This is a genomic window from Listeria cornellensis FSL F6-0969, assembly GCF_000525855.1.
In the GTDB taxonomy this organism is placed as follows: Bacteria; Bacillota; Bacilli; order Lactobacillales; family Listeriaceae; genus Listeria_A; species Listeria_A cornellensis.
The window spans coordinates 1-85,629 of record NZ_AODE01000029.1; the positions used below are offsets into that span (position 1 = coordinate 1).

An 85,629-nucleotide genomic window follows, 5' to 3' on the forward strand; every position below is an offset into this window, starting at 1 on the left:
TATTGGACTTCGGCTTCTTTTGCAACCTTATCCTTGCATGGCGCCTTCTATGTGATTTCTGTTCGTCGGACCAGAGATTTGCCTTGAGCTTCCTTCAGATTCCACGTCGCCATGGACACCCTTGCTGTTGGCTAGGTGCTTACCACTACTCGGTCGCACTCGGGACTTTCACCCGTTAGAGTTTGCCCATGCTGGGCAAACAAAAAATGGCTCCTGTACAATACAGAAACCATCTTCTAGCAAGTGCTTAATTCTTTTTTTACAAGTGTCCTTGACATGGGTACCACTTTGATTATGAGTATCCTAACTTCACCTTTTATTTTTCTGGATTTTTTTCCATGCGAGTGCCGCTGTCATAAATCCTCCAACGCCTAGTATCAATTCAAGCAAAGCTCCGCCGCTCATTACGGGGCCTAGGTCTGGCAAAATCATCAACAAGAATACAAGTACAAAAACATACATAACGACAATACCACTGCCTATTAAAAAGTAGGCAGCCATTGATTTCGATTCTGTGACCGAATAATGCTTCCACAATATGTACCCGCCTATTAAAATACACACGATACAAATAAAAACCATCAAAACGGTCAACACAAATGTCCCTGCATAAATAACACTATCTTTAGTGACCAGGCCGATAATCCCCATAGCGACTAAAAAGAGACTCATGGCCAAAATTCCTATCAAAACAAACAACGGAATCTGACTCGTATAATCCGTCTTTGTATTTGGTGATTGCTCCGCCTTTTGTTTCGTCAATTGCCTACCGTAAGCTGTTGCATCCATCCCCAGAACCTGAGCGGGATTTGCTTTTTCTGATGCTACGAGTTGACCCATCGCCTGTAACACAAATGCATCTTTCTCTTGCTCTGACACATTTTTCTCCCCAGCAATTACCCATTCCACCGTCTTCATATACGCTTGTTTATCAGGCGTTAATTGTTCTCTTTTCTCATCAATCAATTGCTTTTTCGTCAGCATAATCCACACACCTCCTCCCATTTGTCCTCCCACTATCATATGCGAAAAAAAAATATTTCGGCAACTTATACTTGATTTCCGTCTTTTCATCCCCAAATATGTGTTACAATGGTTCTATTATTTTTTAATAGAAAAGGTGAGGGCATGCATTCAGAAAAAAGAAAAAAACGTTAGGTATATTAGCTGCTATTGGGGCTTATACTATCTGGGGAGTATTACCGCTATATTGGAAAATGGCTGGGGCAGTTCCAGCTAGCGAAATTCTGGCTTACCGAATTATTTGGTCCTTTGTATTCATGGTTGCCATTATCGCAATTCTTGGCAAAACAAAAGAAGTATGGACTGAAATCATCTCCATCTTGAAACGTCCCAAATTAATTGTAGCGATTTCGGTGGCTTCCGTTTTAATTACGGCGAATTGGTTTATATTTATCTTCACCGTCAATGATGGACATGTCATCAGCGCAAGTCTCGGCTATTATATTAATCCATTGGTCAACGTGCTACTTGCTACCGTCTTCTTAAAAGAGAAACTTAGCCGTGGCGAGATGTTAGCCGTACTATCTGCGGCTATCGGTGTTCTTATTTTAGCCATTCATCAAGGTATATTCCCTTGGGCTGCTATTTCAATGGCTGTCACATTCGGCCTTTATGGACTCATTAAAAAAATTAGTACCCATCAGCGCGTGGGGTGGGCTAACGATTGAAACACTAATTATGACACCATTTGCGCTCATCTTTTTAGTATTTTTCGCGCAAGATGCTTTCATGCGATTCGGTTTCGATACAAATCTCGTTCTTTTTGGAGCTGGCGTCGTTACGGCAATTCCTCTACTCCTTTTTGCAACAAGTGCAAGGCGGATATCTTACGTGATGCTTGGCTTCATTCAATACGTTGGGCCGACGCTCATGCTCATACTCGGCGTCTTTGTTTTCCACGAAGCCTTCGACAGCACACAACTCATCGCGTTCCTTTTCATCTGGGCCGCCTTGCTAATTTTCACAATTTCCCACCTAGTTATCGCATCAAAACTAAAAAAAAGCAACGGTATCATAATAGCTAAGAGGCAAGGTCTATCAACGACTTCTTGCCTCTTTTTATTAACAAAAACTTTATCCTTTACATTTTATAGGATTAGCGATATACTAAAATCAACAGTTGTAACAATTATAGTTACAACGTAATTATAAGGAGGTTATTTATTATGAAAATTGGAATTATCGGAGCAACAGGTCGTACAGGTTCACGTGTATTAACCGAGGCAAAAAATCGAGGTCATGAAGTAACAGCCATCGTCCGTAATGCTAGCAAACTAGCGGATAATGATATCGCAGTTATGGAAAAGGATATTTTCAGTCTCACCAAGGAAGATGTCGCTGGATTTGATGTTTTGGTGGATGCTTTTAGCGCGCCAATTGAAGCATCGGATAATCATTGGAAATCGGTGGATCATCTGATTACAGAATTAAATGGAACGATCGCGCCTCGTCTCATCGTTGTCGGTGGTGCAGCAAGCTCGTTGGTAGATGATAAAGGGACTCGCGTTCTAGATACACCATCTTTCAAAGAAGCTCCCTACTACGCGACAGGAGCTGCACAAGCGATTCAATTAGATCACTTGAAATCAGACGCAACGTTTGACTGGACATATGTTAGCCCCGCAGGATTGTTCGAGCCAGGAGAGCGCACAGGTACTTATACAATAGGAACAGACGAACTCATTGTTGATGCAAAAGGAAACAGCTACATCAGTATGGAAGACTATGCGATTGCACTTATGGACGAAGCAGAAAATGCAAACCATATACGCGCCCGTTTCACAGTTGGACAGCGATAAACAAAAAAGGAAGTACGACTAACCCTCAAAATAAAGAGTTGGTCGTGCTTCCTTTTCTTGTATCAGTGTTTTACGACTGAACAGTACCAGTGAAGAAGGCTAAATAAAGATTTTGTGCAAACTTGTCTGCATCTTTAATTTTCCACTGATCTTTGTTAGATTCTAGATTCATTTTCACTTTAACGGCTTTCTCAGAAACTTTTGCTTTTGCGATTGTTTCTTGATAAACGTCAAGCATTGCAGTAGCCGCTTTTTTCGCATCGGTTTGAATCGACGGATCGGCTTTTACTTTGGCTTGTAAAGCAGTTGTCATTTCTGCTTGTACGCCTGTCATATCAAGGCCGTTAACAGAAATCTCAACAGTTGGTTTGTCTTTATCATCATTTGTTACTTTTGTAGTATATTTTGTTACTTCTTTTACGCGTTTAGCAAACGTATCGTATAATTTATCAACCTCATCATCGATACTACCATCTGTAATGTTTAGGCTACTTGTAAACCCTTTTTTGAAGCCTGTTTTGATTTCTTTTTCTAGGTCCTTCGCATCTTCACCAAATACGTCCTCGAACTTATCTGTGTCTTTATTGAAGATGATTGTGTTGACAGCAATATCTGCCGCTTCTTTCGGTTCTACAGCACTACTTCCACATGCAGCTAGGGTAATCGCAGCTGTTAAAACAACGACAAGCATTAAAGCTAACTTTTTCTTCATGTGATACACTCCTTTTTCCCAACCTTATTTTCATACACTACCTATTTTAAAGGAATCCCAACAGATTACAAGTATTTAGACGGGAAAATATCAAATAACAGTTTAATTTTATACACTTTCTCAACATGATCACTTCAAAATTATTTTATTGCGCTGTTCCTGTTCCAGTAAAGAAGGCTCGGTACAAATTGTTTGCAAATGTTTCGTCATCTTTAATCTTCCAATGTTCTTTGTTCGCCTCTAGATTCAGCTTTACTTGGACTGCTTTTTTGGGAAGGCTTTACTTCTGCTTTTGGAATCGTTGCTTTATAACCTGCAATGACCGCTTTTGCATTTTTCTTTGCATCTTTTTCGATAGATGGGTCTGCTTTCACTTTTGCTTTAAAAGCGGCCGATCTTTCTGCTCGTAAACTAGCCATATCAAGACCGTTTACCGAAATTTCAACAGTTGGTTTTTTCTTATCATCATTTGTTACCTTTGATGTATATTTTGTTACTTCTTTTGCGCGTTTTACATAGGCATCATACAATTCGCCTATGTCATCATTCATACTGCCATCCGTTATTTTTATATTCGCTGCAAACCTTTTTGTGAAACTTTCTTTATAGCTTTTTTGTAAAGCTGTAGCACTTTTACCAAATGTATCTTTGTACTTCTCGACATCTTTATTGAAGATAATCGTATTCACAGCGATATCTGCTGCTTCTTTTGGTTCTACAGTATTGCTACTTCCACATGCACTTAGGGTAATCACAGCTGTCAAAACGACTACGGACATTAAAATAAGCTTTTTTTTTCATGTACTACACTCCTCATTGTCAACCTTTTTATCACACTCATCTTATTCTAAAGGAATCCAGTCCGATTACAAGTGCTTGGACAATACCGTCACAAAGTATACATAAAATGGCTATAATTGCATACCCCTTTACTTTTAGTTTGCCTTCTTTGGAATGCTTGGAATAAATTTGGACGTTCGTTTGGCATAGGCCTGAAAATCGGGGCGGTCCTTGTACTTCTTCTCGAGTAATGGCACGCCAGATACGAATAAAAGTAGCAACGTAATAATAACGGGACCAATAATGCCCCAAAGACTTGCTACCCCAGTGATACTTACTAGAAAAATGCCCCACCAACTAAGCGCCTCGCCAAAATAATTTGGATGACGCGTATATTTCCAAAGTCCCGTCATGATGAGTTTGCCTTTGTTTTCTGGATTTTTTTTTGAAACGGCGCAGTTGTTCGTCTCCAGCCACTTCGAAAAAGAAGCCAATAATCCAAACGGCAATTCCCGCATAATTCCACCATACGAGCGCGTCTGCCGAGGTTGTATTCACAAGCAAAATTGGCAAACTAATAATATAAAGCAACACGCCTTGTAAAATAAAAACATTCAAATACGCTTTCAATTTAGCGAAATGAGTCCCCCATCGTTTACGCATATTCACATAGCGATAGTCCTCTGGCTTCCCGATATTCCGATTCGCTAAGTGTAGAAACAAGCGCATGCCCCAAATAAAAACGAAGATGGTTACAATCAAGCCTTGCGTCGTCATCTCGCCACCGAAAAAAAAACGTATAGAGCGCGACGATAACAAATCCCGGTCCCCACGCTAAATCTACAATCGAGTTATTTTTTTAATTTTTGCGCCCATAAGAACAGAATTGTAAAGTAAATCCATAATAATAAGCCTGCTATCCAATATATCATCTTATATTTCCTCCCCTTCATCTAACTGCATCCGAATCGCAATCGCCACACAGCCTACCCCAGCACTCATCGCAATAATGGACGAAATCTCCATCACATAGGCAGGCGACTTCCCAACAATCTGCGTAAACAATGCTTCATATTCCGCCGCTCGTTCCGGCGTGTGTGCATGGACAATCGCATATTCCGCGATTTGACCTTGTGCAAGCATCTTCTTCACGCGTGCTGCAATTTTCTTCGTGCTTCCCAGCAAACTAAAAGCAATATCGCTCACCGTTCCAGCACCCGTATCAGACAATGAAACGACTGGCTTCAAGCCTAGCGTATTCCCAATCGCGCCACCCTTTTCACCGAGACGCCCCGACCGAATCATTGCATCCAAGTTAGGCACGCTGACAAATATCTTCGTTTGCGAAATGCTCTGCATCACGAACGACTGCACTTCCGCAAACGTTTTCCCGAGCGCAATTTCTTCCGCAGCCGCCTTCACGAGCAATCCTTGCGCACCCGAATTTTGCCGCGTGTCCAACACCACAATATCACTCGATACACTCGCAGCCGCTTTTTTCACCGTTTCATGCGTACCGCTAAGTTTCCCAGATACCGTCAAAACAAGCACGTGCTCATAATGATTCGCCAAAAATGACAACTGATTCGCGACCGCTTTCACACTTGGCTGAGATGAAGTCGGATACGCATCACTGTCCTCTAGACGCTCAAACAGCGTGCCCGTATCCATCGTGATTTTATCCAAATAATCATTCCCGGCAAGCGCGATGTGTAGCGGGATAACTTGAATCTGATATTCCTCCATCACGCTCTGCGGCAAATCCGCCACCGAATCCGTCACCAATGCAATCCGATATTTCCGATGATGAATCACGTCAAATTGATTCTGCATATCATCCACTTTCTGCTGCATCATCACGCCATAATCAGCCAAATAAGCACAAACCTCGCGCGGCTCATCCGTATGAATATGTACCCGAATTTTCGTATCCGTTCCCGCGACAATCAGAGAATCGCCAAATGACGCCAATCCCGACTGAATCTCGTCCGCGTCGAACCCTTCCCCCTGTAGCAAAACCTCCGTACAATAACGAAACACAGGCGCTTGATCCAAAACTTCCTCCTTTACCAATCGCGACAAGCTCACCGTCTCCGCCACATATGCCTCGTCATTAATTACCGATGTAAACCCTTCAACAAACGTGAAAAAACCCTTCGCACCAGCGTCCACAACCCCATTATCCCGCAAAACGCGCAACATATTCGGCGTGCTTTCCAAAGCCGCTTTAGCCTGTTTCAACGCATTTACCAACACCTCTTGAAAAGTAGCACCATGATCCTTCGCCTGCGCAATCGCCTCCGACCACGCCCGAATCACCGTAATCATCGTACCTTCCACCGGATTTCCCATCGCGTTATACGCATAATCAGCACCGCCCGCGACACTACGCGCAAAACAGCCCAACGAAACACGTTTATCATCCGATAAATGAAAATGCATACCATTCACATATTGCGCAAAAATAATCCCTGAGTTCCCGCGAGCACCAAATAAAGCCGCCTCTGAAATCGTATATAGCGTCTCTTTTGCCGATTCAGCGATTTTCGACTCTTCCACAATCGATAACATTGTCGACGCGAGATTACTTCCAGTATCACCGTCTGCCACAGGAAAAACATTGATTGCATTCAACCCATCCTTTGCATCAATAACCGCCCTGGCACCACCTAAAAAGGCATGATACAACTTTTTACTATCTAAAAAATCCGTCATTGTTCCCGTCCCCACCTTCATGAAATCTGCCATACTTTTGCTAGCCAGAATACAATACCCGACGTTGCTGCCGTAATAAACGCGCCCCAGCATAAATCAATCACCGTGACAAGCATCGGCCAATCTTTTAGCGTCGCCAAGTTCGTTAAATCGTATGTCGCATAACAAAGCAATCCTAAAAACGCTCCTGCAAAAATCGCAAACTGGAGGCTGTCTTTTGCAAGCGCTGGCTCAATAACAAAAAAGACCATCCCACCAACAAACAAAAGATAAAACAAAAGCGCCGCGCCAAATCGCATATTCGTTGCCATCAAATCGCCCAAATAATGCTTATATAAATTCTTGGCAATAAGCCCTAGCCACACAGCATCAATCACTAAAAAGACAACAAAGGCGATTCCAGCAAGCTTCGCGAAATATATCATCGTGAATCCCCCCTTCCTGTTTTCATTTACCCGTTCTACGTTCAAATTATAGCAATGAAGTAGTAAGTTTAGCTATTTTCCTGTTTGTGAACTTTTTTACATTAAAAACAGGCTTCCTGATAATCAAGAAACCTGTCTCTATGCTTATGATTCTGTTTGTACTTTTTCAGATTCAGCTGAAGCCGTTACTTTATCCACGATGTGCCCAACAGGGGCCGCTTCACGTGCCCGTTTTACCGTACTGCCTAGTTTTTCAATCGGCGCAGAATCCCGAACACGTTTCGCTGTATCAACAATTTTTTCTTTCGGATGGAAGCCTTCTTTTTTTACGACAACTTTCGACTCAGGCTCGGTTGCTGTTTCGAGTTGCTTCTTCGCGATGGAAAGCATCAATTTTATCCGATTTAGCTGGTTGACCGAACTTGAACCCGCATCGTAATCGATGGACATGATATTCGCCGCCGGGTACATTTTTTTTCAAACCTTTGATCATGCCACGGCCTGTGATATGGTTCGGCAAACACGCAAATGGTTGCAGACAAGCGATATTCGGCACGTCACTATCCAGCAACTCGATCATTTCACCCGTCAAGAACCAGCCTTCACCCATCTTGTTTCCGAGCGACAACAACCGACTGGCCTTTTCAGCGATGACTTCAATATTTTCAGGTGCCTTAAAACGCCTACTCAACCGCAAAGCATCCGACATCGGCTTCCGATATTTATTGATTATTGGAATCGCCAAACTATGCTTCGCGAACGATTTCACCTTCGACATCCCGAACGTATTCGCCGCAAAATGGCTGTCGTAGCAACAATACAGCAAGAAATCGACAAAATCAGGCACGACCGCTTCCCCGCCTTCTTCCTCAATCAGGCCAACGATATCATTATTCGCGCCAGGATGAAATTTCACTAAAATCTCACCGACAACACCAACTTTTGGCCTAACCTCCTCTTTCAACGGCAAACTATCAAAAGCCATCACCATCTCCTTGCAAAATTCCGCATACGCCGCCTGGCTATAATTCGCCAACATCTCCTTGCCCTTTTCGATAAAATGGCGATGCAGTTTATTCGCGCTACCCGGAATCATCTCATAAGGACGCGTCTTATACAGCATCCGATCCAGACCGTCACCAAGGCACAGCCCCACCAAGAAACGCACGCCGACCTTTGGTGTAATTTTGAATCCCGGCTGTTTTTCTAAGCCATTGGCGTTCAGCGAAATCACCGGAATATGATCCAAATCCGCCTGTCCTAACGCTTTTTTCAGCATTGAAATATAGTTTGTCGCGCGGCAACCACCACCCGTTTGCGTCATCAAAACCGCCAAATTGTCCAAATCATAATTCCCATGCTTAAGCGCATCCATCATTTGTCCAATCGTCAAAATCGCAGGGAAACACGCGTCATTATTCACATAACGCAATCCTTCATCCACTGCGCGCGGCGTCACGGCAGGCAACACTTCCAACTTATAGCCAACCTCATTCCCCGCAGCTTCCACTAATTCAAAATGCGTCGGAGCCAGTTGCGGCGCCAAAATCGTATACGTTTTTCGCATCTCCTTCGTAAACATCACCCGTGGTTTTGGCGCCGGCATCTCTTTCGGCAACACATGGTTTCGCGCCCGTTCATCCATCGCAGCTTTTAACGAACGAATCCGAATTCGCGCCGCGCCAAGATTGTTAATCTCATCAATTTTTAGCAACGTATACACCTTATTATGCCCCTCGATAATTTCCTGCACCATATCCGTCGTAATCGCATCTAATCCGCAACCAAAAGAAGTCAGCTGCACAACTTCCAAGTTCTCCTGCTCCGCGACAAAGCTCGCCGCCCGATAAAGCCGTGCATGATATTTCCACTGGTTCTCGACACGGAGCGGATGCTTCATTTCACCAAGATGTGACACCGAATCCTCCGTCAAAACCGCCATTCCATTCATCGTAATCAACTCTGGCAGCCCATGATTTACCTCGGGATCAATATGATACGGATGCCCACAAAGCACAATTCCACGAATCTTGTTTTTCTCAATATACGCGAGCGCCTCTTCCCCTTTTTGGCGAATATCATCCCGGAAATTCCGCGCCTCTAAAAGTCCAGCCTTCACCGCCCGCTCCATCTCTTTTAGCGGTATATCCGGAAATGCCTCGTGCATCCCTTTTATTAACGCCGCCTCATTATCCAACGTCAAAAATGGGGCAATCAGTGGTACATTCTGTTCTTCCAGCGCATCCATATTGACGCGAATCACCTCTGGATATCCCGCAACAACAGGACAATTAAAGTTATTCGTCGCCTCACCAAATTCCTTATTTTCATACACGACCGCTGGATAAAAAATCCGATCCACTTTCTTCTTAATCAAATCCATTACATGCCCGTGTGTCAATTTTGCCGGATAGCAAACCGCTTCGGACGCAATCGTTTCAATCCCTTTTTCATATAAATTCTTTGAGGATTTCATCGACAACTTCACCTGAAAACCAAGCTCTGTAAAAATCGTATGCCACATCGGATAGTTCTCAAAAACGTTCAATGCCCGCGGAATCCCAATCGTCCCACGCGTCGCTTCGTCTTTTTTCAACGACTTATAATCAAACACACGCTTGTATTTATACGCATACACATTCGGTAATAAATTCTTCGTAGACTCCACCCGTTCGCCACGCTCACAACGATTCCCGCTGACAAACTTGCGGTCATCACCAAATCTTGTAATCGTTAACTGGCATGAATTACTGCATAAATTACATCTTGATTGGGACGTTTCCGCCTGAAATTCGCGCAATTTTTCAAGGACGAGGAGTTGCGTCACTTCCCCGGTTTCGTAGTTCTCCTTCGCAATCAATGCCACGCCGTAAGCGCCCATCATTCCCGCTATATCTGGCCGAACAACTTCACGCTCCGTCAACAGCTCAAACGCCCGCAGAACTGCTTCATTGTAGAATGTTCCACCCTGCACGATGACCTTGTCCCCAATATCTTTTGGGTTCCGCAGTTTAATCACCTTTTGCAACGCATTTTTGACGACTGAATAAGCCAATCCCGCTGACAAATCCTCCATCTGAACGCCTTCTTTTTGCACCTGTTTTACTTTAGAATTCATAAATACCGTACAACGCGAGCCCAGATCCACTGGTTCCCGCGCCTGCAACGCCTTATCCGCAAAATCCTGAATCGATACACCGAGCGTCTGCGCAAATGTCTCCAAAAACGAGCCACAGCCCGCCGAACACGCCTCATTTAACATCAAACTATCCAACGCCTGATTCTTCATTTTCATGCATTTCATATCCTGCCCGCCGATATCTAAAATAAAATCAACATCCGGCAGAAACTCGCGCGCCGCCCGATAATGCGCCACCGTCTCAATTTCGCCAACATCAATTTTAAGCGCAGCCTTAATCAGCGACTCACCATATCCCGTAATCCCCGACTGGCGAATCTTCACCTTCTCTGGCAAAATTTCATACAAATCGCTCGTCGCATCAATCACTGACTGTAGCGGGTTCCCCTTATTGCTATCATAAAACGAATACAAAATCTCATGATCCGCGCCCATCAACACCAATTTCGTCGTAGTTGAACCCGCATCAATGCCCAAATAAACATCGCCTTCATAGCTCGCCAAATCCCCGCGCGGCGCCTTCATCTGATTATGTCGCTCCCGAAAAGCAACCAAATCCTCGGCACGCGTAAACAAAGCTGGCAAAATCGTCGTATCCGTCGCCATACTCGAAAAATCCAAATCTCGCAACCGCGCAATCATATCTGCAATCTCAACAGCCTCATCATTCCACCCATTGTAAGCTGTCCCAAGCGCAATAAAATACTCCGCATTCGCCGGCGCAATAATGTCCGTATCCCGCATTTTCAACGTCTCCGTAAAGCGATAACGCAACTGATCCAAAAACGTCAGCGGGCCGCCCAAAAACGCAACTTTTCCACGAATCGGCCGTCCACACGCCAGCCCACTAATCGTCTGCGTCACCACACTCTGAAAAATCGACGCCGCAATATCCTCTTTTCGCGCGCCCTCATTCAGCAAAGGTTGCACATCCGTTTTCGCAAAAACACCACAACGCGAAGCAATCGGATAAATCGTCTCCGCCCCTTTTGCCAGTTCATTCAAGCCATTCGGATCCGTCTGAAGTAGCGTCGCAATCTGGTCAATAAACGCCCCGGTTCCCCCAGCACATGCATTATTCATTCGTTGCTCAATCCCGCCAGAGAAATAAACAATTTTCGCATCCTCGCCGCCAAGCTCGATCACCACATCCGTCTCTGGAATCACCTGCTCCACAGCCTCCGTACACGCAATAACCTCCTGAATAAACGCCACCTTCAAAAATTTCGCAATCGCAAGGCCCGAAGACCCCGTAATCTTAAACGTCATCTCCGTCTCGCCACACGCCTTCTCTAAATCTTGCATGATTTGCAATGTTACCGCTTTAATATCCGAGAAATGGCGCCGATACGTCTGAAAAATAATGGCGCCTGTCGCATCCAGCGCCACCGCTTTTGCCGTCGTCGAGCCTACATCTAAGCCAACATGAATCATTTCCCTATCATTCCTTTCCCAAACTAACATTTTAATTGCTCACTTAATCACAAAATTACCGATAATGAGTGATTACTCACTTTTAAAACAAACGGAATATTGTTACACGATACACAAGGTTAATTTTACACTTTTAGAATAGAAAGTAAAGTAAAAACTAGGAACTCGCTCGAAAGCAAATCCCTAGTCCTTTATTTCCTATTAAAATAAACTAATACGACGAACGCTTTCCTCAATTGCAGCATTTAAAATCTCATCTTTACGCGTTGGATCATAATCGACACCTTCCACGAAGACGCTCGGTAATGTCTCCACACCGATAAAGTTCAAAATCGTGTTAATGTAAGGCTCACCATGTGTTTCAAGATCTGATTCACCAGTAGAATAAACCCCACCACTACCGTGAATTTGTAATGCTTTCTTGTCTTTCAACAAAGCTTCTGGGCCATTTGCTGTATAACGGAATGTTTTCCCAGCAACAACCACTGTGTCAAAATAAGCTTTCAACATTGGAGGAATACCAAGATTCCAAAGTGGCGATACAATCACATAGCGATCCGCATCCATAAATTGTTGTGTCAACGCATCAAATTTCTTCAACTGCTCTTGCATCGCAGCATCTAAATCAGTAAAAGCCTTGCCCTCGCGTAGCTCATTGCCGGCCGCCAAGAATGCACCATCAATCAACGGAATTTCTTGCTCGTAAACATCTACACGCTCAATCACATCCCCCGGATTTTCTTGTTTATACTTCTCTAAAAAGGCGCTTGCTACCACCATACTGCGGGACACATCATCCGGAAGTGGTGATGCTTTAATAAATAATAATTTTGTCAAAGGAATTCAACCCCATTTTCTGTTTAGTTATTTCTTCATCATTTTATACTAGTTCCTGATCCCTCGTCAATATACATTACTCGCAAAACCTGTAAGCGCTTGACAAATCAGCAAAGCATGCTAAACTAAATACAGAAATTCACTAGTGTATCATGGTTATTAATACACTATGTTTCCAATAGAGGAAGTGGAGGGGTACGTCATGAAGCGTATAGAACGTATTTATCAGTATATAAAGCAACACGACTATGACAATATAAAGAAACAATTGGAACAAAATGAAGGCATTACTGCAACAGAAGTATCAGATGCCCTCGATATTTTACGAAATAATGTCAGCATGGAGCTCAATGAACTGCACCGACAAGGAAAAATCATCAAGATTGCTGGCCGACCTGTTCGTTATTTTGACCGCCAGTCGATTGAAGAGAAAATCGAACGATTGCTACCAGATGACGAACTAGAGTTTGAAAATTCCCAAGCACTACTAAAAATACTGCATCATAATATTGTACAACGAAGCCCATTCGACGACTTAATCGGATCAGATGCTAGTTTGCGGACCCAAGTCGAACAAGCCAAAGCCGCCGTTTTATATCCACCAAGTGGCCTGCATACACTAATCGTCGGACAAACCGGTGTCGGAAAAACGCTTTTTGCCAATTTGATGTATCGCTATTCGCAACATGCCGAACGCTTATCGAGTCAGTCGCCGTTTATCATTTTTAACTGTGCGGATTACTATAACAACCCGCAATTGCTGATGTCTCACATTTTCGGACATACAAAAGGCGCTTTTACAGGTGCGGAAATCGAAAAAGAAGGTCTCGTTGAAAAAGCAGATGGTGGGATTCTGTTTCTAGATGAAATTCATCGTCTCCCGCCAGAGGGCCAAGAAATGATTTTCTATTTGATGGATACGGGGACGTTTAATAAGCTTGGCGAGACAGATCGGCGCCGCAAATCGAACGTACTCATCATCGGTGCAACGACGGAAGACCCTGAGTCCTCTTTGTTACGCACTTTTGTTCGACGGATTCCGATTGTGATTTCCTTACCAAGCTTGGAAGAGCGAACAGCCAAAGAACGCGTCGATCTCTTAAAAAACCTACTTTCAAACGAAGCACACCGTATCAGTAAGCCGCTACGTATTGAAGATGAAGCCGCCAAAGCCTTGATTGGCAACACCACTTTTGGTAATATCGGACAATTAAAATCGAATATTCAGCTTGTCTGTGCGCAAGGTTTTTTAAATAGTTTTGACAAAGATGAGGAAATCTTGATTAACTTTAAGACATTGCCAATGAATATCAAAGACGGCTTTTTCCATTTTAGCGGGCGTAGAAAAGAATTACAGGAAATCTCGAAATACCTTGATCCGTATACAGTGATTATGCCTGAACGCGGCAAACAGCTCATCAATTCCGATGAGTATGAACCTGATTTCAATCTGTATAAAATCATTGAAGATAAGGCGTCTATCCTGATGGATCAAGGCGTGGAGGACGAGGATATTAAGAAATTCATCACGATGGACATCGATGTGCACCTCAATAGCTTCTATAATAAATTTAAAAATACCATTCATGACCGCGAAAACATCTTAAAAATCGTGAACGAAGATATTCTGAATTTCACGGAAGACATCCAGGTGAAAATTGAACAACAACTTGGGAAGAAGTTAAACGAGCGTTTCTTACTAGCTTTCAGTCTGCACCTCACCTCTTTTCTAAAACGTGCCCGTAGCAACAAACCACTGAAATACACAAATATCGAAAATGTCGTCAACGATAAGCCGGAGAGCTATGCCATTGCTCGTGAGTTAAAAAAAAGAAATCGAGGCAGAGTTTCAGATTCGAGTCCCCAATATGGAAGTCCTCTATTTGACGCTCCTCATTAGTTCCCTGCTCAAAGAACAAGAAGAGAATCGCGTCGCCGTTCTTGTTGCAACACACGGAAATAGTACGGCAACAAGTATGGTTAACGTAGCCAAGAAGTTGCTCGGCGAAGGGCTCGTCGATAGCATCGATATGCCCCTTGACCTCAGCCCTAAGGTCGTACTCGACAAAATCACCCAACGTGCGCGCGAACTCGATATGGGACGTGGCGTCTTGCTACTTGTTGATATGGGATCACTCACAAGTTTTGGCTCGATGATTTCTGAACGAACAGGTATCTCAGTTCGCACAATCGACATGGTTTCCACCGCGACAGTCATTGAAGCCGTCCGCAAATCCAATATTCTCGACATGGATTTAGATAGTATTTATGATTCTCTGAAAGATTTTCGTGGCTATGGTGGTTACGATTCCGAAGCGACTGCCACGTTGACTGATAAACCACATGCGATTGTCACCATTTGCGCAACTGGCGAAGGCGCTGCGGAAAAGCTGCAATCCTTCATTGAAAACATCCTAGAAACCATCACGACCAACAATATCAAAGTAATTCCAGTCGCCATACACGAAGCCAGTCAAAAAATCGAGCAGTTGCAAGAAGAATATGACATCCTAATGATTGTCGGCATCCATGACCCGAAAGTGCAGATTCCATTCCTCCCAATCGAGCGCCTTTTCGCCAAAGATGGAGAGGAACAAATCATCCAACTCGTCAAACAACGCGATATCTTCATCAAGAAAAGCGAGACAAATTGGATTGCCCGCGAAGTCATTGAGGATAGTCTTAGCGAATTTCTAACCTACCTCAATCCTAAGAAAATCTTGCCTAGCCTTCTCAAATTTGCTAGCATATTAGAAACAAAACTTCACTACACCATGGAAAATACACTCAAAATCAACCTGCTCATCCATGTCGGTTGTGCCATAGAACGCATGGTAATAAAGGATAGCCTCATCTATCATGAATCAAGCGACGAGATCGTATCCACGACTACTTTCCAAGCAGTTCAGGAAGCCAGCCACGACAGTTTCCAACCAATGAAATTATCACTAACAGACGACGAACAATACTATATTTATGATATCCTTACCAAAACACACCAAACAAGCCAAAAATAGCCAACTGCGAAAAAAACTTTTTATTTATAAAGTTTTTTTCGCAGTTTTTTGTTTTTAAGTTATCCTATTAGGGTAATAAACACTGTATGTACGGATTGATATTCTAGTACGCTATAGTATATCATTCAGCATCCCTACCGTATCAATCTACTAGCATACATAATTTTAAAGGATGATTGAAACCGCATTTAGGCGCATGAAGCAACCACAAAATCAACAAATACAAAATATTGGCACGCTCCTTGCAAGTACATGAGGTTAATAACAGAATCCTAACAAAGAGAAAAAGGAGGAATTAATATGCCAGTAGGTATCATTATTGGGACACATGGTGAGTCCGCTCGTGAACTGCTTAAATCGACAGAAATGATTATCGGTAAGCAAGATAACGTGGAATTTATCACCTTTGTTCCAGGGGAAAACACAGATACATTAATTCAAAAGTTCACTGACAAATTGGATGCGATTGATGCTTCTGAGGGTGTTCTTTTCATGGTTGATTTATTTGGCGGTAGCCCCTATAATGCGGCGAGCCAAATTGCTTTACCGAAAGAAAAAATGGATGTCGTGACAGGAATCAACATTCCGATGTTGCTTGAAACCTTGTCCATGCGCACAGTAAGTGGTTTTGAAGATTTACTGAACACTGCCCTTACAGCGGGGCGCGAAGGTGTTAAATCACTCAAACAATCACTTAAAAATGTCGAGGAGGATGATTTATAATGGAAATCCGTTTAGCGAGAATTGATGACCGTCTTATTCACGGTCAAGTAGCCACCGTTTGGACAAAAGAAACACAGGTAGAACGCATCATCGTGTGTAATGATGAGGTTGCAAAAGATGAAATTCGTAGCACGCTCTTAAAACAAGTGGCACCACCCGGCGTTGTATCCAATGTAGTGGATGTTGAAAAAGGTATTCGTGCTTACAACAATCCTAAATATGAAACAACACCTGTTATGTTGCTTTTCACCAACCCAACAGACGTGTTGCGTTTTGTCGAAGCTGGCGTTCCGATTACAAGCGTGAACATCGGTGGTATGGCGTTTCGTGAAGGTAAAACACAAATCACCAATGCTGTTTCAGTAGACAAAGATGATGTTGCTGCTTTTAGAGCACTCAACGAAAAAGGCATTGAGCTTGAAATCCGTAAAGTTGCTGCGGATAGCAAAGTAATGATGATTCAACTACTGGATAAAGAAGGCATGTAATCTGCGACTCAAAGCATGATTTTTTTCATGGTAAATAGCACGCGTCTTTAGCACCATTTATTTTAAGAAAGCAAAATTGGGAGGGAATTTTATATGGATCCGATACAAATAGTTCTCGTCTTCCTCGTAGCTTGTATCTGTGGTATGGGAAGTATCTTGGATGAGTGGCAAACCCACCGTCCGCTGATTGCTTGTACACTTACAGGTCTTGTACTTGGCGACATGACAACTGGTATTATTATTGGTGGTTCACTGGAAATGATCGCGCTTGGTTGGATGAACATTGGGGCAGCCGTTGCACCAGATACAGCCTTGGCATCATTAATTTCTACTATCTTAGTTATTTCAGGGGGACAAGACATCAGCGTGGGTATCTCACTTGCGATTCCACTAGCTGCTGCTGGTCAAGTTTTAACGATTCTAGTTCGTACCATTACAGTCGGATTTCAACACTCCGCTGATAAAATGGCAGAATCAGGGAATCTGAGGGGAATCGATCTGCTGCACGTCACGGCCTTGCTTCTGCAGGCGATGCGGATTGCTATTCCGGTTTTAATCGTTGCCCTATCGATGGGTACCAGTGTCGTAACAGACATGCTAAATGCTATACCAGATTGGCTTGTTAACGGCCTAAACGTTTCTGGTGGCTTTATCGTTGTTGTCGGGTACGCAATGGTAATTAACATGATGCAAGCGAAATACTTAATGCCTTTCTTCTTCCTAGGATTCGTAGTCGCAGCCTTCACCACGTTCAACTTAGTAGCGCTTGGTGTTCTTGGACTTGTAGCAGCCATTGTCTACATCCAATTGAGCCCTAAATATTATCTAAAAGAAGCACTTGCCCAATACGGAGCTGCAGGTGGCGGTGGGTCTAAACCAGCGAACGATCTGGATGACGACCTAGACGACTAAAAAAGGGAGGTAACCAAATTATGAGTAATGAAACTGCAAAAGTAACTGTTGGCGAGAAAAAGCTAACGAAAGGCGATTTAATGGCCGTATTTATTCGTTCCAACCTATTCCAAGGTTCATGGAACTTTGAACGTATGCAAGCTTTGGGATTCTGTTTTACCGTTGTCCCAATCATCAATCGCTTATATGAAGGCGAAGAACGTGCAGAAGCAATGAAACGCCATCTTGAGTTTTTCAATACACATCCATACATGGGAGCTCCGATTTTAGGGGTAACCGCAGCGATGGAAGAACAAAAAGCAAATGGTTCGCCAATCGATCAAGCTGCCATCAATGGTATAAAAGTAGGTCTCATGGGGCCACTTGCCGGTGTTGGGGATCCAATCTTCTGGGGAACTGTTCGTCCAGTACTTGCCGCGCTAGGTGCATCTTTTGCATCAACTGGTAGTATCTTTGGGCCAATTTTATTCTTTGTACTCTTTAACGCGATTCGTCTTGGCTTCCGTTATTGGGGCGTGTTCTACGGTTATCGTAAAGGAACCGATGTTGTTTCTGATATGGCCGGTGGTGTTATCCAGAAACTAACAGAAGGTGCATCGATTCTTGGGTTGTTCGTTATGGGTGGACTGGTAAACAAATGGACGAATATCGATATCCCACTTGTTGTCTCTACTACAACGAACCAAGAAGGTAAGAAAACCGTTACTACAGTACAAGATATTTTAGATAGCTTGATGCCTGGTATTCTTGCATTAGGACTAACATTTGCTTGTATGTGGTTGCTGAAGAAAAAAAATCAACGCGCTTTGGATTATCTTCATGTTATTTGGACTCGGTATTGTAGGTTATGTACTTGGAATATTTGCTGTTCCTGGGTCTTGATAGATGCAAAATAAAAACAGGATTTTCCGTTTTTTGATAACGGAAAATCCTGTTTTTTTATTCAAAAACGACATATACGATAACGCTTTGTTCTCTGTTTTTTAGACCTTCCTTGGCAAAAGTTTTTTCATTGATTCCCATTTCGCCTTTCCCCATACCCCACGCTTGTAATATATAACGCTCTCCTTTTTTAATCTTCCCACTCTCAAAGGGCTGTGTTTGCGCCACAGCGTTCTCTAATTTCCCAAAAACATCTTTTGGGATAACAAACGTATCTTGTGAAATCGCTCCACCATTTGTTATTTTTGCTCGGATTTCGGTAGGTGTGAAAATATCAAAACCAGGAATCCCCCAAACAAGGGAACCGCTCAGTTGTGTATCTTCGTCACTCCCAAACTCTGTTACAAGCTCATGGATCACACGTTTATCTCGTTGGAATACATCAAAATAAACACTCACGTTGCTACCTTTCAGATTATAAGCTACCTCACCACTCGCAGCCAAAAGTAAAGATAACTCATCAGTCTTAGCAAGTTCCCTCATATTTTTAATCTCACCATCTGGAATACCAGCCTCTTTTTGCTCTTGAAATGGCCAATAATTCATGTGATTCAAATAGAGCAAAACACCTCCAAGTACAACAATGGCTGCCCCTACTATTAATACTATTTTTTTCATAGTGCTCTCCTTTTTTTGTTGAAAATTCTAAATCTGGCTATTTTGCTACCTCTGTATTTTTTTTGTACTTCCTTAATAGACTGCACCACTTGCTCTGCTTCTACCTGATATTTCTCCATTTTCGATTTCGGTCCATACTCTAACACTTGTAAATAAAAATCGCCCATTTCAATTAAATACAAACGGTTCAAATAGGTAAATCCGGATTCTTTTGTTTCAAATACGCTTAATTTGGCAGGGTAATCGCCTACCTTCACATCTTGGAATGCTGGGAATTTCTCCACACCGTAATCTTTTGGAAACTCTTCTTCCACGATTTTTTGATAGGAGGCTAAACTTACTCCCCCTTCATAATCCTTGAAATCTTCTTTCAGCTCTGTCAATCCATTTAAAGAAATCTCATCATCTTTCCGACTTACCGCGAGCTCTACATCTTCTGTGATAAGCTCTTTATCTGCTTTCTAGTTCGTCGGAATTTCAAGTGACCATGTTCCCTTTGTACTCTTCACAACCTTCATTTTCTCTACTTCTACGGTTTTCTTTTTCTCTGTAACGCTGTCCGTCGTCGCCTCACTGGAACATCCTGCGATAAATACTAAACCGAGCGCTAAAAATAAAATTGGTAGCCTTTTCATTATTATTTTTCCTCCCTTTTCTTTGCTGAATAAAATGACTCGAATCCTAATTATAGTATTTAACGCGCCATTTCACAAGGATATTTTGGCTATTATTTCTTTTCATGCCCTTGCCTTGAGAAATAAGCCGATTGATGATGTGATTCGGTTCCTTTTTCAGGTAAATAATGATACAATAAGAGCAGAATTCAATGAATGCAGGTGTAAAATAATGAGTATGGATGCAACAAATATCTTCTTAATGATCATGATTATCGGCGCGTTTTTATTTTCCATTTATGATGGCGTCATTCTTCACTTTTGGAAAGGTAAAACCGTTCTTAGTGTCCCGCTTCGTTCACGAGGGAAATGGGATGGATACATATTCGTTGGTTTGATCGCGATGCTGTTTATCTCGAACGCGTTCTTACGTCACGGACCAACGTCAACATCAGTCTTACTAGCCATTCTGGGCATTCTCTTCTTCTATATTTGTTTCATCAGAAAAGGTCGCGTTATCTTCAAGGAACATGGTTTTTTCTACGCCCTCCTCTTCTTTGAATACAAAAAAAATGGAGCGCATTAACCTATCCGAAGACGGCGTACTTGTTATCGAAACTGGCCGTCAACGTTTACTCCTATTCGTTCGTAACGAGGAAGATTTAGAACAGATGCTAAAAGTATTTACGGAAAAAAGTTAAAAAAGTAGCGTTTGGACAAAAATCCAAACGCTACTTTTTTAAATACCTACTTTACTTAAGTGAATCCGCTCTACTTCAAATTCAATAAATTTTCCGTGTAAGGCTTCGATTTGCTCATCGTATTGCGTATTGAAACAAATGATGCTGTCCTCTAGTCGCAAAACGGCAAAACCGTCCTCTTCATAGTCTTCTAGTTGTCCAACAACATGAACATGCGCATCTTCCGTTTTTTCCAAAATGCAATGCTTCTCGTCGCTCTCCGCCAATTGCGCCGCCGTCAAATGCTGTGGTATTTCGATTTCTACCGTATATTTGCGATTCGACTCCGGCTCGTCATCATTCCAAATTCCCTCACACGTGCCGAAATCACTTTCAAATCTAACTTGCCCAGTCGCAAGCTTTTTCTGAATCCTAATTTCCACTAAAAAATTCCTCCTGAAGTTTTTTCGCTTTTGTATATTATAGCATGAAATTGGCAAATCGCATCTATTTTTTTACTGCATCACACTATAAATTTCTTTCACGAGCGCGCCGTTATCTTTTTCCATCCGAATATTAGAAAAAATAATGACAGCATCCCGATAATCTTTCGAAAAACTGTTAATCGTTTCATAATTGTAAAGCACACCGCGAGAAATATAAAAATTCGGCCGCGTGTAAAAACCATAGCCATAATTCCCAGCTCCCGCACGAAGCATACTCGCCAAACTCGATTGATTCACCAGTTTTCCATCTGTCAACGCCTTGTTAAACAAATAAATATCCTTCGGCGGCATATACATGTTCCCCGCACCGAACAATTGCGATGTATCCTGTACAAAACTTGTTTTCGTCAACACACCATTCTTCGTTTTATAACTCACCGATTCGTTTGGATGTGTGAAAAAAGAATCACCAAAACCTGTGGATGTCATGCCAGCTGGCGCCAAAACATGTTGCTTTAAATAAGCCTCTAAAGACTGATGCGACAACTTCTCAACCAATCTTCCCATCACCGCATAATTATCATCTTTATAGTCCCATGTACCTGGCTGACGCTTGATTCCCGCCGCTTCCACCTGCTCTAAAATTTGCTGCGATGTCACTTTGTTGTTACCTTTTTCACGGCCTGCTAAACCCGAAGTGTGCCCCAGAAAATTCTTGACCTTGATATTTTGTCCATTTGGGAACTCTGGGAAATACTTCGCAATTGGATCTTCGACGTTCAGCAGTCCTTTTTCCTGTAATTGCATGATAGCCGTTGCGACCACCGCTTTTTCCATCGACCCTATAAAAAATAAACTTTGACTTGTATTGGCTTCCCCAGTCATTCTATTAGCCAAACCGTAGCCTTGATTCATAATAGCTGTGTTATCCTTGACGACATACGCCGTCCCATTAAATTGATGTTTCTTTAAAATTAAGTCGATTTTCGTTTTGAGCGGGGCATGTGGATCAATCACGATGTTCGCCTTCACATTCGCCGTCGACTCCTCGTTCATACTCATTTCGTTTGCCGTTACCTTAGAATGTGCCTGCATAAACAGATACGCACTTCCTAATCCCCCAAATAAAAAGCAAGCAATGACTGTAAAAATAACTCCTAGACGCCGCGTTTTGCGTTTTTTTTCGCGCCCGCTCTGTTCTGCTCACATGCATTTTATTTCCTCCTTATTCTAATAAGTACGACATAATTGTAACACTTCGTAATATAATTGTAAAATAATTTTTCCCCTTTTCTTTTATTCTTGCTTGTTTTTTCGCAATAATACACGTATGCTTGAGTTAATTCAGAGCAAAGGAGTTCAAAAATATGACATTATTAGCATTCGATATGGGCGGTACAGCCGTCAAATACGCTTTAGTAGAGCAAGACGGCACCATCCTTTCCAAGGGTAAATTCAAGACACCAGACACATTAGACGCACTCATAAAACAGCTACAAACCACCAAAAATACATACAAAACGGATACATTGGCGGGCATCGCCTTCAGCTGTCCTGGAGCAGTCGATAATGAAAGCGGTATTATCGGCGGTGCCAGCGCGATTCCCTACATTCACAACTTCCCGTTCCGACAATTATTAGAAGCAAAATTAGACCTGCCAATCACACTCGAAAATGACGCCAATTGCGCAGCTCTCGCCGAAACATGGCTTGGCGTAGCAAAACAAGCCAACGATATCCTCTTCCTCATCATTGGCACAGGTGTCGGTGGCGCTGTTATCAAAAATGGCAAAATCCACGCGGGCGCTCATCTTCACGGTGGCGAATTCGGCTATATGATTATGAACGATAAACTTGAAAATCTAAGTGACACTGGAACTGCCGTCAATGCCGCTTCACGCATCGCAAAACGAAAAGGTTTACCATCTCTAAGCGGTATTGAAGCCTTCCAACTAAAAGAAGCCGGTGATCCAATTGCCGTGGAAGAAATTGACACCATGTTCCGCAATCTCGCAAAAGGTATTTTTAACTTGCAATATGTATACGATCCAGAGCTTATCGTGATTGGCGGTGGTGTCAGCGAACGCCCCGACTTCCTCCCCGCCGTCCAAACACAACTGGACGACTTATTAGAAAAAATCACGATTGCCAAAGTTGCGCCAAAGCTCGTTTCCTGCGAGTTCGGGAATGACGCCAATCTCATCGGTGCCGTCGCGAATTTCAATCAAATTTATAAATAAATACAAATAAGACCAAGTGCTCACCCTCAAGCACTTGGTCTTAACCCTATTTAGTCTGAACCAATTTTTCTACCTCCCCACGCTCCATAAGTATTTGTTCCAAAGCCATCAGCCACTTCTTCTGTTTATTAATGACAAATTGGAATTTATGCCCCTCTTTTGTCTCCACCTCAAGTAGATTAGATAACATATCCCGTCCTAAAATCTTCGTCATCACACCCTCTATCCGCATCACATCTTCAAAAGGAATCATGATATCCTCCGCAAAATAATCATTCGGCTTATGAATCAAATAATCTTTCGTCACATACAGCTTCCCTGGTACTGGCTTAAAACCGTTTTTCAAGTTCGCCAAGCCCTTGTAGACAACATCTAGCGACTCACCCATACATCGCTTCCTCCTCATATCGTATTTCTTTTACTCATCGGTTTGCTATGACTTCTCAACCCTCGTCACATCTTGACAGACGTTCACAATTTGGAGACATTTAAAATCTTTTTTTTTTTAAAAACAGCTTGGCTTACACCTCTAGGCAGGTTAAAATATAGAGTATACAGCAACGCCATGCATAATTTTGGAGGGAGTTAATCAATTTGCGCGCAATAATTTATATCGGCAACGGGACACAACTAGCCGAGGGCAATGCAGAATTTCGTACATTTATTGCCGAAATCAGAAAAAAAAAGACCCGAAACCATCCAAGAACTAGGTTTTCTAAATATGAGCTATCCTACCATAGAAATCGCCTGTGAGAAGGCCATCGCAGCTGATGCTGATGAACTAATCGTCGTCCCAGTATTCCTATTTTCAGCAATTAACATTAAACATGAAATCCCTAAAATTCTCGACTCCCTTACCAAGAAATACCCAGAAATCACTATCAAAATGACCAAAACATTTGGCTTTGATCCAGAAATAATCGCATTAGCCAAAGAAAAAATACTACAAACGAACATCAATTTCACGAATTCAGAAGCGGTCCTGCTCGTTGGACTTGGTAGTGAGCGCGATAATGAGCCAGCCAGCCGTCTTTATAGCGTGTCGCAATTATTAGAATCGCAGTTACACCTACCTGTTTTCCACAGTGAAATCAAAGGCGAACCATGTTATCCAACAAAACTAGAGCAACTAGTCACTCGTTTCGAAAAAATCTATATCTTGCCTTATTTCCTATTTACAGGCGCCCATGTCGTTGCGATTGATCAAGAGCGGCTACACTTGCAGAAATTATATCCAAACTGCGAGACTGTTCTTTGCGAATCATTTCATTACCATCCATTGCTAGAACAAGCCATTCTTCACAAAATTAGCGAACTTGTTGACTGATTCTATCATCTGGAATGCCCCGAACCTAAGTATTCCAGATGATAGAAAAACCAGCTTGTATCAGCTAGGAACTAAAACATCAAGATGTTCTCGTAAAACTTCAATTTGAATGGGGAATGTATCTCCTGGATCACCATCGACATTGACCTTCACATCAGGATCTGTGCAGGAAATGTCCAGTTTTGTTGTGGAAAAATACATCACACCGTCTGCTTTTTTCAACGTACCCAGCGCAATTTGCGGTAGAATTTTGGCAGCATCAATTAAGCCTAGTTTCGTTAAAATAAACACATGAATTAAGCCGTCATCCACCTCAGCTTCTGGCGCCCATTGCTCCATGCCTCCAACCGAGTTCGTCAAGCTAGCAATAACTAGTCCCGCCTTGCCATCCCATTCTCCGTCATCATGTTTCACTTCAAATTCCAACAACTCGTGACGCGCAAATGCTTTTAAACCTTCCGCAAAATAGGCGACAGAACCAAATTTCGTTTTTTGCTCCACGCTCACCTTATCGACGGCCTCCGCGATCATCCCAGCAGCAAGGACATTCATAAAGTATGTATCGCCAATTTTCCCGATGTCCATAGGTCGCTTCCGTGCTGTTTCAAGCGCTTTTATCGCGCGATCTGGTCGTAATGGAACACCAAGCGATCGTGCCAAATCATTCACCGTGCCCAGCGGAATAAAACCAAATGCTGGTCGATGTGGCTTCTCTGCGATGCCGTTGATAACCTCATTTAGCGTACCATCTCCACCCATCGCGATAACCGCTTCATAGCCATTGTCAGCCGCCTCATGCGCGAATTCCGTCGCGTCGCCACCTTTTTGCGTCTCTTTGACCTCTACCTCATCAAAACGCTTCAATAATGCCTGATGCGCCCGATCCTTGTATACTTTCCCTTTCTCTTTGCCAGAGGAAGGATTCACAATCAACAATGCTTTTCCCATTATGTAACACACTCCTTCAATATACTCCTTCTCATTATACCCTGTTCCCATCCCATAAAAACAGCAAAACATACTTACTTGAGGAATTATTACTTGAAAAATTGCTCATTTGGCGTTACAGTTAAAACACAGTAGTTCACTTGGGTATTATACGAGGAGGATTAAAAATGGAACGAATCACATTCAAAAACGAAGCCGGATTGACACTTGTTGGTCGTTTTTATGCCGCTCCTTCAAAGTCTATCATCATCATGACACACGGTTTTTTATCTAATAAATCATCGAGCGGGCGCTTCGATCGCTTCGCCTTAAAATTACAACAAAACGGTTACAACGTACTAACATACGATTGCGGTGGCTACGGCGAAAGTGACGATACAGCCATTCATTTTGAGAAACAAGTCGCGGATTTACAGGCCGCAAAAAAATATGGCTATCAAATCGGAATGAAGAAATTCGCCTTTTGGGGACACAGCCTTGGCGGGCGCCTATCTTTAACTTGTTATGAGCCAGACATTGAAACCATGGTGCTGACCGGACCAGTTACTGGCGCTATTGCTTATCAACACGTGGATAATTTTTCAAACGAGCAGATTGCGCAATGTGAATGTAACGGGAGCATGATTTTTTACGTCGATGATCCTTGGCGTTCGGAAATTGTACTAGATAAGCGGATGCTAGCCGATTTTGATCATATGGATCAAGCAGCTACCTTGCAAAATGTTCACTGCCCTATCCTCGTGATTCATGGTACGGAAGGCGCTTTAGAACGAGAACTCGCACAGATTACGAAACAAGGTACGAGCCATTTCCCTGCTGGCACAAAAATGATTGAGTTAGACGGCGCGGATCATGGGTTTATGGAACAATTAGACGAGATTGAAACACTGGGTCTCCATTGGTTACATGAGCACTTTTCTGTGAAGTAAAACGTAAGAAATGAGGCTGGGACAAAAGGGTCTCAAAAGAAAAAAATAAGCAGGAATCGTGTATAAGCCACTTTCTTAAATGGCTCTATACAATGATTCCTGCTTTTCTATTTTCGAGTTTTTCACATTGAATTTCACTTATGTCCCAGACCCATTTTTTACTTCAACGCAGATTCCATCGACATTCCTGGGACCATTCGGATGCGTGGCAATGTGTACATGCCATCCTTTTTATTCGCTTTTCCAGACTCCGTCGTGAATCCCATCGCATATCCTGTCGCCTCAGCTGCGCGTATCGTATCTTCGTTATACCGACCAACTGGATAGCAGATGCTGTTCACCTTTTTGCCTGTTAGACGCTCCAGAAAAGCCTTTGAGTCTGTTAGTTCCTTCAACTGTTCCTCATAAGAAAGCTGATTTAATTCCTGATGATGAACCGTATGACTATCCATTTCAATGCCGTACGCGCTCATCTCTTTCAATGCCGCTTCATCAAAATGATTATTTTTCGCAATTTTATCTGTAATCACGAAAATATTCGCTTTCAAGCCATACTTTTTAAGAATCGGATAAGCTTGTGTATAATTATCTTGATACCCATCGTCAAACGTGATGGCGACTGGCTTATCTGGAACATTTTTACCCGTTTTGAGCAAGCCATCCAATTCGGCAAGTGTCACCGTATGATAGCCGTTATCGGCAAGCCATTTCATTTGTCTATCAAACTCGTTTGGAGGGATAATGAGATTATTTTTCACATGTGTGTTGATAGAATGATACATCAAAACTGGGATTTGCAGTGTTTCTGGATTCAAATCTGTTCCAAGTTGAACTGGTGGTTTTTCTTCTTTTACGACGGGGGTTGGTTTCTTTTGTGGTGCAGGTTCTGAAGGCTTTGCTCCGTTCTGACCACATGCCACGATGAATAAACAACAAAAAATCGCACAACTTATCCGTATAACTTGCTTCATGTAAAAACTCCTTTTGCCTTTTTTATCTGAAAATAAATAAAATCCGATCGTTAATGATTTGCTTCACAATAGCGCGAGCTGCCTCATAGTCACGCGTCTCAATATAACGACCGCACGCCACATAATTATCTAGCGTTTTGTCAAAAAGCTTGGTCGCAGATTGAAATACATCTGTCTCACCAAACTCCAATAAATCGTCATAAAACTGATTGATAACCTGCAAATAATATTCGTTTTTGGCATAACTCAAAATTTCATTTAAGAACCAGCGCTGATACTCCATGCACTGTCGCTCCGTAGCATCTTCCAGCCTCAAAAAACCAACCGCTTTCTCCGATACACGATGATTAGAGAAGGTCAGCGATTTCGCCTCTATTTTATCAATAGTGCCCAACAAAAGTAGCTCCATAACATCAAGCATGGCAATATATCGTTCTTTGGTGATTGCGCAATTTTTAACGATAACCCCTTTATAATCCTCAAATTCTAAGTAACCATCTACCGTTAACATGGCAAAAGCTTTTCGAACCGGTGTCCTGCTTAATTCGAGTTCCCGAGACACCTCTGCCTCAATTAAACGCTGCCCCACTTGATACTCCCCGCGCTGAATTTTCTCCTTAATCATACGGTGCGCCTTACTTTCCAGTGTTTCATTCCCAGGTTTATTCATCGATTGACTCCCCTTGATTGATTTAAAATATCGCTTTCCCATCAATGATTTCTTTTAAAATATCATTATTTGCAATCATCAATTCCATCTCACGATATGGCTGATACTCCGTGTTTTGCTCCATAATATAACTCGCGCTAAGCTCTTGAATATCCCGAGCTAAAGCCCGTGTACTACGTTTTTTAGCATCAGAAAAATGCGAAATCACATAGCCAATAATACGCAAAGCCGCTGCAAGAAAAATAACAAACAAAGCCAGCATGCCTGCAAGAAAAATACGATGCCCTTCTGGACTTGCCTCTAAAATAAAAACCGCACCAAGCGCGGCAAAAATAAGCACAACAAGTAACGCTGCCAGATTTTTTATTGTAAAATTTTTCGTTAAAAACGCGTCGTCCTCTTCCATCACTTTTTGCAATATTCCTAGTTCCTCAGGCGAGGCAAACCCATTGCGCGCTAGGTAATTCCGAAGCAAACAAAGCTTCAACATATGCAATTTCTTAAAATCACGCATATGATACCTTCTCCACAATTCCTTCCGAGCTCTCTTAACAATTAATATGTAATAAAAAAGCAAAAAAAAGCACCGCATACCCAATAAGTCCGACCCATAGTCCGCTAACACCAAAAGCCAAACCAAAAGCAGCCGGGAGGGCCAATAAAAGAACCATCAGCAAGCAAAAAATCCAGATTCGCTGCGTCATAAATCCATATATTAAGTTATAATTACTAAGTTTCGTCCGATAAAACCGAACCAGCTTTTCCCCTGCCATAAACCAACACTCATTCCTTCTCATTCTTTCATCCTAGTTTATCACGTAAAGCCAAATAATAAAAGCCACAGACCATAAAAAAGGCTGCAGCATAAACAAAAAAAACAGCACCAGGCGGGAATAAAGAGACTAGTTAATCCATCCCTAGAAAGCAAACACTTCCACCCGATTTTTAAAAAAAAGAATCACGCGCTATTATAAAAATAGTTCGTGACTCTTTCTTATTGTATATTGGCAAGCCATTTTCGATAGCCTATACACCACTTCCGTGCCGCCAAACCTCAGCGAGCCAGCAAATGCTTAGATCCTAGGCAAAAGCGAGTACCGAAGCGGAGCGTACGATTTGTACGTTAGCATCGGAACACAGCTTTTAACGACGGAGATGAGCGTTTGCTGGCTCGCTGAACCACTTAGTCGTCTTGTTCGGTAGATAGTACTTCCAATGTTTTAGAATCCAATTTCACTTCAACTTCTTGATTACCATTCATGATTTGTACACTGAAATACGTTTGGTTTAACTCGCGTTCAATTGTCCATTCTTTCACTGTTCCAGCTTGTTGTTTAAGTGCTGCTGTCATCGCTTCTTGTGGTGTTTTAATCCCTGTTAAATCAAGTTTTTCGTTTGCTCGTTCATTACCATTTGCATCTTCTGCATCTAGCTTCTCACTATTATCTTGTAAAATGGCTTTATTATCCGCATTGAATTTCATTTCAAACTCGTTGGAATCATCCACACCATCAATTGTATAAACATATTTCCCAAGTTCTTGCGACAATTCAATCGATGTCACGTCAGCCTCAGGATGTTTATTTTTGAAAATTTCAACGGCATCTGTGTAGCTCATCGAAAATTTCTTGTTGTTCAAGTCTGTTGTCGATGTGTTCGAATTAGAATTGCTGTTTGTTCCTGAATCCGATGTTTGTTGCGTATTGTTAGAATTATTATTTGTATCATCATCTCCACAAGCTGCGAGCGTTCCTACCATCACCGTTGTCATTGCGATTACACTAATTTTTTTTCCACATATTTTATTCCCTGCCTTCTTTAGTTTATAGATATAGTCTAACATATAGCTACTATGCAATGCATCATACTAGAGACTTAGATTCTAGATTTCACTGAAAAATAATCGTTCGAAGCTCCTCTTCGGTGATTTTACCAAAATAAAGTGGTATGTTCACTTCCTCTAAAAAATCATCCAGTGCTTCCCGCGTATAGGCAACTCCTAGCAAACTATTCTCGATCTCCTTCATATCCCCCACCGCAAAAAAGTCCCCAAAAATCTGCGCCATAGTAATACGCCCTTTTTCGACTTGGAATCGCATCTCCACAAGCCCACCAGGGAATTTCTGTTCGCTTTTAACATTGAATTTAGGTGATTTACCATAATTCCAATCCCAATTCTGATAGCGCTCTTTTTGAATTTTACGAATCTGCGTCCAATCTTCCTCAGAAAAGACATAGGTTGGTATCTCCGTTGTTTGGAAAATAGATTGCAGTAAGATTTGTCGGAAAGCGTTGATATCCATGTCTTCACGCAGATGTTCGCGAATATTGGTGACACGTGACCGAACGGATTTCACGCCTTTTGCTTGTAATTTCAGCGGATTTACATGCAGCGCTTTTTCCACATTAGCAAGGTTCACATCAAATAATAGCGTTCCGTGACTATACAGCCTGCCACCTGTTGCAAACTGCGCGTTTCCAGATATTTTTCGACCTGCAACCTCAATGTCATTGCGACCGCTCAATTTAGCGTCCACACCCAGCTCGATTAGCGCCTCGATTATCGGTTTTGTAAATCGTTCAAAATTATTAAAACTCGCCCCATCATCTTTCGTAATGATGCTAAAACTGATATTGCCCTCATCGTTATAAACCGCACCGCCTCCAGAAAGCCTCCGCAAAACTTGGACCTCTTGTTCTTCTATATAGCATGATTAATCTCAGCTAACGTATTCTGGTTCTTCCCAACAATCACCGCCGGATGCATCCTGTAAAACATCACATACGTCTCATTCGCATCCAAATAGCGTAACGCAAATTCCTCTATCGCAAAATTCTCTGTCTGATCTAAACAGTCTTTCGTATCAATATAAATCACTAACTTCTCTCCATCCATAAAAAAGCTTGAAACAGTAGTTATCCATCTGTGTTTCAAGCCCGTCTTGTCATTTATGTCGCAATATAATGATTGGTAAATCGGGTTCATTGAAAATGCGTGGTACAAGTGTTGCGTTCCCAACCCCGCGGCTAATAATCATCGCCTTACCGTTCGCCTCTTTCAACCCCGCGGTCCATTTCGGCATAAAACCTTGGTGCGGCGCATATAAACCTTCCGTGAAAGGCAATCGAACTTGTCCACCATGGGCATGCCCACAACAAACGAGATCAACCGGAGCTTGTTGGTATAGTGGCCATTTTTCAGGTCGATGGGATAATAAAAAGGTAAAAATAGAATCAGGAATCCCAGCTGTCGCTTCCTCCAGTTCCGCCTGCACAATTTCTTCCTCACGTGCGATTTCTTCAGCGAATGTAAACTGGTGCGGTTTCTGAATCAGCATACTTGGATCATCAATACCCGCTAAGGCAAACGATTTACCGTCACGCTCGATATGCACATGTTGATTCTGTAGATAGGTAATTCCAGCTTTCTCTAATTCTGGCAACAAGTCTTCCAAATTCGCGCTTCGTGCCTCGTGATTGCCCGTCACATAATAAATAGGGTAACGCCTTGCAAGCTTTCGCATCAACGTTATCGCTGTATTAATGCCCTCATCCCCATCCAACAAATCGCCTGTCACGACAATGATATCCGGATCAATCGCCCAAATCTTCTTGATCAACCGGTGATTGTAGCGCCCAAACGTATCGCCATGCACATCCGATAATTGCAAAATTCGAAATCCATCCAACTCCGGTGCAATTTTGGTGGAAGCAATGTTGTAATTCGTTGTTCTGAGCTGTTTCGTTGACCAATACGCGTATCCTGTAAAAGCAAGCGCAGCAAAACCTGTAACCTTTAAAAACTTATTTTTCATAGCCTCTATCCTTCACATCTTTTTCCCCATTATAACAAAGAATTCGCTTCTTAGCTTTCTTTTTGAGTATCCTCACTGATAAATTCGGCATATTTCATCCGATCTGATTCTTGCGCATTTACTCGCAGAACCGTTCCCTCATTTTCGTAGGCCGTTTCAAGTACATCTGCATGTTCATTCAAGTAAGAAACCACGTCGCCACGATCAAATGGAATCACAAAAGTTACCGTTTTATAATCATTAAACACCTGCTCTTTAATCATATCGATCAGCAACTCAAGCCCTGTGTCCTCTCTCGCAGACAAGTACAAGCTGTCGCCCTCGCGTCTTGGAAACATCACATTCGTCGCCAAATCTGCTTTATTATACGCAAAAATGAGAGGACGATCCGTAATATCCAGTTCCGCCAGCGTTTCCTCCGTTGTTTTTATCATCGCCTCAAAATGTTCGTGCGACACATCAACAACATGAATCAACACATCTGCTTCCGCGGCTTCTTCTAGCGTCGAGCGGAAAGCCTTCACCAAGTTATGCGGCAATTTACTAACAAAACCAACTGTATCTGTGAGCAAAAACTGTTTTTTGTCCGGTAACACAATTTCGCGAACACTCGTTTCAAGCGTGGCAAACAACATATCCTTCTCAAAAACCTGCTTGTTCGCTGTCTGGCTATGCGCTGTGACCATCGCATTCATAATCGTCGACTTACCAGCATTCGTATACCCCACAAGCGACACAACCGGAATCTCATTTTTTTGTCTCTGACGACGCTGTACTTGCCGTTCCGCCACGAGACCATCCAGTTCCTTATTCAACTGACTGATTTGGTTTTTAATCCGACGCCGATCCATCTCCAGTTTCGTTTCCCCAGCACCGCGATTTTTCAGTCCACCTTTTCCACTTTGCTGATCCATACCCTCACCTTGACCAACGACGCGCGGCAGCTCATATTTCAATCGGGCAACCTGAACTTGCAGCTGCGCCTCTCTCGTTTTCGCCCGTTCCGCAAAAATATCTAAAATAAGACGCGTCCTGTCCATCACTTCGATTTCAAGTAGTTCTTCTAAATTCCGAATTTGCGAAGGCGCTAACTCATCATTAAAAATAACGAGGTCGACATCTTCATAATCCGCCAAACTCTTGATTTCATCCACTTTTCCTTTTCCTACATACGTCGCTTTATTTTTGCGATCCAATTTTTGCGTAATTTCACCAACCGGTTCAATTGCATTAGCCTCCGCCAAATTGGCAAGCTCCGCCATCGAATACTCAAAGTCGGCTTGTTGCATTGTAATCCCTACTAATATAGCTGTTCTAGTCATCATTCATTCCTCCAGTGTTTTTTATTTTTTACACGTGCGAGGGAAATAGAGATAGTCATCGCCCCAAAATAAGAAGTTCTAGGCACAACAAAAAGAAGCAGACAATTCATCTGCTTCCCCGTCCATATCAACACGCATCCTAAGCAAAAATCTAGACACGCGAAAATATTTAGTTTTAGGGTTCCTTTTGTGAAAAGGCAGACCAATCCCGTCGTTGAGTTCAGCACACACCTCGTGGAAAGCTACGACAACCGCTCGATTCGCGTGTAGTCGAATTATCCTCCGTTTGTTCTGAACTCGTTCTCGCACTATTTAGTTACGTTTAGCGAATTTGGAATTCTAAGTCTAACATACCACATCTGGACAACCCTCCGATCATTTTAATTAGTCACATTGTAACATGGTAAAAAGCGGTTTGCAAGTCATTAAATCAATTTGGACATCCAATATGTATCGTAATAATCAGTGCCAATCATGAAGGAATCACGGTGCGTCCCTTCAATTTCATAACCAAGATTTTGATATAAATGCAGGGCGGCCAGATTCTCACACAACACACCTAACTCAATTCGGCGCACCACGCCACGCGCTTTTGCCCATGTTTCCATATGCGTAAATAATCGCGTCGCTACACCTTGCCCCCAGCGCGATTTCAGAACACCGACAGCGATATAAACACTATGCTGCATCCGATTCGGCGGGTTTCCATCCGCTATCAAAAAGCCGACCAACTCATCCGTCTCCATGTCCTCTGCCACTAAAATAAGCGAATACGGTAAATCTGCAAAAAACTCAATCCGTTTTCGCGCATCCTTCGTCGTAATCTCTCTTTCCCCAGCGCCATAGAGCATGTAATCCGTCTCGCCATCTATTTGTAATTGCATCTTCGCAAATCGTTTCGCGTCATACTCACAAGCTTCCCGTATCTGGATCATTCTCCACGCATCCTTTCGCTCATCCTTCATTATTATAACAGAAAAAAAAAAACGCAGCGCCTAGGTTGATGCGCTGCGTTTTCCAAATATAATTCTTATTTAGGCCGTTCCACTACAAAAGTCTCCCCCAATTTGGCGTAATTATTTCCCGCTAAACGCGCCACAGGCTTCAGTTCATCCGTCAAAACATACTGCTTTTCTACATCAAAAACAGACGTATCTGCATGATAAAATACCACCCGAGCTAAAATCAAATCTGTGACAGGTTCTCCCGCATCATTCGAAATCGGAATATGCTGAAACAGTTTTGCTTCCATTCGAATTTTGCCTTCTTTGACCCCTGGAACCGCCACTTTTTCACTCGGAATCACTGTCAAGCTCGTCGCGTCCAACTCATTTATCTCTGGCGTAAGCCTCGCCGCCGTCTTGTTCATCTCCGCCGTCAAATCCTCATCCACAATATGAATCACCAGCTCACCCGTCTCGAGAATATTCCGCGCCGTATCCTTCATCTGCCCACTATCCCGTTGAATCGCAATCGACACAATCGGCGGCTGACTCGACACCACATTGAAAAAACTAAACGGCGCCGCATTCAACACACCATTTTCTGATGCCGTCGTCACAAAAGCAATCGGTCTCGGAATAATCGCCCCACTCAAAAACTTATAATTATCCTGCGGTGATAACTCGTTCGCATCCATCCTAATCATGCTGGGCCACATACCAATCACGCGCGGCTTCGACTTCCACCATCGTCAAATTATGCCCATTTTGCGTCCAAAGCGACTCAACCGCCGCCCCTCGTTGACTCAGCGCATCAATCAAAGACTGAGATCCCGCCGCCGTCACTAACGGATCATTCACGCCCGCCGTCACAAAAACAGCCGCCTGATCCAACGTGAAATCAGGCATCGCCTCACCAGAAGGCATCGCATGGAACAATATCGCTTTTTGAAAACTAGCAGCATCCGTCAAAATCGCATTCGCCGCGATGTTCGCGCCATTTGAATAACCAACCGCCACCACATGCTCCGCGTCAAAATCATATTTTTGCGCTAATACCTTAATTTCCGTCACTAATTCTCCTGTTTTCTCCTTCAAACTCGCCAAATCAAACGATCCATCCGCATATCGTGCAAAAAAACGATTCGCTCCATGTTCCGAAATGTCACCACGAAATGATAGCACACTCGCGTCTGGCGCAATAATCCCCGCCAATTCCAACAACGACTGCTCATCACCTCCCGTCCCATGAAGCAAAACAAGCGGCATCAAATCCTTATTTTTCCCTTGTATAAAAATATGTTCCATCGCTATTCTCAGCTCCTTTTCGTATCCAGTGGGCGGACCTTCGCCTCAATTGATGCTCGTTTTGCCTCTAAAAATGGTGGTAGCGAAAGCTTCTCGCCCATCGTTTCATACGGCTCATCTTGCGCAAAACCAGGTCCATCCGTTGCGAACTCAAACAAAATTTGTTGCGAAACCGGCATGTACAGCGATTCAAAATAGAAACGATCCACATAACCCGAATTCGGCGCCTGAAACTCATTCGCACGCGCAATCCATTTTTCCAATTCCGCATGATCCTCGACACGGAACGCAACATGGTGCACATTTCCATATCCTTGCATCGCAGGCAACATATCGTTACGCTCCTCGACAATGACTTGTGCCCCATTTCCACCTTCGCCAACTTCATATAAATGCTCCGCGCCGCTCGTTGCCACTTCCCTAAATCCAAGAATGACCGTCAACACCAAGCCGATATTTTCCTTATTTTGCACCGTCAAATAGACAGGACCTAAACCATAAATCGCAAATTCTGCTGGGACTGGACCATTCTTCCACGGAATCCCAGGTGCCACGCCTTCATTTTTTTCATCCGAAATTAGTTGCAACGACTGCTCATCAAAATCGCGGAAAGCCAGTACTTTTTTGCCGAAACTTTCGCTGATGGCATCATGATCCACGCCCAGCGTATCGAACCGCTCCACCCAATAATCAAGCGCCGCATCACTCGGCACGCGGAACGATGTTTTCGAAATACTATCCGTCCCTTTACGCCCTTTTGGCAAATTCGGAAAATCGAAAAACGTCATATCCGTGCCCGCCGAGCCTGCATCATCCGCAAAAAATAAATGATACGTCTGAATATCATCCTGATTCACCGTTTTCTTCACAAGACGCATCCCAAGCGTTTCCGTATAAAACACATAATTCTTCTCCGCACTACTCGTCATCGCCGTTACATGGTGGATTCCTTTTAATTCTTTCATTTGTCATTCTCCTTTAAATTAGATTCAATGTCTACTCGTTTATCTTCTAAAAATGGCGGCAAAGCAAGCGTTTCACCCAGCATCTCCACCCTTTCATCTATCGCAAAACCAGGCGTGTCACTCGCAATTTCAATCATCAGCCCATTCGGTTCGCGGAAATACAAACTTGTAAAATAAGCCCGATCCACGAATTCCTCTATTTCCAAACCCGCGTCTATAGCCTTCTGATGCCATTTTGCCACATCCGCTTTCGTCTCAACCCGATAAGCCACATGATCGATGCTCCCACGACCCATCCTTGTTTTCGCATGCGATACACTCGGAATAAAATGCGTAAAAGGTTCTGGCTCCATCCTCAAAAACAGCTTCATAAAATCAGCCAAGCGCTCCGTATTCTGCACATGCCAATCTATTCCGAGAACCCGTATCACCTGTTTACCAGCAGGAATATCCGTATGCCGCGTCGCATCTTCCTTAGCAATCAGCTCATCCGTCTCAACCAGCATCATCCGAAAACCATCCGCATCCTCAAACACCAAGCCAGCCTTCGTACGCTCCATCTCCGGCACATGCGGCGTCAACCGCTCCTCCCAAAAATCAAGCGCACCATTCGGAACCGCCAAATACGTCGTCCCATAAAAATCATGTTCCCGCCTCGCACGACCAAGCCGCTTTATCTCAAAAAAAGTAAGCAATGTCCCAGGATTTCCGCGATAATCTCCATAAAACAAATGCCGCATCCGCGTATTATTTTGATTCACCGTATTTTTCACCAATCGCAAACCAAGCACTTCCGTATAAAAAGCCCGATTTTCAGCCGCCGATTTCGTAAAAGCCGACACATGATGTATCCCCGTAATCATATCCTCACACCCTTCCTTTTCATCTTTAAAAACAGTTTAACACTAAACTATATAAAAAGAAAGAACTTTGCTTATAAAAAGTAAGCGCCAAAAAACTCCGAGACACAATTCGCATCCCAGAGCCATTTTTTCAATATACATCGCGTTTCATAAATACCCAATATGACGTAATCAATCCCGCAATCGTCCAGACAAGCAGCGTCACAACAGAAAATCCAAGCGTCATGCCATCCACTGGCGGACTCGTCCCGTTCAAATAATTCGTCAACTGTAAATTCACCATAAACAAATATTTCGCGCTCGGCCAAGACGATACGAGGTTGCTCAAAATCGATCCCGTAATCAGCGCCGACAACATAATTCCCATCACGGCCGCTGTACTTCTCACCAATACCGAACACATCAACGTCAGTACGCCAATCACCATCGCGACTAGCCACGCCAAACCGAATTCCATCAATAAGTATTGCCACATCGGTAACGAATACACGCCCGCCGTTCCGACTGCATCCCCGCTCACATCGAATCCCGTCAGAATCGGCGCCGTCCAGCCACCATATCCAAACACGACGCCCGATATCGCATAGGCAATAATCGCCGAGGCTAGCAAAATAATCGACACCGACAGCATCATCGAAATGAATTTACTCGTCAAGATTCGCCATCGTTTCACCGGCCTCGTCAGCAAGAATTTAATCGTCCCGCTCCCCGACTCCGAAGAAATCAAATCCGCCGCAATCACCATGACAAACAACGGAAACAGCAACCCAATCCCATTTTCAACAAATGATTTCAGGAAAGTCGGTGCTCCTGGTGCATTTGGATTCACATCCTCGTCCAGATAATACTGCAACTGCCCCAGCGTCACGCGCATATATTTCTTATACTCATCCGGAATCCGATTGGAGCTCAGTCGATTCTCAATATCCACAATCTGTTGCTGCACCTGCACATGCCAATCCGTCGTCCCCGATTTCTGCTCATCTTCCTGATGTTGCCTAAACTGCGCATACGTAAAAATACCCACAATAATTGCGACCAAAAATAAAATAATCAAGAGTCGGCGTTTTCTGTAAAGCTTCAACTGCTCATTATACACTAAGTTAATCAATGCCTTGCCCTCCTGTCAGTTCAATAAATAAGTCCTCCAAAGACGGCGTAATCTTCTGCATTTCGAGCACTTGCACGCCAGCTCGCACAACGCGACTATTCCAAACCGGTAATTTATCCGCCTCAAAACTTGTGTAATACGCACCATCTTGCTCCGTCACGTCCGTCATTTCCGCCAAAATCGCCGCACCTTTTGCCATTGGTTCAAAGCGCCACCGTGTTTTTTCCCGATCAGAAAGCAGTTTATCCACATCATCCGTCGCAATGATTTCACCGTTCGTCATAATAGCCACGCGATCACACAACAACTGAATTTCACTAAGTAAATGCGAAGAAACTAGAACACTAATCCCTTCCTTCTTCGCCAAATAACGAATAAAGTCCCGCATCTCGCGAATCCCCGATGGATCAAGCCGTTCGTCGGCTCATCCAGAATCAACAATTTCGGATTCGACAACAACGCCTGCGCGATTCCCAAACGTTGGCGCATCCCAAGCGAATACGTCGAAACCCGATCATGCACGCGCGCCGTCATCCCAACCAGTTCCGCCACTTCCTGCAAGCGTTCCGGCCGAATCGATCGATCCATCCGCGCAAAATAAGCAAGGTTCTCCCACCCCGTCAAAAATGGATAGAATTCAGGATTCTCCACGATACAACCCAAACTCTTCATCGCCTCCGTGAAGTTTTTGCGAATATCCTTGCCGCCAATCAAAATCGACCCAGAAGTCGGTTTTATCAATCCAACGAGCATCCGAATCGTCGTGGTTTTACCTGCTCCATTAGGTCCTAGAAAGCCAAATACTTCGCCCTCATTGACCTCGAAACTCAAATCCTTGATAATTTGCCGCTTACCAATTTTTTTTATTTAAATCCTGTACTAATAGCGCCGCCGTCATTTCGCATCACTCTCCCCATCTGTTGTCATGACACTCGATATCCGATCCGCAAACAACTGATAACCCGCTCCGTTCGGATGAAAATGATCGCTCGATAGATAATTCTTCCCATTCAAAATAAAATAATCATACGTCGGAACATACACCACACGCGAAAATTGACTCGCCAAATTCTGCGTATCCATATTCCATTTCGCCGCAATACTCGCCAGTTCCGCCCGATTTTTCACATCCACAAATGGATTGTACAAACCCAGATGATATATGGCGGCATCTTTATTCAACGCCCGAATCCGCTTATAGGTCTGCTCCAAATTTTTCAAATACGCCGTTTCATTCTTCTGGATCTCCACCGCGTTCAAATCCTCCAAAGCTGCGCCACCGCGAAACAAATCGTTCCCGCCAATCGTCATGAAAATCACATCCGCATTCGTGACTTGCTGCGCGATTTCTTTCTGAGCTAGTTGGCTTAGCAACTGGTTACTACGCGCGCCACTAATCGCCAAATTCGACAGCGTCACACTCGTGCCGTCCTTCTCCAAATTCTCCACGACACGGCGAACATAGCCCTTCCCATCTGTATCACCAACGCCAGCCGTCAACGAATCACCGAGCCCCGTCACTTGGAAGCGATCCGATTTTTTCGTTTCCGTCTTCGTTTCTGTTTTTTCCGTCGTACTACTTCCCGATTTCGTATGGCCTTGCGCTACAGCGATTAAACCCGCCACGCAGAGCAATAACGCCAATACTGAAATCCACGTCATCACGATTACCCATTTATTTCTTTTCAAGTCTGTTCCTCCTGTTCGCCTCTTTTAGCCCCTCCTAAAAATAAAAGGAAACCGATGAATCCTGTCACACCAACAAATAACGGCAAAAGTGCCAACATCGTCAATTCCGTGCCATCTCCTTGCAACGTCCGCATTTGTAACCAACCAAAAAGCAATTCCCGCATCGCAATACCCATTCCGACATAAACGATTAACAGTTGCCATTTTTGAAATAGTAAAAAGGCCACGAAAATAAAGGCCAGAGAGACGAATAAATATTCACCCATAGAAATCATCGCAGGGTAAAAAATCATTTGTCGAAAATCTTGCCCATCCCATCCCTGCATCGCTGCATAAGCCTGATACCTCAAAACAGCCACCACAAGACCTAGTCCTGCACCTAATAAAACGAATATAAAGCCGCTAACTTTCAGCATTCGATTCTCAGATTTCGTAATAATAGCTCCGTCATCCGTCGTATAAAACACGATAAATGCCGAAAACATCGCTAGCCCTGCTAACATCGATAAAATATTTGCATTCTGAATATTCACGGTTAATTCCGTTCCAATAACTGCCCGAATCACAAAATATGTGAAGTAGGTGACAAACAATAGACTAACCACCACTTCCATTCCCTTCAGCCGGGGACCAGAATAGGATAAAATCGCCGTCACAATCATGATAACAGCAAGCACCAGCTCTATCATCCAATAAATACTCGAGCGTTCCTGATCTAACAACAGTAGATACATCAACCGCCGAACAGCACCCAGCCCCGTTATGACACCAAAAATCAACATCAGTGCCATCCCAATTTGATGGGTATAATATTTCTTCATCCCTTCACCACCCCTCTATAATAGCCTCTCGCCACTTTTGATTAAGTATAGCAGAATTGCCAGCAAAGCTAAACAAAAAAGCCGAAATAGAGAGAAAATCAACCGGTTCGTCAATTCTCTCCTATTTCAGCTTCCTCATTCGCTCTCAAATGCTAATTTCTCCTGCCAAAGTTCCAGCAAAACATCCAATTCTTCCTTAATATCCTGATTTGTCATCTCGTCCTTGATATCAACGAGCTCCAATTCCTCGAGCACAATCGTGTCCATCCCGTGTTTCTTCGCTTCATCAGCAATCGTCCACGGCAACGCACCCGGCATATTCATTTTTTTTCGCAAACGCATACTTATTCTGAATACCCTTCAAGTCCATGCTCGCTGCCAACGCATAAACACCCGTTTCCTGGCTAATAAAACGATACACGCCCGCGCGATGCTTCATTTGCTTATACGCATTAATTTTTTCCTTACGCGTCTCTTTCTCCGATGTCATCAAAAAAACCTCCTTAATAACCTGCTTCCTTCAAAATCCTACTAAGTGTCCGCAACCGCTCACTCAAAAGCTCATCGCTGTCCGCCAATGCTTGCTGAAACAACGCAATATCCTCACCAATCATCTGATTATCCTCACAAACCGACACCGTCATCGCATCACCCTGCAAGCCAATCCGATCAATTTGCGGGTTTTCTTTATCATATAATCCTTCATATTTATAAGCATCTTTAAAATAAAGCTTCGACCGCCCAATCAAAATAGCCAAATCCAGCACACGATGTAGCGGTAGTTCCTCTGATTGGCGAGACCATTTCCCGCCAGTATGCCGCCACACTTTTGCAGAAATATCTACTTTGCCGCGATCGTTCCACTGTGCCAAGCCAAGTGATAAGCCTTTCGCATCCGAATTGTAGGCGTATTTCCCGTCCACTTCTTCATAGTTTTCAGCGACAATCACTGGTTTGTGTTTTAAATTTGTTGGGATTCTCATGGTATCTCTCCTTTAGTAGTTTAGTAAATTAGTAAATTAGTAAACTTACTAACGTAGTATAACATCATTTTTATGGAAAATCAACCCACCTAAAAAAACACCATCCTATTGGATAGTGTCAAATTGTATTCGTATATGCTTCACTTGTTGCGGTATCTTGATTTCTCCATTCTCTAAAACTTGAATCTCAGTGCGTTCTCCACACACAAAAACCTGATATTTGCCCGCTTTTGGAAGAACAAAATCATCCAATCCCGTCAATAAATACGCACCATTTTTCGTCCGAACATCCCCTTCGATAAAATAAGGATGCCCCAGCAAACGCTCCGCTTCCTCAAAGTTCCCCTCATATAGAGCCGCACGAATATCCGTTGCACTCACCTTGTGATTAGCACCATCTCGCACAAACGAAATTTCCGTCACTGGAACCGAACGCTCGCCGCACAAATCCATCAACAAATCGACATCCGAATCCCGCCCCTTGCCAAAGTTGAAGCTCTCGCCCACAGCAATATGCGCCAAGTTCAAGCCATTCAAATGCTCTCTAATAAACGTTTCCGCCGAAGTCTCCGCATACTGTTCTGTAAATCCAATATTGTACACCTTATTCACACCAAAGTGCGCTAACCAGTGAAATTTTTCCACGTCAGGTGTAATCGCTCGTTGATAAACAGGATTTTTCTTTAGCGCCCACAACGGATGTGGCGTGAAACACACAATCGCCAATTTTTCGCCAGCCTTACAGAACGATTTCGCACGTTTCAACAAATGCTGATGCCCCTTATGCACCCCGTCAAATTTGCCAATCACTAAGACGACAGGTTCCTCACTATCCGGCAATCTGTCCTTCACTTGAAAAATCTCCATGTCCGTTTCACTCCTCTACCATACAAAGATACTCCATTTCCCTATCTTTTCTCAACTGCTTTGCTCACCTCACTAACAAATAGTAAGCAACTTAATTGAATTTTTCGCCCTCACACGCTATACTGATCAGAGATGCACAAATTATTTTTTAGGAGGAACAAACATGAAAGTAGAAATTTGGTCGGACTTCGCATGTCCGTTTTGTTATATTGGAAAACGCAATTTTGAGGCAGGCTTAAAGGAATTTGGCAAGGATGTAGAGGTGGAATATCGCAGTTTCGAACTCGACCCTAGCGCGCCTGTTCAATACAAGCAGACAATGGATGAGATTCTAGCTGAGAAATACGGCATGACCGTCGAAAAAGCCAAAAGCATGAACGATCAAGTTAGCGCACAAGCCAAAACAGTTGGCCTTGATTATCACTTCGATACGATGATTCCAACAAATACATTCGATGCCCACCGCCTCCTCCAATTTGCAAAAACAAAAGGAACCGCAGAAACGTTAAAAGAAACCTTACTCCACGCCTATTTCACCGAATCAAAAAACTTAGGCGATCACGAAACACTCGCAACTATTGCGGCATCCACAGGGCTCGACAAAACGGAAGTTCTTGAGATGCTAGCTGGCGATGCTTTTGCAGCGGATGTTCGCGATGATGAACAAACTGGTGCGTCCCTTGGAATTCAAGGCGTTCCCTTCTTTGTTATCAATGAAAAATACGGCGTTTCTGGCGCCCAACCAGCAGCAAGCTTTACAGAAGTCTTGACGAAAGTTTGGAACGAGGAAAATCCGCTAACGATGCTGAATAAATCAGATTCGGATGGGGAATGTTGTTCCGGTGGCTCATGTAATTGTTAATTATCGAAAAGAAGATGGGACATAACCCGAATAAATCGGCGAGAAGCGCTCGCATTCAGGGGATTTGGCAGACTTCCGGTTCGGCTACGCAATACTTGCTACGCTTAACTTCTTACATGGTCGGGGAAACAACTCCCTCCCTGTTTTCAGTCATCACATACACAAGTATGCGCAGCTATCCGGCTTCCGCCAAATCCCCCGAATACAAACGCTTTCGCTCGATTTGTGTCTAGCAGAATTCGCGTCTTACCCGAAAAAATGGGATTCGTGATTTTCTGCTTATTTTGCTTTATCTTGAGTTTTGTCTCACTCTCTTTTATTTTTATATAGAATTAGATGAAGAACTTGTCGAAGAGTCTGTATCTGGATTCAAAGACGCACCTGAATTCGCATCTGTATCACCGCTAGAGTCTGATGTTCCGCCTTGTTGACTGTTTGGTCCACCACTTGGCGGCGTTCCGTATGATTCATCCGTGCCACCCATCTGTGATTGATTGTTGCTAGACATATTTCCCGGCCCGTTCACCCCAGCCTGATTTTGATTAAAAAGTGCAAAACCCATAAATGATATCGTTACAACTGAAATTATACTTACAATAATAGTACTCCATTTCCATCTGTTCACTTGTTTCTTCGGTGCCGTTTCCATCTCATGATTCATTTCATTCCAGCTCCTTTCACTTACTCTTATCTTATCCGATAAATAAGAAAAAACTATGAACGAGTCATGAAATTTATGATAACATTCTAAAAAGGCATTTCACGGTTCAATAACCAGATTTTGCGATCAACATCATCCCCATTATAACCGCCTAATTTTCCACCAGCCTGAATCACGCGATGGCATGGAATAATAATTGGAATTGGATTCGCACGATTCGCCTGACCCACGGCACGGACCGCTTTTGGACTGCCCGCAGCTTCCGCAATCTCTTTATATGAAACAACCTCCCCATACGGAATCTCCTGCAAAGCCTGCCAAACCCGCATCTGGAAATCTGTTCCACTCACTTCTAATGGTACCGTAAAAGTTTGGATCGCTCCATCAAAAAAAGCTTGCAAGTCCACTTTCAGCTGCCGCATCATCTCATTTTCCTCTACCGAAAAATCTGCTCCTACATCTAAAAAAGAAGCCTCATCATACGCAATATATTTCACTGCCACCTCTGAAACGCCAAGATATAGCTTCCCGAGCGGCGACTCCATTTCATTCACATAAAGTTGCATGCCTATCTCCCCCATCTCTCTTTCCAACATAGCATTTTCTAAACCAGATAACAAATATCCCTTCACATTTAGTTATACTCACTATTTTTTCTATCAAAATTTTAAAATAACGGTTAGCCTTTTCAAATTGGGGTAAAATACTCTGTACGTATATTTTATTATACGAGACATTAAAGGACTTCTACTCAGTAGCACATGTTTGCTAACAAGAGAGTCCATCAGACAGGGGGATAAAAAAAATGTCAAGAACAGCAGAATTAGTTTTAGGTTTAATTGGCTCGATTGTTGGTTTGGTAGCTGGATTTTGGATTATTGCATACGGTAATGACGTAACGGACTACATTCAAACATTCACGTATCTAAATGGGGCTCTTGGGGATAGCATTGCGACACTCGGTTGGATCACCGTTATTGCATCTGCACTCGCTTTAATCGCAACGCTTCTTATCAAAAAAAGCCCACGTGGTTGGGGCGTCGTACTCACACTTATCGGTATCATTATGTTCTTTGTAGTGGGTCAAATTTGGATTGTATCTGGAATTTCAATCATTCTTGCAGGGTTAATGGCGCTTTTCCGAGTACCATCGCCTAAATATTAATAACCTTTTCCATTAAAAAAGCGAGTCTGAAATATAGCAATAATTAGTGAATCTGGCGCTCCCAAAACGCATGTTCACTAACTAAGCTATGTTTCAGGCTCGTTTTTTTTTGTGTTTTTATTGTACTCTAGATGAAAGGAGGTCTTGTTTATGCATGCCTATTTATTTCCCATCGAAGTCGCCGTTCTGGTTTTTCCAGTACTCGCATTTATTTTAACATTACCATTTGCCATCTATCAATACCGCAAATTCGGTGGCCTGAACTTCTTACGCAATGTTGTTTTGTACACGTTTATCTTTTACTTATTATGCGCTTTTCTACTTATTCTACTCCCATTACCAGACCCAGATGATGTCGCAAAAATGACGGGTTCAGCGGTGCAACTAACGCCATTCAAGTTTATTCACGATTTTCTAAGGCACACTGTACTCATTTGGAATGATCCTAGTACATATTTGGCGGCTCTAACGCAAGCCGTTGTTTTGCAGCCAATATTTAATGTGCTTTTAGTCATCCCATTCGGCATTTATTTACGCTATTATTTCCGCTATCCTTTTTGGAAAACGGCGCTATTCTCCTTCCTACTATCCCTTTTCTTTGAAATAACACAATTAACTGGCATTTACGGTATTTACCCCCACGCCTACAGACTTTTCGATGTCGATGATTTGATGCTTAACACACTCGGTGGCATCGTTGGTTTCGCGATTGCACCACTGTTTACGAGCCTTCTGCCATCACGCACAAAAATGGACGAAATGACGTACATCCAAGGAAAACAAGTCAGCTATTTACGCCGATTCATCGCTTTTCTCGTCGACTGGTTTCTACTCGAGGTCATCACAGCAATCCTCGGCGCGGTGCATCTGTTGCCATTTAAAAACTTAGAAACAAACGGTGGCGCGCGGTTCACACAGCTTTGGTGGCTCGTTCTGGTTGTTTTCCTATACTTCATGCTCCTGCCGAGATTCACAAAAGGGCGCACCCTCGGAAAAATGCTCGTACAGATTCGTATCAAATCAACCAACTCAGAACGCCTAAAACTAAGGCAACTGACGATTCGAAACGGTCTGCTTTATTATGTCACACTGGCAATCATTCTCTTTCCGCAAAATCCATTTTTTGTTGATCACTTGTCGCCAGTTCTATTCTTAACCGTACTTGGAATCGGATTTGTTGCGGGATTTATGTTTTTCATCCACTTTTGTATCAACTTCTTCTCCAAAGACCGCCAACTTTTTTATGAAAAATTGAGTCACACAGCACACATGAGTACCTTCAAACCGAAAAAAGATAAAAGCGTCGATCACTCTGTGATCGACGCTTTATCTTTTTTGATGAGCCATTTCGTTAGGAAATAAGCCAATAGTATACCGAACAATGCTCCCGCAAAATCTAGCATGACATCTTGGACAAGCGGTGTTCTGCCACCAGTGAGCATTTGGTGGAACTCGTCAAACGCCGCGTAAGCTAATGGAATTCCGGCACTGAAAGCCGTGACTATCCATCTTCTTTTGATAAAAGCGCTGAATCCCATAAACAAACTGAATCCCATTAATGCATAGGAGAAGAAATGCGCACCTTTTCGAATGAAAAATTCGATAAAAGAGCTATAACCTTTCGCTTGAATACTAATTTCTGAACCAGCATAGTGAAAAGATATTGCTGATAATTGTTTTTCAAATGGTTTATTGGCTAGCAATCTATCCAAACCGGACGTCATCGATTGCTGCTCGTAGGTTTGCGAGGAGGAGATGAATAGCATAAGAATAATCACCAAAGCAATACCTATAAATAACCAAGATAATCTTCGTTGCAAAAAAAAGCCACTTCCTTACGTGTTTTTCATAACTTTAACATATTAAGATTAAAATTAAATGAAAAACGCGGAATTTGTTTGGAATTCGAGCTTGTAATAAAAAGCTCTCGGAAACTACCGAGAGCTTTAGGCATTAATTTTTTTTTTACTGATTTCCTAATTATCACTGTAAGAATAACTATTGCAACCACAACTACAGCAACCATCGTAATTGGAATGTATTGTCCCATAAAACACGCTCCTTGTATTTTGAAGCTCTTTGTTACACTTGCTGATTTCGGAAGTTATGCAGGGATTTCATAACCTTTCTTGAGTTTTTATCTTGTTTTTTCAAAATGGAAGTCAAAAACCCATCTTCACCCCGTAATAATTTTCTCTTTTGGCAGTCTAATCGCGTTTTTCTTACCATCTTTACTGCGGAAGGATAACATCATGTACATGATCCCGACGCGTCCTATAAACATCAATAAGATGATAATAATTTTGCCGAAGTAGCTCAAATCATCCGTCAATCCCATCGATAAACCACATGTTCCGAACGCTGAGAAAACCTCGACGATAATCGCCATCAACTCGGCCTGTTCTGTATAGCCCAACACGGTGATTGCGCCAACGCACAGAAGTGTTCCAAAAATCGCAACGGCAAGCGCTTTACGTACATCTTCTTGGTACAATTCACGGCCAAAAATGTAAATATGGTTCCGACCCCGAATCACAGAATATAAGAACAAAATCGTAATCGCGAATGTCGTCGTTCGAATGCCGCCACCGACAGAACTCGGCGATGCTCCGATGAACATCAATGCCGAAACAACAAGTAGCGTCGGATCTGTCAATGCGGATGTATCAATCGTTGACAAGCCTGCACTTCTGGAAGTCGCCGATAAGAACATCGAGTTAAAAAAGCCCTCATCAATGGACGTTCCTTTGAAATAATGCTGGCTTTCCATCGCCCAAATCAGCAATCCACCAATCACAAGCAATGCCATATAAGTCACCGTCGTCACTTTTACGAAAAGGGAAAAGCGGAACGGGATCAGCGTATTTTTTTCAAATAGGAATCGACGTGTTTCAATCAATACTGGGAATCCAATCCCGCCGGCAATAATGAGTAAAATCGTGATAAATTGGACGAAATAATCAGTCACGAACGGCGTCAAAGAGTATCCAGTAATATCCACACCGGCATTCGTCACCGCGGAAACCGAGTTAAATAATCCCTGGAACATCGCCTCGCCGACATCGCCCTTATAAAATGGGATGAAATAAATCCCCAGAATAAGCCCACCGATAATTTGAATACCAAAAATCAACACCAGAATCTCGCGTAGCATCCGAACCATACCACTCATCGAAAATTGATTCGTATCCGTCATAATTAACTGACGCTGACGCAAGCCAACCCGGCGTTTCAACACGAGGTAGAAGAACGTGCTCAGCATCATCACTCCGAGCCCACCAACTTGGAAAATCCCCATCAGAACCCAGATTCCTGCACGACTGTAAGATTCACCAACGTTCACCGATGCGAGCCCTGTCACACTCACTGAACTTGCCGCTGTAAATAGCGTATCAATGAACGGAATTTTGACACCAGGTTTTTGTGTAAATGGCATGCTGAGGAGCGCCGTTGCAAATGTAATCGATAGAAAATAAAACGTGATGATGACCTGAATCGGCGTTAGCCTGGACATTCTTGCACGCGCTCTTCCTCGCCACGAGTTCCCGCCAATCATATAATTATCCCTTTTGTTTCTCTTTTTTTCTAGCAATGATATAACCACCTAAACCGAGAATAATCATGACCGCCCAAAAGGTAATCTCCCACCCTGCTGAACTCGGAAAACTCTCTGGTAAAATGCCTACTTGCGGGTTAGCCAATGTAAGCACGGCCATTTTCACCCCAACCCAACCAACAATTAAGAAGGCGGCTGTTTCTAAAGTAGGGTAACGCTCCAATAATTTCACAACTTGTGTCGCTGCAAAACGAATCACAATTAATCCTGCCAAGCCACCTAAGAACATCACGGTAAACTGGCCTGCATTCATACCGCCAATTTCATATGTTCCAAGCGCTGGCAATGTCACAACTAAGGCCGCAGCGGCAAGCATCGAATCAAGAGCAAACGCAATATCCGTCAGCTCCACACGCGCCACCGTCCCCCAGAAGGATGTTGGTTTCGCTGTTTTCTCTTCTTTTTCCCCTTTGTCCTTGCCTTTTCTCTTATCCCAAATATGCTTCATCGCTAAGTAAAGTAAGTACATCGCGCCAATCGCTTGTATTTCCCAAAAATTAACTAAGTACGAAATAATAAGCATCGCAATCAGTCGGAAAACAAATGCCCCAACTAGCCCATAAAACAAGGCTTTGCGCTGCTGTTCATGTGGCAACTTTTTAACAATAACAGCCATAACCACCGCATTATCCGCTGAGAGCACACCTTCTAGTACAATCAGAATTAAGAAGACCCACACATATTCTCCCCAAATTGAGATATCCATTTTCACCCCACCATTTCTTTACTCTCCACTTTAACATATTTACTACTGCATTTGCTATTTTTTTGTTGCTATATGTAACGGAAAAACTCCCGTAAATAGGACGGGAGCGAAATTCCATTTATATTAAGCCTTTGCATCTGGATTTTTCTTAGCTGCACGAACTGAAATGAGCCAACCCCAGATAATAATTCCAATCATCACAGCCCAGAATGTTAATTTCCAAAGCGTAGAATGTGGGAAGTGTTCTGGAATAACGCCTAATTCTGGATGTGCTAACGTGTAAACAACGAGCTTCACGCCGACCCAACCAACGATTAGGAAAGCTGCTGTTTCCAGCGATGGATATTTTTTCAGTAATTTCACGAATTGTGTTGCTGCAAAACGGATGCAGATTAGTCCAACCAAACCACCGATGAACATCACGCTAAATTGCCCCGTGTCAAGCCCACCAATCGTTCCCCAACCTGTTGCTGGTAGTGTAATCGCAAGTGCCACTGCCGCCAACATCGAATCAATCGCAAACGCAATATCCGCAATTTCGACTTTCAAAACGGTCATCCAAAAACTAGAACCTTTTCCTTCTTTGACTTTGTGCCCATCGTCTTTGCCTTTTGCGTGCTTCCACATATGGCTAATACAAATGTAAAGTAAATACGCGGCTCCTAGTGCCTGTACTTGCCAAACTTCTGCCAAAAAGGAAATCAAGAAAAGGGCTGCAAAACGGAAAACGAATGCGCCAATTAGGCCATAAAACAACGCTTTTTTCTGTTGCTCATCAGGTAAATGTTTGACCATAACTGCCATAACTACCGCATTATCAGCAGCTAGAATACCCTCCAAACCAATCAGGACAAGTAAAACCCATCCATACTCCAAAATCATCGCTGTATCCAAATAAAATTCCTCCTTCATCTTTCAACCGTCCAAAAGCGCCTCTTTTTAACCACGAAAAAACGAGACCCCTGCCAGAAGTTTGGCAAAGGTCTCGCTGACATTTTCATACATAAAATGTTGATAAAACCGATGGACTCGCATCCATGTAATGACGACTTTATCTTAGCCTGCTAATAAGGCTAACGCTACTCCCCCTTGACGAATGTCAAAAGTGATATTTGATTGATAGGGAAATAATATCACAGAACTAGGCTAACTGTCAACAACACTTGCTAATTACCTGGAATGTTTATTTTTTTTTTCATATTTTGTTTATGTGTACTTTATTTTCTTTTGAGATACTAGAAAGCATAGAGGGGGAATTCGACTTGAAGAAAATAATCTTGGTACTCGCATCACTCACATTAGTTGCTTGCTCCAATGAGAATAGCCAACCTGACGAACCGAGAGCTAAAAAAAGTGGCTGTAGAATCGCAGGGGCATGACTATAATTATGATGTGGTAACGTCTGCAACAACGACAACATTCGGCACACATCCTGAAGCAAAATATACAAAAGACGAGAAGGAAGCACGCATGTTTTGGTCTGTCCAACCACCGACTGGCTTGATTAAAGGGCATTATTATAAGAATGAAAACGAGTTTGATGGTGGAAATCGTGGCATTCTGGAACTAGTCACGGACGATGACGGCAAGTTAATCCATGTGGAATTTAACGAAATGGCTTCGGCAAACTATTATGAAGCGAAGTACGCCAATGCATCGAAGCGCCTTTCTGATTATGCTTTTTTCCAAGCTAGCAATACGCGAACGGATGATACGCTCGTGACTTGGGTGAATGGCATTACGTTTTTGGAAGGACAAATGCTGGCGAAAAATCGATTGGATGGGAATTTTGAGACCGTCAAGGGCTCTTCTACTAGCGCGCGAAACGGCATGATGCCACTGGCTGCTGAAATGAAAGAATGGGTGAAAAAGCCGTTTGGATTTTACTATTATGGTATCGCGGAGCCGCTCGGTAATGGTTTAACTGCCCGTCTTCAGGTGGTTACAGAACAGGATAAACTTATTTCTGTCAAATATGATGAAATATTTGCGGATCAAAAACAGGAAATAACCGATCCTAATCTCCAAGCTTTTTATCGCCAATCGAAGTATTACTCGCTTGATTACGGGAAAGAAACAGCTAATTCATTTGTAAAATTCGCAGATGGGATTGAAAAACAGGTTTTGAAAACGCAAGACTTGCTTAATGCTCCAAAGCAGAACACAGAAAGCTTCCATAACTATGAAAAACTCGCGCAGAAACTTCAAGCTGAAATGGGCAAATGAAAAACCTAGCAGTGAATCTGATTTTGATTCACTGCTAGGTTTTTGTTACTTTTTACGAATTAAGAGTACGCCCGACGTTAAGGCTAGTAATGCGCCTGTTAATTCGGCAACACCACTCGTTGCATCACCTGTTTGCGGCAATGTTTTCATGGTAGTTGTTGGACTCGGGCTTACATTATTTTGATTTTGCACGGCTACTTTTCTTGGTGTTACTTTTACGATTAGTTTTTGACCGACTTGGATTTCATCATTTGCGAGGTTGTTCCATATTTTTAATTGCTGCGTCGTTGTTTCAAATTTCTCAGCAATACTTGGTAGTGTATCCCCTTTTTTTGACGACGTAGATTTGTATTTCGTTATCGCCATCTATCATCGTGGTTACTTCTGGTATCGCTGGTGTCACAACGATTGGATCAGTACTTGGATTAGGTGTTACTATTGGTGGATCTGGCGTTGTTGGCGGGTCTACCGGTGGTGGGTTATTTCCCCCGTCGCCTTCCCCTTCTCCGCCTCCTGAATAATCATTAACGGTCGCGTTTCGCGTTTGCTCTTCGATGTTTGCACCACCAATTTTAGCGATATTTTTATAGCTAAACTGACCGCCCGCCATTTTTGTTTGGTAGGTAATGACAACGGAAGTATCTTGAAGATCGCCCAGTTCTAAGCGGAAACTTCGATTGGTGTCCAAGGTCACCGTTTCGCTTCTTGAATAGCGTTCCTTTTTATCAGCATCACGATATTTCAATTTCACTTGTCCAGAAAGCGTCTGTCCAGCCCCCATTATATCTGTATAATAGGCATCATCGATATCCACGAGCGCATTGTTGAGTGTGACCGTCCAATTGATTAGACTGCTGTCCTTGTCATCGATTCGTCCTTGTTTAAAGACAACAGTCGGCGTAACCGTTCCACCGCCACCGCTCGTGACTTTATGAATCATCACACCAAGCGTTGTGTAATCGCCACCCACAGGAAAAGCAATCGGATTCGTCTGATCTGTTACAATAGTATCTTTGTTAAAATCTGCGTAAAAAAACATCGAACCTTTAATATCCGTGTGTGTATCGACGAATGAGGTGAAAGTTAGGATTATTTGATTGTTAATTGGATCGACAACGGCAGCTGCTACTGTATTTCCATCATTATCTTTCAATAAAAATGGGGCAAAACTGACATATTCAAGCTGTTCAGGCAGGGGCATCGTCATCGTTTCTCCGCTATGTACCGCCTGTGTCAAATCCCAATTATACACAACTTTCACGCGATCATTTTCTTTAAAATCAGTCGAAGCGACACCATTTTTATTTTGCAATTCCACCTGTGTAAAAAATTGCGAACCATAGTCCGTCGCAGCTTTTGCCTCCTGTCCTCCTATGCCTGACAAAGAAACACCTAAAAGTAGCAATCCCATCAAAAAATAGATCGTCTTTTTCATTCCTAGCCCCCCTTAATAATCTGATGTTCATTTTCCCTTCTTTGTTTTATTTGAAACATAAAAAAGAGCCCTGAAGTAGGACTCTTGACTTAATTATAATAAGGATGTTAATTCAATATCTGGATTCTTATCATGGAACCAGTTCAAAGCAAACTGATTTTCAAATAAGAATAATGGCTTGTCAAAACGGTCTTTTACAAGCATGCTACGTGCTGAAGAAAGTTTTTCATCCACGTCTTCTTCTTTAATCCAACGTGCAATTTTAGAACCGATCGGCTCCATGCGAATTTCAGAATTATATTCGTTGTTCATCCGATGTTCAAATACCTCAAATTGTAGTTGACCAACCGCGCCAATGATATAATCTTCCATGCGCCACGTTTTGAAAAGCTGGATCGCGCCTTCTTGTACTAGTTGCTCGACACCTTTGTGAAAATGTTTTTGTTTCATCACATTTTTCGCGGAAACTTTCATGAATAATTCTGGCGTAAATTGTGGCAGTTTCTCATATTGAAGCGTTTTGCTAACATTTGTAATCGTGTCGCCAATTTGATAATTCCCTGTGTCGTACAAGCCAATAATATCTCCCGCCACAGCGCTGTTCACCGTTTCGCGATCGTCCGCCATAAATTGCGTCGAATTACCAAGCTTGATCGGTTTTCCAGTTCGCGTCAAGTTCACAGACATACCTCGTTCAAATTCACCCGAACAAATACGCACGAACGCGATTCTGTCACGATGGGCTGGGTTCATGTTGGCTTGAATTTTGAAGATAAATCCAGAGAACTTATCCATATAAGGATCGACTTCCCCTTCATTCGATTGGCGCGGTTGTGGTGCTGGTGCAAAATTTACATATGTTCTCAAGAATGTTTCCACACCAAAATTCGTCAAGGCACTACCGAAAAATACAGGCGTCAATTCACCAGACGCGATTCGCTCTTCGCTAAAATCATTACCGGCCTCGTCTAGCAACATAATTTCATCAAGCGCCTGCTCATAATAGCTGGAATTTTGAATAGCATGTGGTTCTGCTAAATCCCCATTTTCACCGAGTGGCAAGAAGCGTTCGTCGCCGTCCACACGATACTGTTCGACTTGGCGGTGATAGCGATCATACAAACCACCAAGCTCTTTACCCATCCCGATTGGCCAATTCATCGGATACGATTCGATCCCCAAAACTTCTTCCAATTCTGCCAGTAATTCAAGTGGCGCCTTTCCTTGACGGTCCATTTTATTAATAAAGGTAAAAATCGGAATACCGCGCATCCGACAAACTTTGAATAGTTTCAAGGTCTGCGCCTCGATTCCTTTCGCGCTATCGATAACCATCACAGCACTATCAACAGCCATCAACGTCCGGTACGTATCCTCACTGAAATCCGAGTGACCCGGTGTATCCAAAATATTAATCCGCGAACCGTCATAATCAAATTGCATCACAGAACTCGTTACCGAAATCCCACGCTGTTTCTCAATTTCCATCCAGTCACTCGTCGCAAACTTGCCCGACTTCTTCCCTTTTACGGTTCCTGCCGAGCGAATCGCGCCCCCAAAAAGCAGTAATTGCTCTGTAATCGTTGTTTTCCCCGCATCGGGGTGAGATATAATTGCAAAAGTTTTGCGCGAAGCAACCTCTTTTTTCAAATCCTGCACCATTTTAAAATTCCTCCTAGACATACTCACATTTCTTTAGTATATCATATCCAGACGTTTTTGAGATAGTTTTTGATGAAAAATATATGTAGAAAATGGAGCTAAACAAGGATGTTAAAATCGACTTTGTTTCGCCCCATTTCCAGTTTAGTTATGCCGTTTTCTGCGTGTAGAAGTCAAAAGGACCATACTACCAATAATCAAAGTGCTACCGAGTAAAAGAATCCACAGAGAAAAACTGCTGTCCCCAGTTGTTGGTAATGCTTGTTTCGATATTTCTTTTACTGGCTTGGCTTCGACTTTGTTTCCTTCCAGATTCGTGTCTTTTTTCGGTGGTATCGTTGTTGTACCACCATCCACTTTACCCGGTGGATTCGTTGGTTTGACCGGGTTTACAACCTCAATCTCACCTGGTGCTGGTGCAGCTGCAGTTAATGTGATTTGAACGGGTTTCGTCGTCCCCACCGCTCTGCTCTGCATCTCGCTTGCAAACTGAATCACGCCTTCATAAACGCCAACTTTCGGTGTCTCCCAATCGAGGTTCGCGACTGTCAATACGATGTCCAAATCATGTTGTTCCGTATCACCTTCTAATTGATAATAGCCGTGCGCCGCTAGTTTTTGCAAAAGATAGCGTTCCTTCGCGTTTTGCCCAGGTTGTGCCACAAGTTCAGCTAAAGGCAACGAGATTTTGTCTAAACTCTCCATTTTATTATGTTGCGGTATCACTTCAAAAATCGCTTCCACAATATGCCCCGCTGTTAACGCTTCGAATGTATAGGTATCTCCAGAAAGTGTCACTGCTTTGCCATCCACTGACACTTGCTGTACGCGGTAACCAGCATCTGCACTCACCTTATAGCTCGGTTTTTCACCAGCCGCATAAGCCTGTTTCCCGCTTGGCGTAATGGTTCCACCAGCTCCCGCCGATGCTTCAATTTCAAAAGTTGCTTCACCATTTTTCAAAACAAGTGTCGATAGTGCTCCAACTTTCACCGTACTCGTTTCTGCTGTTAAATCCGTCGTTGTTTCGCCAATTCGCGCCCAATATTTATTCGCTGGAATCACGACTTCTTTCTCCGCTTTATTCGCATTGAAAAGAACAACATATGACGTAGCGCCGTCTTTTAGCTCATAGGCCACGACATTCTCGTCTTGCTTGATAATCTTCATTTTTTGATTAATTTCTGTATAATTCGTCAATCGGAAAAGTGGTTCGGAATTGCGGAGTTGCATCACTGCTTCGATATCCTGCACCGAATCGATGTTTTCCGCATAGCGCTCCCAATCTAGTTTATTGATAGCATCACTGGATTGGTAACTATTCTCATCCCGATCCTTCGTCCTGAAAAATTCTTGTCCCGCGTGAATAAACGGCACACCTTGCGAAAGTAGCACCATGCTCGTCGCCATTTTCTGCATTTTCTTTTTATCCTGATCGGAGTCGGTTGGATTCGAATACGATAGCTTATCCCAAAGCGTCAAGTTATCATGCGCTTCGGCGTACTGAATCACTTGGCCAGGCTTCGCAAAATCGTAAATGCCTTGCCCTTGATCTCGGAGACTCCCGGCTAGTAAATTTTTTGCAATAAGCGCTTCTTTTCCTGTCGCCCCATTCACAAAACCAGGCTCTGACTCTTGTCCGCCCCAAGTACTGCCTTTAATAGCATCGCGAATCGAATCATTGAAATGTGCGATTTCTGGCATTTTGGAAGCATTTTTTTGGTTGGCTTTCACGTCACTTGCAAGCGGCGTCCCCAGATCCCAACCTTCGCCAAGCACGATAATCGATGGGTCAATTTTGTTCAGCTCAGCCTTCATTGCGTTCATCGTATCAACATCGTGAATGCCCATCAAGTCAAAGCGGAAGCCGTCCATATGGTATTCCTTCGCCCAATAAGCAACACTGTCGACCATATATTTACGCATCATTGCGCGTTCGGACGCCGTATCATTTCCAACACCCGTTCCATTGGAAAGCTTGCCATCATCGCCATAACGGAAATAATATCCTGGCACCGTCTTCTCAAAAGAATGAGCTCCCGCGTCAAATACATGATTATACACAACGTCCATAATCACACGTAACCCGTTACTATGAAGGCCTTGCACCATCTGTTTCGCCTCTTGAATCCGCGTCACAGGATTGTATGGATTCGTACTGTAGCTACCTTCTGGAACATTATAGTTTTTCGGATCATAACCCCAATTATACGGCAATGCGCCCAGTTGCTCCGAAGCGCTTTCATGATTTTCCTCATTCAAAGATGCATAATCAAACATTGGCAAAATTTGCACGTGCGTAATGCCGAGATTTTTCAAATAATCGATTCCCGTTGCATCCCCATTTGCCGTCTTTGTCCCCTGTTGAACCACACCTAAGTATTTCCCTTTATTGACCGTATCCTTATTTGCAATCGAGAAATCCCGAATATGCATTTCATAAATAATCGCATCAGTCGGATTCGTAAACGCCGGCATCCGATTCGCTTCCCAATTCGCTGGAACCATCACAGCCGGATCTAAAATAACGGAACGATTCCCATTCGCCGTCGCAGCTTTGGCATACGGATCTTGAGACACCGTTTTTTTCCCATCCGCAAAAACAAGATCATACGTGTACGCCGTTCCAGAAGGAATTTTTGCGGTGAATTCCCAGATACCTTGCGCTTTTGGCGTCATCTCATAGCTTTGCAACGCAGGACTATTCGGTAAATTATCCTGATACGTCGTCAACTTCACGCTCGCTGCCGTCGGTGCCCACAATCGCCACACACTCTGTTCCGCGTTATACGTTGCACCAAGAGGCTCCGTTCCCGTGTATGCATATTTCGCATCAAAGTCCGGATTTCGAACAATGCTCGTCGTGTCCACCAATTTCTCGCCAAATCCATCCGTCGTAACCGTCAACGCGGCTTGAATCGGTAAATCTTGCGTCGTTTCAATATAGAAGACAGCCGGATTCGCCACATCCCGTCTAATATTCGAAATAGAAACCGCATTCCCATCCTCAGTAAGCGTCACGTCCGCCATCAAATCAAGCGCCGTCGCGTCACGATTCAGCGTCACTTTTACCTCTTTAAAACTCGCCAAACTCGCCGTCTTTATTTGCTTTGTCGCATCCGCAAAATTTGGATTCCGATAATTCGTTTTATCACCGCTTACTATCCAAACCTCTGCCTTCCCATCATCCGTAAACAGGTACACCATGCGGCCATCCTCTGTCCCGTCCTTTTCCCACGTTCCATTCACGTCCCGCGCGATATTAAAGCCCATATTAGACAAATTTGTCCCACTAAAATTCGACGTCACAGTTTGCCAATCACCATCAGACTGCCCGTCTTTAAAATCGAGCTTTTGCGTGCTTGTCGCCCCGTCCGCCCAAGAATTCACAAACCAATCGCTGTAATCCTTGTCATCACGATGATAATAAAACGTCACTTCTAGATTTTCATGACTCTGCAGATCCGCCAAATTCGTAGGTTTTGCAGACATCTCTTCCTTCCCAAACTCCAACCAAACCTCGGTGATCCCGTCTTTCGTCTTAATATAACGATCTTCTGGAATATCACGATCGCCACCCCAACCAGAACCATTTTTAATCAGAAAGCCGAGTTCCTCCTGCACGCCTTCTGCATCGATCACCGCTACCTTAGAATAGTCGCCATAAGCACTCGTGTTCTCAAAAACAACCTCATGCCCAGCAACGCCATCATTATTCCAAACCCACATTTGCCAAGCTTTACTCGTTTGATCTTTCGGATTATAATGCACAATAACTTTCGTTTTATTCTCTTTATTTCCCGCTAAAACTCTGTCATTTAGACTCCCAATAACCTTGCTTTGATCGACAGCCTTCGTTTCCGGTGCCGCCGTCTCCTCCGCAAATCCTTGAATCCCAATCCCAAAACTTTGTACACCAAATAATAGTACGATCAAAACAACTAGATACTTACGCCATATTTTTTTCAAATTAGCTACCCCTTTTTTCGTTTTTCTGGAAAGCGCTTTCCTTTATTAAAGTATAGGCAAAACATCCTGCTAAAATCAACCAAAATAAAACTGTTAACGATAACAACTTGTAAAATCTGTGTCAAAGTCAGCGTTTTCTTTGTCTTATTTGCACTATGAGCCTGGGACAAAAATCGATATAAAGCAAAAATGCCTCACCCATCTACTTCGGGTAAGACGAAAAATTTTGCTTTATACAAACGCTTGTCGCCGATTTATCTAGATTATGTCCCAGTCTCTTAGTATATTTAGGTGCTCATGAAATAGACAAAAGCTCGTCCAACTGCATTTGCGATGGCTAAAATGAGTAGTGAAGTTAAAATGATTTTCGTGGGCCATTTTTTAGGTATCGATTTATGGTAAGCTATGAAACTATAGATCACTAGCCCAATTAAAGCGCAAACTGTAGCGATGTTCAAGATTAGCCCGATATAAACATACCACGGAGCCCCATCGATACCTTGATTTAAGTCAACTTTCATCGTTTTTAAAACTGTGTCATGATTGACGGATTCGCCAGCTTTCTGTTTTCCTTCTATGACTAACGCGGCAAAACCAGAAGCATAAGCAGTAGCGTAGGAAACCCCTGTATCGAGTGTTAATTTATTATCAAAATAAGTGCTTGTTAAATCCTCACCTGGCGCGTAAACATCGACTTTCTTTTCTTTAAACTCGTCAGCGTAAATTTGACCTTGTAAATTTAACATTCCAACAGATATGACATTTGGATAAGCACCAGGATACGCTTTAAATGTATCTCCTTCTGCCCGAATATTTCCAGACGAAGCAATAACGATAATATTATTTTCTATCGCTTTATTTATTGCCTGTTTCAATTCTGAATTCCCATCGCCAAACTCTAGGCTAATATTGATAATATCCACTTTCTGATCGATCGCCCAGTTTAATCCTTTAACAACTTCTTCAAATCCTACTTTTCCGCTATCATTGGCAACCTTAGCGATATAAAGATCTGAATTTGGCGCAATTCCAATGAGACCTTCCCCATTTTTACGTGCGCCAATAATGCCTGCGATCTTTGTTCCGTGACCATTTTTATCGGCAAAATCAGCGGAATCGTTGGTGGTGAAATTTATACCTTTTTTGAAAGTCAAATCGCGATTCGATTTATCAATACCTGTGTCTAAGATGGCGATTTTGATGTTATTTCCGGTAATATTTTGTTTAGAATAACTATCTATACTCCCTGCCTCATCCAATTGGTTGACTTCGCGGTCTGTTTGGACGATTTTTTCAGCTGATGCAGTTTGAGTAAAAAACGATGTCTGCGATAATGCTATTCCTGCAGTTACAAGCAAAAGTACGATACAAATTTTTTCTTGATTTCTCGGCTATTTTCATCATGGTATACGTTGCCACCAAGCATGAGAATGTTTATACTTACTATGTCCGATCAGCGGTGAACAGTTTTTTGTATATGCTTTACAATATCTCAAGTTAGGCCACTTCTTTCCAGCTGTAGAATCTAACATACATACTAGAACAAATACAAGTGCTTTGTAACAATCAGAAGTAATGAAGTTTCTATAGCCATACCCATTGTCATCAAGACAATAAGGCCATCCTCCACCAGATATAACACCATCTTTAGTATCTTGCTCATGATCTATATAAATCAATGAAAATGGTATTTTAAAATCTTGTTGCTCTTCTATTATTTGTTCCACTATCGGATGATCAGCTTCGCCTATATTCTCAAAAACTTCTTTTATTTCATCTAATTCTTTTTGCTCTTGTGATATAGATTCTTTGACTTGTTCCATATCGGATTCTGAAATTCCGATCTTCTTTGCACTTAAGTTTAATATTTCCTCTTGTGTATATAACTTTTCTCCCCTTTTTTCAGCACCAGCAATAATCTGCTCTATTTCGCTCATTGTCTCCTCTTGCTTCAATACCATGTCATTAACATATCGCTCATCTGTGCTGTCCCCATTAACGACTTCGTCTTGTCGGTCATAATTTGATATTAATTGTTCTACTTGTTCCTCACTTATACTCTCGTCTCCTCCGCTACTATGACCACCATGCTCACTAGCGAACACAGATGCCTGAAAAGAAAAAAACTTGCACAATCATTGCAGATACTAGCAAAATTTTCAAAAAAAATATTTGTTTTGTTTTTCATTTTATGCACTCCCTATATTTTTTTATACCAATAAAACATATCATATGTAATATTTTATTTCAAATATTATCTTATACATGTAACATATTACATATATAAGAATAGATAAAAAAGCGTAGAACTACTGTCAAATGCAACATATAGTTCTACGCTCGAATTATTTAACCTCTTCTACATCTTCACTCGGCGTTTCCACCTCAACAACTTCCACTGGTTGCTGCGATTTCACAGCATTCGTCAAATCTTCAATACTATTTTTCACATTGCCTTTGCCAGAAAAATTCTCCAGTAATTCGCGGATATCCAGACCAGTCGTTGCTTTCAAACTCTCTTGCGCAGTCGCCATCAAATTCGTCGCGTAACCACTCACTTTATTCGCGCCACCGTTGCCATCACTGCTTCCAGTATCCACAACTGTTATCGAATCGATGTTACCCATCGGAGCCGCCACTTGTTTCGCGTACTCAGGAAGCATCGTCACGATCATATCCAGCATCGCAGCTTGTCCATACAACTCATAGGCCTCAGCAATTTTGCGTTTTGCTTCGGCTTCGGCAAGACCTTGCAACTTGATAACTTCCGCTTCCGCTGTACCTTGCGCGCGTTCGGACTCTGCTTTTGCGATACCTTGTACGCGTACTTGCTCAGCTTCGGCTTTGGCAAGGGTTTCGATTCTGTATTGATTCGCTTCGGCTTCCGCGTACTCTTGACTCTTGCGTGCGGCTGCGGCTTGTTCAATCGAATAACGATCCGCATCTGCTTTTTTCTTCACTTCGGCGTCGTATTGACGTTCGCGACGCTTAATTTCGCGGTCTTCCAGCTCGATTTGTTTCTCACGTTCGATGATTTTCACTTGCATTTGTTGCTCAATAACTTCTTGTTTAGAGCGTGCAGATTCCAAGTCATACGCCTGATCAGCAATGGCTTTCGCGGTTTCTTGCTCACTACGATATTCCGCAACTTTCAATTGGTTTTGCTTCTCTGCTTCAGCGATTTCTGTTTTACGCTCTAACTCGGCGCGTGTGGCTTCTTTTTCCGCTTCCGCACGTTTCATCCGCGTTTCTTTTGTTGCTTCAGCTTCAGCAACATCCGCGTCACGCTTCACTTGCGCGATCCGTGGTTTACCTAACGCGTCCAAATAACCATTGTTATCGCGTACTTCTTTTAACGTAAACGATACAATAATAAGTCCCATTTTCGACAAATCCTGCGTCGCAACGCCTTGTACTTCTTGGGAAAACTTATCCCGATTTTTATATATTTCTTCTACAGTCATCGAACCTAGAATCGCACGCAGGTGTCCTTCCACGACTTCAATCGCTTCATTTTCACGTTCCTGCGTTGTCTTTCCTAGAAACTGTTCGGCTGCTGTAGCAATTTCTGAAACCGAACCACCGATTTTGATAATCGCCGTCCCGTCCGCCGTTACTGGAACACCTTGCTCCGTATAAATTTCTGGCGTCCGCACTTCCAATTTACTCGAAAGTAGGCTAAGCGGGGCTGATTGCTGGAAAACCGGCATAACAAACGTACCGCCACCACGCACAATTTTCACCCGTTTACCGCCCTCATCTGTGAACACGTTTTTCTTACCTAAATAACTCCCCGAAACAATCAACGCCTCATCTGGCCCAACTGTCTTGTATTTCGTAATGAATACGATCAAAAACAATACCAGAATCGCGACCGCAATAATCACGATCATTGTCACACCATTTGTAAGTAAATCCATTTTTAGTAATTCCTCCTTGTCGTCTCTGTTTTTAAAACGAGGCTCTCTTTATTTCAAAAATGGCTCATACGGCACAACCGTCACGAAAGAATCCGTAGCATCAATAATCAACACCGTTTCATCCCGTCCGATTGGCTCATTTTCATCACTCTTGGCAGCCTTGGAAATATTGCCGGCATTCATTTCGACAATCACTTCGCCAAAACCGTCTTTTGGAACAGGTGTAATCACTTTTGCAACTTTACCTTCTAGATCCTTCGTCTCATACGCAATCGAGTCGCTCTTTTTCGAAAGCGGCAGGAGAATTCCGAAATAAAGAATCGATGAAAAAGCAACCCCAACCACAATCGCTGCAATGAGTACCGTCACACTGGAAAATGACGTATATACCTCTCCACAATACCCGGTCGCGGCTGCAAACCCTAGAAAATAAAGTAGAATAGAGCCAGGGATTGGTAGTAAATCCAACACAAAACTGATAATTCCAACAGAAAAAATAAGCGCTGTCAAAACATCAATTAAAATAATAATCCCGACAACCATAAGTACTGTGAAATACACCGTCTCGATTGGATATCCAAATAGTGTCATTATCATACCTCCATTCCAATACGAGCATATTAGCCTCATTACTATTCTACCAAACACTCACCACCATCACAAGCTAAGTTTAGAGCATATTCCAGATAAATGCTCCATTTGCGTAAAGCAGAGTTTACATCTTATCCAGCAATTTTTCTATGTTTGCTTAAATGAAAGAGCCGAACCACGAATGATTCGGCTCTAAACTTACTATAATAGTGCTTCGATTTTTTCTTTCATTTCAAGTGGGCTGTCTTTCGGTGCGTAGCGTTCCACTACATTGCCATCGCGGTCTAGAAGGAACTTCGTGAAATTCCATTTGATTCCGCCGCCTAACAAACCTTTTTTCTGCTTCGTCAGGATTTCAAATACAGGATTAATGTCGGATCCACGAACTTTTGATTTCGCGAAAAGTGGGAAGGTCACGCCGTAATTAATTTTGCAAAATTCCTCGATTTCACCAGATGTATCGAGTTCCTGATTCATAAAGCTGTCCGATGGGAAACCTAAAACTGTGAATCCCTTCTCTTTGTATTCTTGATAAAGCTTTTCCAATTCCTCATATTGCGGCGTAAAACCACATTTGCTCGCCGTATTAACGACAACTACAACCTCGCCTTTATACTGATCTAACGAAACTTTTTCACCGTGAAGTGTCTCTTGCTCTAACTCAAAAATGGACATATTCTTCTCCTCCTATTTCACCATCTCAGAAAATAAATAAGCATATACTAACTTTTCAGTGTGATATAAAGAATCTCGGTGTGTCCGCTCGTACGCATGACTTGCATCAATTCCCGGCCCAATCAAACCGTGCACGATATCAAAACCTGCTTTGATTGCAGCGCTTGCGTCGGAACTGTAAAATGGATAAATATCGACTTTATAATCGATGTCATTATCTTCGCAAAGCTGTACTAAGTTTTTGCGTAAACCATAGTGATACGGGCCACTACCGTCTTTAGCGCATATCGAAACGGTGTATTCATCGGATGTTTGACCATCTCCGAGCGCGCCCATGTCAATGGCTAGATACTCGATGGTTTCTGTTGGAATATTCGAATTCCCACCATAGCCAATTTCTTCATTATTTGAAATCAAGAAGTTCGTTGTATACGGTAACTCCGCGCTGTCTTGTTGTAATTTTTTCAAAAGAGTTAGCAAAATGGCAACGCTCGCCTTGTCGTCCAGATGGCGTGATTTAATGAACTCCTCATTGATAATTTCCACGCGTGGATCAAGAGAAACAAAATCGCCGACACCGATTCCAAGTTTAGCGACATCTTCACGGTTAAACACTTTAGCATCTAAGCGAATTTCGATGTTTTTCGCATCACGTGGTGCCGTTCCAGCATCTTGGTACACGTGAACCGACGTCTGGTGCATCAAAATAGTTCCGGTATAACGCTTGCCATCGCTCGTTTCAATCATACAATACTCGCCTTCAATCGCGTTGAAGCGGTAACCACCAATCAAATGAATCGCCAAACGCCCGTCTGCTTTCACTTCTTTGACCATCGCACCAAGCGTATCCACGTGAGCCGTCAACATCCGCTGTTTCGAGTCATCTTTTCCAGGAATGCGCACCAACAACGCCCCTTTATGATTCCGCGTGCTCGCAATTCCAGCCTCTTTCAAGTAATTTTCGACGAAGGCAAGTACTTGCTCCGTATTCCCAGTTGGGCTCGGTATCGATGTCAATTCCTTGATTAACCCCATCGTCTCTAATGTATTTGGTTCAAACGCCATGCTTCCATTCCTCCTCACACTTTCTTCTCCCGTCCATTATACCTCTTTTTCAAAATAATAACGGCTATCCTGCTTTCCATTTCGAGTTATGTTATAATTTTAACGATGTGTGAAAGGAGTTTTTATCAAAATGGAACAAACGAATACAAAAAGAACAGCCGTCACGATTGCTGTTTTTGTGGCTACTTTTATGGCTGCGATTGAGGGAACGATTGTCAGTACCGCAATGCCTACGATCGTTAGCGCTTTGCAGGGAATCGAACTGATGAACTGGATTTTCTCGATTTACTTACTTACCTCGGCCGTTACTGTCCCAATTTACGGAAAATTATCCGATTTATTCGGCCGCAAAAAAATATTTATTATCGCCACCATTATCTTCATTGTTGGCTCCTCGCTTTGTGGTTTCGCGCAAACAATGGAGCAATTAATTATTTTCAGAGCGATTCAAGGTATTGGAGCTGGCGGGATTTTACCAACAACGATGACCATTATTGCCGATGTTTATCCATTTGAAAAACGAGCAAAAGTGCTTGGTTTCATGGGTGCTGCATGGGGAATTGCGGGGGTTTTCGGACCATTACTCGGTGGCTTTTTAGTCGATCAGCTGTCATGGCATTGGATTTTCTTCATCAATGTACCTGTAGGCATCGCCACGATTATCTTGATTTCGATGTACTTAAAAGAACATCTCGTCCGCGTCAAACTACCGATTGATTACTTAGGAACAACGCTATTTACCGTCGCGCTTTTGAGCCTATTATTCGCTTTACAACGCGCTGGTGAAACGCTGAACTGGCTGGAACCGCTCGTCGTCGTGTTGCTTATCGTGTCCATCGCGCTATTTGTCGGTTTTTACTACGCCGAAAAACGCGCACAGGACCCGATTATGCCGTTTGTTTTATTTAAAAATCCAGTTGTTTTGATTGGGAACTTGATTGGCTTTCTCGTGAGTGCGTTCTTGATTGGCATCAATGTGTACATTCCAATGTGGGCGCAAGGTATGATGGGGCACGGCGCCATGATTGCCGGCCTAATGATTGCGCCGCTGTCAGTGAGCTGGATTATCGGTTCCTTTATCGGCGGACGGCTACTCATGTCCATTGGAAATCGCCACACGGTCGGGCTTGGCGTGATTATCGCGACGGTCAGTGGACTTTTCTTAGCGCTGTTTCCGAGCACGACGCCAGACTTGTATTTCTATCTCGACAGCGCCTTGATGGGCTTTGGATTTGGCATTATCTTCACGACCACAACCGTTACCGTTCAAGACGCCGTACGAAAAGACCAGACGGGAATCGCGACGGCTTCCAATACGCTATTCCGAACAGTCGGCCAAACGATTGGCGTCGCGGTATTCGGAACCATTTTCAACTCGGTTTTGGCGAACGGATTTAAAAATGCCGCAACTGGTGTGAACCGTGATAATTTGAATCAGCTTATCAGTCCGCAAACATCAGGAAATGTGGACGCGGCATTGGTTGAACCATTACGAGACGTCCTATACAGCGGACTCCACATGGTATTCTGGGCTATGTTCGCCTGCTGCCTACTCAGCTACGCGATTCATTTTATTTTACCGAAAAAACACATTTCAGGGAATTAAGCGAAAAAGAAGCGATACAAAATCTAGGTTCAGATTTTGTATCGCTTCTTTTTACGTAGATTCAACCCACTCTAATATATATACACCATATATCACAATCGGTATGCTAAAAAACATCACACCATTGGCAATAATCAAGCCTTTCGATTTAACCGCCATCGCAAAACAAAAACCAATTACCGCGAATGGGATGCTCATTAAAAACCATAGTGACGCCATTTGAAATACAATATTAGGAACCCAAGCTAGCATACTCAATATAACAAAACTTAATGACAATATTCTTAGTATCATATGACTTCACCTCTATTAACCTATAAATCCAATTTCATCTTACAATTTCTTTTTTTGTAACGCATGTTTATCTCAAAAAAGATTTTTACCTCACTTTACAGCCCAAAACCCTCTGAAAATAACATTAAAATACCTTTTTCGCAATCTGCATTATGATACAGCTCATGCTATAATGAAGCGTCGCCTATCCTCAAGCGAATAATCGCTGGAAGGAGGTGAGTTTTATGTTTCTACTATTTTCCAGTATCATTGCACCGACCGTTGTTGGCTGTGCTATTGTATGGTTTAAACACACGTTAGAGAGTCGGAGTCATGATAACAAATAGGCGACATCTCTAACACCATCAAAAAATCCCCACGTTGTCGCCCAACGTGGGGATTTTGGTGAGCTCATGCTCCTACTATATCCAAATTCATTGTAACACATTTATCAACTCTCGTAAACCACTAACAACTTACTTCACCTTATAAATCCACCCTTCAGGCGCTTCCACATCGCCAAATTGGATACCACAAAGCTCATCATATAATTGCTTCGTTACAGGCCCAACTTCCGTCTCACTATAGAACACATGGAAGTCATCCCCATTTTGAATCCCACCGATTGGTGAAATGACAGCCGCCGTTCCACACGCCCCAGCTTCAGCGAACGCATCCAATTTATCAATGAAAACATCACTTTCCTCTGCTTTCATGCCTAAACGGTGCTCTGCCAAATAAAGCAACGAATATTTCGTAATACTTGGCAAAATAGATGGCGAGAATGGTGTCACGAAACGATTATCTTTCGTAATACCGAAGAAATTTGCAGCGCCGACTTCTTCAATTTTTGTATGCGTCGCTGGATCTAGGTAAATGCAATCGCTGAACTCGCGATCTTTCGCAATTTTTCCTGGGTAAAGGCTGGCCGCATAGTTACCACCAACTTTTGCAGCTCCGGTACCGTTTGGCGCCGCGCGATCATACTCCGATATAATGAAGTTCGTCGGATTTAGGCCACCTTTGAAATATGGTCCAACTGGGCAACAAAAGACGGAGAACATGAACTTAGGTGCCGTCCGAACGCCCAAATTATCGCCAATTCCAATTAAGTAAGGGCGTAAATACATCGTTCCACCCGAACCGTATGGCGGCATATAATCTTCGTTTGCGGCAATAACCTGTTTACACGCCTCAATAAAGCGCTCCTCAGGAAATTCTGGCATTAACAACCGATCACAACTACGCTTCATCCGTTTTGCGTTCTGATCTGGACGGAATAAATTAATCGATCCATCTTTACAACGATACGCCTTCAAGCCTTCAAAACACTGTTGTCCGTAGTGAATCGCCGTGGAGCCTTCTGCGATATGAACGACATTATCTTCTGTTAATGTCCCCTCATCCCACTTGCCGTTTTCCCAAATAGACACATAACGCAAATCCGTTTTAATGTATTCAAAACCAAGTGTGCCCCAATCAATATCCTTACTACTCATGCGATTCCCACCCTTTTTCTTCTATTATTTGATTTGTTCATTATATCATAACTCTGCGCGATTTGAAAAAAGACACGCAACCTTTTGAAAAAAAAACTGATTATTTAAGCAAAAGTTTCCCTATTGATTTCATTTTGTGGTAGAATGTAAATACGTTATCGAAATATAGGCCGAATCGTCTTATTCACAAGTTATTATCTAATAATTCGGACAACGAATAAAGAAGGGGGATCATACACATGGCAGACGCAAAAATGTTGGAACAAAAGATTTGGAGTAATGTTTTAAACGAGGAATTGGACTTATTAATTTATTTACCACCAACGTTTTCGCCGCTTTCAAAGTACCCTTTTTTCTTAGTACAAGATGGCAAAGACTATTTTCAGTTCGGCAAGTTAGCGCGGTTTGCTGATGAACTAGCGGAAAATAAAGAGATTCAAGAGGCTATTTTTATCGGAATTCCCTATAAGACAGTAGAAGATCGGCGCGCGAAGTACCATCCTAATGGGGCGCAAAATGAAGCTATATCCGCTTTCTGGCGCATGAACTCGTGCCTTATATCGAGGCGAACTTCCCAACGTATCATATGGGCACCAGTCGTTTCTTAATGGGTGATTCCCTTGGCGCTAGCGTTTCCTTGAAAGCAGCACTGAAATATCCACACACTTTCGGCAACGCGATTTTGCATTCACCACTTGTGACGGACGAATTGATGGATCTTGCGAATAAAGCCAATCCAGCCTTGGTTAAAATTTTCCACGTGATTGGTAGCGAGGAAACAGAAGTTCCAACGACAGATAATGATGTGGCGAATTTCTTGGAACCCAATTTAGCACTTCATCAAATTTTAGAAACGCGTGGTTTTGAATATTATTTCCAAGAGTTTGAAGGAAAGCATCGCTGGAAATACTGGCAACCATTTGTCAAAGAAGCGCTACAATTTATGTTAGATAAAGAGCAATTTGAAACAGAAGATATGACCGTTTAAGGAGGAATAAGGAGCATGGCAGTAAAGCAAGTAACAGATAAAAAAGGGAAACAAGATGCATTTGACATTCGGAATGAGGTATTTGTCCTCGAGCAGAAAGTGGACCCAGAATTAGAGTGGGACGAGTTTGACGTGCTAGATTCAACCGTTATGTTCGTCGATTATGATGAAGATGGCACAGCGCTTGCAACAGGTCGATTCCGCGCGCTACCCGAATACGGCAAAGTAGAACGAATCTGCGCCCGCAAAATTGCCCGCAAAAAAGGAAGCGGTCGCCGTATTATCGAAGCAATCGAGCAAGAAGCACGCGCGCAGAACGTTACGTTATTGAAGCTCGGCGCACAAACAACGGCCATTCCTTTCTATGAAAAGCTAGGCTACGAAGTGTGTTCTGACATCTTCATGGATGCAGGAATCGAACATAAAGATATGCAAAAGATACTAAATTAGTAACCAAGAGAATTCCTAACCGGGATTCTTTTTTTGAGCAAAATAGTTGAAAGTCAGTATTGGTCAGAGTATAATAATGATATAAGGTCAAATAAAGTCAAAGTCAGACCTAATCTCAAAACTTATGGGAGGTTTTCAAATGAAATGTCAAAATTGTAATCAAAACGAAGCTACAATCCAACTATATATGAGTATGAATGGTCAGAAAATGGAGATGCCACTGTGTGCTGATTGTTACGCGCAATTCAGAGCGTCTGCTGGAACGCCTCGTGGGCAAAATGATTTTTACTCGCAAATGGATGATTTCTTTGCGAATATCGCTGGAGAAAAGCAAAATGCGAAACCAGAACGCAAAACAGCGGTGAAAACACAAACTGCTGGTGGCGGACGCGGTGGTTTACTAGATGAATACGGTACGAATTTAACGGCAATGGCTCGGGACGCAAAGCTAGATCCTGTTATCGGCCGTGATGATGAAATTCAGCGTATGATTGAAATTTTAAATCGGCGTAATAAAAATAACCCCGTGCTTATTGGGGAACCTGGTGTAGGTAAAACGGCAGTTGTCGAAGGTCTAGCCAATGCGATTGTCGCGGGGATTGTTCCTGCAAAACTCCAAAACAAGGAAGTTATTTTGCTCGACGTTGCTTCCCTCGTTTCCAATACTGGGATTCGCGGGCAATTTGAAGAACGTATGAAACAACTAATTAGCGAGTTGCAAGCCGACGAAAACACGATTTTGTTTATTGACGAAGTGCACACGATTGTTGGAGCTGGCTCTGCAGAAGGTTCGATGGATGCCGGAAACATTTTGAAACCTGCACTTGCTCGTGGCGAACTGCAAATGATTGGGGCTACTACACTGAAAGAATACCGCAAAATCGAAAAAGATGCAGCATTAGAGCGTCGTTTCCAACCGGTACTAGTTGATGAGCCCACGATTGATGAGACACTAACAATTCTAGCTGGTTTGCAGCCGAAATATGAGGAATTCCACCACGTTCATTACGCGCAAGATGCGATAGAAGCAGCTGCAAAACTGAGCGACCGTTATATTCAAGATCGCCATTTGCCAGACAAAGCGATTGATTTGATGGATGAAATTGGTTCTAAATATAATTTAACATTGGAGCACGTCGATCCGAATATGATTAATGAGCGCATTATTAAATTAGAGGAACAAAAAGATGTGGCTCTCCGCAATGAAAATTATGAAGAAGCGGCGTCGGTTCGAGATGAGATTACGAAACTGAAAGAACGCAAAGCAGAAGGCACACCGTCTGATATACCAATGATTCATGCGGCTGATATTCAAGCCCTGATTGAAGAAAAAACAGGTATTCCAGTTGGCCGTTTACAAGAAGACGAACAATCTAAAATGAAAAACCTCGAATCTAACTTGAAATCTAAGGTGATTGGTCAAGAAGAAGCTGTGACCAAAGTAGCCAAAGCGATTCGCCGTAGCCGCGTAGGATTGAAGCAAAAAGATCGTCCTATCGGTTCCTTCTTGTTCGTCGGTCCAACAGGTGTCGGAAAAACAGAACTCGGTCGGACACTTGCCTCTGAAATGTTTGGCTCAGAGGACGCGATGATTCGCTTAGATATGAGTGAATACATGGAAAAACATAGCGTTTCCAAACTCATCGGTTCCCCTCCTGGCTATGTTGGTCATGAAGAAGCAGGCCAATTGACGGAAAAAGTTCGCCGCAACCCGTACAGCATTATTTTGCTCGATGAAATGGAAAAAGCCCATCCTGATGTGCAGCACATGTTCCTGCAAATTTTAGAGGATGGCCGTTTAACCGATAGTCAAGGTCGTACGGTTAGTTTCAAGGATACCGTGATTATTATGACGAGTAATGCTGGTGCGACGCTAAGTGAGGCTTCCGTTGGGTTCGCAACAACCGCTGCCGAAGCTGTGAAAAAAGAGTCCGAAATCCTCGATAAACTGGGCGATTACTTCAAGCCTGAGTTTTTAAATCGGTTAGACGCGATTGTCACATTCCAAAGCTTAGATAAAGAACATCTCCTCGTTATCGTGGACTTGATGCTTGCTGATTTAAACGACATGCTAGCACCACAAGAAATCGATTTGACAGTAGATACAGCGGTGAAAGAAAAACTTGCCGAGATTGGTTATGATCCTAATTTTGGAGCAAGACCATTACGCAGAACGATTCAAGCTCAACTAGAAGACGCGATTGCTGACTTCATGATTGAACAACCAGAAGCAAAAGCACTTGTTGCGGTTCTAGAGGACGACGCGATTGCTGTCCAAGCGAACGCATAAATAAAAAGCGCCTTGAAAATTTTTTTTCAAGGCGCTTTTTTCTGTTGCCGTTTTTTAAAGTAGGTAACGATGAGTAGCACGAGTCCGATTAAAATAATCAGCTTCAACATCGAAAGTCCGATACTTATGGCACTGCTAAAAGGTGTTACATCAAATAGAAACAACATGACAAGGCTTAGTGCTATGGCAATTCGGATTCCATACTTCTTGCAAAATAGTAGTACGTACCCTGAAGCTAAAACGTATATTCCGACAGATATCCATAAAAGCATGAATGACAACGCTCCTTAAAAATGGTTGATAAGAATTATCCTACCAACCATTTTGACTATCCTAAATTAGAATCCAATAATGTGATAACCGCTGTCCACATGGATCATTTCGCCAGTTACTCCGCGAGATAAAGCACTGAATAGGAATAATGCTGTATCACCAACTTCTTCGGCTTGTGTTGCGCGTTTTAATGGTGCTTTTTCTTCTACTACGGCTAACGATTCACTGAAGCTACCGACGCCGCGCGCCGAAACGGTACGGATTGGGCCAGCTGAAATCGCGTTAACACGAACCCCGTGCTTTCCAAGATCCATCGCTAAATATTTCACGCTTGCGTCAAGTGCTGCTTTTGCCACGCCCATGATGTTGTAATTCTTCACGACGCGTTCGCCACCAAGATATGTCAATGTCACTAAACTAGCATCGTCTGTTAACATTTCCAAATGCTTCGCCGTACGTGCAATCGCTGTGAATGAGTACGCGCTGACTTCATGCGCTTGCAGGAAACTTTCACGACTCACTTCCAAATAATCCCCTGCCAAAAAGTCTTTGTTAGCAAATGCGATACAATGGGCAATACCTGAAATTTGTCCAAATTTGGCTTTAATCGTTTCAAAAGTCGCCACAATCGCCTCTTCTTTATTCACATCACATTCAATAATAAGCGGGTTTTGATTGTTTTCATTCAAAGAACCAACAAGTTCCTCGATACTACGCTTCGAACGATCATCGGCGTATGTAAAAATCAGATTTGCCCCTGCTTCATTTAGCGAACGAGCAATCGCCCATGCAATACTTCTCTTATTCGCTACGCCCATCACGACATAGTTTTTTCCCTCTAAAGATAAATTCATCTGTTTCATTTCCTCCTTAAAATTACGCGCTTATGTTCATTTTACACGAATGCTTACCATTTTAAAACCGTTATTATTTATGCTGTGTCAAAATTGCCGCTAAATCAGTGGCCAAATCGCTGCTCCAAGCCATTTTTTCTTCGGTGAATGGGTGGATTAACTCGAGATGACAGGAATGAAGAGCATGGCGCTGTACTAATTCTGTTGGACCGCCGTACATATTATCCCCAATGAGTGGGTGCCCAACGTACGCAAAATGAACACGAATTTGATGTGTTCGCCCAGTTTCCAGTTGAATTTTCACATGATCAAATGTCGGATAACTCGCTAAAACTTCATAGTTTGTCTTCGCGTATTTCCCATCCGCAACGACCGCGCGCTCAATCAGACTTTCTGGATTCCGGCCAATTGGGGCAATAATACTTCCCGAGCGCGTCTCCATATTCCCCGAAACAAGGGCCTGATACTGACGCGTCACGTGCCCCGTCTGATGCAATGTACTAAGCCTGCCGTGCGCATAACGCGTCTTGGCAATCAGCATCAAGCCAGACGTCTCCTTATCAAGCCGTGTCACAATATGAATCGCCGAATCAATGTTATTTTTCAGATAGTGGCCCTTCAAATGATTCGCGACCGAACCGCTCGGATGATACTGCGACGGAATACTCGTCATCCCCGCTGGCTTATCCAGCACCAAAATAAAATCATCCTCAAAAACAATCGGCAACTCACCATATTCCGCGAGCAAGCGCTCATTCTCCTGCTCTTTCGGAAAAGTAATCCGAACATGATCTCCCGTTTTCACACGATAAAGCACATTCTCCTCTATTCCATTCACCTCAATCATGCCATCCTCCGAAAATTTCACCGAAGTAAGCAACAATTTCGAAACATATTTCCCTCGCAAAAAAGTACGCAGCATCAGATTCTCTTCATCCGCCGCGACATTCCATTCTAAATACATAGTTATACCTCACATATTCTGCACTACTGTTTAGGGGTTGCGCATAACCAAAGTAAATCGGCGACAAGCGCTCGATTTGCGTAAAGCCGATTGTATGTCCTACCTAATGTAAATGGTTTGGTGGTCTCAGGCTTTACTCTTGCTTTTATTCTTCTGCTATCAATAAATCGAGTGAAAGTGTTCGCCTATCATCTACTCCTCGATAAACGAATCATGCACTCTTTTCCAAAATGGGAAGGATCTAAAGCGGGCGAACATGACTTTTTGTTGGGCGACGTCGTAGCGAATTTCACGGACATCGCGGTGCAAAATACTCAAGTGATCCATCGATACTTGGAAATCCTTATCGTTCACTGGCTTCAACGTCACCGAATGATGTTTTGGCAAAATCAAAGGCGAGCCAATCGTTCGGTAGACCCGGTTATTAATCGATGCCATCTCGGTTAACTGCATCGCTTCAATGGATGGATGCATCAACGCACCACCAAGCGCTTTATTGTACGCCGTTGTCCCGGATGGTGTCGACATGCACAAACCATCGCCTCGAAATCGCTCAAAATGGGCGTCATTAATCGCAACATCGACAACAAACGGGCCACCTGAACTTTTGATAGTAGATTCGTTCAAGGCTAAGTAAACCTTCTCCTTATTCCCACCGTATTTAATCGTCGTTTTTAAAAGTGGGTAAGCCGCTGTATCGTATTTCCCTTCCACAATGGCAAAAACCAGTTTCTCCGCCTCGGATGGGCGCCAATCCGCATAAAAACCTAAATGGCCCGTATGGATTCCAACGAATGTTACCTTATCTAATCGGTGCTGGTAATCATGAAAAGCCGCCAGCAATGTGCCGTCTCCACCGATAGAAATAACAATCTCCGGCTCCGATTCGTCATATACCATATCAAAATCATCGAAATAGCCAATCATTTTGAGCCGTAATAGATTGGATTTTTCATCACCTCTAGAAGTGACTGCATACTTCATCATTACTTCTCCCCTATTCTCTACGCGATCTAATTCTTCGGTAATGTATGATGATTCGCGTTCTTATCTTTTGGCACTTCTTTATTTCTAGTAAAGTACACCTGCGCTTCCTGTACTTCCTCACGAATCTCGCTCATCTCTTCGTCCAGACGAAAAGCCGCCTCAGCCGCGCGCTTCAGCCGAATATTGATGTCCTCTGGAAATTCTCCTTGATATTTATAGTTTAGCGAATGCTCAATCGTCGCCCAAAAATTCATCGCCAACGTTCGGATTTGAATCTCAGCTAGGATTTTCTTCTCGCCTTGAACGGTCTCGACAGGATACTCAATCACAACATGATACGAGCGGTAGCCACTTGGTTTCTTATTCGTAATATAATCCCGTTCTTCAATAATTCGGAAATCATTGCGTTGACGAAGGAGCAACACGACCACATTAATATCATCCACAAACTGGCACATCATTCGAAGTCCCGCAATATCTTGCATTTCTTCGACAAGTCTGTCCAGCGGAATATCCTTCTTGTTCGCCTTATCTAAAATACTTGAAACTGGCTTCACACGGCCTGTCACAAACTCAATCGGCGAATGATTATTTGCAAGCTGGAATTGCGAACGCATCCCTTTTAATTTAATTTTCAGTTCTTCCACTGCTTGTTTATATGGCGCTAAAAAATCTTCCCAATGATTCAAAACACTCACCTCATATGTCGATTTTCATTATGTGATAAACTTGCTCGCCTTCTATTTTAGCACATTCGCACGCCTTTCTCTCCTATTTACATCTATCTTTTTGATTTCATTTATTCTGCCTTCTTGTGTTAAAATGAAGGAATACACAATCTGAAGGAGGAGAACGATGATGAAAACAACAGAAATTCTTGCGTTACTCGAAAATGGACAATATCAAGAGGCAAAAGAATCCGCCAAAAACGCCTTGCTAACAGAGCCCGACAATGCTCTCTTAAACTACTATGCTGCTTGGAGTTGCGACGGTTTAAGCGATGAGACCGAAGCCATTTCCTACTATGAAAAAGCGCTCAAAATTGGCCTTCCAGAAACTGATTTAGCCGACGCTTACATTGGTCTTGGTAGTACCTATCGAGCCATTGGTAACTACGCAAAGGCCAGCGAAACTTTTCAGAAAGCCCGCGTTTCTTTCCCCGAAAACAAGGCGATTACCGTGTTCGCAAGCATGGCGCTTTACAACGAGCAGAATTACAAAGAAGCGATGCAACTTGCGATCAAAATTATTGGCGAAACATCGAGCGATCCAACCATTATTGCTTACAAAAAAGCGATTATCAACTACTCAGAAGACTTAGATGCTGTCTGGGATTAATAAAAAAGGAGTGCCTGCCATGAGTCAAGAATTAGAAATTGAATTTAAAAATATGTTGACCGCAAGCGAATACGATTTGTTAATGAATGAATTCCGCTTAGAGGAAGCTGATTTTTTCACGCAAACGAATTATTATTTTGACACCGCTGATTTTCAGTTAAAAGAACGCTTAGCCGCTTTAAGAATCCGAAAACGGGAGTTGCATTACGAACTCACCTTAAAAAACACCAGAACAAATCGGTTTATTGGAAACGACACAAATCCTAGCAGAAGAACAAGTCTCAGCAATTTTAGACGGTGCCAATATCCCAGTCGGACAAGTTCGTGACGCACTACATACGCTTGGCATCGACCACCAAGAACTCGTCATGTTCGGCTCCTTAACAACAACCCGTGCTGAAAAAAACTATAAAAAAGGACTGCTCGTTTTCGATAAAAGCTTCTATAGTGACACACATGATTTCGAATTAGAATATGAAGTCGCTGATTTTGAAAAAGGTAAATTGATTTTTAATCGTTTTTTAGAGGACCGAAAGATTCCGCAGCGGCCGACAAAGAATAAAATATTACGTTTTTATGAAGCTGTTTACAAAGAGAAATAAAGTCTCTCTATGACTTGATGTTAGCGCACTCATGGAAAGTTGTAAAAATAAGAATTCACACGAAATGTTACAATTCCGTCAAATTTAGGTAAGGAAGTTTTGTATTTTTGATTGCAATCATTTGTTAATTTACCCTTCCACTGCTAAAATATAGTTATGGTAGTATGAATGTGTCGTGACATATCCAGCAAATGACTCCTTAGAAAAATAGAACCATTCGCGTATACTTTGTCTAATCAAGAGAGATTAGAATCTGAAAAACAGGTGATAGCAATGATAAACCAAAATCTATATCTTCAATCGGTCTGTAATAGCAAGCCTATTGAGATTTATCTATTTTTCGACCCGGCTTGTACGGAGTGCTGGAACATGGAACATACAATACGGAGGTTGCAGATGGAATATGGCAACTACTTTAAGTTGCGCTATGTCCTGCATAATAACCTGCAGACGGTGATGAATCGGCAAAAACGAAATGCCTGTACGATTCCACAACCCGAAATGGCCCACATGTCTTATATTTCCTGTTTAGCGGTGAAAGCTGCGGAACTCCAAGGAAAGAAACAAGGCATTGATTTCTTGCGCAAACTCCAAGAATCCCATTTTATTGACGAAAAGGATATTTCTGAATCGAGCGTTCTATACGAAACCGCCAAAATAGTCGGCCTTGATTTGATAGAGTTCAAAAGTGATCTACAATCTAATCTCGCCAAACGGGCCTATATTGGCGATCAAAAAGTAGCGCATGAAATGGAAATTAATGAGAATCCAACTGTTGTCTTTTTCAATCGAAATATTGAAGACGAGGGCTTGAAGATTAGCGGCTTGCATCGTTATGATGTCTATGTGCACATTCTTTCCGAGTTGCTTAATCATTTTCCCGAGCCCAAAGAGACACCAACGCTTGAGGAGTATATGGAAGAAGTCCAGATTTCTACAACGAAAGAAATTGCGAATATGTATGCTTTACCCGAGAAACAAGTAGAACGCCAGATGAAGAAGTGGCGCTTACAACAAAAAGTCACGATGGTCGATTCTAAGGATGGTCAAACACTTTGGAAATACGTTGCCTTATAACATTATTATTAAAAAAGCTGTTTCGTATGATGCGAAACAGCTCTTTTTTAATGAAATTTTCATAATAATAACGTTGTACTTTAATGCTTCTGCTTTAATATAGAGAATGTAAAGCAAGGACAGCAATTAGTTTTACCCCCCTTTTTCTAATTGTGGTGTCCCTTCACAAACTCCTTTTTTCGACCTGCTCCCCCTAAGCTGGTCGTTTTTTTTTATGCTAATTAACAGATTGATACTAATATTCATTCTCAATTAGATTAAATTTTTATCAATTAGATTGTTTTATCTCTATATCAGTAGTATACTAAGGTTAAATAATATATTCATTTACTATCTGTTCTCAGTCTATGAGGGCAGATTTTCGCATTTTAAGGTTATCGATAATCATTATCAATTAAAGGAGGTTTATCATGGTTCATTTTCTAAAACGTAATATTGAACTAATTGCAGCTATCATAAGTGGCCTTTTTCTCTTGATTGGCTGGTTATTATCTGAGAATTCCGCAACACCCATCATTTTCCTTGTCGCTTTTGTTATCGGTGGATTTGCAAAGGCTAAAGAAGGCATCACCAATACAATCCGCACGAAGAAGTTGAATGTGGAGCTTCTCATGGTGATTGCAGCTATTGGGGCTTCCATCATCGGCTACTGGTTAGAGGGCGCTATTCTAATCTTTATCTTCTCGCTTAGCGGCGCCTTAGAAACGTATACGATGAACAAGAGTAAACGCGACATATCTAATTTACTTGAGATACAACCCATGACAGCATCCCTTCTTCAAACAGACAATTCCACGACAGAGGTTCCCGTTGAGGAGCTTTTGGAAGGCCAGTTTATTCTTATTCGTCCCGGCGAGATTGTACCTCTGGATGGCGTTATCATGAAAGGCGTATCCACACTTGATGAAGCAGCGATTTCAGGTGAGCCCGTTCCCGTTGAGAAAAAAGAAAACAATCCTATATTTGCAGGTACCATTAATTTGAGCGGTGCCTTAACTGTAAAAATAACACAAACATCTGAGAATACACTATTCAGCAAAATTATCGAACTTGTCCAACAAGCACAAACTAAACCCTCTAGAACGGCTCGTTTGATCGAACGTTTTGAAGATACGTATGTCAAAATTGTTTTATTCACTGTTGGCATCATGTTATTTCTACCCCATTTTGCTTTTGGTTGGGATTGGACAGAAACTTTTTATCGGGCAATGGTTTTGCTTGTAGTCGCTTCTCCTTGTGCGCTTATTGCTTCTGTTACACCGGCAACGCTTGCTGCAATTTCAAACGGCGCGCGCCATGGCATTTTATTTAAAGGTGGCATTTACCTAGAAAATCTGCACAACATTCCTGCTATTGCTTTTGATAAAACAGGCACTTTGACGCAAGGAAAACCAGTATTAACGGATATATACTTGGAAAAGTATGTTTCTCCGGCCATTATTGCTTCCATTGAGAGCAAGTCCACACATCCGCTTGCACAAAGTATTGTTCGCGCATTAGACACCGACATACTACCTGATATCACTGTAACAGACGTGCCAGGCCGTGGCGTTAAATCGACTATAGCGAATCAAGAATGGCGCATTGGAAAAGACGATTTCGTTGGCAAAGATAGCGCATCAGCCTACACCGATAAATATAATTCAGCGCTTGCATCCGAGGGGAAAACGCTAGTCTTCGTTTCTTGTAGCAAGGAAATCGTAGGTGTTCTAGCTTTAAAGGATATCGCCCGAAAAGAAGCCCAGAAAACCATCCAATCGCTGCATGCCCTGTCGATCAAAACCATTATGATAACAGGGGACAGCCAGCATACCGCAGATACCATTGGCAAAGAACTCGGCATAGATAGCGTGATTGCCGAATGCCTCCCCGAGCATAAAGTCACACGCCTACTAGCCCTTCAGAAAAAATATGGTGCGATTGCGATGATTGGCGACGGAATTAACGATGCACCTGCACTGGCAAATGCGGATGTCGGTATCGCAATGGGCGAAGGCACAGATATAGCTATCGAAACAGCCGATATAATTCTAATGAAAAATAATCTCTCCAAGCTTACGTTCGCACTTAAGCTATCGAAAAAACTCCACCGTATCACTTGGCAAAATATCATTTTCTCACTTTGCGTGATCGGATTGCTTATTCTATCTAATTTTTTTCAAATAATTAACTTGCCGTTTGGTGTCATTGGTCATGAAGGCAGCACCATTTTAGTTATTCTAAATGGGTTGCGCATGTTGCGACTCAAGGCTTGAACTATTTTCCCATCACAAAAAAGAGTCCAGAAAAAAATCCTATGCCAATAAAAACGGACATAGGATTTTTTCCAAACTCTTTATGACTATCCATTGTTTACATATGTTCCAAACGCTCAATTCTGCTTGCAATTGGCGGATGTGAGTCAAACATTCCGGCTTTCTCTTTCTTCTTCTTCTTTTCACCTTTTGACGGCGTTGTGAAGTAGATCGATTCGGAAGCTGCACTCGGCTGTTTCATCTTCGTTGTATCGCCACCAATTTTGCGCAGGGCATCAGCTAAACCTTGTGGGTTCCGCGTCAGTTCGATGGCTGTCGCATCCGCTAAATACTCGCGGTTACGGCTTAGCGCAAACTGAATCGCCGTTGCAATGATTGGTGCTAGAATAACAAAAATAAGGGCTACGATGTAAATAATCGCTTGCGCACCACCACCGCCATTGTTGTCGTTACTTTTACGATTGTTGTTTCCGCCAGTAATGCTACCCCAAAAGAGCATCCGCATTGCTAAATCTGACAAAATTGCAACGACAGCCACGAGCGCGATTGCAATTGTAGAGAGACGAATATCGTAATTACGAATATGCGCCACTTCATGCGCGATAACACCTTCTAGCTCATAGCGTTCCAACTTGTTAAGCAAGCCTCGCGTCACAGCAACCGCACCTTTTTCAGGCGAGATTCCTGTTGCGAAAGCATTCGGACTCGGATCTTCGACGATGTAGACTTTTGGCATCGGAATACCTGCTACCATCGCCATACTTTCCACTGTATCCCAAAGTACTGGTTCCTGATCTTTAGACGTGACTTCTTTCGCCCGATTCATCGTCATAACGACCTTTGAACTGGAAAAAATCATGATCGCGATATAAATAGCACCAATCACAGCCGCCATAATCAGGCCGTTCAAGTAATTATTATAGACCAAAATCCCAATCGCACAACCGACCAGCATCACAAAAATGAAGAATCCTAAAACAATGAACACTGTCTTACGCTTATTAGCCGCTATTTGTTCAAATAACATGGCGCATTCTTCCTTTCAGTGTTTTAGAATTGAACTTTTGGAACCACTTTTTCTTCCTCTGGTGTTGCAAGCATGTCGCGTTTCGTAAATCCGCCCATTTTAGCAACGATGTTAGAAGGTACAGATTCAATTTTTGTGTTATACGTCATCACTGTTGTGTTATACAGTTGACGTGAATAAGCCACTTTGTTCTCTGTTGTTGCGAGTTCATGTTGCAACTCGATAAATGACGTATTCGCTTTTAAATCTGGGTAAGACTCTGCCAAAGCAAAAACGGATTTCAGCGCGCCAGTCAGCATGTTATCTGCTTCCATTTGTTCGCTACGACCATCTGCTGGGGCTTGTGTCATCATGTTACGTGCTTCCACTACTTGTGCAAGCGTTTCTTTCTCATGTGACGCATAACCTTTGACCGTTTCAATTAAGTTCGGAATTAAATCAAAGCGACGTTTCAGTTGCACATCGATTTGCGCCCACGTTTCTTCTACTCTATTGCGATATTTGACAAGGCTGTTATACAGTCCGAAATAAATCAAGACAAGTATGACAACAACCGCGATAGCAATAATCCATCCTATCATGTTCATACAACTCCTTTTCATGTTTGTTTCCATTATAACAGCGTTTCTACGGAATCACAATCATTCAGCGGGGCTACAAACGCTGAGGTTTGGTGGTATGGGGATAGACTTGCGTAAAAACATAATTTATTTTTAAGCTTTGACGCGTTTCTTGGCTTTTCGTTCTTCTTTTTTCTTGCGCATGAAGTAAAATTCTTCTACGGGATGGTCTACCGTCATTTTTACTGTCATCATTGCGTTTGGAGCACGCTCAATTGGCTCGTCCTGTTCATTCCAGAGGTCTTTCACCACTTGCTTAAAGCCAACTTCTCCTGGACCGTAAAATTCAATTTCTTCGCCGATGCCAAAATTATTTCGTTGTTGTAATGTCGCGATTTTTGTTGCTGGGTCGTAGTCTAGTACTTGTGCTGCGAACGCGTATTGCGGAATTTTGCGGGTTTTGCCGAATAATTGCTCGTCTTCGGTCGGCTCTTGATAGAAGAAACCAGTCGATAACTCGCGCTGTGCTACTTTCCAAAGTTCGGCTTCCCAGGCTGGATCAAATACGAAATTATCCGGGTCCGCGCAGTAGGCGTCCACGACTTTACGGTACACGCTAGCCACTGTCGAAACGTAATGAATGGACTTCATCCGGCCTTCAATTTTGAGACTATCCACGCCAGCTTCGACCATATCAGGAATAAAGCGAATCATCGAAAGATCCACAGCACTCATCGAAAACGGCTCTTCGTCCTCATCTACAAGGTTACGTGGCACGCCATTATCGATTTCAAAAAGGTCATATTTCCAGCGACAACTCTGCGCACAACCGCCACGATTCGCGTCCCGATTCGCCATATGGTTCGACAGCGTACAGCGACCAGAATACGAGATACACATCGCGCCATGAATGAACGCTTCCATCTCGACATCCGTATTTTGACCGATTTCCTGAATCTCGCTCATGCTCACTTCACGCGCCAAAACCACGCGCTCCAAGCCCTGCTGCTTCCAGAATTCAAGCGTCTTGTAGTTCGTCGCCGAAGCCTGCGTCGATAAATGCACAGGAAGTCCCGGTGCGTCCGCAAAACAAATACTAATCAGCGCTGGATCCGACACGATGACCGCGTCAATCCCAATATCACGCAACGTCCGGAAAAACTCGCCAGCACCTTCCGTATCCCCATCATGCGCCACCATATTCGCCGCCACATACACTTTCGCATCACGCGCATGCGCAAACGCTACACCTTCTTGCATTTCCTCATATGAAAAATTCCCTGCACGCGAACGAAGCCCGAAAGCCTGTCCACCAATATATACAGCGTCCGCACCATAGCGAATCGCAATTTTTAACTTCTCAAGATTACCCGCCGGCGCTAAAACTTCCGGCTTTTTCAAATTTTTTCTTCCAGTCATTGTCATGCCCTCCTCATTTTACCTCATCTGGTTGTTTCAAAAAGAATCCTGTTCCAAGCGCCCGCGTCTCCGGCTGTAATTTTGCTAAACGGTTCACAAATGTCTCCGCAACAAAATCACCCGCCTCAAGTGCCTCCTTCGCCTTCACGAAAAGTGCCACAATCGCGACAAAATCCTCACCCGGCAACAAGACACCGTCCAGCTTCCACGTTCTGAGACCTGCGTTATACACACGCTCCAAATAAGGCATCAACGACAAATCTTCTGTTGAAAAAATATGCGTGCCATTCTCATCCTCATAAATTGGCAACTGACTGTCCGCATCATTCGGTTCACGCAAATAAAGCCCGCGATCCTTCGATGTATCATCTTTTATCTCCACAATATTTTGGTAATTCGTCACGAGTTTGCGCTTCGACTGGTGAATACACGTCGGGCCATACACCTGCACCTCAATCGGCACATCCATTTTCGCCGTAATCGCTTCAAGTTCAATCAGCGTCAATTCACGCGCCATAACAGCACCAACTGCCCCCTGCTTCACCCAAAAATCCACTTGTTCCGCGCTCGTTACAAACGTCTGCGCATCATAAACAAACGGTAAATCAAGCTTCATCTCATGCAACATAAAAACAACACCGGGATCCCCTACAGTAATGGCGTCTACTTTCATGTTAGAAAGTTCACGTAAATAGTCAGGTAAATCATGCAGATGCTCATTATGCATCAACGCATTCACGGCCACTAAGACCTTTTTCCCCGCTTCGTGCGCTTTGTTAGTAATTTCACTAATATCGGCGAGCGTCAGTGATTGCGGCATGCGCAGCCCAAATCGACTTCCTCCGACGTATAGCGTGTCTACCCCCGCGCCCAACAACAATTCAGCTTGCAAAACCGACTCTGCCGTGGCAATAATATTCATGTTTTATCTCTCCTTTGATCTGTTTAAAACGTACTTGATTAGAGTAACACAGTTAAGGCAAGGCATCAAGAGGCAATCGAGCAGGAGGTGCCATTAAGTTCCGACCCCTCACACCACCTTACTTACTACCAAGAAGCCTGTTGCGGACTTGCACCACTTAGCATTTGCGCATGCTGGGCGCACCTATAAAAAGATGGCTCCTGCTCACGACAGAAACCATCTTTTTGACGTTATTTCGGAATAACCGTAAACACTTGACGACTGCGTATCTGATCGTCTTTATCAAAGCCAACCAGTTCATATACTTGCGTCGCACTGCTCACGGACTTCACATGAAGCGGAAGATATATTTGGAAACCATCGCCCGTGTAACCCGCATTCCGCGTCGTTTTTTCGCCATTAATGAATAGGAAGATTTTCACGATATCTTTCCCATGACTCCCCGTCAGATAGTTCGGGCTTCCTAATATATAGGTCGCTGTCGCAAGCCTCAGGTGGTAATCCACAATCGGCACCACGCGGCGTGCTAGCTCCACATAATTACTATTCACGCCCACGATTTCCAGCAACACCCGGTCGTTCTTAATCACATCTGGCACCAAACCTGAAAATGTAAAC

General features: G+C 42.9%; 78 protein-coding genes, 10 pseudogenes and 1 riboswitch. Of the genes and pseudogenes, 24 read left to right on the top strand and 64 right to left on the bottom strand.

What is annotated here, in order from left to right:
* Positions 1–309 precede the first annotated feature (309 nt).
* Positions 310–984: a DUF1129 family protein gene (locus PCORN_RS12205; protein ID WP_036080991.1), complete on the bottom strand. Its 675-nt coding sequence runs from the start codon at positions 982–984 to the stop codon at positions 310–312.
* 176 nt (positions 985–1,160) lie between these two features.
* Between PCORN_RS12205 and rarD the strand changes: the two are divergent.
* A pseudogene (gene rarD / locus PCORN_RS18600) lies at positions 1,161–2,025 on the top strand (EamA family transporter RarD); the annotation flags it as partial.
* Positions 2,026–2,189: 164 nt separating this feature from the next.
* The gene (locus PCORN_RS12215; protein ID WP_036080993.1) at positions 2,190–2,822 is read left to right on the top strand and encodes an NAD(P)-dependent oxidoreductase; all 633 of its coding nucleotides are present in this window, start codon (positions 2,190–2,192) and stop codon (positions 2,820–2,822) included.
* A gap of 70 nt (positions 2,823–2,892) precedes the next feature.
* Here the strand turns inward: PCORN_RS12215 and PCORN_RS12220 are convergent, their stop codons facing one another.
* The 7 genes and pseudogenes from PCORN_RS12220 to PCORN_RS12250 form a co-directional block, all read right to left on the bottom strand.
* Entirely contained in the window at positions 2,893–3,534 is a 642-nt protein-coding gene (locus PCORN_RS12220; protein WP_036080996.1) for a DUF5105 domain-containing protein, read from the bottom strand.
* Positions 3,535–3,746: 212 nt separating this feature from the next.
* Positions 3,747–4,313, bottom strand: coding sequence for a DUF5105 domain-containing protein (locus PCORN_RS12225; RefSeq protein WP_051999439.1), 567 nt, complete (start codon positions 4,311–4,313; stop codon positions 3,747–3,749).
* A 156-nt stretch (positions 4,314–4,469) separates the two neighbouring features.
* Positions 4,470–5,246 (bottom strand): annotated as a pseudogene (locus PCORN_RS21115) (DUF1295 domain-containing protein).
* A gap of 1 nt (position 5,247) precedes the next feature.
* A complete protein-coding gene (locus PCORN_RS12235; RefSeq protein WP_036080999.1) occupies positions 5,248–7,029 on the bottom strand; it encodes a DAK2 domain-containing protein in 1,782 nt (593 codons plus the stop codon).
* A 17-nt stretch (positions 7,030–7,046) separates the two neighbouring features.
* Positions 7,047–7,454 carry a DUF2177 family protein gene (locus PCORN_RS12240; RefSeq protein WP_036081002.1) on the bottom strand — a complete coding sequence of 136 codons (408 nt, stop codon included), beginning with the start codon at positions 7,452–7,454 and terminating at the stop codon, positions 7,047–7,049.
* Positions 7,455–7,598: 144 nt separating this feature from the next.
* Positions 7,599–12,027, bottom strand: a pseudogene (locus tag PCORN_RS12245) (acyl-CoA dehydratase activase-related protein).
* Between the two features lie 201 nt (positions 12,028–12,228).
* On the bottom strand, positions 12,229–12,864 hold the full coding sequence (locus PCORN_RS12250) for an FMN-dependent NADH-azoreductase (protein ID WP_036081004.1): 636 nt from the start codon (positions 12,862–12,864) through the stop codon (positions 12,229–12,231).
* A gap of 202 nt (positions 12,865–13,066) precedes the next feature.
* Between PCORN_RS12250 and PCORN_RS12255 the strand changes: the two are divergent.
* From PCORN_RS12255 to PCORN_RS12275, 5 genes and pseudogenes are all read left to right on the top strand, one after another.
* A pseudogene (locus tag PCORN_RS12255) lies at positions 13,067–15,881 on the top strand (sigma-54-dependent transcriptional regulator).
* A gap of 300 nt (positions 15,882–16,181) precedes the next feature.
* A complete protein-coding gene (locus PCORN_RS12260; RefSeq protein WP_036081007.1) occupies positions 16,182–16,604 on the top strand; it encodes a mannose/fructose/sorbose PTS transporter subunit IIA in 423 nt (140 codons plus the stop codon).
* The gene (locus tag PCORN_RS12265) at positions 16,604–17,092 is read left to right on the top strand and encodes a mannose/fructose/sorbose PTS transporter subunit IIB (protein ID WP_036081010.1); all 489 of its coding nucleotides are present in this window, start codon (positions 16,604–16,606) and stop codon (positions 17,090–17,092) included. Before PCORN_RS12260 ends, PCORN_RS12265 begins: the two co-directional genes overlap by 1 nt.
* A gap of 93 nt (positions 17,093–17,185) precedes the next feature.
* Positions 17,186–18,004, top strand: a complete 819-nt coding sequence (locus PCORN_RS12270) for a PTS mannose/fructose/sorbose transporter subunit IIC (RefSeq protein ID WP_036081013.1) — start codon at positions 17,186–17,188, stop codon at positions 18,002–18,004.
* A gap of 20 nt (positions 18,005–18,024) precedes the next feature.
* Positions 18,025–18,886, top strand: a pseudogene (locus tag PCORN_RS12275) (PTS mannose transporter subunit IID).
* Positions 18,887–18,943: 57 nt separating this feature from the next.
* Here the strand turns inward: PCORN_RS12275 and PCORN_RS12280 are convergent.
* The 3 genes from PCORN_RS12280 to PCORN_RS19395 all read right to left on the bottom strand — a co-directional run bounded on the left by PCORN_RS12280 (position 18,944) and on the right by PCORN_RS19395 (position 20,199).
* Positions 18,944–19,564 (bottom strand): hypothetical protein, encoded by a 621-nt coding sequence (locus tag PCORN_RS12280; RefSeq protein ID WP_036081016.1) that lies wholly within the window; start codon positions 19,562–19,564, stop codon positions 18,944–18,946.
* Positions 19,561–19,947, bottom strand: a complete 387-nt coding sequence (locus PCORN_RS12285; RefSeq protein WP_036081020.1) for a hypothetical protein — start codon at positions 19,945–19,947, stop codon at positions 19,561–19,563. Before PCORN_RS12285 ends, PCORN_RS12280 begins: the two co-directional genes overlap by 4 nt.
* A 78-nt stretch (positions 19,948–20,025) precedes the next feature.
* A complete protein-coding gene (locus PCORN_RS19395) occupies positions 20,026–20,199 on the bottom strand; it encodes a hypothetical protein (protein ID WP_159102587.1) in 174 nt (57 codons plus the stop codon).
* A gap of 247 nt (positions 20,200–20,446) precedes the next feature.
* Here PCORN_RS19395 and PCORN_RS12290 point away from each other — a divergent pair.
* Positions 20,447–20,879 (top strand): annotated as a pseudogene (locus tag PCORN_RS12290) (DUF986 family protein).
* A 38-nt stretch (positions 20,880–20,917) separates the two neighbouring features.
* Here the strand turns inward: PCORN_RS12290 and PCORN_RS12295 are convergent.
* Both PCORN_RS12295 and PCORN_RS12300 read right to left on the bottom strand, forming a co-directional pair.
* Entirely contained in the window at positions 20,918–21,301 is a 384-nt protein-coding gene (locus PCORN_RS12295) for a hypothetical protein (protein ID WP_036070237.1), read from the bottom strand.
* Positions 21,302–21,373: 72 nt separating this feature from the next.
* Complete coding sequence (locus PCORN_RS12300) at positions 21,374–22,399, bottom strand: serine hydrolase domain-containing protein (protein WP_051999440.1); 1,026 nt, start codon at positions 22,397–22,399, stop codon at positions 21,374–21,376.
* 272 nt (positions 22,400–22,671) lie between these two features.
* Here PCORN_RS12300 and PCORN_RS12305 point away from each other — a divergent pair, with 272 nt between their 5' ends.
* Complete coding sequence (locus PCORN_RS12305) at positions 22,672–23,544, top strand: ROK family protein (RefSeq protein ID WP_036081023.1); 873 nt, start codon at positions 22,672–22,674, stop codon at positions 23,542–23,544.
* 46 nt (positions 23,545–23,590) lie between these two features.
* Here PCORN_RS12305 and PCORN_RS12310 read toward each other — a convergent pair whose 3' ends face one another.
* Positions 23,591–23,932, bottom strand: a complete 342-nt coding sequence (locus tag PCORN_RS12310) for a GRAM domain-containing protein (RefSeq protein WP_036081026.1) — start codon at positions 23,930–23,932, stop codon at positions 23,591–23,593.
* Positions 23,933–24,187: 255 nt separating this feature from the next.
* Between PCORN_RS12310 and PCORN_RS12315 the strand changes: the two genes are divergently transcribed.
* Positions 24,188–24,871, top strand: a complete 684-nt coding sequence (locus PCORN_RS12315; protein WP_036081029.1) for a sirohydrochlorin chelatase — start codon at positions 24,188–24,190, stop codon at positions 24,869–24,871.
* Between the two features lie 60 nt (positions 24,872–24,931).
* On the opposite strand, the gene PCORN_RS12320 is transcribed toward PCORN_RS12315, so the two are convergent.
* The gene (locus tag PCORN_RS12320) at positions 24,932–25,819 is read right to left on the bottom strand and encodes a diacylglycerol/lipid kinase family protein (RefSeq protein WP_036081031.1); all 888 of its coding nucleotides are present in this window, start codon (positions 25,817–25,819) and stop codon (positions 24,932–24,934) included.
* Between the two features lie 167 nt (positions 25,820–25,986).
* On the opposite strand from PCORN_RS12320, the gene PCORN_RS12325 reads away from it, so the two are divergent.
* A complete protein-coding gene (locus PCORN_RS12325; protein WP_036081033.1) occupies positions 25,987–26,748 on the top strand; it encodes an alpha/beta hydrolase in 762 nt (253 codons plus the stop codon).
* A gap of 158 nt (positions 26,749–26,906) precedes the next feature.
* On the opposite strand, the gene PCORN_RS12330 is transcribed toward PCORN_RS12325, so the two are convergent.
* The 20 genes and pseudogenes from PCORN_RS12330 to PCORN_RS12425 form a co-directional block, all read right to left on the bottom strand.
* Positions 26,907–27,719, bottom strand: a complete 813-nt coding sequence (locus tag PCORN_RS12330) for a polysaccharide deacetylase family protein (RefSeq protein ID WP_036081036.1) — start codon at positions 27,717–27,719, stop codon at positions 26,907–26,909.
* A gap of 22 nt (positions 27,720–27,741) precedes the next feature.
* Positions 27,742–28,389, bottom strand: a complete 648-nt coding sequence (locus PCORN_RS12335) for a GntR family transcriptional regulator (protein WP_051999441.1) — start codon at positions 28,387–28,389, stop codon at positions 27,742–27,744.
* 22 nt (positions 28,390–28,411) lie between these two features.
* Positions 28,412–28,903, bottom strand: a complete 492-nt coding sequence (locus PCORN_RS12340) for a hypothetical protein (RefSeq protein WP_036081039.1) — start codon at positions 28,901–28,903, stop codon at positions 28,412–28,414.
* Between the two features lie 669 nt (positions 28,904–29,572).
* Positions 29,573–30,160 (bottom strand): PepSY domain-containing protein, encoded by a 588-nt coding sequence (locus PCORN_RS12350; RefSeq protein ID WP_036081174.1) that lies wholly within the window; start codon positions 30,158–30,160, stop codon positions 29,573–29,575.
* 118 nt (positions 30,161–30,278) lie between these two features.
* Positions 30,279–31,267 (bottom strand): annotated as a pseudogene (locus PCORN_RS12355) (lipoate--protein ligase).
* Between the two features lie 67 nt (positions 31,268–31,334).
* Positions 31,335–32,204 carry a metallophosphoesterase gene (locus PCORN_RS12360; protein ID WP_036081045.1) on the bottom strand — a complete coding sequence of 290 codons (870 nt, stop codon included), beginning with the start codon at positions 32,202–32,204 and terminating at the stop codon, positions 31,335–31,337.
* A 50-nt stretch (positions 32,205–32,254) separates the two neighbouring features.
* Entirely contained in the window at positions 32,255–33,526 is a 1,272-nt protein-coding gene (gene hflX / locus PCORN_RS12365) for a GTPase HflX (protein WP_036081047.1), read from the bottom strand.
* 425 nt (positions 33,527–33,951) lie between these two features.
* The gene (locus PCORN_RS12370; protein ID WP_036081049.1) at positions 33,952–34,461 is read right to left on the bottom strand and encodes a GNAT family N-acetyltransferase; all 510 of its coding nucleotides are present in this window, start codon (positions 34,459–34,461) and stop codon (positions 33,952–33,954) included.
* A 95-nt stretch (positions 34,462–34,556) separates the two neighbouring features.
* Entirely contained in the window at positions 34,557–35,174 is a 618-nt protein-coding gene (locus PCORN_RS12375; protein WP_036081052.1) for a flavin reductase family protein, read from the bottom strand.
* A complete protein-coding gene (locus PCORN_RS12380) occupies positions 35,167–35,775 on the bottom strand; it encodes an alpha/beta hydrolase (RefSeq protein ID WP_036081055.1) in 609 nt (202 codons plus the stop codon). The genes PCORN_RS12375 and PCORN_RS12380 overlap by 8 nt, the downstream gene beginning before the upstream one ends.
* An 8-nt stretch (positions 35,776–35,783) precedes the next feature.
* Complete coding sequence (locus tag PCORN_RS12385) at positions 35,784–36,740, bottom strand: ring-cleaving dioxygenase (protein ID WP_036081059.1); 957 nt, start codon at positions 36,738–36,740, stop codon at positions 35,784–35,786.
* Positions 36,737–37,603: a VOC family protein gene (locus PCORN_RS12390; RefSeq protein ID WP_036081062.1), complete on the bottom strand. Its 867-nt coding sequence runs from the start codon at positions 37,601–37,603 to the stop codon at positions 36,737–36,739. Before PCORN_RS12390 ends, PCORN_RS12385 begins: the two co-directional genes overlap by 4 nt.
* A 130-nt stretch (positions 37,604–37,733) precedes the next feature.
* Positions 37,734–38,714 (bottom strand): ABC transporter permease, encoded by a 981-nt coding sequence (locus PCORN_RS12395; RefSeq protein ID WP_036081065.1) that lies wholly within the window; start codon positions 38,712–38,714, stop codon positions 37,734–37,736.
* Positions 38,707–39,581: pseudogene (locus PCORN_RS12400) on the bottom strand (ABC transporter ATP-binding protein). Before PCORN_RS12400 ends, PCORN_RS12395 begins: the two are co-directional and overlap by 8 nt.
* A gap of 27 nt (positions 39,582–39,608) precedes the next feature.
* Positions 39,609–40,403: an SGNH/GDSL hydrolase family protein gene (locus PCORN_RS12405; protein ID WP_036081068.1), complete on the bottom strand. Its 795-nt coding sequence runs from the start codon at positions 40,401–40,403 to the stop codon at positions 39,609–39,611.
* The gene (locus PCORN_RS12410) at positions 40,400–41,224 is read right to left on the bottom strand and encodes a hypothetical protein (RefSeq protein ID WP_036081070.1); all 825 of its coding nucleotides are present in this window, start codon (positions 41,222–41,224) and stop codon (positions 40,400–40,402) included. The genes PCORN_RS12405 and PCORN_RS12410 overlap by 4 nt, the downstream gene beginning before the upstream one ends.
* A 135-nt stretch (positions 41,225–41,359) precedes the next feature.
* On the bottom strand, positions 41,360–41,530 hold the full coding sequence (locus PCORN_RS21355; protein ID WP_241433184.1) for a GIY-YIG nuclease family protein: 171 nt from the start codon (positions 41,528–41,530) through the stop codon (positions 41,360–41,362).
* Positions 41,511–41,714, bottom strand: coding sequence for a GIY-YIG nuclease family protein (locus PCORN_RS21360; RefSeq protein WP_241433185.1), 204 nt, complete (start codon positions 41,712–41,714; stop codon positions 41,511–41,513). The genes PCORN_RS21355 and PCORN_RS21360 overlap by 20 nt, the downstream gene beginning before the upstream one ends.
* A 13-nt stretch (positions 41,715–41,727) precedes the next feature.
* A complete protein-coding gene (locus PCORN_RS12420) occupies positions 41,728–42,207 on the bottom strand; it encodes a DUF6530 family protein (protein ID WP_036081073.1) in 480 nt (159 codons plus the stop codon).
* 105 nt (positions 42,208–42,312) lie between these two features.
* Positions 42,313–43,074, bottom strand: coding sequence for an FAD synthetase family protein (locus PCORN_RS12425; RefSeq protein ID WP_036081076.1), 762 nt, complete (start codon positions 43,072–43,074; stop codon positions 42,313–42,315).
* 163 nt (positions 43,075–43,237) lie between these two features.
* Here PCORN_RS12425 and PCORN_RS12430 point away from each other — a divergent pair, with 163 nt between their 5' ends.
* On the top strand, positions 43,238–43,936 hold the full coding sequence (locus PCORN_RS12430) for a DsbA family oxidoreductase (protein ID WP_036081080.1): 699 nt from the start codon (positions 43,238–43,240) through the stop codon (positions 43,934–43,936).
* A 322-nt stretch (positions 43,937–44,258) separates the two neighbouring features.
* Here the strand turns inward: PCORN_RS12430 and PCORN_RS12435 are convergent, their stop codons facing one another.
* Together PCORN_RS12435 and PCORN_RS12440 are read right to left on the bottom strand one after the other, a co-directional pair.
* On the bottom strand, positions 44,259–44,597 hold the full coding sequence (locus PCORN_RS12435; protein WP_051999443.1) for a hypothetical protein: 339 nt from the start codon (positions 44,595–44,597) through the stop codon (positions 44,259–44,261).
* Positions 44,598–44,683: 86 nt separating this feature from the next.
* Positions 44,684–45,163: a methylated-DNA--[protein]-cysteine S-methyltransferase gene (locus PCORN_RS12440; RefSeq protein WP_036081083.1), complete on the bottom strand. Its 480-nt coding sequence runs from the start codon at positions 45,161–45,163 to the stop codon at positions 44,684–44,686.
* A gap of 239 nt (positions 45,164–45,402) precedes the next feature.
* Between PCORN_RS12440 and PCORN_RS12445 the strand changes: the two genes are divergently transcribed.
* Together PCORN_RS12445 and PCORN_RS12450 are read left to right on the top strand one after the other, a co-directional pair.
* Complete coding sequence (locus PCORN_RS12445) at positions 45,403–45,762, top strand: DUF4064 domain-containing protein (RefSeq protein WP_036081086.1); 360 nt, start codon at positions 45,403–45,405, stop codon at positions 45,760–45,762.
* A gap of 150 nt (positions 45,763–45,912) precedes the next feature.
* Positions 45,913–47,124: a VanZ family protein gene (locus tag PCORN_RS12450; protein ID WP_051999444.1), complete on the top strand. Its 1,212-nt coding sequence runs from the start codon at positions 45,913–45,915 to the stop codon at positions 47,122–47,124.
* Here the strand turns inward: PCORN_RS12450 and PCORN_RS12455 are convergent.
* The 5 genes from PCORN_RS12455 to PCORN_RS12475 form a co-directional block, all read right to left on the bottom strand.
* A complete protein-coding gene (locus tag PCORN_RS12455; protein WP_036081089.1) occupies positions 47,070–47,582 on the bottom strand; it encodes a VanZ family protein in 513 nt (170 codons plus the stop codon). The genes PCORN_RS12450 and PCORN_RS12455 overlap by 55 nt on opposite strands.
* A 26-nt stretch (positions 47,583–47,608) precedes the next feature.
* On the bottom strand, positions 47,609–47,812 hold the full coding sequence (locus PCORN_RS12460) for a hypothetical protein (protein WP_036081092.1): 204 nt from the start codon (positions 47,810–47,812) through the stop codon (positions 47,609–47,611).
* 126 nt (positions 47,813–47,938) lie between these two features.
* Positions 47,939–49,276 carry a TrkH family potassium uptake protein gene (locus PCORN_RS12465; RefSeq protein WP_036081183.1) on the bottom strand — a complete coding sequence of 446 codons (1,338 nt, stop codon included), beginning with the start codon at positions 49,274–49,276 and terminating at the stop codon, positions 47,939–47,941.
* A gap of 46 nt (positions 49,277–49,322) precedes the next feature.
* On the bottom strand, positions 49,323–50,084 hold the full coding sequence (locus PCORN_RS12470; protein WP_036081096.1) for a TerC family protein: 762 nt from the start codon (positions 50,082–50,084) through the stop codon (positions 49,323–49,325).
* Positions 50,085–50,207: 123 nt separating this feature from the next.
* Positions 50,208–50,978: a TerC family protein gene (locus tag PCORN_RS12475; RefSeq protein WP_036081099.1), complete on the bottom strand. Its 771-nt coding sequence runs from the start codon at positions 50,976–50,978 to the stop codon at positions 50,208–50,210.
* A gap of 32 nt (positions 50,979–51,010) precedes the next feature.
* A riboswitch (yybP-ykoY riboswitch) is annotated at positions 51,011–51,184 on the bottom strand.
* A gap of 253 nt (positions 51,185–51,437) precedes the next feature.
* On the opposite strand from PCORN_RS12475, the gene PCORN_RS12480 reads away from it, so the two are divergent.
* Complete coding sequence (locus PCORN_RS12480; RefSeq protein WP_051999445.1) at positions 51,438–52,310, top strand: hypothetical protein; 873 nt, start codon at positions 51,438–51,440, stop codon at positions 52,308–52,310.
* A 45-nt stretch (positions 52,311–52,355) separates the two neighbouring features.
* On the opposite strand, the gene PCORN_RS18605 is transcribed toward PCORN_RS12480, so the two are convergent.
* From PCORN_RS18605 to PCORN_RS12525, 10 genes are all read right to left on the bottom strand, one after another.
* On the bottom strand, positions 52,356–52,676 hold the full coding sequence (locus PCORN_RS18605; RefSeq protein ID WP_051999446.1) for a LysM peptidoglycan-binding domain-containing protein: 321 nt from the start codon (positions 52,674–52,676) through the stop codon (positions 52,356–52,358).
* The gene (locus PCORN_RS12485; protein WP_051999447.1) at positions 52,612–53,745 is read right to left on the bottom strand and encodes a collagen binding domain-containing protein; all 1,134 of its coding nucleotides are present in this window, start codon (positions 53,743–53,745) and stop codon (positions 52,612–52,614) included. Before PCORN_RS12485 ends, PCORN_RS18605 begins: the two co-directional genes overlap by 65 nt.
* Before the next feature lie 93 nt (positions 53,746–53,838).
* Complete coding sequence (locus PCORN_RS12490) at positions 53,839–55,407, bottom strand: peptide chain release factor 3 (protein WP_036081102.1); 1,569 nt, start codon at positions 55,405–55,407, stop codon at positions 53,839–53,841.
* Between the two features lie 144 nt (positions 55,408–55,551).
* On the bottom strand, positions 55,552–59,376 hold the full coding sequence (gene pulA / locus PCORN_RS12495) for a type I pullulanase (RefSeq protein WP_051999448.1): 3,825 nt from the start codon (positions 59,374–59,376) through the stop codon (positions 55,552–55,554).
* A gap of 287 nt (positions 59,377–59,663) precedes the next feature.
* Positions 59,664–60,734, bottom strand: a complete 1,071-nt coding sequence (locus PCORN_RS17480) for a S8 family serine peptidase (protein WP_051999449.1) — start codon at positions 60,732–60,734, stop codon at positions 59,664–59,666.
* 42 nt (positions 60,735–60,776) lie between these two features.
* Positions 60,777–61,481, bottom strand: a complete 705-nt coding sequence (locus tag PCORN_RS12505) for a hypothetical protein (protein WP_036081105.1) — start codon at positions 61,479–61,481, stop codon at positions 60,777–60,779.
* 240 nt (positions 61,482–61,721) lie between these two features.
* Positions 61,722–63,269, bottom strand: a complete 1,548-nt coding sequence (locus PCORN_RS12510) for an SPFH domain-containing protein (RefSeq protein ID WP_420912036.1) — start codon at positions 63,267–63,269, stop codon at positions 61,722–61,724.
* 75 nt (positions 63,270–63,344) lie between these two features.
* Positions 63,345–63,887 (bottom strand): NfeD family membrane protein, encoded by a 543-nt coding sequence (locus PCORN_RS12515; protein WP_036081111.1) that lies wholly within the window; start codon positions 63,885–63,887, stop codon positions 63,345–63,347.
* A 201-nt stretch (positions 63,888–64,088) separates the two neighbouring features.
* On the bottom strand, positions 64,089–64,562 hold the full coding sequence (locus tag PCORN_RS12520; protein ID WP_036081115.1) for a glutathione peroxidase: 474 nt from the start codon (positions 64,560–64,562) through the stop codon (positions 64,089–64,091).
* A gap of 12 nt (positions 64,563–64,574) precedes the next feature.
* Positions 64,575–65,627: a M42 family metallopeptidase gene (locus PCORN_RS12525; protein ID WP_036081118.1), complete on the bottom strand. Its 1,053-nt coding sequence runs from the start codon at positions 65,625–65,627 to the stop codon at positions 64,575–64,577.
* 130 nt (positions 65,628–65,757) lie between these two features.
* Between PCORN_RS12525 and PCORN_RS12530 the strand changes: the two genes are divergently transcribed.
* A complete protein-coding gene (locus PCORN_RS12530; RefSeq protein WP_036081121.1) occupies positions 65,758–67,233 on the top strand; it encodes an LM6179_1298 family efflux MFS transporter in 1,476 nt (491 codons plus the stop codon).
* Between the two features lie 51 nt (positions 67,234–67,284).
* On the opposite strand, the gene PCORN_RS12535 is transcribed toward PCORN_RS12530, so the two are convergent.
* The gene (locus tag PCORN_RS12535) at positions 67,285–67,527 is read right to left on the bottom strand and encodes a hypothetical protein (RefSeq protein ID WP_036081123.1); all 243 of its coding nucleotides are present in this window, start codon (positions 67,525–67,527) and stop codon (positions 67,285–67,287) included.
* A 224-nt stretch (positions 67,528–67,751) separates the two neighbouring features.
* On the opposite strand from PCORN_RS12535, the gene PCORN_RS21365 reads away from it, so the two are divergent.
* Entirely contained in the window at positions 67,752–67,853 is a 102-nt protein-coding gene (locus tag PCORN_RS21365; RefSeq protein ID WP_149024351.1) for a type I toxin-antitoxin system Fst family toxin, read from the top strand.
* Between the two features lie 129 nt (positions 67,854–67,982).
* Here the strand turns inward: PCORN_RS21365 and PCORN_RS12540 are convergent, their stop codons facing one another.
* Positions 67,983–69,005, bottom strand: coding sequence for a branched-chain amino acid aminotransferase (locus PCORN_RS12540; protein WP_036081125.1), 1,023 nt, complete (start codon positions 69,003–69,005; stop codon positions 67,983–67,985).
* A gap of 239 nt (positions 69,006–69,244) precedes the next feature.
* Between PCORN_RS12540 and PCORN_RS12545 the strand changes: the two are divergent.
* The 3 genes and pseudogenes from PCORN_RS12545 to PCORN_RS12555 all read left to right on the top strand — a co-directional run bounded on the left by PCORN_RS12545 (position 69,245) and on the right by PCORN_RS12555 (position 72,733).
* Positions 69,245–69,993, top strand: a pseudogene (locus PCORN_RS12545) (alpha/beta hydrolase).
* 15 nt (positions 69,994–70,008) lie between these two features.
* Positions 70,009–70,443: a GNAT family N-acetyltransferase gene (locus PCORN_RS12550; RefSeq protein ID WP_036081128.1), complete on the top strand. Its 435-nt coding sequence runs from the start codon at positions 70,009–70,011 to the stop codon at positions 70,441–70,443.
* Between the two features lie 139 nt (positions 70,444–70,582).
* On the top strand, positions 70,583–72,733 hold the full coding sequence (locus PCORN_RS12555; RefSeq protein ID WP_036081131.1) for an ATP-dependent Clp protease ATP-binding subunit: 2,151 nt from the start codon (positions 70,583–70,585) through the stop codon (positions 72,731–72,733).
* Between the two features lie 26 nt (positions 72,734–72,759).
* Here PCORN_RS12555 and PCORN_RS12560 read toward each other — a convergent pair whose 3' ends face one another.
* From PCORN_RS12560 to yjbM, 5 genes are all read right to left on the bottom strand, one after another.
* Complete coding sequence (locus tag PCORN_RS12560; RefSeq protein ID WP_036081134.1) at positions 72,760–73,005, bottom strand: hypothetical protein; 246 nt, start codon at positions 73,003–73,005, stop codon at positions 72,760–72,762.
* Positions 73,006–73,071: 66 nt separating this feature from the next.
* Complete coding sequence (gene fabI, locus PCORN_RS12565; protein WP_036081137.1) at positions 73,072–73,860, bottom strand: enoyl-ACP reductase FabI; 789 nt, start codon at positions 73,858–73,860, stop codon at positions 73,072–73,074.
* Between the two features lie 73 nt (positions 73,861–73,933).
* Positions 73,934–74,824, bottom strand: a complete 891-nt coding sequence (locus PCORN_RS12570; protein WP_036081140.1) for an RluA family pseudouridine synthase — start codon at positions 74,822–74,824, stop codon at positions 73,934–73,936.
* A gap of 192 nt (positions 74,825–75,016) precedes the next feature.
* Positions 75,017–75,808, bottom strand: a complete 792-nt coding sequence (locus tag PCORN_RS12575; RefSeq protein ID WP_036081199.1) for an NAD kinase — start codon at positions 75,806–75,808, stop codon at positions 75,017–75,019.
* A gap of 29 nt (positions 75,809–75,837) precedes the next feature.
* Positions 75,838–76,500, bottom strand: coding sequence for a GTP diphosphokinase (yjbM, locus tag PCORN_RS12580; RefSeq protein WP_036081143.1), 663 nt, complete (start codon positions 76,498–76,500; stop codon positions 75,838–75,840).
* 166 nt (positions 76,501–76,666) lie between these two features.
* Here yjbM and PCORN_RS12585 point away from each other — a divergent pair, with 166 nt between their 5' ends.
* From PCORN_RS12585 to PCORN_RS12600, 4 genes and pseudogenes are all read left to right on the top strand, one after another.
* Entirely contained in the window at positions 76,667–77,149 is a 483-nt protein-coding gene (locus PCORN_RS12585; protein WP_036081145.1) for a tetratricopeptide repeat protein, read from the top strand.
* Between the two features lie 19 nt (positions 77,150–77,168).
* Positions 77,169–77,751: pseudogene (locus PCORN_RS12590) on the top strand (CYTH domain-containing protein).
* A 273-nt stretch (positions 77,752–78,024) separates the two neighbouring features.
* Positions 78,025–78,828 (top strand): protease adaptor protein YjbH, encoded by an 804-nt coding sequence (yjbH, locus tag PCORN_RS12595; protein ID WP_036081148.1) that lies wholly within the window; start codon positions 78,025–78,027, stop codon positions 78,826–78,828.
* 410 nt (positions 78,829–79,238) lie between these two features.
* The gene (locus PCORN_RS12600; protein ID WP_036081150.1) at positions 79,239–81,083 is read left to right on the top strand and encodes a heavy metal translocating P-type ATPase; all 1,845 of its coding nucleotides are present in this window, start codon (positions 79,239–79,241) and stop codon (positions 81,081–81,083) included.
* Between the two features lie 97 nt (positions 81,084–81,180).
* Here PCORN_RS12600 and htpX read toward each other — a convergent pair whose 3' ends face one another.
* The 5 genes from htpX to PCORN_RS19400 form a co-directional block, all read right to left on the bottom strand.
* A complete protein-coding gene (gene htpX / locus PCORN_RS12605; RefSeq protein WP_036081153.1) occupies positions 81,181–82,110 on the bottom strand; it encodes a zinc metalloprotease HtpX in 930 nt (309 codons plus the stop codon).
* Positions 82,111–82,133: 23 nt separating this feature from the next.
* Positions 82,134–82,691 (bottom strand): LemA family protein, encoded by a 558-nt coding sequence (locus tag PCORN_RS12610; protein ID WP_051999450.1) that lies wholly within the window; start codon positions 82,689–82,691, stop codon positions 82,134–82,136.
* Positions 82,692–82,823: 132 nt separating this feature from the next.
* Positions 82,824–84,089 carry a peptidase U32 family protein gene (locus PCORN_RS12615; protein ID WP_036081156.1) on the bottom strand — a complete coding sequence of 422 codons (1,266 nt, stop codon included), beginning with the start codon at positions 84,087–84,089 and terminating at the stop codon, positions 82,824–82,826.
* A gap of 13 nt (positions 84,090–84,102) precedes the next feature.
* Positions 84,103–85,011 carry a peptidase U32 family protein gene (locus tag PCORN_RS12620; RefSeq protein ID WP_036081159.1) on the bottom strand — a complete coding sequence of 303 codons (909 nt, stop codon included), beginning with the start codon at positions 85,009–85,011 and terminating at the stop codon, positions 84,103–84,105.
* Between the two features lie 230 nt (positions 85,012–85,241).
* A partial coding sequence (locus PCORN_RS19400) for an immunoglobulin-like domain-containing protein (protein WP_159102588.1) occupies positions 85,242–85,629 on the bottom strand: 388 nt, incomplete at its 5' end.

What these genes read in the sequence shown, in the direction of transcription:
- PCORN_RS12205 (WP_036080991.1), bottom strand. Translation starts at nt 984, where the DNA reads ATGCTGACGAAAAAGCAATTGATTGATGAGAAAAGAGAACAATTAACG.
- PCORN_RS12215 (WP_036080993.1), top strand. Translation starts at nt 2,190, where the DNA reads ATGAAAATTGGAATTATCGGAGCAACAGGTCGTACAGGTTCACGTGTA.
- PCORN_RS12220 (WP_036080996.1), bottom strand. Translation starts at nt 3,534, where the DNA reads ATGAAGAAAAAGTTAGCTTTAATGCTTGTCGTTGTTTTAACAGCTGCG.
- PCORN_RS12225 (WP_051999439.1), bottom strand. Translation starts at nt 4,313, where the DNA reads ATGTCCGTAGTCGTTTTGACAGCTGTGATTACCCTAAGTGCATGTGGA.
- PCORN_RS12235 (WP_036080999.1), bottom strand. Translation starts at nt 7,029, where the DNA reads ATGACGGATTTTTTAGATAGTAAAAAGTTGTATCATGCCTTTTTAGGT.
- PCORN_RS12240 (WP_036081002.1), bottom strand. Translation starts at nt 7,454, where the DNA reads ATGATATATTTCGCGAAGCTTGCTGGAATCGCCTTTGTTGTCTTTTTA.
- PCORN_RS12260 (WP_036081007.1), top strand. Translation starts at nt 16,182, where the DNA reads ATGCCAGTAGGTATCATTATTGGGACACATGGTGAGTCCGCTCGTGAA.
- PCORN_RS12265 (WP_036081010.1), top strand. Translation starts at nt 16,604, where the DNA reads ATGGAAATCCGTTTAGCGAGAATTGATGACCGTCTTATTCACGGTCAA.
- PCORN_RS12270 (WP_036081013.1), top strand. Translation starts at nt 17,186, where the DNA reads ATGGATCCGATACAAATAGTTCTCGTCTTCCTCGTAGCTTGTATCTGT.
- PCORN_RS12280 (WP_036081016.1), bottom strand. Translation starts at nt 19,564, where the DNA reads ATGAAAAAAATAGTATTAATAGTAGGGGCAGCCATTGTTGTACTTGGA.
- PCORN_RS19395 (WP_159102587.1), bottom strand. Translation starts at nt 20,199, where the DNA reads ATGAAAAGGCTACCAATTTTATTTTTAGCGCTCGGTTTAGTATTTATC.
- PCORN_RS12300 (WP_051999440.1), bottom strand. Translation starts at nt 22,399, where the DNA reads ATGCAGGCACATTCTAAGGTAACGGCAAACGAAATGAGTATGAACGAG.
- PCORN_RS12305 (WP_036081023.1), top strand. Translation starts at nt 22,672, where the DNA reads ATGACATTATTAGCATTCGATATGGGCGGTACAGCCGTCAAATACGCT.
- PCORN_RS12310 (WP_036081026.1), bottom strand. Translation starts at nt 23,932, where the DNA reads ATGGGTGAGTCGCTAGATGTTGTCTACAAGGGCTTGGCGAACTTGAAA.
- PCORN_RS12315 (WP_036081029.1), top strand. Translation starts at nt 24,188, where the DNA reads ATGCAGAATTTCGTACATTTATTGCCGAAATCAGAAAAAAAAAGACCC.
- PCORN_RS12320 (WP_036081031.1), bottom strand. Translation starts at nt 25,819, where the DNA reads ATGGGAAAAGCATTGTTGATTGTGAATCCTTCCTCTGGCAAAGAGAAA.
- PCORN_RS12325 (WP_036081033.1), top strand. Translation starts at nt 25,987, where the DNA reads ATGGAACGAATCACATTCAAAAACGAAGCCGGATTGACACTTGTTGGT.
- PCORN_RS12330 (WP_036081036.1), bottom strand. Translation starts at nt 27,719, where the DNA reads ATGAAGCAAGTTATACGGATAAGTTGTGCGATTTTTTGTTGTTTATTC.
- PCORN_RS12335 (WP_051999441.1), bottom strand. Translation starts at nt 28,389, where the DNA reads ATGAATAAACCTGGGAATGAAACACTGGAAAGTAAGGCGCACCGTATG.
- PCORN_RS12340 (WP_036081039.1), bottom strand. Translation starts at nt 28,903, where the DNA reads ATGCGTGATTTTAAGAAATTGCATATGTTGAAGCTTTGTTTGCTTCGG.
- PCORN_RS12350 (WP_036081174.1), bottom strand. Translation starts at nt 30,160, where the DNA reads ATGACAACGGTGATGGTAGGAACGCTCGCAGCTTGTGGAGATGATGAT.
- PCORN_RS12360 (WP_036081045.1), bottom strand. Translation starts at nt 32,204, where the DNA reads ATGAAAAATAAGTTTTTAAAGGTTACAGGTTTTGCTGCGCTTGCTTTT.
- hflX (WP_036081047.1), bottom strand. Translation starts at nt 33,526, where the DNA reads ATGACTAGAACAGCTATATTAGTAGGGATTACAATGCAACAAGCCGAC.
- PCORN_RS12370 (WP_036081049.1), bottom strand. Translation starts at nt 34,461, where the DNA reads ATGATCCAGATACGGGAAGCTTGTGAGTATGACGCGAAACGATTTGCG.
- PCORN_RS12375 (WP_036081052.1), bottom strand. Translation starts at nt 35,174, where the DNA reads ATGATTAGGATGGATGCGAACGAGTTATCACCGCAGGATAATTATAAG.
- PCORN_RS12380 (WP_036081055.1), bottom strand. Translation starts at nt 35,775, where the DNA reads ATGGAACATATTTTTATACAAGGGAAAAATAAGGATTTGATGCCGCTT.
- PCORN_RS12385 (WP_036081059.1), bottom strand. Translation starts at nt 36,740, where the DNA reads ATGAAAGAATTAAAAGGAATCCACCATGTAACGGCGATGACGAGTAGT.
- PCORN_RS12390 (WP_036081062.1), bottom strand. Translation starts at nt 37,603, where the DNA reads ATGATTACGGGGATACATCATGTGTCGGCTTTTACGAAATCGGCGGCT.
- PCORN_RS12410 (WP_036081070.1), bottom strand. Translation starts at nt 41,224, where the DNA reads ATGAAGAAATATTATACCCATCAAATTGGGATGGCACTGATGTTGATT.
- PCORN_RS21360 (WP_241433185.1), bottom strand. Translation starts at nt 41,714, where the DNA reads ATGACATCGGAGAAAGAGACGCGTAAGGAAAAAATTAATGCGTATAAG.
- PCORN_RS12420 (WP_036081073.1), bottom strand. Translation starts at nt 42,207, where the DNA reads ATGAGAATCCCAACAAATTTAAAACACAAACCAGTGATTGTCGCTGAA.
- PCORN_RS12425 (WP_036081076.1), bottom strand. Translation starts at nt 43,074, where the DNA reads ATGGAGATTTTTCAAGTGAAGGACAGATTGCCGGATAGTGAGGAACCT.
- PCORN_RS12430 (WP_036081080.1), top strand. Translation starts at nt 43,238, where the DNA reads ATGAAAGTAGAAATTTGGTCGGACTTCGCATGTCCGTTTTGTTATATT.
- PCORN_RS12435 (WP_051999443.1), bottom strand. Translation starts at nt 44,597, where the DNA reads ATGAATCATGAGATGGAAACGGCACCGAAGAAACAAGTGAACAGATGG.
- PCORN_RS12440 (WP_036081083.1), bottom strand. Translation starts at nt 45,163, where the DNA reads ATGCAACTTTATGTGAATGAAATGGAGTCGCCGCTCGGGAAGCTATAT.
- PCORN_RS12445 (WP_036081086.1), top strand. Translation starts at nt 45,403, where the DNA reads ATGTCAAGAACAGCAGAATTAGTTTTAGGTTTAATTGGCTCGATTGTT.
- PCORN_RS12450 (WP_051999444.1), top strand. Translation starts at nt 45,913, where the DNA reads ATGCATGCCTATTTATTTCCCATCGAAGTCGCCGTTCTGGTTTTTCCA.
- PCORN_RS12460 (WP_036081092.1), bottom strand. Translation starts at nt 47,812, where the DNA reads ATGGGACAATACATTCCAATTACGATGGTTGCTGTAGTTGTGGTTGCA.
- PCORN_RS12465 (WP_036081183.1), bottom strand. Translation starts at nt 49,276, where the DNA reads ATGTCCAGGCTAACGCCGATTCAGGTCATCATCACGTTTTATTTTCTA.
- PCORN_RS12470 (WP_036081096.1), bottom strand. Translation starts at nt 50,084, where the DNA reads ATGGATATCTCAATTTGGGGAGAATATGTGTGGGTCTTCTTAATTCTG.
- PCORN_RS18605 (WP_051999446.1), bottom strand. Translation starts at nt 52,676, where the DNA reads ATGGCGATAACGAAATACAAATCTACGTCGTCAAAAAAAGGGGATACA.
- PCORN_RS12485 (WP_051999447.1), bottom strand. Translation starts at nt 53,745, where the DNA reads ATGAAAAAGACGATCTATTTTTTGATGGGATTGCTACTTTTAGGTGTT.
- PCORN_RS12490 (WP_036081102.1), bottom strand. Translation starts at nt 55,407, where the DNA reads ATGGTGCAGGATTTGAAAAAAGAGGTTGCTTCGCGCAAAACTTTTGCA.
- PCORN_RS12510 (WP_420912036.1), bottom strand. Translation starts at nt 63,269, where the DNA reads ATGATCGTGATTATTGCGGTCGCGATTCTGGTATTGTTTTTGATCGTA.
- PCORN_RS12515 (WP_036081111.1), bottom strand. Translation starts at nt 63,887, where the DNA reads ATGACACTATTTGGATATCCAATCGAGACGGTGTATTTCACAGTACTT.
- PCORN_RS12520 (WP_036081115.1), bottom strand. Translation starts at nt 64,562, where the DNA reads ATGTCCATTTTTGAGTTAGAGCAAGAGACACTTCACGGTGAAAAAGTT.
- PCORN_RS12525 (WP_036081118.1), bottom strand. Translation starts at nt 65,627, where the DNA reads ATGGCGTTTGAACCAAATACATTAGAGACGATGGGGTTAATCAAGGAA.
- PCORN_RS12530 (WP_036081121.1), top strand. Translation starts at nt 65,758, where the DNA reads ATGGAACAAACGAATACAAAAAGAACAGCCGTCACGATTGCTGTTTTT.
- PCORN_RS12535 (WP_036081123.1), bottom strand. Translation starts at nt 67,527, where the DNA reads ATGATACTAAGAATATTGTCATTAAGTTTTGTTATATTGAGTATGCTA.
- PCORN_RS21365 (WP_149024351.1), top strand. Translation starts at nt 67,752, where the DNA reads ATGTTTCTACTATTTTCCAGTATCATTGCACCGACCGTTGTTGGCTGT.
- PCORN_RS12540 (WP_036081125.1), bottom strand. Translation starts at nt 69,005, where the DNA reads ATGAGTAGTAAGGATATTGATTGGGGCACACTTGGTTTTGAATACATT.
- PCORN_RS12550 (WP_036081128.1), top strand. Translation starts at nt 70,009, where the DNA reads ATGGCAGTAAAGCAAGTAACAGATAAAAAAGGGAAACAAGATGCATTT.
- PCORN_RS12555 (WP_036081131.1), top strand. Translation starts at nt 70,583, where the DNA reads ATGAAATGTCAAAATTGTAATCAAAACGAAGCTACAATCCAACTATAT.
- PCORN_RS12560 (WP_036081134.1), bottom strand. Translation starts at nt 73,005, where the DNA reads ATGCTTTTATGGATATCTGTCGGAATATACGTTTTAGCTTCAGGGTAC.
- fabI (WP_036081137.1), bottom strand. Translation starts at nt 73,860, where the DNA reads ATGAATTTATCTTTAGAGGGAAAAAACTATGTCGTGATGGGCGTAGCG.
- PCORN_RS12570 (WP_036081140.1), bottom strand. Translation starts at nt 74,824, where the DNA reads ATGTATTTAGAATGGAATGTCGCGGCGGATGAAGAGAATCTGATGCTG.
- PCORN_RS12575 (WP_036081199.1), bottom strand. Translation starts at nt 75,808, where the DNA reads ATGAAGTATGCAGTCACTTCTAGAGGTGATGAAAAATCCAATCTATTA.
- PCORN_RS12585 (WP_036081145.1), top strand. Translation starts at nt 76,667, where the DNA reads ATGATGAAAACAACAGAAATTCTTGCGTTACTCGAAAATGGACAATAT.
- yjbH (WP_036081148.1), top strand. Translation starts at nt 78,025, where the DNA reads ATGATAAACCAAAATCTATATCTTCAATCGGTCTGTAATAGCAAGCCT.
- PCORN_RS12600 (WP_036081150.1), top strand. Translation starts at nt 79,239, where the DNA reads ATGGTTCATTTTCTAAAACGTAATATTGAACTAATTGCAGCTATCATA.
- htpX (WP_036081153.1), bottom strand. Translation starts at nt 82,110, where the DNA reads ATGTTATTTGAACAAATAGCGGCTAATAAGCGTAAGACAGTGTTCATT.
- PCORN_RS12610 (WP_051999450.1), bottom strand. Translation starts at nt 82,691, where the DNA reads ATGATAGGATGGATTATTGCTATCGCGGTTGTTGTCATACTTGTCTTG.
- PCORN_RS12615 (WP_036081156.1), bottom strand. Translation starts at nt 84,089, where the DNA reads ATGACTGGAAGAAAAAATTTGAAAAAGCCGGAAGTTTTAGCGCCGGCG.
- PCORN_RS12620 (WP_036081159.1), bottom strand. Translation starts at nt 85,011, where the DNA reads ATGAATATTATTGCCACGGCAGAGTCGGTTTTGCAAGCTGAATTGTTG.